This is a genomic window from Pseudomonas sp. S31 (assembly GCF_016648105.1).
Lineage (GTDB): Bacteria > Pseudomonadota > Gammaproteobacteria > Pseudomonadales > Pseudomonadaceae > Aquipseudomonas.
The window spans coordinates 57,672-152,772 of record NZ_JACVVE010000011.1 but is presented as its reverse complement, the minus strand read 5'-3'; the positions used below and the strand labels follow the sequence as shown (position 1 = coordinate 152,772).

Here is a 95,101-nt window from a genome sequence, read left to right as displayed (position 1 = left end):
TCTGCTGCGTGGTACCAAGCGTGACGACGTTGAGCGTGGCCAGGTTCTGGTTAAGCCAGGTTCGGTCAAGCCGCACACCAAGTTCACCGCAGAAGTCTACGTCCTGTCGAAGGAAGAAGGCGGTCGTCACACTCCGTTCTTCAAAGGCTACCGTCCTCAGTTCTACTTCCGTACCACTGACGTGACCGGTAACTGCGAACTGCCGGAAGGCGTTGAAATGGTAATGCCAGGCGACAACATTCAGATGACTGTCACCCTGATCAAGACCATCGCAATGGAAGACGGTCTGCGCTTCGCTATCCGTGAAGGCGGTCGTACCGTCGGCGCCGGCGTCGTAGCCAAAATCATCGAGTAATCACTCGACCGATTGAAAAAACCCCCGCTCAGCGGGGGTTTTTTTTATTGGGTTGACACTAAATTGGGGCGTCTATAGAATCACGCCTCCTTTTAGCGGGCGTAGTGCGTCCGTTGGGAACAGCCTGGAGTCTGAAATCCAATGCAAAATCAGCAAATCCGTATCAGGTTGAAGGCTTTCGACCATCGCCTGATCGACCAATCCACCCAGGAAATCGTGGAAACCGCGAAACGTACTGGTGCACAAGTGCGTGGTCCAATTCCACTGCCTACCCGCAAAGAGCGTTTCACCGTTCTGGTCTCCCCGCACGTCAACAAAGACGCGCGTGACCAGTACGAGATCCGCACTCATAAGCGTGTTCTGGACATCGTCCAGCCAACGGATAAAACCGTTGACGCGCTGATGAAGCTTGATCTGGCGGCAGGTGTGGAAGTACAGATCAGCCTCGGCTAAGACTTCGGTCTGGTCGTGTAACGCTCTGAAATGGGCGGCCATAGCGGGTGAAAGCCCCGTACACTCATGAGGTTTACAACATGACTATTGGTGTAATCGGTCGCAAGTGCGGTATGACCCGCATTTTCACCGAAGAAGGTGTCTCCATTCCGGTCACGGTCATCGAGATCGAGCCGAATCGTGTCACCCAGTTCAAAACTGAAGAAACCGATGGCTACCGTGCAGTGCAAGTCACTGTCGGCGAGCGTCGCGCTTCGCGTGTGACTGCCGCTCAGGCAGGCCACTTCGCCAAGGCCAACGTTGCCGCTGGTCGCGGTGTCTGGGAGTTCCGTCTTGAAGAAGGCGATTTCCAGGCTGGCGATCTGATCAAAGCTGAACTCTTCACTGCAGGCCAGCTGGTAGACGTTACTGGTCAGTCCAAAGGTAAAGGCTTCGCCGGTACCATCAAGCGCTGGAACTTCCGTGGCCAGGACAACACCCACGGTAACTCCGTGTCGCACCGTGTCCCAGGTTCCATCGGCCAGTGCCAGACTCCTGGTCGTGTGTTCAAGGGCAAGAAAATGTCCGGTCACATGGGCGCCGAGCGCGTGACTGTTCAGTCCCTGGAAGTAGTTCGCGTAGACGCTGAACGCAACCTGCTGCTGATCAAGGGTGCCGTTCCAGGCGCTACTGGCGGCGACGTGGTTGTGCGTCCAGCTGTCAAGGCTCGCGGTTAAGGGGAAACTGACATGCAACTCAATGTAAATGACGCTCAGGCGATCGAAGTTTCCGAACTGACTTTCGGTGGCGAATTCAACGAGACGCTGGTACACCAAGCAGTCGTGGCCTACATGGCCGGCGGCCGTCAGGGCACCAAGCAGCAGAAGACCCGTTCCGACGTGGCTGGTGGCGGTAAGCGCCCATGGCGTCAGAAGGGTACTGGCCGTGCTCGTGCTGGTACCACTCGTGGTCCGATCTGGCGTGGCGGTGGTGTAACCTTCGCAGCCCGTCCTCAAGATCACTCGCAGAAGCTCAACAAGAAGATGTACCGCGCAGCCCTGCGCTCCATCCTCGCCGAGCTGGTGCGTAGCGACCGTCTGGTCGTGGTTCAGGACTTCGCTGTCGAAGCACCGAAAACCAAAGATCTGCTGAACAAGCTGAACGGCATGGGTCTGAACGACGTTCTGATCGTTTCCGACGCTGTTGATCAGAACCTGTACCTGGCTGCTCGCAACCTGCCGCACGTCGACGTACGTGACGTTCAAGGTTCCGACCCGGTCAGTCTGATCGCATACGAGAAGGTGTTGATCACCGTCTCGGCCGTGAAGAAATTCGAGGAGCTGCTGGGATGAACCAGGAACGCGTATTCAAAGTCCTCCTTGGCCCGCACGTTTCCGAGAAGGCTACCGTTCTGGCTGAGAAAAAAGGCCAGTTCGTATTCAAGGTTGCTACCGATGCAACCAAGCTGGAAATCAAGAAAGCTGTCGAAGGCCTGTTCAACGTAAAAGTTGAAAACGTGTCGACTGTTAACGTTCTGGGTAAAACCAAGCGTACCGCACGTGGTCTGGGCAAGCGTAATGACTGGAAGAAGGCGATCGTCTCCCTTCAGCCAGGCCAAGATCTCGATTTCAGCAGCAGTGCTGAGTAAGGAAGGGGTGCATCATGGCAATCGTTAAATGCAAACCGACTTCCCCTGGCCGCCGTTTCGTGGTCAAGGTGGTCAACAAGGAGCTGCACAAAGGCGCTCCTCACGCACCGCTGATCGAGAAAAAATCGAAGTCTGGTGGTCGTAACAACAATGGCCGCATTACCACTCGTCACGTTGGTGGTGGTCATAAGCAGCATTACCGTCTGGTCGACTTCCGTCGCAACGACAAAGATGGCATTCCAGCCACTGTCGAGCGTATCGAATACGACCCGAACCGTACTGCTCACATCGCCCTGCTGTGCTACGCAGACGGTGAGCGTCGCTACATCATCGCCCCTAAAGGCGTGAGCGCTGGCGACCAGCTGATCGCAGGTGCCCTGGCCCCAATCAAGGCCGGTAACTCCCTGCAACTGCGCAACATTCCAGTAGGTAGCACCATTCACGGCATCGAACTGAAGCCGGGTAAAGGTGCACAGATCGCTCGTTCCGCTGGTGCCTCGGCTCAGCTGATCGCTCGCGAAGGTGTCTACGTGACCCTGCGTCTGCGCTCTGGTGAAATGCGTAAAGTCCTGGCTGAGTGCCGTGCGACCCTGGGCGAAGTCTCGAACTCCGAGCACAGCCTGCGTTCGCTGGGTAAAGCTGGTGCCAAACGCTGGCGCGGCGTTCGCCCAACCGTTCGTGGTGTTGCCATGAACCCGGTTGACCACCCACATGGTGGTGGTGAAGGTCGTACCTCCGGTGGTCGTCATCCGGTATCGCCATGGGGCTTCCCAACCAAGGGTGCTAAAACCCGTGGTAATAAGCGTACCGACAACATGATCGTCCGTCGTCGCAAGTAACTAGAGGGATACGACAGTGCCACGTTCTCTGAAAAAAGGTCCTTTTATCGATCTTCACCTGCTGAAGAAGATCGAAGTGGCGGTGGAGAAGAACGATCGCAAGCCAGTTAAAACCTGGTCGCGTCGTTCGATGATCCTGCCACAAATGGTCGGTCTGACCATCGCGGTTCACAACGGTCGTCAACACGTCCCAGTTCTGGTGAACGAAGACATGGTCGGCCACAAACTGGGCGAGTTCGCCGGTACCCGCACCTATCGCGGGCACGTGGCTGACAAGAAAGCCAAGCGTTAAGGGGTAAGGAAATGGAAGTAGCCGCTAAGTTGTCGGGCGCTCGAATCTCCGCCCAGAAAGCCCGCTTGGTCGCCGACCAGATCCGCGGGAAGAAGGTGGGCGAAGCGCTCAACCTGTTGGCCTTCAGCAGCAAAAAAGCCGCTGAAATCATGAAGAAAGTCCTCGAGTCGGCCGTAGCCAACGCCGAACACAACGAAGGCGCAGACGTTGATGACCTGAAGGTCTCCACCGTCTTCGTCAACGAAGGGCGTTCGCTGAAGCGCATCATGCCACGTGCCAAAGGCCGTGCTGATCGCATCGTCAAGCGGTCTTGCCATATCACTGTCAAGGTTGCGGACAAGTAACGGAGTCGATCAGATGGGTCAGAAAGTACATCCCACTGGCATTCGCCTGGGAATCGTCAAGGAGCACACCTCCGTCTGGTACGCAGACGGTGCTACTTACGCAGATTACCTGTTGAAGGATCTGAAAACGCGTGAGTACCTCCAAGACAAACTAAAAAGCGCGTCCGTAAGCCGTATCGATATTCATCGTCCGGCTCAAACTGCACGCATCACCATCCACACCGCTCGTCCAGGTATCGTTATCGGGAAGAAAGGTGAAGATGTCGAGAAGCTGCGTCAGGACCTGACCAAGCAGATGGGTGTGCCTGTGCACATCAACATCGAAGAGATCCGCAAGCCGGAACTCGACGCTATGCTGGTTGCGCAGAGCGTAGCTCAGCAGCTGGAACGCCGCGTAATGTTCCGTCGCGCCATGAAGCGCGCCGTACAGAACGCCATGCGTATTGGTGCCAAGGGCATCAAGATCCAGGTGAGCGGTCGTCTCGGCGGTGCTGAGATTGCTCGTACCGAGTGGTATCGCGAAGGTCGTGTGCCTCTGCACACCCTGCGTGCCGATATCGACTACAACACCTACGAAGCTCACACCACCTACGGTGTGATCGGTGTGAAGGTTTGGATCTTCAAAGGCGAAGTTATTGGTGGTCGCCAAGAAGAACTGAAACCACAAGCACCAGCGCCTCGTAAAAAAGCTGCTAAGTAAGGGGTACGCCAAATGTTGCAACCAAAGCGTACAAAATTCCGCAAGCAGATGACCGGCCACAACCGTGGTCTGGCACTGCGCGGTAGCAAAGTCAGCTTCGGCGAATTCGCTCTGAAAGCTGTTGCTCGCGGTCGCCTCACCGCTCGCCAGATCGAGTCGGCACGTCGTGCCCTGACCCGTCACGTAAAACGTGGCGGCAAGATCTGGATCCGTGTGTTCCCGGACAAGCCGATCTCCAAGAAGCCTCTCGAGGTTCGTATGGGTAAAGGTAAGGGCTCCGTGGAATACTGGGTTGCCCAGATCCAGCCAGGCAAAGTCCTGTACGAGATCGAGGGTGTTTCTGAAGAGCTGGCGCGCGAAGCTTTCGCCCTGGCTGCTGCAAAGCTGCCTCTCGCCACCTCCTTTGTTAAGCGGACGGTGATGTGATGAAAGCGAATGAACTTCGTGAAAAATCTGCACAGCAACTGAATGAGCAACTGCTCGGCTTGCTGCGCGACCAGTTCAATCTGCGTATGCAGAAAGCAACTGGCCAGTTGGGTCAGTCGCACCTGCTCTCGCAAGTTAAGCGTGACATCGCTCGCGTGAAAACTGTGCTCAACCAGCAGGCAGGTAAGTGATCATGGCTGAAGCTGAAAAAACCGTCCGTACGCTGACTGGCCGTGTCGTCAGCGACAAAATGGACAAGACCATCACCGTTCTGATCGAGCGTCGCGTCAAGCACCCGATCTACGGTAAATACGTTAAGCGTTCGACTAAGCTGCACGCGCACGACGAAGCCAACCAGTGCAAGATCGGCGACAAGGTTTCCATTCGCGAAACCCGTCCGCTGGCCAAGACCAAGTCCTGGGCACTGGTTGAAGTCCTCGAACGCGCTGTTGAAGTCTAAGGGCTAGGGGTCGGAGAAATTTTATGATTCAGACTCAATCCATGCTCGATGTGGCCGATAACAGCGGCGCGCGTCGCGTCATGTGCATCAAGGTACTCGGCGGTTCGCACCGCCGTTACGCCGGCATCGGTGACATCATCAAAGTAACCGTCAAGGAAGCAATTCCGCGCGGTAAGGTCAAGAAAGGCCAGGTGATGACCGCTGTTGTCGTCCGTACCCGTCACGGTGTACGTCGCGCTGACGGTTCCATCATTCGTTTCGACGGCAACGCTGCTGTTCTGCTGAACACCAAGCAAGAGCCGATCGGCACTCGCATCTTCGGGCCAGTGACCCGTGAACTTCGTACCGAGAAGTTCATGAAGATCGTCTCGCTCGCCCCTGAAGTGCTGTAAGGAGATCCGACATGCAAAAGATTCGTCGTGACGACGAGATCATCGTGATCGCCGGCAAAGACAAAGGTAAGCGCGGTAAGGTGCTGAAGGTTCTGGCTGATGACCGTCTGGTCATCGGTGGCGTGAACCTGGTCAAGCGTCATACCAAGCCTAACCCGATGGCGGGCGTTCAGGGCGGTATCGTCGAAAAAGAAGCGCCTCTGCACGCTTCCAACGTTGCCATCTTCAACGGCGAAACCAACAAGGCTGACCGCGTTGGTTTCAAAGTAGAAGACGGTAAGAAAATTCGTGTCTTCAAGTCGACCCAAAAAGCGGTTGATGCTTGAACACTGCTAGGTAGAAGACCATGGCACGACTGAAAGAGATTTACCGGAACGAAATCGCTCCCAAGCTTAAGGAAGAACTTAAGCTGTCGAACGTGATGGAAGTTCCGCGCGTTACCAAAATCACCCTGAACATGGGTCTGGGCGAAGCGATCGGCGACAAGAAAGTCATCGAGCACGCTGTTGCCGACCTGGAAAAGATCACCGGTCAAAAGCCGGTCGTGACTTTCGCTCGTAAATCCATCGCGGGCTTCAAAGTCCGTGAAGGCTGGCCGATCGGCGTCAAGGTGACTCTGCGTAGCGACAAGATGTACGAATTCCTGGACCGCCTGCTGGCGATCTCCCTGCCTCGGGTTCGCGACTTCCGCGGCCTGAATGCCAAGTCCTTCGATGGTCGTGGCAACTACAGCATGGGCGTGAAAGAGCAGATCATCTTCCCGGAAATCGACTACGACAAGATCGATGCTCTGCGCGGTTTGGACATCACCCTGACCACCACTGCTCGTTCGGACGACGAAGGCCGCGCTCTGCTGCGTGCTTTCAAGTTCCCGTTCCGCAACTGATTGGAGTAGGAAAATGGCCAAGAAGAGCATGAAGAACCGCGAGCTGAAGCGTCAGCTCACGGTAGCCAAGTTCGCTAAGAAGCGTGCTGAGCTGAAAGCGACCATCGTCAACGTCAACGCCTCTCCAGAAGAGCGTTTCGCTGCCGTAGTCGCTCTGCAGAAGCAACCACGCGACGCCAGCGCCTCGCGCCTGCGCAACCGTTGCCGCCTGACCGGTCGTCCTCACGGTGTATACCGTAAGTTCGGCCTGGGCCGTAACATGCTGCGTCAAGCTGCAATGCGCGGTGACGTACCAGGCCTGGTCAAAGCCTCCTGGTAAGCGCTGCAGGTGTGATCCCGGCGGAAGGGGAGCAATCTTCCGACCGCCGGTGACCTCACCATCGAACAAGCCCCTTCATGGGGCTTGTTTCGTTTCTGCCTTGTGTCTAGAATGACCGGCTCACCTGAGCCCGGGTTTTTTGCCCTGTCCGCTCAGGTGGTTGTGATAGCCGCAAGGCTAATAATTCTTGTATCAGGAGCATCTAGCCCATGAGTATGCAGGACCCGTTAGCGGACATGCTAACTCGCATCCGTAATGCCCAGATGGCTGAAAAGTCCGTCGTAAGCATGCCTTCCTCCACGTTGAAGGTCGCGGTTGCCAAAGTTCTGAAGGACGAAGGTTACATCGCTGGCTACCAGGTTACTGGTGAAGCCAAGCCTTCCCTGTCGATCGAACTGAAGTACTTCGAAGGCCGTCCGGTCATCGAGGAACTGAAGCGCTCCAGCCGTCCAGGCCTGCGCCAGTACAAGTCCGTCACAGACCTGCCGAAAGTACGCGGCGGCCTGGGCGTGTCTATCGTCTCCACCAACAAAGGTGTGATGACTGATCGCGCTGCGCGCGCTGCCGGTGTCGGCGGCGAAGTTCTGTGCACAGTGTTCTAAGGGGGGATAGACATGTCTCGCGTCGCTAAGAACCCCGTTAAGCTGCCCGCAGGCGTCGAAGTCAAATTCGCCGGCCAGCAGCTTTCGGTGAAGGGTGCCAAAGGCACTCTCGAACTGAACGTTCACTCGTCTGTTGAAGTTACCGAAGAATCTGGTGAGCTGCGTTTCGTCGCTCGCAATGGTGACCAGCAAGCTCGTGCCATGGCCGGTACCACCCGCGCTCTGGTGAACAACATGGTCCAAGGCGTAAGCCAAGGCTTCGAGCGCAAGCTCCAGCTGGTCGGTGTTGGTTACAAGGCACAGGCTAAAGGCCCGGTCCTGAACCTGGCCCTGGGCTTCTCTCACCCAGTGGACTACGAACTGCCAGCCGGTATCACCGCTGAAACGCCTAGCCAGACCGACATCCTGATCAAGGGTATCGACAAGCAGCTGGTAGGTCAGGTGGCCGCTGAAATCCGCGGGTTCCGTCCGCCAGAGCCTTACAAAGGCAAGGGTGTACGTTACGCGGACGAAGTAGTCCGTCGTAAAGAAGCCAAGAAGAAGTAGGGCCTAGCAAATGACCGACAAAAAAGTTACTCGACTGCGTCGCGCTCGCAAAGCACGTCTCAAGATGCACGAACTCGAAGTCGTGCGCCTGTGCGTGTTCCGCTCTTCGCAGCACATCTATGCCCAGGTCATTTCGGCCGACGGCAGCAAGGTTCTGGCAAGCGCCTCGACCTTGGACAAAGACCTGCGTGATGGCGCCACTGGCAACATCGACGCGGCCACTAAGGTTGGCAAGCTGGTAGCTGAGCGCGCGAAAGCCGCCGGTGTATCTCAAGTTGCCTTTGACCGTTCCGGCTTCAAGTACCATGGCCGCGTCAAAGCGCTGGCTGATGCTGCTCGTGAAGGCGGGCTGGAGTTCTAAGTTATGGCAAATAACGATCAAAAGCGCGACGAAGGCTACATCGAGAAGCTGGTTCAAGTTAACCGCGTAGCTAAAACCGTTAAAGGCGGCCGTATCTTCACCTTCACCGCGCTGACCGTGGTAGGTGATGGCAAGGGTCGTGTTGGCTTCGGCCGTGGCAAGTCGCGCGAAGTACCAGCCGCGATCCAGAAAGCCATGGAAGCTGCTCGTCGCAACATGATCCAGGTTGACCTGAAGGGCACCACCCTGCAGTACGCCACCAAGGCTGCCCACGGCGCCTCGAAGGTCTACATGCAGCCTGCCTCGGAAGGTACCGGTATCATCGCCGGCGGCGCCATGCGTGCCGTCCTGGAAGTTGCTGGTGTTCAGAACGTCCTGGCCAAGTGCTACGGTTCGACCAACCCAGTGAACGTGGTCTACGCCACCTTCAAGGGTCTGAAAGCCATGCAATCTCCTGAGTCCATTGCCGCCAAGCGTGGCAAGAGCGTTGAGGAGATCTTCTGATCATGGCAACTGTAAAAGTAACGCTGATCAAAAGCACCGCTGGCCGCCTGCCTAACCACATCCTGTGTGTCAAAGGCCTGGGTCTGCGTCGCATCGGTCACACTGTAGAAGTCCAGGATACTCCCGAGAACCGCGGGATGATCAACAAGGCTTACTACATGCTGCGCGTCGAGGGTTAATCGATGAAACTCAATGATCTGAGTCCAGCGCCGGGTTCCCGTCGCGAGAAGCATCGTCCGGGTCGTGGTATCGGTAGCGGTTTGGGTAAGACTGGTGGCCGCGGCCACAAAGGTCAGACCTCCCGTTCCGGTGGTTCGATCGCTCCGGGCTTCGAAGGCGGTCAACAGCCGCTGCACCGTCGTCTGCCGAAGTTCGGCTTCGTTTCCCTGAAAGCCATGGATCGCGCCGAAGTGCGTCTGTCCGAGCTGGCTAAAGTGGAAGGCGACGTGGTCTCCGTGCAATCCCTGAAGGATGCCAACGTGATCGGCCAGAACGTACAGCGTGTGAAAATCATGCTGTCTGGCGAAGTCACTCGCGCAGTCACCATCAAGGGTATCGCAGCCACCAAGGGTGCGCGTGCGGCTATCGAAGCAGCTGGCGGCAAGTTCGAGGAATAAATGGCTAAGCAAGGTGCTCTCTCTTCGCTCGGTAAGGGCGGGATGTCGGAACTCTGGGCTCGTCTGCGCTTTCTGTTCATGGCGATCATCGTCTATCGGATAGGTGCGCACATCCCGGTTCCAGGCATCAATCCGGACCGTCTGGCGGATCTGTTTCGACAGAATGAGGGGACCATTCTTAGCTTGTTCAACATGTTTTCCGGTGGAGCGCTCGAGCGCATGAGCATCTTTGCACTGGGGATCATGCCGTACATCTCGGCATCGATCATCATGCAGCTGATGACCGCGGTCAGCCCGCAACTGGAGCAGTTGAAGAAGGAAGGTGAAGCTGGCCGTCGCAAGATCAGCCAGTACACCCGCTACGGCACCGTTATCCTGGCGCTGGTCCAAGCCATTGGCATGTCCATTGGCCTGGCCAACCAGGGCGTGGCGTTTTCTGCAGGGCTGGGCTTCTATGTCGTCGCCGTCTCCACGTTCGTGGCAGGCGCGATGTTCATGATGTGGCTGGGCGAGCAGATCACCGAGCGCGGTGTGGGCAACGGTATCTCGATGTTGATCTTCGCAGGTATCGTTGCCGGTCTTCCGAGAGCAATCGGGCAGTCTTTCGAGTCTGCACGCACAGGCGATATCAACATTTTCGCCCTGGTCGCTATCGGTTTGCTGGCAGTAGCGATTATCGGCTTCGTGGTGTTCATTGAGCGTGGTCAGCGTCGTATCGCCGTTCACTACGCCAAGCGTCAGCAGGGCCGCAAGGTCTTCGCTGCGCAGACCAGCCACTTGCCGTTGAAAGTGAACATGGCGGGGGTCATCCCGGCCATTTTCGCGAGCAGCATTCTGCTGTTCCCGGCTTCGCTGGGTTCCTGGTTCGGTCAGTCCGAAGGTATGGGCTGGCTGCAGGACATCTCGCAGTCGATCGCTCCTGGTCAGCCGTTGAACATTCTGCTGTTTAGTGCAGGGATCATTTTCTTCTGCTTCTTCTACACAGCGTTGATGTTCAACCCGAAAGACGTAGCGGAAAACCTGAAGAAGTCCGGTGCCTTTATTCCGGGTATCCGTCCTGGTGAGCAGTCGGCACGCTACATTGATGGCGTTCTGACCCGTTTGACCATGTTCGGTGCTCTTTACATGATGGCCGTCTGCCTTCTGCCCCAGTTCCTGGTGGTGGCAGCAAATGTGCCGTTCTACCTTGGCGGGACCTCGTTGCTGATTGTGGTAGTGGTTGTGATGGACTTCATGTCCCAAGTACAATCGCACCTCGTTTCGCACCAGTACGAATCCCTGATGAAGAAAGCCAACCTGAAAGGCTACGGCGGCAGCGGTCTGCTGCGCTGATTTAGCCCCTTAAGGTTCGAGGAGTCGGTAATGAAAGTTCGTGCATCGGTGAAAAAGCTGTGCCGTAACTGCAAGATCATCCGTCGCGAAGGCGTCGTGCGAGTGATCTGCAGCGCGGAACCGCGTCACAAGCAGCGCCAAGGCTGAGTGTGATCTGCGTTCAAACCCAGCAGCTAGTGTGCTGCTGGGTTGATTAATCGTTTCTACAGCGATATTATCTCGCGCCCTATTTCTTGGCTTCCGGGGCGTAGGTAGCTGTCAATTGGAGTCCCACTGAATGGCCCGTATTGCAGGCGTCAACATTCCAGATAACAAGCATACTGTTATCTCGCTGACCTACATCTATGGTGTCGGTCGCACAACTGCACAGAAGATCTGTGCAGACGCTGGTGTCAACCCAGCCGCTAAGATCAAGGATCTGAGCGACGAGCAAATCGAAACCCTGCGTGGCGAAGTCGCGAAGTTCACCACCGAAGGTGACCTGCGTCGTGACATCAACATGAAGATCAAACGCTTGATGGACCTGGGTTGCTACCGCGGCCTGCGTCATCGTAAAGGTCTGCCGGTTCGCGGTCAGCGCACCAAGACCAACGCACGCACCCGTAAGGGCCCGCGTAAGCCGATCCGCAAGTAATCGCCCAGGAATATAGACATGGCAAAACCTGCTGCTCGTCCTCGTAAGAAAGTCAAAAAGACAGTGGTTGATGGCATCGCCCACATCCATGCGTCTTTCAACAACACCATCGTGACCATCACCGACCGTCAGGGCAATGCTTTGTCCTGGGCGACCTCCGGTGGTTCGGGTTTCCGTGGTTCGCGCAAATCCACCCCGTTCGCAGCCCAGATCGCTGCTGAGCGTGCTGGTCAAGCTGCGCTGGAATACGGCCTGAAAAACCTCGACGTCAACGTCAAGGGTCCAGGTCCAGGTCGTGAGTCCGCCGTTCGTGCATTGAACAGCTGCGGCTACAAGATCGCCAGCATCACCGACGTGACGCCAATCCCGCATAACGGGTGCCGTCCGCCGAAGAAGCGCCGCGTGTAATCAGGAGACAGAGAAATGGCACGTTACATTGGTCCAAAATGCAAACTGTCTCGTCGTGAAGGCACTGACCTGTTCCTGAAGAGCGGCGTTCGCGCTCTGGAATCGAAGTGCAACATCGAAGCAGCCCCAGGTATCCACGGCCAGCGCCGTGGCCGTCAGTCCGACTACGGTACCCAGCTGCGCGAGAAGCAAAAAGTCCGTCGTATCTACGGTGTTCTGGAGCGTCAGTTCCGCGGTTACTACCAGGCTGCAGCCTCGAAAAAAGGCGCAACCGGTGAGAACCTGCTGCAACTGCTCGAGTGCCGTTTGGATAACGTCGTCTACCGTATGGGCTTCGGCTCGACTCGTTCCGAGTCCCGTCAGCTGGTTTCGCACAAAGCGATCAGCGTCAACGGTAAGACTGTAAACATTCCATCCTACCAAGTTCGTCCGGGTGACGTGGTCGCGGTTCGCGAGAAGTCGCTGAGCCAGCTGCGCATTGTTCAAGCCCTTGAACTGTGCGCCCAGCGTGGCCGCGTTGAGTGGGTTGACGTGGATGCTGCTAAAAAGTCGGGCGTTTTCAAGAACGTTCCTGCTCGCAGCGACCTGTCTGCCGACATCAACGAGAACCTGATTGTCGAGCTCTACTCCAAGTAAGGGCTAGAAAATAGGTGCATCCATGCAGATTTCGGTAAATGAGTTCCTGACTCCCCGCCACATTGATGTGCAGGTAGTCAGTCCGACCCGCGCCAAGATCACGCTCGAGCCTCTCGAGCGTGGTTTCGGCCATACCCTGGGCAACGCGCTGCGCCGCATCCTGTTGTCCTCCATGCCTGGCTGTGCAGTAGTCGAGGCCGAGATCGATGGCGTACTCCATGAGTACTCCGCGATCGAAGGTGTTCAGGAAGACGTCATTGAAATCCTGTTGAACCTGAAAGGCCTGGCTATCAAACTGCACGGTCGTGACGAAGTTACGCTGACCTTGTCGAAAAAGGGTTCGGGGGTGGTTACCGCTGCCGATATTCAGCTGGATCACGATGTCGAGATCGTCAACCCCGATCACGTAATCGCGAACCTGGCGTCCAACGGCGCCCTGAACATGAAGCTCACCGTAGCTCGTGGTCGCGGTTACGAGCCGGCCGACTCCCGTCAGACCGACGAAGACGAAAGCCGTAGCATTGGCCGTCTGCAGCTGGACGCTTCGTTCAGCCCGGTGCGTCGTATCGCCTATGTGGTCGAGAACGCCCGTGTTGAACAGCGTACCAACCTGGACAAGCTGGTCATCGATCTGGAGACCAACGGCACCCTGGATCCTGAAGAGGCTATCCGCCGCGCTGCGACCATCCTGCAACAGCAGCTGGCCGCGTTCGTCGACCTCAAAGGTGACAGCGAGCCGGTCGTAGTCGAGCAGGAAGACGAGATCGATCCGATCCTGCTGCGCCCGGTTGACGACCTGGAACTGACTGTACGTTCGGCCAACTGCCTCAAGGCGGAGAACATCTACTACATCGGCGACCTGATTCAGCGTACCGAAGTAGAGCTGTTGAAGACTCCTAACCTTGGCAAGAAGTCCCTGACTGAAATCAAGGACGTCCTGGCCTCGCGTGGTCTGTCTCTCGGCATGCGCCTCGACAACTGGCCGCCTGCAAGTCTTAAGAAAGACGACAAGGCGACCGCCTGATCGTCGTAATCACCGAACGTAGTGTTTGGTAAGGAATGAATCATGCGTCATCGTAAAAGTGGACGTCACCTGAGCCGTACCAGCTCTCACCGCAAAGCTATGTTCCAGAACATGGCTGTGTCGCTGATCGAGCACGAGCTGATCAAAACCACCCTGCCGAAAGCCAAGGAACTGCGCCGCGTTGCCGAGCCGCTGATCACCCTGGCCAAGGAAGACAGCGTTGCGAACCGCCGCCTGGCCTTCGATCGTACCCGTTCGAAGTCCGCTGTAGGCAAGCTGTTCAACGACCTGGGCAAGCGTTACGCCACCCGTCAGGGCGGCTACCTGCGCATCCTCAAGTGCGGTTTCCGCGCTGGCGACAACGCGCCTATGGCGTACGTCGAGCTGGTTGATCGTCCGGTCGGTGGTGCTGTAGAAGCCGCCGAGTAAGACGTTCTGTCTGCTACAAGAAACCGGGCCTAGTGCCCGGTTTTTTGTTCCTATACGCATTGTTAATTTCTATTGATGCAAGTCAGGCAATGAATTTGTTCTAGCGCTACCGCTCGTCGATACTTCTTTCAAGCCAAGCCGATTAGCCGGCGATCGAAGACCGATAAGGAGAGCCCATGAGCAAGATTCTCACCACCGCCAGCGGTGCACCTGTAGCCGACAACCAGAATTCCCGTTCCGCCGGCCCCCGCGGCCCGCTGCTGCTCGACGATTTCCACCTGATCGAGAAGCTCGCCCACTTCAACCGCGAGAACATTCCCGAGCGCCGCGTGCACGCAAAGGGTTCGGGCGCCTATGGCACCTTCACCGTTACCCGTGACATCACGCAATACACCAGCGCCAGGCTGTTCGACCAGATCGGCAAGCAGACCGAGACCTTCCTGCGTTTTTCTACCGTTGGTGGCGAGCGTGGCTCTGCCGATACCGAGCGCGATCCGCGTGGTTTCGCAGTGAAGTTCTACACCGAGGAAGGCAACTGGGACATCGTCGGCAACAACACCCCGGTGTTCTTCATCCGCGACCCACTGAAGTTTCCTGATTTCATCCACACCCAGAAACGTCAGCCGCAGACCAACCTCAAGAATGCTCAGATGATGTGGGACTTCTGGTCGCATTCGCCCGAAGCGTTGCACCAGGTCACCATCCTGTTCTCCGATCGCGGCATTCCGGATGGCTACCGCCACATGCACGGCTTTGGCAGCCACACCTACAGCCTGATCAACGCGCAAGGCGAACGCACCTGGGTGAAATGGCACTTCAAGACCCAGCAAGGCATCAAGAACCTGGCGCCGGCCGAGGCCGCACGCCTGGCCGGCAGCGACCCGGACTATGCCCAGCGCGATCTGTTCACAGCGATCGAGCGTGGCGATTTCCCACGTTGGACCGTGTGCATCCAGATCATGAGCGAGGCTGAGGCCGCCGGCCGCGCCGAGAACCCCTTCGACGTGACCAAGACCTGGTCGCAAAAGGACTATCCGCTGATCGAGGTCGGCGTTCTCGAACTCAACCGCAATCCGCTCAACTACTTCGCCGAGGTCGAGCAGGCTGCGTTCGGCCCGAGCAATATGGTGCCAGGTGTCGGCCTGTCGCCGGATCGTATGCTGCAAGGCCGGGTGTTCGCCTACGCCGATGCACACCGCTACCGGGTCGGTACCAATCACCAGCAGTTGCCGGTGAACGCGCCACGTAGCCCGGTGAACAGCTACCAGCGCGATGGTTCGATGGCGATGGGCAGCTACGGTAGTGCGCCGAACTACGAGCCCAACAGCTACGCCGATGCGCCCAAGCAGTCGCCACGCCACGCGGAACCTGCGCTGGCGCTGAGCGGTGCAGCAGACCGCTACGACCACCGCGAGGACACGGATTACTACAGCCATGCCGGCGCGCTGTTCCGCTTGATGAGCGACGAGCAGAAAGCACTGCTGATCGACAACATCGCCGGCACCATGGCAGGGGTCAGCGAGGATGTCATCCAGCGTCAGTTGCAGTACTTCTTCAAGGCCGATCCTGCTTATGGGGAGGGAATCGCCAAGGCCCTGGGCGTGAATCTCGCCTGAGTCGAAATGATAAGGAGAACCGCCCTCATTTGGGCGGTTTTTCAATGAATATCACTACTGTTTAGCCGATTTTTTGCATCTAATTGCGCGTTTTTCAGTGACCGCGAACAAAAGCTGGTTCACACTATGCTCATTGGCGTTTTCACATGGAGAAACAGGGCGATGCAAGGCCACCCGGACGTAATCAACTACCTCGTCACCTTGCTGAAGGGCGAGTTGGCGGCGCGCGACCAGTACTTCATTCACTCGCGCATGTACGAAGACTGGGGCTTGACCAAGCTCTACGAGCGTATCAACCACGAGATGGAAGAAGAGACGCAGCACGCTGATGCGCTGATGCGCCGCATCCTGATGCTCGAAGGTACTCCGGACATGCGCGCCGATGACCTCGAAGTGGGCACCACGGTGCCGGAAATGATCGAGGCCGATCTCAAGCTCGAATACAAGGTGCGTGGCGCCCTGTGCAAGGGTATCGAGCTGTGCGAACTGCACAAGGACTACGTCAGCCGTGACATTCTGCGTGCACAACTGGCCGATACCGAGGAAGACCACACCTACTGGCTGGAGAAGCAGCAGGGGCTGATCAAGGCCATCGGCCTGGAGAACTACCTGCAATCGCAGATGTAAGAAGTTGGGGCTGCTTTGCAGCCCTTCGCGGCACAAGGCCGCTCCTGCACAGGGCAGCGCCGACCTGATGGTTTGCGTTGTCCTGTGTAGGAGCGGCCTTGTGCCGCGAAAGGGGCGCAAAGCGCCCCAACTGCGTTATGCCCGATCCCGCTCCAGCAGCGGTTTCAGGTAATGCCCGGTATACGACTGCTTCATCTTGCTCAGTTCCTCGGGCGTACCACTGGCGATGATCTGGCCACCCTTGGAACCACCTTCAGGCCCCAGGTCAACCAGCCAATCGGCGGTCTTGATCACATCCAGGTTGTGCTCGATCACCACCACGGTATTGCCGTGGTCGCGCAAGCGATGCAGTACGTCGAGCAACTGCTGGATATCGGCGAAGTGTAAACCGGTGGTCGGCTCGTCGAGGATGTACAGGGTCTTGCCGGTGTCGCGCTTGGACAGCTCGCGCGACAGCTTGACCCGCTGCGCCTCGCCACCGGACAGCGTGGTCGCCGACTGCCCCAGCTTGATGTAGGACAGCCCCACATCCATCAGGGTTTGCAGCTTGCGCGCCAGGGCCGGCACCGCGTCGAAGAATTCGCGGGCATCCTCGATGGTCATTTCCAGCACCTCGTGGATGTTCTTGCCCTTGTACTTGATCTCCAGCGTTTCGCGGTTGTAGCGCTTGCTCTTGCACACGTCGCAAGGCACGTAGATGTCCGGCAGGAAGTGCATTTCCACCTTGATCAGGCCGTCGCCCTGGCATGCCTCGCAGCGCCCGCCCTTGACGTTGAACGAGAAGCGCCCCGGGCCGTAGCCGCGCGAACGGGACTCGGGCACGCCGGAGAACAGCTCGCGGATCGGCGTGAAGATCCCGGTGTAGGTCGCCGGGTTGGAGCGCGGCGTGCGGCCGATCGGGCTCTGGTCGATGTCCACCACTTTGTCCAGGTGCTGCAGGCCGTCCATGCTGCTGTGCGGCGCGGCTTCCAGGCTGCTGGCACCGTTGAGCGCGGTGGCGGCTAGGGGGAACAAGGTGTTGTTGATCAGCGTCGACTTGCCCGAGCCGGACACGCCGGTCACGCAGGTGAGCAGGCCGATCGGGATTTCCAGGTCGACGTTCTGCAGGTTGTTGCCACGTGCGCCCTTGAGCTTGAGCTGCAGCTTCTTGTTGCGCGGCGTGCGCTTGGCCGGCACGACGATCTTCTTGCGCCCGGAGAGGTACTTGCCGGTGAGCGAGTCGGGGTGTTCCATGACCTCTTGGGGCGAGCCCTCGGCGACGATCTGACCACCGTGCACACCGGCGCCCGGGCCGATATCGACCACGTAGTCGGCCAGGCGGATGGCGTCCTCGTCGTGTTCCACCACGATCACCGTGTTGCCCAGGTCGCGCAGGTGGTTGAGGGTAGCCAACAGGCGGTCGTTGTCCCGTTGATGAAGACCGATGGACGGTTCGTCGAGGATATACATCACCCCAACCAGGCCGGCGCCGATCTGGCTGGCCAGGCGGATCCGCTGCGCCTCGCCACCGGACAGGGTCTCGGCGCTGCGGTCCAGGGTCAGGTAGTCGAGGCCGACGTTGACCAGGAACTGCAGGCGTTCGCAGATTTCCTTGAGGATCTTCGCGGCGATCTCACCACGCCGGCCGGTCAGGGTCAGGGCGGCGAAGTAGTCGCTGGCATCGCCGATCGGCAGGTTGGTCACCGCCGGTAGGGTCTTCTCGCCAACCCAGACGTGACGCGCCTCGCGGCGCAGGCGGGTGCCTCGGCAGTCAGGGCACGGCTGGGTGCCGAGAAACTTGGCCAGCTCTTCGCGCACGGTGGCCGACTCGGTCTCGCGATAGCGGCGCTCGAGGTTGGGCACGATGCCTTCGAACGGGTGCGAGCGCTTGACGATATCGCCGCGGTCGTTGAGGTACTTGAAGTCGACGCTCTGCTTGCCGCTGCCCTGGAGGATCACCTTCTGGTGCTCAGCCGAAAGCTCGCCGAACGGCTCCTCAAGGCTGAAGCCATAATGCGCGGCCAGCGAGCCGAGCATCTGGAAGTAATACACGTTGCGCCGATCCCAGCCGCGGATCGCACCTTCGGCCAGGGTCAGCTCGCTATTGACCAGGCGTTTGGTGTCGAAGAACTGCTTGACCCCCAGGCCATCGCAGGTCGGGCAGGCACCGGCCGGGTTGTTGAAGGAGAACAGCTTGGGCTCCAGTTCGCTGATGGCATGCCCGCACACCGGGCAGGCGAAGCGCGCGGAGAAGATCATCTCCTCGCCTTCCTCGTCGTCCATCGGCGCCACCAGGGCAATGCCGTCGGCCAGCTTCAGCGCGGTTTCGAACGACTCGGCCAAGCGTTGTTGCAGGTCACCCCGAGCCTTGAAGCGGTCCACCACCACATCGATGCTGTGCTTCTTCTGCTTGTCGAGCTTGGGCAGTTCGTCGAGCTCGTACAGCTTGCCGTTGACCCGCGCCCGCACGAAACCTTGCGCGCGCAGTTCGTCGAAGACCGCCAGGTGCTCGCCCTTGCGCTCGCGGATGACCGGCGCCAGGAGCATCAGCTTTGTGCCTTCCGGGCGTTCGAGTACCAGGTCGACCATCTGGCTGATGGTCTGCGCCTCCAGCGGAATGTCGTGGTCCGGGCAGCGCGGGGTACCGACGCGGGCGTAGAGCAGGCGCAGGTAATCGTAGATCTCGGTGATGGTGCCGACCGTCGAACGCGGGTTGTGCGACGTCGATTTCTGCTCGATGGAAATGGCTGGCGACAGACCTTCGATGGTGTCGACGTCAGGCTTTTCCATCATCGACAGGAACTGCCGGGCATAGGCCGACAGCGACTCGACATAGCGGCGCTGGCCTTCGGCGTACAGGGTGTCGAAGGCCAGGGATGACTTGCCCGAGCCGGACAAGCCGGTGATCACGATCAGTTTGTCGCGCGGCAGGGTCAGGTCGATGTTCTTCAGGTTGTGGGTCCGTGCCCCACGAATCAGGATCTTGTCCACTGCGGCCTCGCTTGGCGGGCATAAACAAGGAAGTATACGGCGCACTGCCAGTACGCGGCAAAGCGTCGCGTAGATGCCGTCAAGCTGTCGGACTGATAGAATCGCCGCCGGTTCACACGAGGTTAATCCATGCACGACACCCATACCGAGCGCATGAGTGGCAGCGAAACGCGCGCCGCAGGCGGCCTCGCCCTGGTCTTTGCCTTCCGCATGCTGGGCATGTTCATGGTCCTGCCGGTACTGGCCACCTATGGCATGGACCTGGCTGGCGCCACCCCCGCGTTGATCGGCCTGGCCATCGGTGCCTACGGCCTGACCCAAGCCGTGCTGCAGATCCCGTTCGGGGTGATTTCCGATCGCATCGGCCGCAAGCCGATCATCTACCTGGGGTTGGTAATCTTCGCCTTAGGCAGTGTGCTGGCGGCGCAAGCCGACTCGATCTGGGGCGTGATTGCCGGGCGCATCTTGCAAGGGGCGGGGGCAATTTCCGCTGCCGTCATGGCGCTGCTGTCGGACCTGACCCGCGAACAGCACCGGACCAAGGCCATGGCCATGATCGGCATGAGCATCGGCCTGTCGTTCGCCGTGGCAATGGTCGTCGGGCCCTTGTTGACTCGGGCCTTTGGCTTGTCGGGATTGTTCCTGGCCACGGCAGGGCTTGCCTTGGTCGGCATCTTCTTGATCGCCTTCGTCGTGCCCAACACCCACAGCACGTTGCAGCACCGCGAGTCTGGCGTAGCGCGCCAGGCGCTCGGCCCGACCCTGCGCAATCCGGACCTGCTGCGCCTGGATGCGAGCATCTTCATCCTCCACGCCATCCTCATGGCCAGCTTCGTCGCGCTGCCGCTGGCGTTCGTCGAGCGTGGCGGCTTGCCCAAGGAGCAGCACTGGTGGGTGTACCTGACCGCGCTGCTCGTCTCATTTTTCGCAATGGTTCCCTTCATCATCTACGGCGAAAAAAAGCGCAAGATGAAGCGCGTGTTGGCTGGAGCGGTCGCGGTCCTGCTGCTGGTTGAGCTCTACTTCTGGGAGTGGGCTGACGGTTTGCGCGGACTGGTGATTGGCACCGTGGTATTCTTTACCGCATTCAACCTGCTGGAGGCTTCGTTGCCTTCGCTGGTGAGCAAGGTGTCGCCTGCCGGTGGCAAGGGGACGGCGATGGGGGTCTATTCCACCAGCCAGTTCCTCGGCGCAGCGTTGGGGGGAATCCTCGGTGGCTGGTTGTTCCAGCACGGCGGGCTGAACACGGTGTTCCTCGGTTGCTCGGTGCTGTGCGCCATCTGGCTGGTCGTTGCGTTGCGCATGAACGAGCCGCCTTATGTGACGAGCCTGCGCATGCCGCTGACGCCGGAAGCAGTCCGGGAAGCCGGCCTGACCGAACGGCTGATGGCCGTGCCGGGTGTGACCGATGCCGTGGTGGTGGCTGAAGAGGCCGCCATCTATATCAAACTGGATACGAAAATTTTGGACCGTGCGACCCTCGAGCGTCTGGTGAACCCAGCCTCATCGGCGTGCGAAGCCTAGGAGAACGTTATGGCCCGTGGGGTTAACAAAGTCATTCTGGTCGGCACCTGTGGCCAGGATCCCGAAGTCCGCTACCTGCCCAACGGTAACGCCGTGACCAACCTGAGCCTGGCCACCAGCGAGCAGTGGACCGACAAGCAGTCGGGCCAGAAGGTCGAGCGTACCGAGTGGCACCGTGTGTCGCTGTTCGGCAAGGTTGCCGAGATTGCCGGCGAATACCTGCGCAAGGGTTCGCAGTGCTACATCGAAGGCAAGCTGCAGACTCGCGAGTGGGAAAAGGACGGCATCAAGCGCTACACCACCGAGATCATCGTCGACATCAACGGCACCATGCAGCTGCTCGGCGGTCGTCCGCAGGGCCAGCAGCAGGGCGGCGACCCGTACAACCAGGGTGGCGGCAACTACGGTGGTGGCCAGCAGCAACAGTACAACCAGGCCCCGCCACGCCAACAGGCCCAGCGCCCGCAGCAACAGCAGCAGCGCCCGGCGCCACAGCAGCCTGCGCCGCAGCCCGCGGCTGACTTCGATAGCTTCGATGACGACATTCCGTTCTGATCGCAGCGCAATAGCGTCTAGCTGAACCAGAAACCCAGGGCCGTGGCTCTGGGTTTTTTATGGGTGATTGATGCTGGGCAAGCGTCGGGGCGATGTCACATAGGGCCGCTGTTTCGCTTGTTGATGTAGGGTATTTCTGAAGCTGGTTTGGCTTGCGTTTTATACCGGCACGATTGTTTAGGATTCACTTTTGCAAGGAGTGAATCATGCAAACACCAGTCGAAGCGGCATTCAACGGGCGAATTGAGCTCAGACCAGGCATACAGGAGTACGAAGTTCCGGGCTTTTTCGCAGCCTACGAGGATCATGTGGATCAGCATGCAGCCGGTAACTTTTTTGGATGGTTACTCTTGATTTGTGGCGGGGCAACAGTGCTACTGAGTATCGGTATTCTGATATTCGGACCCTCCGAGATCTACTACTCCCGTTACTCAGGCATGACCTTTTGGCAACATATGCAGATGAGACCTGGCATCGTTGCAACGGTGGGTTCTGCTTTGGCGGCTTTGGGCAGTAAACTGTTGACGGAGGGTTCGTTGAGCCGTGAGCAGTACCTGCTCTCCCGATATGAAATCGTTGGTGTTGATGGAAATGCTGTAAATGCCGGCTTGCAGGTGTGCTACCTGAATGAAAGCGCTTTCAGTATTGCCTGTAGTCCCGAAGACGCTGATCCTCAAGGCGCCGCGTAATCGCGCTATCGACGTAACCTAGTCCCTAGTCCCTGATCCGTGTCATCGCACCTTCTCGATTCTTGGCTAGTCTTAACCATTGGCAGCTATCAAAAGCCGCCACCGTGACTACCAAGAGGCGCCGGCCATGTTCCGTGCGTCCAAACCTGATCAGGAGTGCACGATGGATCTCAACCGTCGGCAGTTCTTCAAGGTCGCCGGTATCGGCCTTGGAGGCTCGAGCCTCGCGGCGCTGGGCATGGCCCCGACGCCGGCGTTCGCCGAGCAGGTGCGTCACTTCAAGCTGGCGCATACCAAAGAAGCTCGCAACACCTGCCCCTACTGTTCGGTCGGCTGCGGCCTGATCCTGTACAGCCAGGGCGATGCGGGCAAGAACGTCAAACAGAACATCATCCACATCGAAGGCGACGCCGATCACCCGGTCAACCGCGGCACCCTGTGCCCGAAAGGCGCGGGCCTGCTCGACTTCATCCACAGCCCCAGCCGCCTCAAGTACCCCGAGGTACGCAAGCCGGGCAGCAAGGAGTGGGTGCGGGTCAGCTGGGACGAGGCGCTCGACCGCGTCGCCGACCTGATGAAAAAGGACCGCGACGCCAACTTCATCGAGAAGAACGCCCAAGGCCAGACCGTCAACCGCTGGCTCACCACCGGTTTTCTCGCTGCATCGGCCGCCTCCAGCGAGGCCGGCTACCTGACCCACAAGGTCGTCCGCGCAACAGGCATGCTGGGGTTCGATAACCAGGCACGTGTCTGACATGGCCCGACGGTGGCAAGTCTTGCCCCGACGTACGGCCGTGGCGCCATGACCAACCACTGGTCCGATATCGCTAACGCGAACTTGGTTCTGGTGATGGGTGGCAACGCAGCAGAAGCACACCCGTGTGGCTTCAAGTGGGTGACCGAGGCCAAGGCGCACAACAAGGCGCGGCTGATCGTGGTCGACCCCAGGTTTACCCGTACCGCTTCGGTGGCGGACTACTACGCGCCGATTCGTACCGGTACCGACATCGCCTTCATGGGCGGGCTGATCAACTACCTGCTGAGCAACGACAAGATTCAGCACGAATACGTGCGCAACTACACCGACGTGTCTTTCATTGTCAAAGAGGGATATGGCTTCGAGGACGGGCTGTTCAGCGGCTATGACGAAGCCAAGCGTGTATATGCCGACAAGTCCGGCTGGGGCTACGAGCTGGGCGAGGACGGCTATGCCAAGGTCGATCCGACCCTGCAGCACCCGCGCTGTGTATTTCAGCTGATGAAGCAGCACTACAGCCGCTACACCCCGGAACTGGCCAGCATGACCTGTGGCATGCCGCAGGACGCCATGATGAAGATCTGGGACGAGATCGCCACCTGCTCGGTACCGGGCAAGACCATGACGATCCTTTATGCGCTGGGTTGGACGCAGCACTCGATCGGCGCGCAGATCATCCGCAGTGCGGCCATGGTCCAGCTGTTGCTGGGTAACGTCGGCATGCCTGGGGGCGGCGTCAATGCGCTGCGCGGGCACTCCAACATCCAGGGCCTGACCGACCTGGGGCTGTTGTCCAACTCGTTGCCGGGCTACCTGACCCTGGCGGGCGATGCCGAGCAGGACTACGCCACGTTCATCGACAAGCGCGCCTCCAAGCCGCTGCGCCCGGGGCAGTTGTCCTACTGGCAGAACTACGGCAAGTTCCACGTCAGCCTCATGAAGGCCTGGTATGGCGCCAATGCCACCGCCGAGAACAACTGGGGCTACGACTGGCTGCCGAAGCTCGACGTGCCGGCCTACGATGTGCTGCGCATGTTCGAGATGATGGGCCAGGGCAAGGTCAACGGCTACATGTGCCAGGGCTTCAACCCGATCGCCGCGTTGCCGGACAAGAACCGCGTCACCGCCGCCCTCGGCAAGCTCAAATGGCTGGTGATCATGGACCCGCTGGCCACCGAAACCTCGGAGTTCTGGCGCAATGCCGGGCCGTTCAACGATGTCGACACGGCCAACATCCAGACCGAAGTGATCCGCCTGCCCACCACCTGCTTCGCCGAGGAGGATGGCTCGCTGGTCAACAGCAGCCGCTGGCTGCAGTGGCACTGGAAGGGCGCCGACGGCCCGGGAGAGACACGCACCGACGTGCAGATCATGAGCGAGCTGTTCCTGCGCCTGCGCCAGCGCTACAAGGAAGAAGGTGGCGCGTATCCCGACCCGCTGATGAACATCAACTGGCCGTACAAGATCGCCGATGAGCCGTCTCCCGAGGAGCTGGCCAAGGAAATGAACGGCTGGGCGGTGAGCGACCTGACCGACTCGACCGGCGCGCAGCTCAAGGCCGGCCAGCAGGTCTCGGGCTTCGGCCAGCTCAAGGACGATGGCAGCACCGCGTCCGGCTGCTGGATCTTCGCCGGCTGCTGGACCGAGCAGGGCAACCAGATGGCCCGGCGCGACAACAGCGACCCTTATGGCATGCACCAGGTGCAGAACTGGGCCTGGGCGTGGCCAGCCAACCGGCGCATCCTCTACAACCGTGCTTCCAGCGACCCGCAGGGCAAGCCGTGGGACCCTGAGAAGAAACGCCTGGTGTGGTGGAACGGCAAGGCCTGGACCGGTACCGACGTGCCCGACTTCAAGGTCGACTCGCCACCGGAAGCCGGGATGAACCCGTTCATCATGAACCCCGAGGGGGTGGCGCGCTTCTTCGCCATCGACAAGATGGCCGAGGGGCCGTTCCCCGAGCACTACGAGCCGTTCGAGACGCCGATCGGGATCAACCCGCTGCACCCGCAGAACAAGAAGGCCACCAGCAACCCGGCCGGCCGCGTGTTCGATTCGGTGTGGGATTCGCTCGGTACCCACGACGAGTTCCCCTACGCGGCAACCACCTACCGGCTGACCGAGCACTTCCACTTCTGGAGCAAGCACTGCCGGTTGAACGCCATCATCCAGCCTGAGCAGTTCGTCGAGATCGGCGAAGTGCTGGCCAACGAGAAGGGCATCAAGGCCGGTGATCGCGTGCGGGTGTCGAGCAAGCGCGGGCATATCGATGCCGTGGCGGTGGTGACCAAGCGGATCCGCCCGTTGCAGGTCAACAACCAGACCGTGCACCAGATCGGCATCCCGTTGCACTGGGGGTTCACCGGGTCTACCCGGCACGGCTACCTGACCAACACGCTGGTGCCGTTCCTCGGTGATGGCAACACGCAGACGCCGGAGTCCAAGTCGTTCCTCGTCAAAGTGGAGAAACTCTGATGGCCAGCCAAGACATCATTGCCCGCTCGGCCACCACCACCGTGCCGCCCTCGGTGCGCCAGCTGGAGGAAGTCGCCAAGCTGATCGACACCACCAAGTGCATCGGTTGCAAGGCGTGCCAGGTGGCGTGTTCGGAGTGGAACGAACTGCGTGACGAGGTGGGCCACAACCACGGCACCTACGACAACCCCCAGGACCTGACCGCCGAAACCTGGACCCTGATGCGCTTCACCGAGCACGAGCGTGACGACGGCAACCTGGAGTGGCTGATCCGCAAGGACGGCTGCATGCACTGCGCAGAGCCCGGTTGCCTGAAGGCCTGCCCGAGCCCGGGGGCGATCATCAAGCACGCCAATGGCATCGTCGACTTCAATCAGGACCACTGCATCGGCTGCGGCTACTGCATCACCGGCTGCCCGTTCAACATCCCGCGGATCTCGCAGAAGGACCACAAGGCGTACAAGTGCACCCTGTGTTCCGACCGCGTTACCGTGGGCCTGGAGCCGGCCTGCGTGAAGACCTGTCCGACCGGGGCGATCGTGTTCGGCAGCAAGGCGGAAATGAAGGTGCATGCCGATGAGCGTATCGTCGACCTCAAGTCACGCGGCTATGACAACGCCGGGTTGTACGATCCGGACGGGGTCGGGGGTACCCATGTGATGTACGTGCTGCACCATGCCGACACGCCGAAGCTGTATGCCGGCTTGCCGGACCAGCCGGTGATCAGCCCGCTGGTGGGGTTGTGGAAGGGCTTCACCAAGCCGCTGGCGTTGTTGGCGATGGGCGCGGCGGTGCTGGCCGGGTTCTTCCACTACGTACGCGTGGGCCCTCAGCGGGTCGAGGAGGACGAGCACCCGGCGCCATCCGGCGATGGCGTGCACCAGGTCGACCCGTCGGTGCATGTCTATGATCCGAACCGGCCCGGTGGGCAAGGGGAGCAGCGGCCATGAACGACGAAAAACCCATCTTGCGCTACAACGCCAACGAACGGACCAACCACTGGATCGTTGCGATCCTGTTCATCACCGCCGGGCTGTCCGGGCTGGCGCTGTTCCACCCGGCGCTGTTCTGGCTGAGCAACCTGTTCGGCGGCGGGCCATGGACGCGCATCCTGCACCCGTTCCTGGGCGTGGCGATGTTCGTGTTCTTCCTTGGCCTGGTGTTGCGGTTCTGGCGGGCCAACTTCATCACCGCCAACGACCGCTTGTGGCTGCGCCGTGTCGACCGGGTGATGCTGAACAAGGAGGAGGGGGTGCCACCGATCGGCAAGTACAACGCCGGGCAGAAACTGCTGTTCTGGACCCTCTTGGTGTGCATGCTGGTGCTGCTGCTCAGCGGTGTGGTGATCTGGCGTGCCTACTTCAGCCATTTCTTCGACATCGGCTCGATTCGCTTGGCGTCGCTTGCTCATGCGCTGGCGGGCTTCGTGCTGATCCTCAGCATCATCGTGCACATCTACGCCGGCATCTGGATCAAGGGCTCGATCGGCGCCATGCTGCATGGCTGGGTCAGCCGCGCCTGGGCGCGCAAACATCATGAGTTGTGGTACCGCGAGGTGACGGGCGACAAGGCTCCGACGGACCACCGAGGCAAAGAAGGATGAGCGCTTGAGCACGATACTCGAACCTGGGCAGATCGAAGCGTCGGCGGTGATGCCGACGTTCCTGCACCTGCCGCCGCACAACCTGTTCGAACGGCGCGCCGAGCGCCTGGGGCAGTTGGCCGAAGGCAACCCATTGGGTGATTACCTGCGGTGGGTGGCGCGGCTTTGTCGCCTCCAGCAGCAGCTTGTGGATAACCCCCCGAGCGGCTTGCCGGTGGCCGAAGAGCGCCAGCGCCTGTGTATAAGTCATGGCTTGCCACCGCTGGCGGCCGACAGCCTGGTGCGCGAAGGGCCGTGGCTGGTCTGGCTGCAGGCGCTGCTCGAAGGCTTCGACGGGCCAGCCGAGGGGCCATTGGGCGAGGCCGTGCAAACCCTGCGTGGCGCTGCCGAGGGCCAGCGCAAGGGCTGGGGCATCGCCTTGCTTGCCGGCCAGTACGACGCGGTGCCGGCAGCGTTGGTGCCGTTCATCGGTGCTGCGCTGCAGGCCGCCTGGTCCAGCTGGCTGCTGGCGCTGCCCGAGGCCGAGCTCAAACCGGCCGGTAGCCTGGCGCAGTGCCCGGCGTGTGGCTCGCAGGCCATGGCCGGGCTGGTGCGCAACCGTGGCAAGCACAATGGGCTGCGCTACCTGGCCTGTTCGCTATGCGCCTGCGAATGGCATGTGGTGCGGGTCAAGTGCGTGTACTGCGAGTCGAGCAAGGACCTGCGCTACACCAGCCTCGAGGACGATCGCCATGCGCCGGGCAAGGCGCCGCTGCGCGCCGAGTGCTGCCCGGGGTGCCAGAGCTACCTCAAGCATCATTACCTGGAAAACGACGCCTACGCCGAACCATTGGCCGATGACCTGGCCAGCCTGGCGCTGGACATTCGCCTGGACGAGGAGGGTTTTCATCGGTTGGCACCCAACTTGATGCTCGCGCCTGGGTAGGTTGGGAGTGTCTACACTCTAAGACCGAGTCACCTGCTTCGCGGGTAAACCCGCTCCTACAGGTCCCCTTTGCCTTCGAATGCAACGGCGGACCTGTAGGAGCGGGTTCACCCGCGAAAGGGCCAGAACAGACAACGGAACAGTCCAAGGTAGTACCGCATGTCCAACAGCCTCGCCAGCGACACCCCACGTCTGCCTTCCATGGATGCCCTCCTGCGCCACCCGGCCTGCCGCCCATTGATCGACCGTCATGGCCGCGACGCCGCCTTGGCCACCCTGCGCCAACTGCTCGACGAGCTGCGTGACCCGGCCCGCCAAGGCCAGCTCAGCCCGGCCGAGCTGGCTGCCGAAGTGCTTCTCGGCCGCGCCGGCGAACGCCTGGCCATCCAGCAGCGCAGCCAGGTGCGCCGGGTGTTCAACCTGACCGGTACGGTACTGCACACCAACCTCGGTCGTGCGCTGCTGCCGGAAGAGGCCGTCGAAGCGATGCAGACTGCTGCACGCTATCCGCTCAACCTGGAATTCGACCTGGCCACCGGCAAGCGTGGCGACCGCGACGACCTGATCGAGGGCCTGATCCGCGAACTGACCGGTGCCGAAGCCGTCACCGTGGTCAACAACAACGCTGCTGCCGTGCTGCTTGCGCTCAACAGCCTGGGCGCGCGCAAAGAAGGCATCATCTCCCGTGGCGAACTGATCGAGATCGGGGGCGCCTTCCGCATTCCCGACATCATGGCCCGCGCCGGTGTGCGCCTGCATGAGATCGGTACCACCAACCGCACCCATGCCCGCGACTACGAGGCCGCCATCGGTCCGCGGACCGGCCTGCTGATGCGAGTGCACTGCAGCAACTACAGCATCCAGGGCTTCACCACCCAGGTGCCCACCGCTGAACTTGCGCGCATCGCCCACCAGCACCAACTGCCCCTGCTCGAAGACCTCGGCAGCGGCAGCCTGCTCGATCTGACCCGCTGGGGCCTGCCCGCCGAGCCCACGGTGCGCCAGGCGCTGGACGATGGCGCCGACATCGTCACCTTCAGCGGCGACAAGCTGCTCGGTGGTCCCCAGGCAGGGATCATCGTCGGGCGCAAGGAGCTGATCGCCAAGATCAAGAAGAACCCGCTCAAGCGCGCCTTGCGCGTCGACAAGATCACCCTGGCGGCGCTCGAGGCCGTGCTGGCGCTGTACCGCAACCCGGACCGCCTGGCCGAACGCCTGCCCAGCCTGCGCCTGCTGACCCGCACCCAGCCCGAGATCCAGGCCCAGGCTGAACGCCTGGCGCCCGAGCTGGCGGCGCACCTGGGCGAGCCGTGGTCGGTGAGCGTGGAGCCTGCCCTGGGCATGATCGGCAGTGGCAGCCAGCCGGTCGCGCGCTTGCCCAGCGCGGCACTGTGCCTGCGCCCGCAGGTGTCGAAGAAGCTGCGCGGGCGCAGCCTGCACGTGCTGGAGCGCGCCTTGCGGGCCTTGCCGGTGCCCGTGCTCGGGCGCATCGACGACGATGCCCTGTGGCTCGACCTGCGCCAACTGGACGACGAGGCCCAATGGCTGGCGCAATTGCCGGCCTTGCAGTTGGGGCCGGTCCAGTGATCGTCGGCACGGCCGGCCACATCGACCACGGCAAGACCGCGTTGCTCCAGGCCCTCACCGGCCAGGCCGGCGACCAGCGCCAGGAAGAACGCGCGCGCGGCATGACCATCGACCTCGGCTACCGCTATGCGGCCCTGGCCGAAGAGGCGCCGTTGATCGGCTTCATCGACGTGCCGGGGCACGAGCGATTCATCCACAACATGCTCGCTGGGGCCCATGGCATTGACCTGGTGCTGCTGGTGGTGGCCGCCGATGACGGCGTGATGCCGCAAACCCGTGAGCACCTGGCGATCATCGAGCTGCTGGGCATTCCCCAGGCGCTGGTGGCGGTGAGCAAATGCGACCGGGTCGAGCCTGCCCGGCTGGCCCAGGTGCAGGCGCAGGTGGCCGAATTGCTGGCGCCGGGGCCCTATGCCGGTGCTGCGCAGTTTCCGCTGTCGAGCGTCAGCGGGGTGGGGCTCGAAGCCCTGCGCCAGGCATTGCTGGAGGCCCAGCGACAGGTACGTCAGCGCAGCGTGCGCGGTGGTTTTCGCCTGGCCGTCGACCGAGCGTTCGCCGTCACCGGTGCCGGCGTGGTGGTCACCGGCACGGCACTGGCCGGGCGCGTCAGTGCCGGCGATACCCTGTTGCTGGGCAAGGCCGGCAAGCCGGTGCGGGTGCGTGGCCTGCATGCGCAGAACCAAGCCGCCTTGGTGGCCGAGGCGGGGCAGCGGGTGGCGCTGAACATCAGCGCCGAGCGCCTGTCGGTCGAGCAGGTGCATCGGGGTGACTGGCTGGTGCCGCAGTGGCTGCACGCGCCGAGCACGCGAGTGGACATCGAGTTGAACCTGCTACCCGGCGAGCCCCGCACCTTCGAACACTTCAGCGCGGTGCATGTGCACCTCGGCACCCAGGATGTGACTGCGCGAGTGGCGCTGCTCGAAGGCGAGGCACTGGCCGCCGGCCAGCGCATGTTCGCCCAGCTGCTGCTCAATGCGCCGCTGCAGGCCGTGCATGGCGACCGCCTGGTGCTGCGTGACCAGCGTGCCCAGCGCACCCTGGGGGGCGGGCAGGTACTCGACCCGTTCGCGCCGAGCCGGCAACGCCGCAGTGAGGCGCGCTTGCGCCAGTTGCAGGTGCTGCGCGACGCCGAGGACCTCGAGCAGGCGCTGCCAGCCCTGCTGGCTGCTGCACCTGGCGGGCTCGACCCGCAGCGCCTGGAGCGCCAGTTCAACCGCCTGCGTGACACCTGGAAGCTGCCGGCCGAGGTACGGGTCATCGCCACCCGCCAAGGGCCGGTGCTGTTCGCCGACGCGCAGTGGCGGGACCTCAGGCAGCAGGTATTGGCGCAGCTGGCGCTGTTCCACGAGCAGGAGCCCGATCAGCTCGGCCCCGACCGCGATCGCCTGCGCAGGTTCTGCGCCTTGCCGCTGGAGCGCCCGGCGTTCGTCAGTCTGGTCGATGAGTTGCTCGATGAAGGGCTGGTCGCCAGCAGCGGACCTTGGCTGCATCTGCCGGACCACGAAGTGCAGTTGAGCGAAGCGGACAGCGCGTTATGGGAACGCCTGCAGCCGCGCCTGCTGCAAGGGCAGTTCGACCCGCCCTGGGTGCGCACGCTGGCCAGCGAGGAGCAGTGTGCCGAGGCCGATGTACGCCTGCTGCTGCGCAAGCTGGCCAGGTTGGGCCTGGTGCATCAGGTGGTGCGCGACCTGTTCTACCCGCAGGCGACGCTGCAGCGCATGGCAGAGCTGTTGCTCGGCCAGGCGAGCGAGACGCCGATAGTGCAGGTTGCCGCGTTTCGCGATATGTTGGGCATCGGTCGCAAGCGCAGTGTGCAGGTGCTCGAATACTTCGACCGCATCGGCCTGACCCGGAGGGTCGCCGACCAGCGTCACATCCGCGCCGACAGCGCCCTGGCCCAGCAAGCGGCCAGGCACTGAGTTCAAGGAAGGCAATCGCGCCCGGTGGCGCGGCCGGGCTTCAAACCCGGTTGGGGACGGCAGCCGTTCCCGGGCAGGTTCGACTCCCGCTGCCTTCCGCCATTTTCGTTTTCCCGTCACGGCCTGTTCGCGGGTAAATCGCAGCGGCGAACAGGCCCCGACAGGCTAAAAATCAGGCCAGCTCACCACAGAGGTCCAGCGCAAACCACTGCTCTGCTGCATCGATATCCACCCCCGCCCCCAGCAGCGCAAACATCTTGCCCAACGCCGCCTCACGGGTCATGCCACCACCACTCACCAGACCGGCGCTACGCAGGCGATTGCCCGCCGCATAGGTATCGAACACCACCGACCCTTCTGGACATTGGCTGATGGCAGCCAGCAGCACACCATGCTGGCGCCCTGCACGCAGCACCTCCAGCAACGCCTGGTCGTCCGACGGTCCGGTGCCACTGCCATAGCACTCCAGCAGCAACCCTTGCACGCCACTGTCCAGCAGCCCCTTCAAGTGGCCAGCCTGCAGCCCAGGGAACACCGGCATCACCGCCAGATTGACTGGCTGGCGTGGCTGGCGATAGCCAATCTCGGCTGGCACACCGGCGGCACGCTCGCCGTCACGATGCCGGGGCAACGCGGCGAAGGCATCGAAGGCTTCGCTGCGCAGCTTCGAAGCGCGGCAGCCGTGCAGCAGTTGGCCATGGAAATACAGCTGCACACCTGCCTCCAGGCCCTGCTCGAACTGCCGCAAGGCACCGCACAGGTTGCCCCAGGCATCGCTGCCTGGGGCGCCGGCCGGCAGCATCGAGCCGGTCAGCAGCACCGGCACCGGCAGGCCCAGCAGCAGGAACGACAACGCCGCAGCGCTGTAGGCCAGGCTGTCGGTGCCATGCAGCACCAGCACGCCATCGTGGCCGGCAACGTCCACCGCTTCGACGATGGCATCGCGCATGGCCAGCCAGTTGTGTTGCTGCATGTTGGCGCTATCGAGCAGCGGGTTCATTTCCTGCAGGGTCCACTGTACCTGTGGTGCGTCGGGCAGCAGGGCGAGGTGTGCACGCATGCGCGCCTCGAAACCACCAGCTGGCGCCAGGCCTTCGGCGGTTTCCAACATGCCGATGGTGCCGCCGGTGTAGAGCACGAGAAGATTCTTGACTGCACGCATGGAAAGCTTCCGTAGCGGTGAGCGGAGATGAAGCAGCCGCCCACGAACGGGGCGGCTGGGCAGCGGAGGATATCAGCGCTGCAGCTGGGCTTGGCCTGCGGCTTTGTCAGCGGCTGTTTCGGCCTGAGGATTGGCCGGCCAGGCGTTGGTGTCAAGGTCCAGGTCGGCGAACTTCGCCGAGTCGAACACCGGCTGGGCGATACCGGCCTTGCGCTGGTCGTCGTAGTCGCGCATCACCCGCAGGCCGACCTTGAACAGCAGGGCCAGGGCCACCAGGTTGACGAACGCCAGGCAGGTCATGGTGATGTCGGCGAAGGCGAATACGGTCGACAGGTCCTGCATCGAACCCCACACCACCAGCGCCAGCACCAAGGCGCGGAAGGCCATCAGCACCGCGCGGTTGCGGCTGAGGAACTGCAGGCTGTTCTCGCCCAGGTAGTAGTTGTAGAGGATGCAGGTGAACACGAACAGCGACAGCGCCACGCTGACGAACAGACGACCCCAGTCACCGACCACGGCGGCCAGCGAGTTCTGGGTCAGGACGATGCCGTCACCCTCGAAGCCCGGTGTGTAGAAGCCTGACAGCAGGATCAGCAGCGCGGTGCAGGTGCAGATCACGAAGGTGTCGAGGAACACGCTGAAGGCCTGGACCACACCCTGGGCGCCCGGGTGTTTCACCGCAGCCACGGCGGCTACGTTCGGTGCACTGCCCAGGCCCGCTTCGTTGGCGAACACGCCCCGCTTCACGCCCATGACGATGGCGCTGCCGAGCAGGCCGCCGAACGCCGGGTCGAGGCCGAAGGCGCTCTTGAAGATGGTTTCCAGCATGGCCGGTACGTGTTCGATCTGGGTACCGATCACGTACAGGGTCACGCCGATGTAGGCCAGAGTCTTGATCGGCACCAGCAGGTCGGAGACCGCAGCGATACGCTTGATGCCGCCGAGGAAGGTGATGGCCAGCAGCACCGCAAGGACGATACCGGTGTGGCGCGGGTCGAAGGCGAAGGCGTTCTGCAGCGAGTGGGTCACGGTATACGACTGCAGGCCGATGAAGGCGAAGCCGTAGGTGACCAGCAGCAGGATCGAGAACACCACGGCCATGCTCTTGCGCTTCAGGCCATGCTGGATGTAGTACGCCGGGCCGCCACGGTACAGGCCATCGCCATCGGCACGCTTGTAGACCTGGGCCAGGGTGCATTCGAAGAAGCTGCTGGCCATGCCCACCAGGGCGGTGACCCACATCCAGAATACTGCGCCTGGGCCACCCAGGGTCACGGCGATACCGACACCGGCGATGTTGCCGGCACCCACGCGGCCGGCCAGGCTCAGCATCAGCGCCTGGAACGAGCTCAGCTGGCCTGCCTGGCCACGCAGCGATTCCTTGAACACGGCGAACATATGAACGAAGTGACGGAACTGGACGAAGCGCGAGCGGATGGTGAAGTAACCGCCGAGACCGACGATCAGCACGATGAGCAGTTTCCCCGAGAGGAAATCGTTGATGACTTCGAGCATTGGTAAATGACCTCGATTCTTATTGTTCGCTTGGAATGACCAGCGGGCGGCAGGCGCATCGCTATCTGTTGGGGCGCATGGTTGGCTATGACAAAGGTGGTTACAATTTCGCGGGTTGCTCTTACTTGATGCGAGTTGATGCTAGAATGGCGTCATTAGCGTCAGGCAAGGTCCTAGCATGAGCGATCATTTTCCAATCAATCTCAAACTGGCCTGCAGCCATTACCGCTCTATTTCCGAAGTTTGCCGGCAGTTGTCGATCAACCGCGCCCAGTTCAACAAGTACCTGGGCGGGCAGAGCCGTCCGACGGCCTACAACCTCAAGCGCATCGGTGATTTCTTCGGTGTCGAGGACTACGAGCTGAACCTGCCGCCCGAGCAGTTCGCCCGGCTGATCGGCGCGCGCGTGTCGTCCCTGGCCGAAGCCCCGCGAGACCCGCTCAGCGAGCTGTTCCAGCCCTTGCAGGATCAGGCTGGCAACCTGTCCCGCTACTGCGGCTATTACTACGAATACTCCAATTGCATGTCTGTGCCGGGCTCGATCCTGCTGTCACTGGTGCACCTGCGCGAGGAGCGCGGGCATTTCGTCTTCGAGCGCCAGGAGCGCCAAGAGCGCTCCACCGCCACCGATCCCCACGCCGAGGTGCGTTGCCGCTACCTGGGCGTGGCCTACCAGCTGCAGGACCGCCTGTTCCTGATCGACTATGAATCGCTGACGCTCAACGAGATGAGCCAGACGATCCTGATTCCCAGTTTCAAGAGCCGCATCACCCGCCTGAACGGGCTCAAGACCGGTGTCTCCAGCGGTGACCGGCGCAACCCGGCCTGCACCCGGGTGGTGTGGGAGTATCTAGGCGAAGAGATCAACCGCATCAACGCCTATCGCCAGGTCAGGCTGTACCGGCCGGACGATCCACGCATCGACGACGACGTGCGTGAGCGGCTGACGGTGGGGCCGTTGAGCAATGGCTTGTTCGAGATCGAGTGAGGGTGGGGCTGCTCCTCCAATCGCGGGCCAGCCGGCTCCTGGCGTGGGCATGAAGCCACTGGTTGGACTTCCCGCATCGGAAACCGCAAAATGATCGCTTTCCCCTATCAACCTGTTCGGATCTGCTGACTCTATGCGTATGCGCCTGATGCTGTTGGGTGGTGGCAATGCCCTCGGGCAAGCGCTGATTCGTCTCGGGGCCGAGGAGGACATCGCATTCCTGGCGCCACGGCCCCCGGAAAACGGCTGGACTCCGGCCAGCCTCACCCAGTTGCTCGACGATCACCGCCCCGATGCCCTGGTCAACCTGGCCTACTACTTCGACTGGTTCCAGGCCGAGGCGGTCAGTGACCAGCGCCTGGCCCTGCAGGAACGCGCGGTCGAGCGCCTGGCAGAACTGTGCCAGCACCACCAGATCACCCTGGTGCAGCCTTCCAGCTACCGGGTATTCGACGGCTCGCGCGCCACGGCCTACAGCGAGAAGGACGAGCCGGTGCCGTTGGGCCTGCGCGGCCAGGCGTTGTGGCGGATCGAGCAGAGCGTGCGCGCGGCCTGCCCGCAGCACGTGCTGCTGCGCTTCGGCTGGCTGCTCGACGAAAGCATCGATGGCGCGTTGGGCCGCTTCCTGACCCGCGCCGAGCAACCCCAGGAACTGCTGCTGGCCGATGACCGGCGGGGCAACCCGACGCCGGTGGACGACGCCGCGCGGGTGATCCTCTCGGTGCTCAAGCAGCTCGACTGCACTGCGCCGCTGTGGGGCACCTATCATTACGCCGGTAACGAGGCCACCACGCTGCTGGCGCTGGGTCAGGCTATCCTTGCCGAAGCAGGCCAATATCGCCAGCTGGCGGTGCAGGCGCCGACCGCGCAGGCCCATGCGGCGCGTCCCGATGCCAGCGAGGAGCCGCAGCATGCGGTGCTGGCCTGCAAGAAGATTCTTCACACTTTCGGCATCAAACCGCGCGCCTGGCGTGCCGGCTTGCCACCTCTACTGGACCGATTCTACCGCCATGGCTGACGCTCCCATCCTGATCACCGGCGGTGCCGGCTTCATTGGCTCGCACCTGTGCGATGCGTTGCTGGAAAAAGGCTACGCGGTGCGCATCCTCGACGACCTGTCCACTGGCAAGCGCGCCAACCTGGATCTGGACAACCCGCGCCTGACCCTGATCGAAGGCGATGTCGCCGATGCCGCGCTGGTCCAGCGCGCTGCCCAGGGTTGCCACGCCGTCGTGCACCTGGCTGCCGTCGCCTCGGTGCAGGCCTCGGTCGAAGACCCGGTAAAGACCCACCAGAGCAACTTCATCGGCACGCTCAACGTCTGTGAGGCCATGCGCGTGCAGGGCATCCGCCGCGTGCTGTTCGCCTCGAGCGCCGCGGTGTACGGCAACAATGGTGAAGGCCAATCGATTGCCGAAGACACACCGAAGGCGCCACTGACGCCCTATGCAGTCGACAAGCTGGCCAGCGAGCAGTACTTGGACTTCTACCGCCGCCAGCATGGCCTGGAGCCGGTGGTGTTCCGCTTCTTCAACATCTTCGGGCCGCGCCAAGACCCTTCCTCGCCATACTCCGGTGTGATCAGCATCTTCAGCGAGCGGGTCAGCCAGGGGCTGCCGATCACCGTGTTCGGCGACGGCGAGCAGACCCGCGACTTCCTCTATGTGGGCGACCTGGTGCAGGTGATGGTGCAGGCTCTGGAGCAGCCGCAGGTGGAAGAGGGCGCGGTGAACATCGGCCTGAACCAGGCGACTTCGCTGAACCAGCTGCTCAAGGCGCTGGAGAAGGTGGTGGGTCGCTTGCCGGCGATCAGCTATGGTCAGGCGCGCTCGGGTGATATCCGCCATTCGCGGGCGGACAACCAGCGGTTGCTGGCGCGGTTCGATTTTCCACAGCCGACACCGATGGTCGAGGGGCTGGCGCGGTTGCTCGGTAAGGGTTGAGAACGTTGGGGCCGCTTTGCGGCCCTTTCGCGGCACAAGGCCGCTCCTACAAGGGGATGCGTGAACCCCTGTAGGAGCGGCCTTGTGCCGCGAAAGGGCTGCAAAGCAGCCCCGGTTCACAGCGCTCAGCTTAGAACTTGTAGCCCAGGCCGACCATGTACACCCATGGATCGACATCGACGTCGACCTTGGTCTTGCTGTAGCCCAGGGCGGTCGGGCCGTCGACGCTGGCCTTGGTGTCGATGTCGACGTACCAGACCGAGGCGTTGACCAGCAGGTTGTCGGTGATCATGTAGTCCATCCCCAGTTGCGCGGCGAAGCCGACCGAGTCCTGCAGCTTAAGGTTGCTGAAGCCCTGCTGCTTGCGCTGGCTGGTGAGGTCTTCGTCGAAGAACAGGGTGTAGTTGATGCCGACACCGGCGTAGGGCTGGAACTTGGATGAAGGCTCCATCGGGTAGTACTGCAACGACAGGGTCGGTGGCAGTTGCTTGATATCGGCCAGCTTGCCATCCAGGCCTCCACCCAGGCCCTTGACGCCCACGGTGTGCTTGAACGGCGTGGCTGCCAGCAGCTCCAGGCCGACGTGGTCGGTGAGCATGTAGGCGAAGGTCAGGCCCAGCTGGGTGTCGCTGTCCAAGGTCGCCTTGGTGCCCGAGACCTTGCTGCCGTCGAATTTCAGGTCGCCACTGTTTTCGTTGGGAGCCGTGGTGATGGCGCCGGCGCGGACGATGATGTCCCCCGGCTGGTGGGCATGGGCGACAGGGGCTGCGAGCGCCAGGGCAACGAGCGAGGCACCGAGCAAGGACTTGTTCATGAAAGCTCCCAAAGGACGTGAGTAATCGAGTAGTCCAATGGTACGGAGGCGTTCACGCCAAAAGTTTGACCCAGCTCAAGGAAGCGCTTCTACAAATTCGAAACTGTTCTCATTTCAGCTCATAAACGTATATTTTCTCGGCTTCCATCTGGTAGCCGGCGTCGGCCAGTTCGCTGCTGGAGGCTTTGACCTGCATCTTTCCCTCGATCCAGTACGGCTGGTAGAGGTCTTCGACACGCACGCCCATCTCGCTGAAAATGTGCACGATCTGGTTCGACGGCGGCGGTGGCACATGGATACACGCACCGTAGTACGGCACCAGCAGGAACTCGGTGGTGCGGCCTTCCTCGCTGACTTCCAGCGGCACGATGAAACCGGGCAGTTTGACCAACTGGCCGTCCAGGCTCTTTTCCACCGGTGCATCGGGTGCTTGCTGGGGCGCGGGTGGCGCCGATTCGGCCAGGGCGTCGCTCAACTGCGACAGGTCGTGCATCGGCGCCAGTTGCGGTTCGATGACCGGGGCGCCCTCAGGGATCAGGGAAGGCCAGTCCAGTTCGCGCGGTTCGGCGCCCAGGGCTGGGAGCGCCGACCAGAACAGCATGACGGCGAAGAGGGCGCCGAGGTATCGGATCATCACGCGGTACTCAGAGGTTGATCGACAGGCCATCGGCCAGCGACTGCCGATAGGCGCGCCAGGCCGGTACGCTGCCCATCAGCAAAGCAGCCCCCAGGATGATAGCCAGCAAGCTCCATTCATGGGCGCTTGGCAGGGACAGCGGCAGGTACAAACCGTAGTTGGCTTGCACATAGCCCTGCGCCAGGGCGATGCCCGCGTACAGCAAGCCAAGCCCCGCGACGATTCCGACCGCAGCCAGCGACAATGCCTCCAGTACCAGCAGCCCGGCGACATGCCACGGCCTGGCCCCGACCGACCGCAGAATCGCCATCTCGCGGCGGCGCTCGTTGAGGCTGGTGAGAATCGCCGTGAGCATGCCGATCAGCCCGGTCAGCACCACGAACAACGACACCACGAACAGTGCCTGCTCGGCCGTGCCCATCAGGCTCCACAATTCTTGCAAGGCCACCCCGGGGAGGATCGCCAGCAACGGCTCGCCGCGGTACTCGTTGATCTCGCGTTGCAGGCTGAAGGTGGCGATCTTGCTGTTCAGGCCGAGCATGAAGGCGGTGATGGCGGTCGGCTGCAAGTCCATGGTGCGGGCCTGCTCGGCACTGATGCGCCCGGCGCCACGGGCCGGCACGCCGTTGTGCCAGTCGATGTGGATGGCCTCCATGCCGCCGAGGCTGATGTGCAGGGTGCGGTCGACCGGGGTGCCGGTACGCTTGAGCACGCCGACCACGGTGAACGGCTTGTCGTCATGCTTGACCAGGCTGATGGCCGCCACGCCATGGGCCAGCACCAGCTTGTCGCCGAGCTTGTAGTGCAGGGCGTCGGCCACCTCGGCCCCCAGCACCACTTCGAACGGGTCGCTGGCGAACTCGCGGCCCTGGCTCAACTCCAGGTGCTGGCGGCGACCGTACTGGTAATGGCTGAAGTAGTCGCTGGTGGTGCCCATCACCCGGTAGCCACGATGCGAGTCGCCCAGCGAAATGGGGATCGCCCATTTCACCCGTGGGTCCTGGGCATAGTGCTGGTAGCTGTCCCAGCGGATGTTGTTGGTGGCGTTGCCGATGCGAAACACCGAGTACAGCAGCAGGTTCACCGACCCCGAACGGGCGCCGACGATCAGGTCGGTGCCACTGATGGTGCTGGCGAAGCTGGCACGGGCTTCGGTGCGTACGCGCTCGACGGCCAGCAGCAGGCACACCGACAGGGCGATGGCGAAGGCGGTGAGAAAAGCGGTGAAGCGGCGGTTGGCCAGGCTGGCCAGGGCAAGGCGAAGCAGGTACATCAGACCTCCCGGGGCTTGGCGGCGCGGTTCAGTTCGGCGAGCGACAGGTGGCGGTCGAACAGCGGTGCCAGGCTCTGGTCGTGGCTGACGAACAGCAGGCTGGCACCGGCTTCGCGGCATTCTGCGAACAACAGGCGGATGAACGCCTCGCGGGCATCGGTATCGAGCGCCGAGGTGGGCTCGTCGGCAATCACCAACTCGGGCTGGCCGATCAATGCCCGGGCGGCGGCCACGCGCTGTTGCTGGCCGATCGACAGGCTGCCGGCGCGTCGGCCGACCAGGGCCGGGTCGTCCAGCCCGAGATGGGCCAGCAGTGCCGCAGCGGCCTGGCCGACGCTGCCGTGGCGGCGTGTTGCGCGCTCGGCGCGGCTGGGCGAGAAGTGGCAGGGCAACTCGACGTTCTCACGTACCGAGAGGAACGGCAGCAGGTTGAACTGCTGGAAGATGTAACCGGTGTGGTCGACGCGAAAGCGATCGCGTGCACCCTGGCCCAGCTCGGCAAGCTCCTGCCCGAGCAGTCGGATACTGCCCTGGCCGGGGCGGTTGACCCCGCCCAGCAGGCCCAGCAGGGTGGTCTTGCCGCTGCCGCTGGGGCCCTTGAGGAACAGGGTCTCGCCGGCTTCGAGACGCAGTGCGGGGATATCCAGCAACGGTGGCTGGCCGGGCCAGGCAAACACCAGGTCATGCAATTCGAGCAACGGCTGGTTCATGTTCAGAATTCGACCGTGGCCTTGGCTGGGGTAGCTTCCACGCCCTTCTGGCCGTTCGGGCCGATCAGTTGCACGTTGATCTTCTGGGTGGCCGGGAACGCCTTGAACAGCGGGGCGAGATCGACCTGGGAGAGCTTGGCCGGGGTGGCGCAGGTCAGCTGGTAGTGGGCGTTGATGTCGCTGTGCACATGGCCGTGCTCATGCTCGTCGCCGTCGTCGTCAGCTTTCGGGGCATCGCCGAACAGCGGGCTTTCCAGGTCCTGGGCGTCGTCCTTGCAGCCTGCGGCGGCGGCCAGGCCGAACAGCTTCAGCGGCTGTTCGAGCTGCTGGCGCACGGCGGCCACCTTGGCCTTGTCGGCCTCGCTGCTGGCGGCATGTTCGAAGCCGACCAGGTTCATGGCCGGGCTGTCCAGCTCAAGCTCCAGGGTGTTGCCGTCGAGTACCACGTTGAGCTTGGCCACGCCATGTTCGTGGGCGCCCAGGGAGCCATGGGCATGATCATGGTCGTGTTCGTCGTGGGCGTGGGCGTGGGCCATGGCCAGGGGCAGCAGGGCGAAGGGCAGGGCGAGCAGCAGGCGGCGCATGGACGACTCCAGGACAGGGGATAATGATTTGGTAATGTTATAACAACTTTTCCGTACACCGCCAGCCTGCCTGGCGCAGGTTTCATGTTGGGCGGTAGCATGTTCGCCATCGACCCTGCTTCAAGGAATGCATCATGAGAATTCGTGGACAGATTGGGGATTGGTCGGTGGACCTGACCATCGAGCTCGAACCTGAAGAGTGGGCACAGTTGGGGCGGCGCAGCGAGGTGGCGGCGGTGGCCGAGGTGCCTGCGTCAGCACTGGTGGCGGCGCCACGCCAGGATGATGGGCAGTGGACGGCGGCGCGTGACCTGCTGCGTCAGGCCGGGCAGATGAACGGGCCTGAGTTGCTCGATCGGTTGGAAGGGTTGGCGGGGAGCACGGCGGCGGGCAAGCGGTTGTTGGTGCGTTTGCGGCACAGCAGTGATGTGAAAGTGGAAAGTGGCGTGGATGCGCCGGTGTATCACTGGATTGGCTAGATCGGTATTGCCTGTTCTGGCCTCTTCGCGGGTAAACCCGCTCCTACAGAATTCCCAGCTCGTGTAGGAGCGGGTTTACCCGCGAAGAGGCCGAACAGGCAAAGGGCCTCAGGTCAGAACATCGCCGACGACAATCTGCGGCGGTACACCCCAACCAGCGGGTGATCGCTGCCCAGCAGCTCGAACACCTGCAACATGGCCTTCTGCGGCAGCCCGTTCTCATAGCCGCGGTTGCGCTGGAACAGCTTCAGCAGCCCGTCCAGCGCCGCCTCGTACTGCTGGCGCGCCAGTTGCTGGATGCTCAGCTGGTAGGCAGCCTCGTCATCCTGCGGGTTCTGCGCCAGGCGGCTCTTCAGGTCGGCGACTTCTGGCAGGCTGGCGGCCTGGCGCAGGAACGTCAGCTGGGCCTTGGCGCCCGCCAGGGCGGCCTTGTGCTCATCGCTCTTGACCGCGTCGAGTACCGTTTCGGCCTCGCCCAGCTCGCCACGTTCAGCCAGGCAACGGGCATACAGGATCAGCGCCTCGGCATTGCTGTTGTCTTCACCCAGCAGCGCCACCAGCAGAGCCTCGGCGTCGGCGAAGCGGCTTTCGGCGAACAGCGCCTTGGCCTGCTCCAGCGGGGTTTCGGCAGGCGGTGCAGGCATCTGCACGTGCGGTTCGAGCATGGCGCGGATCGCCGACTCGGGCTGAGCACCGGCGAAACCGTCGACCGGCTGGCCGTCCTTGAACAGCACCACGGTCGGCAGGCTGCGGATGCCGAACTGGGCAACCACCTGCTGCTCGACGTCGCAGTTGATCTTGGCCAGCAGCAGCTCGCCCTGGTAGCCCTCGGCGATCTTCGCCAGCAGTGGCATCAGCGCCTTGCAGGGCGCGCACCACTCGGCCCAGAAGTCGACCAGCACGGGCTTGTGGAACGAGTTCTCGATCACCGCCTGTTGGAAGTTGGCATCGGTGGCGTCGAAGATATACGGCGTGTCTTGGCTCATTGTGACTCTCGCAAAACCGTGAATGGCACCACTATAAAGGCTCGCGGCTGGCGTGGTACAGGCTGACCCGGCGGAATTCGTGAGGTTCGGCCAGGTCTGGCAGGGTCAGGGCGTCGAGCACGCCCAAATGCCGGTACAGCGGGTGGCTGAAGTCGCGCACCCGCGAGTCCGCCACCAGTGCCTGGCGACCACGGCCGAGAAAGGCATCGAGTAGCGGCAGGTTGGCGCGATCGTAAAGCACGTCGGCCACCAGGATCAGGTCGAAGCGGTCGGCCTCGGCGAAAAAGTCGCTGCTGTAGCCCAGCGTCACGCCATTGAGCACGGCGTTCGCCTGGCAGGCCTGCAAGGCCAGCGGGTCGAGGTCGCAGGCCACCACTTCCAGGGCGCCTGCGCGGGCGGCGGCGATCCCGGCGATGCCGGAGCCGGCGCCGAAGTCCAGTACCCGCTTGCCTTGCACCCAGTGCGGATGCTCGGCCAGGTAGCGCGCCATGGCCAGGCCGCTGGCCCAGCAGAAGCACCAGTAGGGCGGCTCTTCGAGGATGCGTCGGGTTTCCTCGCTGCTGAAGGCGCGGTCCATGTTCTGCTCGTCGACCAGCCACAGTTTCAACTCGCAGTCAGGCAGCGCGCTGACGACCAGGCGCGCTTCGCCGATCAGGCCGCCCAGGGCCTGTTGCAGTGCAGCCGGGGCCATTACGGGGCTTTCTCGAAACGCAGCGGACCGGTGGCCTGGGTCTGGGCCTGGGTGATGCGCAGCGGCGGCAGGTGCAGGATCAACTGGCCGGATTGGCTGGCGCGCCCGCGCAGTTCGACGCGGGCCCCGGCCGGGAAGGCCTCTGGGTTGAAGCGCAGCTGGTAGGGCAGGGCCTGGCCGGTGCCGGTCAGGTTGCTGCTGGCCAGCAGGCGCTGCGGGCGGTCGCGCTCATCGATCACCAGCAGGGCCAGCTCGACGTCGGCACCGGCGGGGATCGCCAGCAGGGTGCCGCTCAGTTCGCGCTGGTAGGCCGGCAGCGGGCCCAATGCTTCGGATTTCTTCGCCACCTTGGCAGGGGTGGGCGCCGGGGCCTGGTCGGGCTTGGGACGGTCGCTGCCGCAGGCGGCGAGGAGGCCGGAAAGGCACAGCACGACGAGCGCGCGAGGCTGCATGGGGTCATCCTTCAGGGGCAGATTTATCTGGATGGTAAACCCTTTGTCTTGTCTTGCCAGTGCAATGCGCTACCATGGCCCTCCCTTTTTTTGTTGCCTGCCACCATGCACTGTCCATTTTGCGGTGCCAACGACACCAAAGTCATCGATTCGCGCCTGGTCGCCGAAGGCGAACAAGTGCGCCGCCGCCGCGAATGCGTCGCCTGCGGCGAGCGCTTCACCACCTTCGAAACCGCCGAGCTCGTGCTGCCCCGGCTGATCAAGCAGGACGGCACACGCCAGCCCTTCGACGAAGAGAAGCTGCGTGCCGGCATGCAGCGGGCGCTGGAAAAGCGCCCGGTCAGCGTCGAGCGCCTGGAAGCGGCGTTGGCGCACATCAAGAGCCGCCTGCGTGCCACTGGCGAGCGCGAGGTCAAGTCGCTGGTGGTCGGCGAGATGGTCATGGCCGAGCTGCGCAAGCTCGACGAAGTCGCCTACATCCGCTTCGCCTCGGTGTACCGCAGCTTCCGCGACCTCGACGAATTCCGCGAAGAAATCGACCGACTGGCCCGCGAGCCGGCCAAAGAGTGAGCATGCCCAGCCAGACCGCGATTCTCGACGCCCACTACATGGCCCGCGCGCTGGAGCTGGCGCGCAAGGGCGTCTACACCACCCACCCCAACCCACGCGTGGGCTGCGTGATCGTGCGCGACGGCGAGGTGGTGGGCGAGGGCTGGCACGTGCGCGCTGGCGAGCCGCATGCCGAGGTGCATGCCCTGCGCCAGGCCGGTGAGCGCGCCCGTGGCGCCTGTGCCTACGTCACCCTCGAACCGTGCAGCCACCACGGCCGTACCCCGCCCTGTGCCGAGGCACTGGTCAAGGCTGGCGTGGCGCGGGTAGTGGCGGCGATGCAGGACCCAAATCCGCAGGTCGCGGGGCAGGGCCTGCGACGCCTGGCCGACGCCGGTATCGAAGTCTCCAGCGGCGTGCTCGAAAGCGAAGCGCGCGCACTCAACCCCGGCTTTCTCAAACGCATGGAACACGGGCTGCCGTTCGTGCGCGCCAAGCTGGCGATGAGCCTGGACGGCCGCACCGCCATGGCCAGCGGCGAAAGTCAGTGGATCACCGGCCCCGCCGCCCGTTCGGCGGTGCAGCGCCTGCGCGCCCGCGCCAGCGTGGTGCTGACCAGCGCCGCCAGCGTGCTGGCCGACGATGCGAGGATGACCGTGCGCGGCGCCGAGCTGGGCCTGGATGCCGAGACCACGGCCCTGGCCCTGAGTCGCACGCCGCTGCGCGTGCTGGTCGACGGCCGCCTGCGCTTGCCCCTGGATGCGGCCTTCTTCCAGGCCGGGCCGGCCCTGGTGGTGACCGCCCAGGCGGATGACCCGCGTTATGCCGAAGCCGGCCATGAGCTGCTGAGCCTGCCCGGCAGTGACGGCCAGGTCGACCTGCCCGCGCTGCTGCGCGTCCTGGCCACCCGTGGCGTCAACGACATCCTGCTAGAGGCAGGTGCCGGCCTGGTCGGCGCGTTCGCCCAGCAAGGCCTGGTCGACGAGTACCAGCTGTTCGTCGCTGGCACCTTCCTTGGCTCCCAGGCCCGGCCACTGCTGGACTGGCCGCTGAGCCGGATGAGCGAGGCGCCACGGCTGAAAATCACCGAAATGCGTGCAGTGGGCGATGACTGGCGGGTCACGGCCATCCCTCTGCCGGCACCCGGCGTATAATGCCGGGCTTGCCCCGCGCAACCGTTCCTGAGGAAGCACCATGTTCACCGGTATCATCGAATCCATCGGCACCATCCGCAGCCTGACCCCGAAAGGCGGCGACGTGCGCGTCTACGTCGAGACCGGCAAGCTCGACCTGGGTGACGTCAAGCTCGGCGACAGCATCGCGGTCAACGGCGTGTGCCTGACCGCCGTCGAACTGCCGGGCGATGGCTTCTGGGCCGACGTCAGTGTCGAGACCCTCAAGCGCACCGCGTTCATCGACCTCAAGAGCGGCAGCAAGGTCAACCTGGAAAAAGCCCTGACCCCCACCACCCGCCTCGGTGGGCACCTGGTCAGCGGCCACGTCGACGGCGTCGGCGAGATCATCTCGCGCAGCGATAGCGCGCGCGCCATCCAGTTCCGCGTGAGTGCGCCCAAGGAGCTGGCCAAGTACATCGCCCACAAGGGATCGATCACCGTCGACGGCACCAGCCTGACGGTCAATGAGGTCAATGGCGCCGAGTTCGAGCTGACCATTGTCCCGCACACCCTGTCCGAAACCATCATGGCCGACTACCGCGCAGGGCGTCGGGTGAACCTTGAGGTCGACCTGCTGGCCCGTTACCTGGAGCGTCTGCTGCTGGGCGACAAGGCCGCCGAACCGAGCAAGGGCAGTGGCATTACCGAAAGCTTCCTGGCCGCCAACGGCTTCTTGAAATCCTGATTGAGAAGGGGGTGCCAGTGGCGCTCAACAGCATCGAAGAACTGGTCGAAGACATCCGCCAGGGCAAAATGGTCATCCTGATGGATGACGAAGACCGTGAGAACGAAGGCGACATCATCATGGCGGCCGAGTGCTGCCTGCCCGAGCACATCAACTTCATGGCCAAGCACGCCCGTGGCCTGATCTGCATGCCGATGACCCGCGAGCGCTGCGAAACGCTCAAGCTGCCGCTGATGGCGCCGCGCAACGGTTCCGGCTTCGGCACCAAGTTCACCGTGTCGATCGAAGCCGCCGAAGGCGTCACCACCGGCATCTCCGCCGCCGACCGCGCGCGCACCGTGCAGGCTGCCGCGGCCAAGGACGCCAAGGCCGAGGACATCGTCAGCCCGGGCCACATCTTCCCGCTGATGGCCCAGCCCGGCGGCACCCTGGCCCGCGCCGGCCACACCGAGGCCGCCTGCGACCTGGCGCGCATGGCTGGTTTCGAGCCGAGCGGCGTGATCTGCGAAGTGATGAACGACGACGGCACCATGTCGCGCCGCGCCGAGCTGGAAGTGTTCGCCGCCGAGCACGGCCTGAAGATCGGCACCATCGCCGACCTCATCCACTACCGCATGATCCACGAGCGCACCGTGCAGCGCGTCTCCGAGCAACCGATCGAGAGCGAGCTGGGCGAATTCAACCTGGTCACCTACCGCGATGCGGTGGAAGGCGACGTGCACATGGCCCTGACCCTGGGCACCATCTGCGCCGAACAACCGACCTTGGTGCGGGTGCACAACATGGACCCGCTGCGCGACCTGCTGCTGGTCAAGCAACCGGGCCGTTGGAGCCTGCGCGCGGCCATGGCCGCCGTGGCCGAGGCCGGTAGCGGCGTGGTGCTGCTGCTCGGCCACCCGCTGGACGGCGACGTGCTGCTGGCACACATCCGCGAGAGCGCGGGCGATGCGCCGACCAAGGCACCGACCACCTACAGCACCGTCGGTGCCGGTTCGCAGATCCTGCGCGACCTCGGCGTGCGCAAGATGCGCCTGATGAGTTCGCCGATGAAGTTCAATGCGATATCCGGATTCGATCTGGAAGTTGTAGAATACGTGCCCTCCGAGTGACTTGAGGCGGCAGTGACGCCTTCAAGCCCGAGTCCAGACCCCTGCAGAGGCCGCAAACAAGCGGCCTCGCTCTTGAAATGAGAACATCGGAATGACCCTGAAGACCATCGAAGGTACCTTCATCGCCCCCAAAGGTCGCTATGCTTTGGTGGTTGGCCGCTTCAACAGCTTCGTCGTCGAAAGCCTGGTAAGCGGTGCCGTCGATGCCCTGGTACGCCACGGCGTCAGCGAAAGCGACATCACCATCATCCGTGCCCCGGGCGCCTTCGAGATCCCGCTGGTGGCACAGAAGGTCGCCCAGCAAAGCGAATACGACGCGATCATCGCCCTGGGCGCCGTGATCCGTGGCGGTACCCCGCACTTCGAATACGTGGCGGGCGAATGCACCAAGGGCCTGGCCCAGGTGTCCATGGAGTTCGGTGTACCGGTGGCCTTCGGTGTCCTGACCGTCGACTCCATCGAACAGGCCATCGAGCGTTCCGGCACCAAGGCCGGCAACAAAGGTGCTGAAGCTGCCCTGTCCGCTCTGGAAATGGTCAGTCTGCTGGCGCAGTTGGAGGCCAAGTGATTAGCGACGAAAGCGATCGTTTCAACCCGCGCGATCCAAAACCTGCGGATGCCGGCAAGCCCTCGAAGAGCGCCAAGCGCCGCGAAGCCCGCAAGCTCGCGACCCAGGCCCTCTACCAGTGGCACATGGCTCAGCATTCGCTGAACGAGGTCGAAGCGCAGTTCCGGGTCGATAACGATTTCTCCGATGTCGATGGCGCCTATTTCCGCGAGATCCTGCATGGGGTTCCGGCAATCAAGGGCGAGATCGACAAGGCCCTGGCACCTTGCCTGGACCTGGCACTGGAAGAGCTCGACCCGGTCGAACTGGCCGTGCTGCGCCTGTCCACCTGGGAGTTCATCAAGCGCGTCGACGTACCGTACCGCGTGGTGATCAACGAAGGTGTGGAACTGGCCAAGGTGTTTGGCGCCACCGACGGGCACAAGTTCGTCAACGGCGTGCTGGACAAGCTCGCGCCGATCCTGCGCGAAGCGGAAGTCAAGGCGGCCAAGCGCTGATCCCAGCGCTGTCGGGCCATGGGTGAGTTCGAGCTGATCAACCACTATTTCGCCGCCGCGCAATGCGCGCAAGGCAGCGAAGGCGTGGCACTGGGCATCGGCGATGACTGCGCCCTGCTGGGCCTGCCCCCCGGTGAGCAACTGGCGGTGTCCACCGACACCCTGGTTGCCGGCGTGCATTTTCCCCTGGTCTGCGACCCTGGCCTGCTTGGCCAGCGCTCGTTGGCTGTAGCTGCCAGCGACCTGGCTGCCATGGGCGCGACCCCAATTGCCTTCACCCTTGCCCTGACCCTGCCGGAAGTCGGCGAGGACTGGCTGCGCGCCTATGCAGACGGTCTCGACCGCATGGCCCGGCACTGCCGCCTGAGCCTGGTCGGTGGCGACACCACCCGTGGGCCCTTGAGCATCACCGTGACCGTGTTCGGCCGCGTTCCGGCCGGGCAGGCCCTGCGCCGCAGCGGGGCCAGGCCCGGTGACCTGCTGTGCGTGGGCGGCGAGCTGGGCAATGCCGCCGGCGCCCTGCCGTTGGTGCTGGGCGAGCGCGAGGCGCCCAGCGCCCTGGCGCAACCGTTGCTCGATCACTACTGGGCCCCGTCGCCCCAGTTCGCCCTCGGCCAGCTGTTGCGGGGCCGCGCCACTGCGGCGCTGGACATCTCCGATGGCCTGCTGGCCGACTGCGGGCACATCGCCAAGGCTTCCGGTGTGGCGCTCGAGGTGAACCTGCACCAGGTGCCGGTGTCATCCGCTTTGCAGGGTTTTCTCGGGGCCGAGGCGGCGTTGCAGGCCGCAGTCGCCGGCGGCGACGACTATGTGCTGGTATTCACCCTGCCGCCGGCGCAGCTTTCATCCCTGCAGGGGCAGGCCAGTGTCCATGTCATCGGGCGGGTGCTCGACGGCCAGGGTGTTAGCCTGCGCGACCGCCAGGGCCAGGACATCACCCCGCGCCAGCGGGGCTATCAACATTTTAGGGAGACACCGTGACCGACCACCCGAACCAGGTGCCTGCGGAGAACGTTCCGCCTTCGGTCTGGCGCAACCCGTGGCACTTCATCGCTTTCGGCTTTGGCTCCGGCACCCTGCCCAAGGCCCCCGGGACCTGGGGTTCGCTGGTCGCCCTGCCGTTCATTCCGCTGTGGCAGATGCTACCGGACTGGGGCTACTGGCTGCTGCTGGGCATCACCATGCTGTTCGGCTTCTGGCTGTGCGGCAAGGTGGCCACCGACTTGCGCGTGCACGACCACGAAGGCATCGTCTGGGACGAGATGGTCGGCATGTGGATCACCCTGTGGCTGGTGCCCGATGGCTGGCAGTGGCTGCTGGCAGGCTTCCTGATGTTCCGTTTCTTCGACATTCTCAAGCCGTGGCCGATTCGCTGGATCGACCGTCATGTGCATGGCGGCGTCGGCATCATGCTTGATGATATCCTGGCAGGTGTGTTCGCCTGGCTGGGCATGCAGGTCCTGGTCTGGGCGGTTGGCTGATACAGGGAGTGGGGCGATGGTCATGAGGACTGTGTTGCTGGCAATGATGCTGAGCCTGGCCCCCTGGGTGGCCGCCGCCGACGCCTTGCCCAAGCAGGTGCACCTGGTCAGCGAGGAATGGATCGACTACACCAACGCCGATGGCAGCGGGGTGGCCTGGGACGTGCTGCGCAAGGTGTTCGAGCCCGCCGGGGTCAAGGTAGTGACCCAGAGTGCGCCGTACAGCCGCGCGATCGGGCTGGTCAAACGCGGCGAAGCCGATGCCTGGGTTGGCTCGTACAAGGAAGAGAACGACGACAGCCTGTATCCGCGCTGGCACTTCGACATGGACCATATCTATGCACTGGGCCTGGCCGACAAGCCGGTGCCGACCCTGGATACCGTCGGTCAGTATCGCCTGGCCTGGGTGCGCGGCTACGACTATGACAGCTACCTGCCCAATGCCCACAACTTCCGTGAAATCCAGCGCCGTGAAGGCATCCTGCCGATGCTCGAGCATGACCGGGTAGACTTCTACATCGATGCGCAGACCGAAGTCGACTACGTGCTCGGGCAAACCTCGCAGCCCGAACGCTTCCATCGTACGCATATCGCTGAGTTGCCGCTGTACCTGGCCTTTGACAAGAGCGATAGGGCCAAGGCCCTGCGCGAGCTGTTCGACAAACGCATGGCAGAGCTGGTGCGCAGCGGTGAACTGAAGCCGATTTTCGAGCACTGGAAGCAGCCGTATCCGTTCAGTCCCGACAGCAAGCCGCAATGATGCGCGGGCGGGCACCATAAGCATCGAACTTTTCGATCTTAAGCGACGGTATTCAGCGGGCCCACACGTGCCAACCTGCTGATACAATCGCTTCCTGAGAAATGTCCTACTTACTCCAGGAGCACAACGTGCCCGTCGTCTTTGTTGCCGCCTCTAAACTTCCGACCCCCTTTGCGACTTTCACCATGCATGGCTTCCTCGACGAAGCGACCGGCCGCGAACACGTGGTGCTGAGCCTGGGTGATATCGCCGATGGTGAGCCGGTGCTGGGGCGCCTGCATTCCGAGTGCCTGACCGGCGATGCCCTGTTCAGCCAGCGTTGCGACTGCGGCTCGCAGCTGGAAGCCGCGCTGCAGGCCATCGCCCGTGAAGGCCGTGGCGTGCTGCTGTATCTGCGTCAGGAAGGCCGTGGCATCGGCCTGCTGAACAAGATCCGCGCCTACGAACTGCAAGATGGCGGCGCCGACACCGTCGAGGCCAACGAGCGCCTGGGCTTCGCCGCCGATCAGCGTGACTACGCCATGTGCCTGCCGATGCTCGAACACCTTGGCGTCAAGGCCCTGCGCCTGATGACCAACAACCCGCGCAAGGTCAAGGCGCTGACCGACATGCACATCACCGTCGCCGAGCGCGTGCCGCTGCACACCGGGCACAACCCGCACAACCGCCTGTACCTGGCCACCAAGGCCGACAAGCTCGGCCACATGATGGGCAACAAGCACCAGGGCGAAGTGCCCCAGGCCTGATCGGCCCTGCCGATGCGCCTGCTGTTCTGCCTGCTGGCCTTGCTGGCCTGCACCGCCCAGGCGGGTGAGCCGCTGCGGGTGATCAGCCTGGCGCCGTCGATGACCGAAATCATGCTCGAACTGCAGGCCGACGGCCTGCTGGTCGGCGTGCTCGACGGCGGCGAGCGCCCTGCGGCGCTACGGGCGCTGCCTTCGGTGGGGCGCCAGGGCCAGCTCGACCTCGAACGCCTGGTCAGCCTGCGGCCTGATTTGCTGCTGCTGTGGCCGGGCAGCATCACCCCGGCCCAGCGCGACCAGCTCACCCGCCTGGGTATCGCCACCTACAGCGCCGAGCCGCATAGCCTGGCGCAATTGATCGAACAGATCGAAGCCCTTGCCCAGCGCCTGGGCCTGGCCGAACAGGGCCAGGCATACGTCAACGCGCTGCGGGGGCGCTTGCGCCAGTTGCGCGAGCAGTACCACCGTGAGCAGCCGCTGCGGGTGTTCTACCAGGTCTGGGATCGGCCGCTGTATACCCTGGGCGGCCGGCAAGTGGTGAGTGATGCCCTCAGCGTGTGCGGTGCGCGCAATGTCTTCGATGACCTGACCCAGCCAGCGCCGCAGGTGAGCGTGGAATCGGTGTTGCTGCGCAATCCGCAGGTCATCCTCGCCGGCGACACGGCGCAACTGCAAAGCTGGAAGGCCTGGCCGGCCATCGACGCGGTGGCCGGCGGGCGCTTGCTGGTGGTGCCGGACAAGGGCATCGAGCGCCCCAGTGGTCAGATGATCGAAGCCACCGCACGCCTGTGCGCGCTGTTGGCCGCTACAGCACCGGCGTCCAGGTGAGGCTGAGCAGCGCCGTCCGGCCTTCCTCGCGATAGCCGTAGCTGGCGCCGTCATAGCTGTACAGTGCCCGGCTGTAGCCTTTGTCCAGCAGGTTGTCCAGCTTCAACTCCAGCTTGAGTTCATCGGTTGCCGCCCACGCGCCGCGCAGGCCCAGCAGACCGTAGCCGCCCAGGCGGTTGCGGTTGGCCTCGTCGTCGTAGCTGGCGCTTACGGCCTGCCAGTTGGCGCCCACCTCGAAACGCTGGAACTGGCGGTCCAGGTCCAGGCTCAGGGTGCGCCGGGCACGACGGGCGAGGGTGTGGCCGCTGTCGCGGTCGCGTGGGTCGATGAAGGCGATGCCGAGCTGGCTGCGCCAGGCGCCCCATTGTTGGTCCAGGGACAGCTCCAGGCCGTTGATGCGTGCCGAGGCGACGTTATGCGGGATCGAGTCCTGGCCGAAGATGATCGCGTCGCGCAGGTCGGTGCGGTACAGCGAGGTTTCCAGGCGGCTGTCGTCGGTGAGCTGGCTGCGCCATTGCAGTTCGTAGCTCTTCGAGCGTTCAGGCTTGAGGTCGGGGTTGCTGAAGTCCGGGTAGTACAGGTCGTTGAAGGTCGGTGCGCGGAAGCCCTCGCTGTACGACAGCAGTACATCGTTGCGGGCATCGAGTGGCAGGGTCAGGCTGCCGCTCCAGGTGGTCTGGCCGCCGAATTGCTGGTTCTGGTCACGGCGCACGCCCAGCTCGGTAGAGAACCGTTCACCGCTGTAGCGGTGCTGGATGAAGGCGGCGCGGTTCCAGCGGCTGTCCTCGGTGAAGTCGGTGCTGGCATGTACGCGATCTTCGTACCAGTCGCCACCGACCAGCACGTTGTGCTGCTCGGCCACGGCCAGGTCGTTCTGCCAGGTGACTTGGTCGCGGTAGGTATTGAATACAGAGCGCTCGTCACTGAGCTTGTCGCGCTTGTCGTCGCGGTTTTCGCTGTGGGCGAGTTCGAGGCGCGAATGCCAGGTGTCGTTGAGCTGGGCGTCGAAGTAGCTACCCAGGCTGCTGACACTGAAGTCGGTATAAGGCTTCTGCCCGAAGCTCTCGAAAGTCACCGGGTCGAAGCGGCCGAACGGGTTGTCGTATTCGCTTCGCCCGCGGCTGTCGAGCAGGTTCAGGCCAGCCTCGAAACGCTCGCCGAAGGTGTGGCTCAGGCTCAGGTTGAGCGACCGGTTGCGGTAGGCGTCGTGGTCCTGGTCGCTGGCGAACGAGGGGCCGGTGGCGTCGATGCCGGCCGTTTCATCCAGGCTGGCGCCGAGGTTCAAGCGCGTGGCGCCATCGTTGCCAGACAGCCCCAGGCTGCGTTGCCAGGTGCGATTGCTGCCGGCGGCCAGGCGTAGCCGTGGCTGCACGCCGGGGCCGCTGGTGCGGCGGGTGAAGATCTGGATCACCCCGCCGATGGCGTCGCTGCCGTACAGCGCCGAACGCGAACCGCGCAACACCTCGACCCGCTCGATCTGGTCGACATCGAGAAACTGCAGGCCGCTGTCGCCGGAAGTGGCGTTGGCGATGCGCACGCCATCCACCAGCACCAGGCTCTGGGCGGCCTTGGTGCCGCGGATGAAAATCCCCGGCAGGCTGCCGCGGCCACCGGTCGGCGCCACCTGCACGCCAGGCACGCGGGTGAGCAGGTCGGTCACGCTGTTGGGCTGCAGGCGGTCGATGTCGGCACGGGTGAAGACGGTGTTGGCGGCGCTGGTGGCGGTGCGTGATTCGACCTGGCGGTTGGCGCTGATCAGCACGTCGGGGAGTTTCAGGGCGTCGTCGCGTTCGGCGGCCAGTAGAAGGGTGGGGGCGCAGAGTATTGCGGCACAGGCGGATCTTTTCATTGGCGGTTCCAACGCATTCGCGGGACAAGCCCGCTCCCACAGGTCATGCACAGAAACTGTAGGAGCGGGTTTATCGGGGCGCCGAGACGCCGCGAAAGGGCCGTTAAAGGCCTAGCTTGGCCATCCGGGCCTTCACCGAGGCTCCGATGCCGGCAGCATCCAGCCCGCATTCGGCCAGCATCTGCGCCGGCTTGGCATGTTCCACATAGATATCTGGCAGCCCCAGGTGCAACAGCGGCTTGAGCACCGCCTCGCGGGCCAGGAACTCGCTCACGGCCGCGCCAGCGCCGCCCATGATGGCGTTTTCCTCGATGGTCACCAGCAGCTCATGGTTAGCGGCCAATTCCAGCACCAAGGCCTCGTCCAGCGGCTTGACGAAACGCATGTCGACCACGGTGACGTTGATCTGCTCGGCCACCTGCAGGGCCTCGGCCATTTGCACGCCGAACACCAGCAAGGCGACTTTCTCGCCCTGACGGCGAACCACGCCCTTGCCGATCTCCAGCGGCTCCAGGTCGCCGCTGATCGGCGCGTTGGGGCCGGTGCCGCGTGGGTAGCGCACGGCCGCCGGGCCGTTGTACAGGTGGCCGGTGCTGAGCATCTTGCGCAGCTCGTTCTCGTCGCTCGGGGTCATCACCAGCATGCCGGGGATGCAACGCAGGTACGACAGGTCGTAGCTGCCGGCGTGGGTCGGGCCGTCCTCGCCGACCAGGCCGGCGCGGTCGATGGCGAACAGCACGTCGAGGTTCTGTACCGCCACGTCGTGGATCAACTGGTCGTAGGCGCGCTGGAGGAAGGTCGAATAGATTGCCACCACCGGCTTGGCGCCTTCGCAGGCCATGCCGGCGGCGAAGGTGACCGCGTGCTGCTCGGCGATCGCCACGTCGAAGTAGCGCTCCGGGTAGCGTTCGCTGAAGGCCACCAGGTCGGAGCCTTCCTTCATCGCCGGGGTGATGCCGACCAGGCGGTTGTCGGCCGCGGCCATGTCGCACAGCCACTGGCCGAACACCGCGGAGTACTTCGGCCCGGCCGGCTTGTCGGCGGGCTCGAGCTTGGTGATGGCGTGGTAGCCGATCGGGTCGATCTCGGCCGGGGCGAAGCCCTTGCCTTTCTTGGTCACCACGTGCAGGAACTGCGGGCCCTTGAGGTCACGCATGTTGCGCAGGGTGGCAATCATGGTGGGCAGGTCGTGGCCGTCGATCGGGCCGATGTAGTTCCAGCCGAGTTCTTCGAACAGGGTGCCGGGGACCAGCATGCCCTTGGCGTATTCCTCGGTGCGGCGGGCGATTTCCCAGGCGCCTGGCAGGCGCGACAGCACTTTCTTGCTGCCTTCGCGCATGCTGGCGTAGGTGCGGCTGGAGAGGATCTTGGCCAGGTAGTTGGACAGGCCACCGACATTGCGCGAGATCGACATGTCGTTGTCGTTGAGGATCACCAGCATGTTGGCGTCCACTTCCTGGGCGTGGTTCAGCGCCTCGAACGCCATGCCAGCGGTCAGGGCGCCGTCGCCGATCACGGCGATGGCCTTGCGCGGGTCATTCTGCAGGCGGGCGGCGATGGCCATGCCCAAGGCAGCGCTGATCGAGGTGCTGGAGTGGCCGACGCCGAAGGTGTCGTATTCGCTCTCGCTGCGGCGCGGGAAGGCGGCGATGCCGTCCTTCTGGCGCAGGGTCAGCATGCGGTTGCGCCGTCCGGTGAGGATCTTGTGCGGGTAGGCCTGGTGGCCGACATCCCACACCAGGCGGTCATCCGGGGTGTCGAAGACGTAGTGCAGGGCGATCGTCAGCTCGATCACGCCCAGGCCGGCGCCGAAATGCCCACCGGTCTGACCCACGGTGTAGAGCAGTTCCTGGCGCAACTCGTCGGCCAGGGTCTCCAGGTCGGCTTCGGCCAACCGGCGCAGGCCGGCAGGCGTGTCAGCGCGGTCGAGCAACGGCGTGACCGGGCGTTCGCGGGGGATCTCTTGAAACGTCGTGGGCATCAGGCGAGTCGTTATAGGTGTGAAGACGCGGCAGTTTACCCCATTGTAGGAAAAGCTGCCCATTCAGACGCGGGCCGCAGGCCTCTGTAGGAGCGGGTTTACCCGCGAATGCGGTGGTCGATCCAGCATCCATTCGCGGGTAAACCCGCTCCTACAGAGGCCTGCTGTGAGGTTTAGTGGCGCCGTTCGACGATGTAACGCGCCAAGGCCCGCAAAGGCTCGGCATTTTCACCGAACCCTTCCAGTGCGACCAGCGCCTGGTCGCGCAGTTCGATCGCATACGCCTTGGCCGCTTCCAGGCCGAGCAGGGCAGGGTAGGTCGGTTTGTCGCGGGCGATGTCGGCACCCTGGCGCTTGCCCAGGGTGGCGGTGTCGCTTTCCACGTCGAGGATGTCGTCCTGCACCTGGAATGCCAGGCCGACGGCTTGGGCGTAGGCCTGCAGGGCGTCCAGCTGGGCCTGTTCGGCGCGGGCGCTGGCCAGGGCGCCAAGGCGCACGCTGGCTTCGATCAGGGCACCGGTCTTGTGCCGGTGCATGAACTCCAGCGCCTTCTGGTCGAGCTTGATGCCCACCGAACCCAGGTCGATGGCCTGGCCACCGACCATGCCGGCAGGCCCGGCAGCCTTGGCCAGGGTCTGGACCATGGCCAGGCGGAGGGTGTCGGACTGCGGGCTCAGGCGTGGGTCGAGCAGGGCACTGAAGGCCAGGCTCTGCAGGCCGTCGCCGGCGAGGATGGCGCAGGCTTCGTCGAACGCCTTGTGCGTGGTCGGCTGACCACGACGCAGGTCGTCGTCGTCCATGGCCGGCAGGTCGTCGTGCACCAGCGAGTAGGCGTGGATCAGTTCCACCGCGCAGGCGGCACCGTTGGCCTGTTCGGCCGGTGAGCCGAGGGCTTCGCAAGCGGCGTAGGCGAGCAGCGGGCGGACCCGCTTGCCGCCGTTCATCACGCTGTAGCGCATGGCCGCGTAGAGCCGCTCAAGTTCCTTGGAAGGTGCCTGGAACAGCGGCTCGAGGGCAGCGTCGACACGTGCCTGGCTGCGGGCCTGGTAGCTCGCGATCATGCCTCGGGCTCCGCGTCGAAGGGCTGGGCGGCCAGCTCGCCGTCGCGTTCCAGGAGAATCTGTACCTTCTGCTCGGCCTGGGCCAGTGCGCCCTGGCAATCGCGGGTCAGGGCGATGCCTTGCTCGAAGGCTGCCAGCGAGTCTTCCAGCGACAGTTCGCCGTTCTCCAGGCGCTCGACCAAGGCTTGCAGATCGGCGAGGGATTGTTCGAAATCGATGGAGGCTTTTTTGCGGGCCATGGCGACTGTCTCGGTGGCTGGTCAGAACGGCGCGACACTAGCAGAGAGGGGCGGGGGGAGCAAACTTGTGTGGGCGTAAGGTTAATGTCTTTCAGTTACGCCAATCGGGGCCGCTGCGCGCCCCATCGCGGCACAAGGCCGCTCCTACAAGGGCCTGACGCTGTAGGAGCGGCCTTGTGCCGCGATGGGGCTCGCAGCGGCCCCAAAACGCCTTCAAAAACGACGGATCAGACGGTTTCCGCCTGAAGCTCCAGCAATGCCTCGCGATACCGCGCCAACTCCTCGATGGTCAGCACCGGCAGGTTGTACTGGCGGGCATACACCGCCACCTGCTCGCCACGGGCCATGCTGCCGTCGGGGTTCATCAGTTCGCACAGCACTGCCGCTGGGCGCAGGCCGGCCAGGCGCGCCAGGTCCACCGAGCCTTCGGTGTGGCCGCGGCGGGCCAGCACGCCGCCATCGCGGGCGCGCAGCGGGAACACATGCCCCGGGCTGACGATATGGCGTTGCTGCGCAGTCGAGCGCAGGGCGGCCTCGATGGTGGTGATGCGGTCCTGCGCCGAAACGCCGGTGGTGACTCCCTCGGCCGCCTCGATGGTGACGGTGAAGCCGGTGCCATGGCGGGCCTGGTTGTTCTGCACCATCGGCGCCAACTGCAAGGCGTCGACGGTGGCCTCGTCCAGGCACAGGCAGACGATGCCGCTGCAATCGCGAATCATCATGGCCATGGTCTGCAGCGAGAGGTTTTCGGCGGCGGCGACGATATCGGCTTCATCCTCGCGATCGTCGTCGTCGAGCAGCAGCACGGGGCGCCCGGCCTGGAAAGCGGCGATGGCAGCGGTGACATTGGGATATTGCTGGAACAGCATGGAAGACATGAAACGCTCCTCGTAATGGTCGATGAACGTCTCGGGGCGAGCAAAATGCGCGCGCAAGGGCGCCCGAATGGCCCTTGGCTGACGCCTTCTTTCATCCGGACTATGACCGTCGGCCCTGGAATCTCACCAGATCTGCTGACCCCCGGCATGGCCGGGGCGCTCGCGGGCTCATCTTTCGATTTACCGCCGGTGGGGACTTTCACCCCGCCCTGAAGACCGGGCAAGCATACAGCACTGGGCCATCGATGTGGCAACCCTGCCCGCCTACGACCTTAGGCGGGCTCGCCACCCGCGTGCGCTCATCTGGACATCGACTCGATCACCCGGCGCAGCGAGGCTGGCAGCATCGGCCCGTGCCCCAGCCCGTCGAAGCTTTCGAAGCGCACCTGCAAGCCTTGCACCTTGGCCAGGTCGGCGGCCATTTCCCGGGCGGGTTTCTGCCCATCGCCCTTGACCGGACCGCGCGGGTTGCTCGGCTCCTCGTCGCCACGCATGACCAACAACCGCGGGCGGCTGTCGCCCAGACGCTGCTGCAGGCCCTGGGCCTCGCGCACGATGGCGCCGTCATGCCACCAGAGTGACGGGCTGGCGGCGGCGTAGTCGCTGAATTCGCCGGGGTGGGCGAACAGTGCGTGCAACACCGCCAGGCCGCCATAGGAGTGACCCCAGAGGGTCTGGCGTACAGGGTCGATCGGGGCGACGTCGGCCACCATCGGGCGCATGCGCTGGCGCAGCAGCTCGAAGAACACCTCGACGCCGCCGCTGGGCTGGCCGGTCAGGGGATCGAGCTGCTGTGCTTGCCCCGGCAGCGCCGGGGTATAGTCGTAGGTGCGGCCGACGCGCTCGATGCGCTGGTCGGTCTGATAACCCACCGCCACCAGCAAGGGCGCCTGGCCTTCGGCGAGCTTTTTCAGCAGGTCGGCATCCAGGGCGCCGATCGCGGCGTTGCCGTCGAGCATCCACAGCACCGGGTAGCCAGTGGCCGGCGCTGGGCGGTCGGGCTTGCCGATCCACAGGCGGTAGTGACGCTGGCCGTCGACCGAATCGAGGTCGAGGTGGCTGAAGCGGTAGGCCAGGTCCTGGCGTTGCAGCACGCGAGTGTCCATCTTCTGGTTGCGTTCGGGCTGGGCCAGGGCCGCCGGGGCGGCAAGGGCCAGTGCCAGGGCGAGGGACAGGGTCAACTTGCTCATCGGGAATCTCATCAGGCGTCCGGGAGTGGCACAGTCAGGCACGCAGTGCGCGGAATCCTGGATGATATTCACTATCGTTTGACGGTAAAGCGCATTAACTTTCTAAACATTCCACGGCAGCCGGCAGCACCAGGTGCAGGCACAGGCCGGGGTGCCCGTTGCTGGCCCACAGCCGTCCGCCTTGCAGCTCGATCGCGCGGCGGGCGATGGCAAGGCCCAGGCCAAAGCCCGCGCCGCTGTCGGCCAGGCGCTGGTAGGGCTTGAAGATGCGCTCCAAGTCCGCCTGCGGCACGCCGGGGCCCTGGTCGCTCAGGCGCAGGTGCCAACAGTCGCCCTCACGCCAGCCATCGAGGCTGACCCGGCCTTCGTCGGGCGAGTGGCGGATGGCATTGCGCATGAGGTTTTCCAAGGCCTGGGCCAGGCTGTCCAGGTGCACCTGGACCAGGCAATCGGTGCCCAGCGAGCACGGCAGGCGCGCCCGCTCCCAGCCGCTCTCGAAGCAGATATCCTGGGACAACGCTTCCCAGACCGACACCATCAGCACCGGCTCGGTTGCCAGCTGGGGCTGCTCGGTGTCCATCCAGGCGAGGTCGAGGGTGTTCTCCAGCAGTTTCTGCATGTCGTTCACCTCGCGGTCCAGACGCTCGCGCAATTGCACCGGCGGCAGGTCGCTGTCGTGGGCGATGCGCAGCCGCGCCAAGGGCGTACGCAGTTCATGGGACAGCGTGCGCAGCAGCAGGCGTTGCTGTTCGAGGCTCTGGCGCAGGCGCCCGGCCATGTGCTCGAAGGCCTGAGCCAGTTCGCCCAGCTCGTCGCGGCGCTCTTGCAGCGGCAGGCTGGGGCTGTCCAGGTCATCGGCACGCAGGGCGTCGGCACGGTCGCGCAGGCGGTTGAGCGGCACCACGAGATGGCGGTACAGCGCCAGGCCCAACAGCAGCGCGAGCAGGGTGGGGGCCACGCCGTGGGTGACGACGTGGGTCCACGGCGTCAGGCCGGTGGGCAGCAGGCGCTCGGGCAGTTGCATCACCAGGCGGCCGTGCTCGGGGTGTTCAGGGAACTCGATGCTCACGTAGGGTAGTTCGTCGCGCAGGCGGCGGCTCATCGGCCAGTTGAGCTTGCGCATGAAGGTCAGGTGGCTGGCCTGCTCGGCGGTCAGCGGCGTCGTGCCCAGGCTCTGCAGGTAGGGCCCGAGCACCACCACCCAGGTGTCTTCGGCCTGTTCCAGCTGCTGACGAAAGGCCTCGGTGCCGGCCGCACCGCCTTGCTCCCAGGCCTGCTCGGCTTGTTGGGCGTAGCGGGCGAGGTAGTCCTGGTCGGCCTGGGAAAGGAAGTAGCTCTTGCGCTCGACCGAAAGGCCCCAGGTCCAGATCAGCCAGGTCAGCAGCAGGCAAAAACCCACCTGCAGCATGGCCAGTTTCCACAGCAGGGGGTGGCGGCGCATCAGGATTGTTCCGTGTCGACCAGGATGTAGCCCTGGCCGCGCACGGCCTGGATCTGCAGATGCTGGGCGTCGATATCGGCCAGCTTGCGGCGCAGGTTGCACACGTGCACGTCCAGGCCGCGGTCCAGCCGGGTGTAGGCCCGGTGCAACACGGTCTGGTACAGGAATGCCTTGCTCAAGGCTTCGCCGGGGTGGGCCGACAGCGTGGCCAGCAGGCGGAACTCCGAGGCCGTGAGGCCGGCCGGCTTGCCGTGGTGGACGACATCCTGGCGGTCCTGGTCAAGGACCAGCGAGCCCGCGTCGGCCCGTACCGGCGCGCCGCGATCGAAGGCCACCCTGCGCAACAGCGCATCGACCCGGGCATCCAGCTCGGCCAGGCTGAACGGCTTGGGCAGGTAGTCGTCGGCGCCGCGGGTGAACCCGCTGATGCGGTCCTGCTCGGCGCCCAGTGCCGACATCAGCATCACAGGCACCGCCTGCTGGCGGCGTAGTTCGTCGAGCAGGCTGAGGCCATCGATACCGGGCAGCATGATATCCAGCAGCACCAGGTCGAAGCGCGAATGCTGGATCGCCGCCAGGGCCAGGGTTCCGCTGGCACAGGCGTGAACCTCAAAGCTACGGCTGAGGAAATGGCGTTCCAGGTCCTGACGCAGACGCGGGTCGTCTTCGGCAAGCAACAGTGATGTGGGCACGATGAGCCTTGAATGAGAATTTGTATCAGTTACGAATCATCCCATTGCGGGCGGGTCGAGGGCAATCTTCCTGTGCCGGTTTCGTCGGGCCCTTGCAGTGCGGGCATGTGTTAAGAAGGTTAATCCTGCTGCACCCCAGCTTTCCCTACGGTATCGTTCGCAAAAAGCAACAGATGTCGTTTGCGATTGACTGTCATTTAGGTGGCTGATGCCACCGGTCCCTCTCCTTGCCCATCGTCTGTATCGACCATGTCGCGGGAGACGGCTGCCCGCAAGAAAGGGGTCCGAGCCCCTCGTCGCGGTGCACGCGCATCGGTTGCTGTCCTGTCCACTGCAAATCCAACTGAAAGGTGTGTCATGAGCGGTATCAAAGGTGTGGGGAGCCCGCGACGGGTTCGGGGTTGGCTGGTGCTGGGGCTGCTGGCGCCGTTTTCGTTGTCGGCACTGGCTGAAACGGTCGCGAGCCAGGCTGCGGCGGACGACAGTTCGCTGGAGATCCCGGCGTTGACCATCGAAGGCAACCGCTTGTACGACATGCTGCCGTCGGAGCAGACCGGTGGCTACAGCGTCGATGCCGCCACCGTGGGCACCAAGACCCCGGCCGCGCTCAAGGACATCCCGCAGTCGATCACCGTCTACACCCAGGACTACGTCAAGGACCGCCAGTTCGTGCACCTCGACGACCTGGCCAAGTACACCGCCGGGCTGCGTACCCTGACCAACGACAGCGGTCGTTCGTCGATCTACGCCCGTGGCTACGAGTACAGCGAATTCAACATCGACGGCCTGCCAGCCCCGATGCAGAGCATCTTCGGCACCGTGCCATCTCTGACCGCCTTCGACCGGGTCGAGATCATGCGCGGCCCGGCGGGGCTGTTCAGCAGCACCAGCGAGCTGGGCGGCATCGTCAACATGGTGCGCAAGCGCCCGACCGCAGAATTCCAGGGCCACATCGAAGGCAGCTACGGCACCTGGGACACCAATCACCAGGAGCTCGACCTGAGCGGCCCGCTGGACGAAGCAGGTCGCGTGCGCGGGCGTTTCGTCGCCTCGCGTGACGACACCAATGGCGAAGTGGACTACAACGCCAACACCAGCAACAGCTACTACGGCGCGCTGGACATCGACCTGGACGAAGACACGCTGTTGTCGTTCGGCCTGATCCACGAAGTGAAGAACATCACTCCGCACAACGGCTACCCGGCCACGCTGGATGGCAAGGTCCCCGACTTCAGCCACTCGAAGTTCCTCGGCGCCGACTGGAACTACTTCGACGGCAAGACCACCGACCTGGTCGCCGAGCTGACCCACCGCTTCGACAACGGTGGCTATGGCCGCATCGCCGCCCGTGGCTCGCACCGCGACACCAACTACCTGTATGCCTTCACCGCGACCAACGCCAACACCGGTGCCAACTCGCTGCGCGCCAGTGCCCGCGATTTCACCCAGGACACCTACTCGCTGGACGCCAGCTACAGCCAGCCGTTCGAAACCTTCGGCCAGGTCAGCGAGTTCGTGGTCGGCACCGACTACAAGAACTACGACACCGAGTACCTCAATGGCGCCACCAACCTGGGCACCATCGACGTCAACGACTATTCGCCGAGCCAGACCTCCAAGCCGTCGGCTAACTACACCACCGAGACTGGCATGCAGGAAGAGGAGTACGGCCTGTACTCCAAGGTCACCTTCCGCCCGGTCGAGCGCCTGGCGCTGATCGCCGGTGGCCGTTTCAGCTGGTACAACGGTGATTTCTACACCACCACCCTGAGCAGTGGCTCGACCACCGATGACAGCAAACGCGTCAACGGACGCTTCACCCCGTATGGTGGTGTGGTCTACGACCTGACCGAAAACCATGCCCTGTACGCCAGCTATTCCCAGGTGTTCAAGCCGCAGTCCGATACCGACGGCAACGGCCGCGTGCTCAAGCCGCGCCAGGGCGAGCAGTATGAATTCGGCCTGAAGAGCAGCTACTTCGGTGGCGACCTCAACACCCGTTTCTCGGTGTTCCGCCTGACCGACAAGAATCGCGCCACCACCGAATACGACGCCGATGGCGTGGATACCGGCTTCTCGGTCGCCTCCGGCAAGACTCGAGTCAAGGGCGCCGAAGTGGAAGTCAGCGGCAAGCTGGCGCAGAACTGGGAAGTGCTCGCCGGCTACACCTGGATGCAGACCGACACGGTCAAGGGCGATGCCGAGACCACCTTCTTCATCATGCCGCGCAACCAAGCCTCGCTGTGGACCAAGTACACCATCGACCAAGGCCCGCTGAACGGCCTGGCCATCGGTGGCGGCGTGTCGGCGATGAGCAACTTCTATGCCGAGAACGGCGGCGTGCGCATCGACGCCCCCGGCTACGCCACCGTCGACGCGATGCTGTCGTACCCGGTCACCGACAAGCTCACGGCGACCTTCAACGTCAACAACCTGTTCGACCGTGACTACCTGTCACGGGTGGGTTCGACCTCGACGTTCAACTTCTACGGGCCTTCGCGCAGCATGATGGTCGGCGCCCGCTACGACTTCTGATGCATGCCGTCGCTGTGCGCGGGGAGCACGCAAGTGTTAACCCGCGCACAGCCTGGGCATCGGCCGTTGTCATCGACGGCCTGTTTGTTGTGGGTGGCGACCAGCCGGCTTGGCAGGCGCCTGCCTGCCCACTTCAATACAGGCCTTTCAACCGGGACGATACCTATGACCACACCTGAAAACCCGGACTCGCTGTCCAATCTCAGCGGCTCGCTCAGCGCCGAATACGACCAATCCCGCGCCGCCCAGCGCGATCGCGTGATCGCCGAACTCAAGCAGGTGATCGAGCGGGTACCCGAGCAGACCGAATTCACCAACTCGCGCCGCTACAAAGTATGGGGGCCGGTGATGTTGCTGGTCGCGCTGGGCATGCTTGCCCTGGCTTTCAACATGGGCAAGACCGGCATGATCGTGGCGGCACTGTTCGTTACGGTGGTTTCGGCCGTGATCAGCTGGCAGCACCGCAATGCTGGCACCCACGTGTTCCTGCGCCTGACCCGCCGCCAACTGTTCGTCGATACCTTGGACGCGCCGGTCGACCTGGCCCAGGTCGAGGAGGTGGCCATCAAGGACGAGGGGCTGGTGACTATGCAGACCCTGAACCTGAGCGACGACGCAGTACTGCCCGACCACCGTGTGGCGCGGCTGCAGTTCTTCGGCAACCAGACCATGGTGATCCGCAAGCCTCGCCTGCAACTGCGCATCCTCTCGGCCGGCCTGGCCATCGGCGGGCGCAAGCTGGACAACGAGGAAGCGCTCGCGCTGCTGGCCGCCTATCGCGACGCTGCGCATGCGCAGCGCCAGCTGGAGGCCCTGCAAGCCCATGGATGAGCGCGAGCGCGAGGCGCACCTGGAGTACCTCCAGGCCTGCGCTGACGGGCCAACCGAGTCACTGCAGATCCATGAACGTTCGCTCGGCAAGGCGCTGCTATGCGCCTTGCTGGGCTTGCTGCTGGCGGTCGTTGGCCTGTGGTTGGCCACACTACCGCTGGTATTCGGCCCGCAGACCCCGCTGGCGGTAAAAGGGCTGCTGTGGGGCTGCGGCGTGCCGATGCTGCTGCTCGGTCTGGCTGGGTTGGGCCTTGCCGAGGCGTTGCGCCGCCGTCACGGCACGCGGGTGCTGGAACTGACGCCCGAGACCCTGCGCTTCGCCAACTCACCTGAACCCTTGCCTTGGCATACCTTCGATGCGTTCGAGGCCGACCAGCGCCACTTGAGCACCTTGCTGGTGTTCTCGGTATCGGCGTTCAGCCGCGCGCCGGCCTTGCAACCTGCTTGCTTCAAGTCGCTGGTAGCCCCCGATGCCGTGCCGCTGGCCGGTGGATTGCGGGTCAAGGTGTGGATGTGCACGCCGACCCTGGCGGGCAAGGCGCTGCACCTGGACGCGTTGGTCGAGCTGTTGTACGGCTACCTCGAAGCGGCCCAGGCGCGGCGTACGTTGGGGCAGTTGTTTCCGGGGGTGGAGCGGCTCGGTACACAGGTTTGAAACGCTGTCAGCGAAGTGTTGCGAGCCACTACTCGGTTTCGCGGGCACGCTTCTCTCAGAACTTTGCCCGCACCGCCACATTGAAATTGCGCGGTTCACCGTAGAAATTCCAGTAATTGGGATTCCCCAGGGTCTGGTAGTACTTCTTGTCGAAGACGTTATCCAGGTTGTATTGCAGCTCCAGGTTGCGGCTGAGCTCGTAGATGGCGTGCAGGTTGGTCAGGTGGTAGGCATCCTGCTGGATCTTGTAATCCTCGCCGACCTCGCTCTGGGTCATCTTGCTCTGGGCGTAGAAGCTGCCACCGACACGCAACGGGTTGAGCCTGCCTGGCAGGCGGTAGTCGGTTGCGACCTTGAACAAATGGCGTGGCGAGGCGCCGTTGAAATCTTCGCCTTTCTGCTCGCCACCGATGTACTTGGACTGGGTATAGGTGTACCCCGCCGATACATTCCAGTTCGGCAGCACCTCACCGGTCAGCTCCAGCTCGATACCTTTGTTGCGCACCTTGTCGGAAGCCCGGTAGCAAGCCCAGGTCTGGGCACAGCTCACTTGCTCGGCACGCCCGCTCTGGTCCGCCTGGAACAGCGCGATGGCGGTCTGCAGGCGTTTGTCGAGGAACTCGCCCTTCAAGCCGATCTCGTAGTTGCTGCCGGTCATCGGCGCAAGCGTGGTGCCATTCACATCCTGCGCGCTCTGCGGCTTGAAGATCTCGGTGTAGCTGGCGTAGGCCGACCAGTTTTCGTTCAGGTCCTGCACCAGGCCCGCATAGGGTGTGAGTTCGCCACTCTTGGAGAAGTGCTTGTAGTCCGAGGATTCGCGCACGCCATTGGTGTCATCCAGCGAATCATGGCTGTACCAACTCAGGCGGCTGCCGAGAATGAACGTAGTACTGTCGGTGAGGCTGAACCGGCTGGCCACATAGATGCCTTTTTGTTCCTGGGTGCGGTTGTATTGCCATTGGTTGACATTGAGGGCGGTCGGCGTGGGTGGGTCGAACGCTGCCAGGTTGTTCATGTCGACGATGTAGCGGTACGTCGCATCGCGCCCGCCGTGGTAGTCGAAGTCGTCCTTGTTCCAGTTGCCACCCACGATCAGCTCATGTTGGCGACCCAGCAGCTGGAACGGGCCGGTGAAGTAGCCATCGATGCTGGTCTGGGTGTCATCGAAGCGAAAGTGGCGCGGATTGAGGGTGAACAGGTCGGTGCCACCGCCTGGGAAGGTGTAGTTACCCAGGAAATCCGACTTTGCCCACATCTGGTTGACGGCCACCACACCCTTCCAGCCGTTGGCAAAGGTGTGCTGGATGTCGGCGAACAGGGTGGTGTTGCGCTTGTCCAGGTGGTTCCAGTCACCGGTCAGCGAGGTAGAGCGCGACATCGGGTAGAACGCGCCGCTCTCCTTGCTGGGCAGGCCCGACCAGTCATAACCGGAGTTGCGTTCCTTCTGGTAAGTGAAGCCGAAGGTGACCAAGGTCGACTCGTCCAGGTCGGCTTCGATAATGCCGTAGAACAGCTGGTTTTCTTTCTGGGCCGTGTCCAGGTAGCTGTTGGCATTGTTGTAGGTAATCACCGAGCGGCCACGCAGGGTGCCGGCTTCGTTCAGCGGCGCCGACAGGTCGAGCATGGTCTTGTAGTCGTCCCAGGAGCCGACCGAGGTTTCGATCAATGCCTGGGGCTCGGCCGTAGGCCGCTTGCGGACCAGGTTGATCGACGCCGACGGGTTGCCCGCACCTTCCATCAGGCCGGTGGCGCCGCGCACCACTTCTACGCGGTCGTAGATGTCGGTGTTGGGCTTGGAAATGGTGTCCATCGAGTACGGGTTGCCGATGTTGGTCGGCACACCATCGATCTGCAGGTTTTCGACCGTCTGCCCGCGGGCCTGGTATAGCGAGCGCTCGCCACCGTTCTTGATGATGGTGACGCCGGTGGCGTTACGCATGACGTCGTCGAGGTTTTGCATGTTCTGATCATCCATGCGCTGACGGGTGACCACGGTCACCGACTGCGGGGTTTCACGCAGCGATAGCGGCATCTTGGTCGCCGTGGCCGAGCGGCCGGTGGCGTAGGCGTGGGTGCCTTCGGTGACCTCACCCAGGCCCTGGCCGTTGATGGTCGTGCTGTCCAGGGTCAGGGCCGAGCCATCGGCCTTTCGCACCAGCTGGAATTCACGCTCCCCGGTACGGATCGCTTCCACACCGCTGCCGGCCAGCATCTGCGTCAGCGCTTGTTGCACATTCGCGGCATGCACGGGTTGGCTCTGCTTGTTGGCCGTCAGCGAGGCATCGCCACCGATCAGCAGGCCGGCCTGGCTGGCCAGCAGGTTCAACTGGCGGGCGAGGGGGCCGGCTGGGATATCGATGGTTTGTGCCTGCGCGGTTGCCGCGGCGCTGTCGGCGAAGACGCTCGGGCTCTGGCTGGCCAGTGCCAGCAACACGGCGAGGGTGAGCGGATGACGGCAGGGGTAGACGGTGTCGCGAGCAGACATGGGCGGATCCTTTGCAAGTTCGATGAAGTGGCGTCATCCCACCAAGCGAACGAGCGGCGCAAAACCGGAAAAAGATTTTCAGATTATTTTCAGCGCGCTTCGACCGAGACCCACCAAGGCAAGGTGCGAACGACTCGGACCGGCAGGGCACGCTCCAGCATCGCCAGCGTCCGGTCGCTGTCGAGCAGCGGATAGGTCCCCACGACACGCAGGTCATCGAGGCCGGGGTCGATACCCAGGTACCCGTGGCGATAGTCGCGCAGCACCTCGATGACCTGGCGTAGCGGCATGTCCTCGGCCACCAGCACGCCACGGCTCCAATCCTGGCGCAGGGCTGTGGCTGCGCCAGGCGTGGAGCCTTGCTGCGCATCGAACAGGGTCATCTGCCCGGCCTCCACGCGCAGTACCCGGCCGCTCTCTGCGCAGGTGGCCTGCACCGTGCCGGTGAACACGCTCAAGGTGGTCAGCAGGCCCTGGTCACGCACGCTGAAGCGGGTGCCCAGGGGTTGCATGCGGCCAGCGCGAGTCAGCACCTGAAGGGGCCGGGGATCGGCAGCGGTCTCAATCAGGATTTCGCCGCGATACAGGCGCAGTTGTCGAACGGATTCATCGAACTGCACGTCCAGCGCCGTCTGGCCGTTCAACCACAGCCGGGTACCATCGGTCAGTGTCAGCGGCCGGACATCGGCCAGGCCAGTCCGGTAGGTGGCTAGCCAAGCGCTTGGCGAGTCGATCCAGCCCTGTCGCCAGCTGCCCCAGCCCAGCAGGCCTGCGCTACCCGCGATGCACAGGCCACCGAGCACCCCGCGGCGCGAGTGGCGTTGACGGTGGACGGTGTTGAGTACCTGATGGGCGTGGTTGGCATCGGCGTGCAGGTTGCCGAAGCGTTGGTTGATGCTTTCCACGTAGCGCCAGGCCAGGCGGTGCCGCGCATCTTCGGCCAGCCATGTGTTCCATTGCGTGAGTGTGGCGGGGTCGTCTGCGGCGCCATGCAGGCGTGCGAACCACGCGGCGGCGGCTTGCAGGACAGCATGGTCGAGCGGGGGCTGGCTCATGAAAGCGACGCGTCCAGTTCGACTTCCAGCAGCAGGCACTGGTACATGGCCTGGGCAAGGTAGGTGTTCACGCTGCGCTCGCTCACGTTCAGGTGCGCAGCGATCTCCCGCTGTTTCATCCCTTGCAGTTGCGCCAGGCAGAATGCCTCGGCAACACGCCGTGGCATGCGATCGATCATGGCCTGCAGCTGGGCCAGGGTCTCCAGGATGATGGCTTGGTGCTCGAGCGAGGGCTGGAGTTGTTCCGGCTGGCCCGCCAGCACTTCAAGGTAGGCCTGTTCGATGTGCCGGCGCCGCCAGAAGTCTACGCAAGCGTTTCGCGACATCCGCCCGAGGTAAGCTTTGGCGTGCTCGGCATCATTGAAGGCTCGCGGTTTGCTCAGCAGGCGGACGAATACGTCCTGGGCGAGCTCCGCGGCGTCATGGGTATTGCCAAGTTTGCGCTGCAGCCATTGGCGGATCCAGCCATGGTGGGCACGGTAGAGGTTCTCCAGGTCGGAGCCAGCAGTGCCGGGCGAAGCGGTCATGGGAACGGCGCCTTGGTTGCTAATGCGAATAATTAGCAATTCTAGCGTTGCTGTGGGCTTCGGGGCAATTGGCCAGGTCGGTGCAGGGACTGCGCCATCGGGATACCGCGTTGCCGAGCGGGAAGGCCGTGTCGATTGTTCCAGGCAGTATTTCTGTTGTGGCTGAAGGCCAAACAATAGGTATTGGCGACGGCCCCTGTCCTAATAGCGTTTTGCTCGTCTACAGGCGTCTGTTCGATGATTCGACTTCCCCTCATGCTCCTTATGGCCGCAGGTATTCCCTGTGTGAACGCCGCCGAAGAGGTCCCTTTGGAGCGTTCTATCAAGGACTGGATTATCGGCTGTGATAACACGCGTGCCTGCACTGCTATCGGGGCCGTGCCCATGCGCGACGATATCGGCGTCACGACGTTCAGCCTGCGTGTCACGCGTGAAGCCGGCCCGCAGGGAAACCTGCGGGTAGGTGTGTTCAGCTACAACGCCACCCGTGGTCAGCCAACGCTCGATGGCAAACCCCTGAAACATCGATTCGGCCCTGGCGAACTCAAACAAGGCGAAGTACCCGAGGTTTTTGCCCTGGCCGGAATCGATGCCGATGCCTTGATCGCGGAGTTGCGTAACGGGCGGGAGTTGAGCTTACCCATTGAGGGCGGCACCTCCGTCGCTTCGCTGAGCGGGATGAGCGCGGCGCTTTTGCTGATGGACTCGGTGCAGGGGCGGGTTGGCACACAGGACGCATTGATCTCCAAGGGTCCGGCGCCTGCTAGCGGCGTGCCGCAAGCCGTTGCTGCGCCCATGGCGCCGAGTTGGCAGGCACCCGTTGCACTAGCCCCGGGCAGGGCGAACGAGGTAGCGGACACGGTCATGGCCGCCACGCGCAAGGAGTGGCAAGAAGAATTGAGTGAAGGCGTTGCGCCAAAGGCGCAAGCCTATGCCTTGAGTGCAGATCAAGCGCTCGTGATCATCCAGACCGGCTGTGCGGCTTATAACTGTTTCTACAGTATTTACCAAACGCCCCTGGACCACCCGGAGCAGGCGCGCAAAGCGCTGATCGCCGAGGTGCCAAACCTGGCGGAAAGGGAGCCTTTGGGCAGCGTCGATTTTGATCCGGTCACGGGCGAGTTGAGCAGTGATGCGCTGGCGATGGGCATGGGCGGGTGTGGCACTGCGCTGCGTTGGCGTTACGACGGTACCGGTTTCACGCTGACGCGTGCGGCTGAGATGAACACTTGCATGGGACTGGATCAGGCTTACTGGCCTGTGCTGTGGCGTACCGAGGCAGGCCGCTAGAACTGTCGAATACATCCGGACAGTCGATGCAGCCGGTAAATCAAAGACATTAAAAAGCCGGCTTGTGGCCGGCTTCTCGGGGACGGTCTTGGCTAATTTTTGGTAAGCCGCAACCGCCTTAATCGTGTGGCCATCAAGGGCCGAATAGAGATGGCTAACGGCCGTGTGGGACGTTGCCGAGCCCTCTGGATCGCGGCTTGCGCCGGCCTGGGCTGATGTGCGGCGTAGCATACAAGGGCTAGGGCCCGATGCCCAGCAAAAATTGCCATCAGTAGGTCGTACCTGGGCGATGACCGCGAAAATACGACCAATGGAACACCCAGCCAAGAATGGTCAGCCCCTGGGCCTTGCGTTGCACGCGGGTGTAGCGCTCGGTGGCATGCTGGTTGCGGTCGTGGCTATGCAGGCACAGGGTGCCCTGCTGACCCAGGCTCAGGCTGTTCACCCTCAGTACGCCGTTGTGCGACAGGGCGTAGGTTTCGCCGTCGATCACCTGGGTCAGGCTGCGATCGATGGCGACCAGGGCCCCGCAGGGGATCAGCGGGGCCATGTTGCTGCCCGGCATGGCCAGACAGACAGCCGACTCGCTGCTGATCCCCAACGTTTGCAGTGCCTGGGCCGGCAGCGGCATGTGGTGGCCCGGAACCTCGATCAGTGCGCCCTCGGACAGCGTGTGCAAAGGAACCTGCTGCAGATAGCCGCTCTTGGCTCTGAGCAAGGCCGGAGCATCAAGCGGCTGCGCGGCGGGCAGGCCGCTGCGCAGGATCGGCGCGGGGTGCTTGGGCCCTTCGCCGCACTGCAGCCAGCGGCGGTTCACGCAGAACACATCAGCCAGTTGGTCGAGGCGGGCGACGGGAATGCCGCGCTTGAACCAGTTATTGACGTGCTGCGGCGAGATACCTCGCTGGGCAGCGAAATCGGAAGAGGTCAGGCCACACTCGTGGAGCAGGGCTTTGAGGCGTTCACCGGATTTGTTCATTAGCCGAGTGTAACCTCGGTGTATGCGCGAGGAAATGAACGGGATGTTGATGCGAACAGGCGGGAAAACGACCTTTTGTAGGACGTTTGTGTAGGAGCGGGTAGTGGTGTTCCTCTGCTGAACGGACATAAAAAAACCCCGCCGGGGCGGGGTTTTCTGACGATCGCTATCAGCCCTTGTAGGCAGCGACCGACTTGGTGATCGCGGCGCGGGCGGCGTCGGCGCCTTCCCAGCCTTCGATCTTGACCCACTTGCCCTTCTCCAGATCCTTGTAGTTGGCGAAGAAGTGCTCGATCTGCTGGATCAGCAGCGCAGGCAGGTCGGTGTATTCCTTCACGTCGACGTACAGCTGCGACAGCTTGTCGTGCGGGACGGCGATGACCTTGGCGTCGCCGCCGCCGTCGTCGGTCATGTTCAGTACGCCGACCGGACGGGCGCGGATCACCGAGCCAGGGGCGACTGGGTAAGGGGTGACGACCAGCACGTCCAGCGGATCACCGTCGTCGGCCAGGGTGTTGGGGATGAAGCCGTAGTTGGCCGGGTAGAACATCGGGGTGGCCATGAAGCGGTCGACGAACAGGGTGTCGCTGTCCTTGTCGATCTCGTACTTGATCGGCGCGTGGTTGGCCGGGATCTCGATGGCGACGTAGATGTCGTTCGGCAGGTCCTTGCCAGCTGGAATCTTGCTGTAGCTCATTGGGCTGTGCCCCCGTGTCTGGTCAAAAGTGGCGGCGATTATAGGCATATTCCGCGCGGGGCTGCCACGCCCAGCCGGATGCGCGGGCGCATCAGGCGTGGCTTTCGCGATAGTCCGGGTGTTCGGCCTGCAACCGCTGCAGGCGCTCGAGCGGGGCCTGGCGATAGAACAGTGCAAGCTGGGCGTACACCTGTGGATAAGCCTGCTGCAGCAGGTCGGGCGCGCTGAAGAAATACTCGCTGGTGACAGCGAAGAATTCCGCCGGGTTTTCCGCGGCGTAGGGGTCGATGGCGGTGTCGGCGTCCGGGTTGGCGTCGAGCTGGCGATTGAGGTCGTCGTAGGCCTGCTGCATGGCCGTGGCCCAGGTCTCGACGTGCATGTCGCGGTGCAGCGGCGGCAGGCCGTTGGCATCGCCGTTGAGCATGTCGAGCTTGTGCGCCAGCTCGTGGATCACCAGGTTGTAGGCGTCCCAGCCGCCGCTGGCCAGCACGCCATGCCAGGCCAGGATCACCGGGCCCTGCTGCCAGGCCTCGCCGCTGTGCTCGCCATCCCAGACGTGCTCCACGCCGCTGGCGTCGCGGTGGCGCTGGGGGCTCTTGAAGTCGTCGGGGTAGAGGATGATCTCGTGGAAGCCCTGGTACCAGTTCAGCTCACCCAGGTGCAGCAGCGGCAGTTGCGCCTGGGCGGCGAGGTACAGGCGCTGTTCGTCGTCCAGCTCGACCCCGGGCAGGGTGGTCAGGTGCTTGTCGTGCAGGAACAGGATGCACGCCTCGCGCAACCAGCGGTCTTCCGCCTCGCTGATGCCGTCGAGCAGGGGCAGGCGCTCGCGGATCACCTGCCACAGCCGTGGGTCGATCGGGTAGCGCGCCAGCGTGCGCTTGCGCCGCCAGGCGCTCAGCGACCACATGGGGCGTTCAGTGGGCCTTGGCCGCGCGGCCCAGGCGCCCGCGCAGCAGGCCGAGGATCATCGGCACCAGCGACAGGACGATGATGCCGACCACCATCAGCGACAGGTGCTGCTTGATGAACGGCACGTTGCCGAAGAAGTAGCCGAGGGTGACCAGGCCGCCCACCCACAGCAGCGAGCCGGCGACGCTGAAACCGAGGAAGCGCGGGTAGTGCATGTGCGCGATGCCGGCGACGAAGGGCGCGAAGGTCCGCAGGATCGGCAGGAAGCGGGCCATGGTCACGGTCTTGCCGCCATGGCGCTCGTAGAAGTCGTGGGTGCGCTGCAGGTAGTCGCGGCGGAAGATCTTCGAGTTGGGGTTGTTGAACAGCCGTTCGCCCACGGTGCGGCCGATCACGTAGTTGGTGCTGTCGCCGAGGATCGCCGCGGCCATCAGCAGGCCGGCCAGCAGTACCGGGTCCATGCCGCCGCCGGCGGCCACGGCACCGGCGATGAACAGCAGCGAATCGCCCGGCAGGAAGGGCATGACCACCAGGCCGGTCTCGCAGAAGATCACGGTGAAGAGGATGGCGTAGATCCAGGGGCCGTAGTTGGTGACCAGCAGATCGAGGTAGGCATCGAGATGCAGGATAAGGTCCAGCGGGTTGAAATCCATGTACAGCACCTGTGTTCTGACCCGAGGCTACGGGCACGCGATGACGGACGACGCCCAGTATGTAGGATTTGTATTCCTACGAGTGGGTAAATTTTCGTTAAGCCAGGGAGGGGATTATACGGCTAAGTGGCAATCGTGCCCGGAGAGTTTGTAGCGGGGGGTTACTGGGGAGTTCTGCAGAGCCCCTTCGCGGGTAAACCCGCTGCTACAGGATCAGCGTTGGACTTGCCATGCTGCGTTCCTGTAGGAGCGGGTTCACCCGCGAAGGGGTCGGTACAGGTCATTCCTGGCTGATCGGCAACACATAGTTCTCGAACTCGGTGTCCTTGCGAAAACCGATCGACTCGTAGGTCTTGCGTGCCACCTCGTTATTGGCGCTGGTCGACACCCGCATCCTTACTGCCTGGGTGTCCTTGGCCATCTTGCGCGCCTCGCGCATCAGGTGGTCGGCCACCAGCATGCGCCGCGAATCCTCGGCCACGTAGATGTCGTTGAGGATCCACACGCGCTTGAGCGACAGTGACGAAAAACTCGGGTAGAGCTGGCAAAAGCCCAGCAATTTGCCGTCGTCGTCATCCGGCAGTGCCAGGTAGATCACCGACTCGCCGCGCTTCAGGCGTTTTTCCAGAAAGCTCCGCGAACTGTCCGGGTAGGGCAGTTCCCCATAAAACTCGCGATACTTGACGAATAGCGGGGTCAACAGGTCGAGGTGTTCCAGGGTTGCCTTGATGATGCGCATGTGCGGCCCTCAGAGTCCATTTGCGGGAATGGCGGAATGCCAGCGGCGTTCAGGGCCATGCTGCCCCAATGCGCGTTGCCAGCGCAATCTGCCGTCCGTGACATCTTCTTTACCCTTGGTCGAGCAAGAAGTTTCCTTTTCGGGTGTTGGACTGTTCGCTATCGAGGCTGTGCAATTCTGCCTCGTCCTTCAGGTTGACCCCCGACAGCTGCCGGCGACAGGCCTCGCGCATCAGGTACAGCAAGCGGTGGGCAGCCATGCCATAGCTCAGGCCTTCCAGGCGCACGTTGGAGATGCAGTTGCGGTAGGCATCGGTCAGGCCGACCTTGGGCGCGTAGGTGAAGTACAGCCCCAGGCTGTCCGGGGAGCTGAGCCCGGGGCGTTCGCCGATCAGCATCACGGTCATGCGCGCACCGAGCAGTTCGCCGATTTCATCGGCCACCGCTACGCGGCCCTGCTGCACCAGCAGCACCGGTGCACTGCGCCAGCCATCGGCAGCGGCCTGCTCCTCGAAGCGGGTCAGCAATGGCAGGGTGTGGCGGTGCACGGCCAACGCCGACAGCCCGTCGGCCACGACGATGGCCAGGTCGACGCCGCCGGGGTTGGCCTGGGCATGTTCGCGCAGCAGCTGGGCCGAGTCCTCGTGCAGGCGCCGACCCAGGTCGGGGCGCTGCAGGTATTGGTGGCGGTCGCTGGCGGCGCTGTGCAGCACCAGGCTGTCGCGGCCATGCGCCTTGAGCTGCTCGGCCAGGGTGGCATGGTCGAAGGCCAGGTGCACGGCATCGCGGGCCTGGGCGTGGGCGAACTGGAAATCCAGCTGGGCCCCGGTAGGCAGGCTGATGCCGCTGCGGCCCAGAGCGATGCGCGCCGGGGTGAGGTTGCGCAGGGCCAGCCAGGGGTTGGCCGGAGTGGGCGTGCGTGGGTCCATGGTCATGTCCTATGCAAGCTGTGCCAGGGCCTGGCGGAAGGCCGGGGGCAGGTTGTCACCAAAGCGCACGCGGCCATCGGCCTGGGTGAAGATGCCGGTGCGCTCCAGCCATGCTTCGAATTCCGGGCCGGGGCGCAGGCCCAGGGTCTGGCGCGCATACAGCGCGTCGTGGAACGAGGTGGTCTGGTAGTTGAGCATGATGTCGTCGGAGCCGGGGATGCCCATGATGAAGTTGATCCCGGCCACGCCGAGCAGGGTCAGCAGGGTATCCATGTCGTCCTGGTCGGCTTCGGCATGGTTGGTATAGCAGATGTCGCAGCCCATCGGCACGCCGAGCAGCTTGCCGCAGAAATGGTCTTCGAGCCCGGCGCGGATGATCTGCTTGCCGTTGTACAGGTATTCCGGGCCGATGAAGCCGACCACGGTATTGACCAGAAACGGCTTGAAGTGCCGGGCCACGGCATAGGCACGGGCCTCGCAGGTCTGCTGATCGACGCCGTGGTGGGCGTTGGCCGACAGCGCGCTGCCCTGGCCGGTCTCGAAGTACATGAGGTTCTGCCCGAGGCTGCCGCGCTGTAGCGAGAGCCCGGCCTCGTAGCCTTCCTGCAGCACATTGAGGTTGACGCCGAAGCCGGCGTTGGCCGCCTCGGTGCCGGCGATCGACTGGAACACCAGGTCCAGCGGCACGCCCCGTTCGATGGCGGCGATGGAGGTGGTGACGTGGGTCAGCACGCAGGCCTGGGTGGGAATGTCATAGCGCTGGATGATGGCATCGAGCATCTCCAGCAGGGCGCAGATCGAGGCGATGCTGTCGGTGGCCGGGTTGATGCCGATCATGGCATCGCCGTTGCCGTACAACAGGCCGTCGAGGATGCTGGCGGCGATCCCGGCGGGTTCGTCGGTCGGGTGGTTGGGTTGCAGGCGGGTCGACAGGCGCCCGCGCAGGCCCATGGTGCCGCGAAAACGGGTGACCACGCGGATCTTCTGCGCCACCAGCACCAGGTCCTGCACGCGCATGATCTTCGACACAGCGGCGGCCATTTCCGGGGTCAGCCCAGGTGCCAGGGCGCGCAGGCTGTCCTCGTTGGCCTGTTCGCCGAGCAGCCAGTCGCGCAGGCCGCCGACGGTGAGATGGCTGACGGCGGCGAAGGCCTGGGCGTCGTGGCTGTCGACGATCAGCCGGGTGACTTCGTCCTGTTCGTAGGGAATCAGCGCTTCGTTGAGAAAGTGCGTGAGCGGGATATCGGCCAGGGCCATCTGCGCGGCGACCCGTTCGCCATCGTTGCTGGCGCCGATGCCGGCCAGGTAGTCGCCGGAGCGTGCCGGACTGGCCTTGGCCATGACTTCGCGGAGGCTGTCGAAGCGGTAGACCAGGTTGCCCACCGTGTGTTTGATGCTTGCCATACAGAATCTCCAGAGCGCCGCGGGGCTGGCCCGCGGCGGGTGTCGACGATCAGTGCAAGGCCTCTTCGGCCTGCTGGATCGCGGCGAATTCCTCTTCCGGTGTGCCCGCTACCAGGTGGTGGCGGCTGTAGAAAGCAAAGTAGGCAATTAATACCCCATAGATCACTGCAGCGCCAATCACCACCCGCGGGTCGACCAGGAAGCCTGCCACCACCGCGATGCAGGCCAGCACCAGGGCCACGCCCGAGGTCAGGATGCCCCCGGGGGTGCGATACGGGCGCTCCATCTTCGGCCGGCGGATCCGCAGGGTGATGTGCGCGGCCATCATCAGCACGTACGACAGCGTCGCGCCGAACACCGCGACCAGGATCAGCAGGTCGCCCTGGCCGGTCAGCGACAGGCCGAAGCCGATGATGCCGGGGATCACCAGGGCCAGCACCGGTGCTTTGCTCTTGTTGGTTTCAGAGAGCTTGCGTGGCAGGTAGCCGGCGCGCGACAGGGCGAAGATCTGCCGCGAATAGGCATAGATGATCGAGAAGAAGCTGGCGATCAGGCCCGCCAGGCCCACCAGGTTGACGAAGCTGCCCATCCAGGTGCTGCCGCCGTAGGCCTTGGACAGTGCCTCGACCAGCGGGTTACCGGATGCCTTGAGTGCTTCGGAGCCCGCGCCGCCGGGGCCGACCACTAGGATCAGCAGGGCGAAGGCGAGCAGCACCAGCATCGCGCCGATCAGGCCGCGTGGCAGGTCGCGCTTGGGGTTCTTGGTTTCTTCGGCGGCCAGCGGCACGCCCTCGACGGCGAGGAAGAACCAGATGGCGTAGGGGATCGCCGCCCACACGCCGACGTAGCCGAACGGCAGGAAGCTGCTCGCACCCACAGCGTCGGTTTTGGCGATGTCGAACAGGTTGGCTGCATCAAAATGGGGCACCATGCCCACCAGGAACACCGCCAGGGCGATGGCGGCGATGGCGGTGATGATGAACATCAGTTTCAGCGCCTCGCCGACGCCAAAGATGTGGATGCCGATGAAAACGATGTAGAACGCCAGGTAGATCATCCAGCCGCCGATGCCGAACAGCGATTCGCAATAGGCGCCGATGAACACGGCGATGGCGGCGGGGGCGATGGCGTATTCGATGAGGATCGCAGTACCGGTGAGAAAGCCGCCCCAAGGGCCGAAGGCGCTGCGGGCGAAACCGTAGCCGCCGCCGGCGGTGGGGATCATCGACGACAGCTCGGCCAGCGAGAAGCACATGCACAGGTACATGGTGGCCATCAGCAGGGTCGCCAGGAACATGCCGCCCCAGCCGCCCTGGGCCAGGCCGAAGTTCCAGCCGGCGTAGTCGCCGGAAATCACGTAGGCCACGCCCAGACCCACCAGCAGTACCCAGCCGGCGGCGCCTTTCTTCAATTCACGTTGCTGGAAGTAGTCGGAGCCGACCTTTTCGAAATCGACGGAAGAACCTGCCGGGGTGCCGGCGGAGTGATCGCTTGGCATGGATTCACCTGTTGTTTTTCTTGGGCGCCGGAGGGGTTCCGGGCCAATGGTGATCGGGACTGCAGGAAGCGGGCCAGAGCGGTTGGTGCTCTGGGATTGCAGGCATGGCTTCTTCGCGGGTAAACCCGCTCCTACAGGTCCTGTGCAGGCCTTGAAAACGTAGGAGCGGGTTTACCCGCGAAGGCCGCGACGCGGTCTTAGAAGAAGCCCAACGGATTGATGTCGTAGCTCACCAGCAGGTTCTTGGTCTGCTGGTAATGGTCGAGCATCATCTTGTGGGTTTCACGGCCGACGCCGGACTTCTTGTAGCCCCCGAACGCGGCATGCGCCGGGTACAGGTGGTAGCAGTTGGTCCACACGCGCCCGGCCTTGATGCCCCGGCCCATGCGGTAGGCGCGGTTGATGTCGCGGGTCCACACCCCGGCGCCGAGGCCGAACTCGGTGTCGTTGGCGATGGCCAGCGCCTCGGCTTCGTCCTTGAAGGTGGTGACGCTGACCACCGGGCCGAAGATCTCTTCCTGGAACACGCGCATGCGGTTGTTGCCCTTGAGCAGGGTCGGCTGGATGTAGTAGCCGGTGGCCAGGGCGCCTTCGAGTTTTTCCACCTTGCCACCGGTGAGCAGCTCGGCGCCTTCCTTCTCGGCGATCTCCAGGTACGAGAGGATTTTCTCGAACTGCTGCTGGGAGGCCTGGGCGCCGACCATGGTGTCGGTGTCCAGCGGGTCGCCGCGTTTGATCTGCTTGACCTTCTTCATCACCGCTTCCATGAACTGCGGGTAGATCGACTCCTGCACCAGCGCCCGCGACGGGCAGGTGCACACTTCGCCCTGGTTGAAGAACGCCAGCACCATGCCCTCCGCGGCTTTTTCGATGAAGCTCGGCTCGGCCTGCATGATGTCTTCGAAGTAGATGTTCGGCGACTTGCCACCCAGTTCCACGGTGGACGGGATGATGTTCTCGGCCGCGCATTTCATGATGTGCGAGCCGACCGGAGTGGAGCCGGTGAAGGCGATCTTGGCGATGCGCTTGCTGGTGGCCAGCGCTTCGCCGGCCTCGCGGCCATAGCCCTGGACGATGTTGAGCACGCCCTTGGGCAGCAGGTCGCCGATCAGCTCGACCAGCACGCTGATGCCCAGCGGGGTCTGCTCGGCGGGCTTGAGCACCACGCAGTTGCCGGCGGCCAGCGCCGGGGCGAGTTTCCAGGCGGCCATCAGGATCGGGAAGTTCCACGGGATGATCTGCCCGACCACGCCCAATGGCTCATGGATGTGATAGGCCACGGTGCCTTCGTTGATTTCTGCGGCCCCGCCTTCCTGGGCACGGATGCAGCCGGCGAAGTAGCGGAAGTGGTCGACCGCCAGGGGGATGTCGGCGTTGAGCGTTTCGCGGATCGGCTTGCCATTGTCCCAGGTTTCGCTGATGGCGAGGATTTCCAGGTTCTGCTCGATACGGTCGGCGATCTTCAGCAACACGTTGGAACGGTCCTGCACCGAGGTGCGGCCCCAGGCGTCGGCGGCGGCATGCGCGGCATCCAGGGCCTTGTCGATATCTTCGGCAGTGGAGCGGGGGAATTCGGCGATTGGCTGGCCGTTCACTGGGGAGGTGTTGGTGAAGTACTCACCCTTGACCGGAGGAACGAACTCACCACCGATGTAGTTGCCGTAGCGGCTCTTGAAGGAAACCTTCGCGCCCTCGGTACCGGGATGTGCGTAACGCATGGTGTGTCTCCTGGCTATTGTGTTTTGTTGCGGAGTTGAAAAGCGTAGAGCAAAGGTTGGGCCAGCGTGACGAGCCCTAGCGCAATCAATGACTTGCGCGGTTCGTGGCGCTGGCGCAGGACGCCTCGTGCCAAGGCTGGCGCAGCTTGGGGGTGACATTTCGTACCGTTGGTGACACGCCTGCAGCGGTTGCATTGCAAAGCCTGCCCGGGTGGAGGATGCTGGCGTGAAGTCTCTATCTGCGGAGCACAACAATAAATGCAGAGCAACGACCTCAACCGCCATGCCCGCCAGGTGCACACCGTGGCCCATGGAGCCGCCAGCGGCGACCCGTCGATCGCCCGCTCGTGGCTGCGCTGCCTGGAGGACTACCACCTCGACCCGGCCGTGATCCAGGCGCCGCTGGTACTGGAGCACGAGCGCTTGCTGGAGAGCCGCGAAGCCCTGCGCCAGGTGCTGGAAATCGCTGGTGGCGAGATGAACAGCCTGCACCAGCAACTCTCTGGCGCCGGCCACGCGGTGTTGCTGACCGACGCCCGTGGGGTGATCCTCAACTGCGTCACCGCGTCCAGCGAGCGGCGCGTATTCGAGCGTGCAGGGCTGTGGCTGGGGGCGGACTGGAGCGAAGCCCGCGAGGGCACCAACGGCATCGGCACCTGCCTGGTCGAGCGCCAGGCCCTGACCATTCACCAGCACGAACATTTTCGAGGGCGCCATACCGGCCTGACCTGCTCGGCCAGCCCTGTGTTCGACCCCCATGGCGAGCTGTTGGCGGTGCTCGACGTGTCCTCGGCACGCCCAGAGGTATCGCGCCAGAGCCAGTTCCACACCATGGCCCTGGTGACTCTGTCGGCCAAGCTGATCGAAAGCGCCTATTTCCTGCGTCACTTCGAGCGGCATTGGCTGCTGCGCTTTCATCTGCAGGCCGAATCACCGGGGCTGGTCGGCGAAGGCCTGTTGGCCTTCGATGGCGATGGGCGCATCTGTGCGGCCAACCAGGGCGCGCTGAACCTGCTCGGGTGCGTGCGGGGGGCCGTACTGGGGCAGGCCATGGAGCAGTTCTTCGCCTGCAGCCACGATGAGCTGTTCCAGCGCGCCATGCCCTCGGGCAGCATGACCTGGCCGTTGCGCGCCCGCGATGGTCGGCAGATGTTCGCCAGCCTGCGCGGGCAGGCACCGCAGCCGTTGTGGTCGGTGCCGGCCAGCCTGGCTCCGGTCGCGGGGGTGTGCCTGCTGGACCCTTCCTTGCAGCGCGAACTGCAGCGCGCCGTGCGGGTGTTCGAGCGCGATGTGCCGTTGCTGCTGCGCGGCGAGACCGGCTGCGGCAAGGAGGCCTTCGCCCAGGCGGTGCACCAGGCCAGCCAGCGCCGCGACAAGCCGTTCGTCGCGGTCAACTGCGCGTCGATCCCGGAGAGCCTGATCGAGAGCGAGCTGTTCGGCTATCGCGGCGGCAGCTTCACCGGTGCGCGCAAGGAAGGCATGCGCGGCAAGCTGGTGCAGGCCGACGGCGGCACGGTATTGCTCGACGAGATCGGCGATATGCCACTGGCCTTGCAGACCCGCCTGTTGCGGGTGCTGGAGGAGCGCCAGGTGGTGCCGATTGGCGGGGAGCCGCAGGCGGTGGATGTACGCATCGTCAGCGCCACGCACCGGGACTTGTTGGAGCGGGTCGAGCAGGGCAGTTTTCGCGAAGACCTTTATTACCGGCTCAATGGCCTGGAAGTGGCGCTGCCGGCAGTACGCGAACGCAGCGACAAGGGCCCGTTGCTGGACTTCCTGTTGCGCCAGGAGGCGCAAGGGCAGCGGGTGCGGCTGACGCCCGAGGCGCGCCAGGCGCTGCTGGACTTTGCCTGGCCGGGGAACGTGCGGCAGATGCGCAACGTGCTGCGGACCTTGGTGGCGCTGTGCGAGGACACCCTTATAGGGCTCTCGGATCTCCCCGCAATCATTCGAAGCGCCGGCGGCCCTGTAGGAGCGGCCTTGTGCCGCGAAAGGGCTGCGCAGCAGCCCCTCACTAACACCGAATCCGCCGGGGCTGCGGCGCAGCCCTCTCGTGGCACAGGGCCGCTCCTGCATGCCGAGCGTCAGGCGCTGATGGAAATGCTGGAGGCAAAGCACTGGCACCTGACCCGGGTCGCCGAGCACCTGGGTATCAGCCGCAATACCTTGTATCGAAAACTGCGCAAACACGGCATCACACGTGCTGGCTGAGCAAAACACCGGGTGCGATTTCCCGCGCCCTGGGCTACCCTGCCTCGAAGTTTTGCGAGGTCGACCATGCATATTCACATTCTAGGTATTTGCGGCACGTTCATGGGTTCGTTGGCCGTGCTGGCCAAGGAACTCGGCCACCGCGTCACCGGTTCCGACGCCAACGTCTACCCACCGATGAGCACCCAGCTCGAGGCCCAGGGCATCGAACTGACCCAGGGCTACGACCCGGCGCAGCTGGACCCGGCCCCCGATCTGGTGGTGATCGGCAATGCCATGTCGCGTGGCAACCCGGCGGTGGAATACGTGCTCAACAAGGGCCTGCCGTACGTATCGGGCCCGCAGTGGCTGGCCGACCACGTGCTGCAAGGCCGCTGGGTGCTGGCCGTAGCCGGTACCCACGGCAAGACCACCACCAGCAGCATGCTGGCCTGGGTGCTGGAACATGCTGGCATGAGCCCAGGCTTCCTGATCGGCGGTGTGCCGCAGAACTTCTCGGTGTCGGCGCGCCTCGGCGACACGCCGTTCTTCGTGGTCGAGGCCGACGAATACGATAGCGCCTTCTTCGACAAGCGCTCGAAGTTCGTGCACTACCACCCACGGACCGCGATCCTCAACAACCTTGAGTTCGATCATGCGGACATCTTCCCTGACCTTGCGTCCATCGAGCGGCAGTTCCACCACTTGGTGCGGACTATTCCCAGTGAAGGCCTGGTCATCCACCCGACCACCGAGCCGGCCTTGGAGCGAGTGATCGGCATGGGTTGCTGGACCCCGGTGCAGACCACAGGCGTCGGCGGGCAGTGGCAAGCCAACCTACTCAGCGCCGACGGCTCGCGCTTCGAAGTGCTGTTCGAAGGCGTCGTGCAGGGTGTGGTCGACTGGGCCCTGACCGGCCAGCACAACGTCGCCAATGCCCTGGCGACCCTCGCCGCTGCTCGCCATGTGGGCGTGGTGCCGGCCATGGCCATCGATGGCCTGAGCGCGTTCAAGAGCGTCAAGCGGCGCATGGAGAAGGTCGCCGAGGTCCAGGGCGTGACGATCTATGACGACTTCGCCCACCACCCGACCGCCATTGCCACCACCCTCGACGGCCTGCGCAAGCGCGTGGGCGAAGCGCCGGTGATCGCGGTGATCGAACCCCGTTCCAATTCCATGAAGCTCGGCGCCCACCGTGACGGCCTGCCCGACAGCGTCAACGATGCCGACCAGGTCATCTGGTACGCCCCGGCCAATCTCGGTTGGGACCTGGCGGCCACGGCGGCGCAATGCAAGGTGCCGAGCGTGGTGGCCGACAGCCTCGAGGCGATCATCGAGCGGGTCAAGGGCCAGGCGCGCCCGGGTACCCATGTGGTGATCATGAGCAACGGCGGCTTCGGCGGCCTGCACGGCAAGCTGGCCGAGGCCCTGAAGTGAGCGGACCGGAACGTATCACCCTGGCCATGACCGGCGCTTCCGGGGCGCAGTATGGCCTGCGCCTGCTCGATTGCCTGGTGCGTGAGGACCGCGAGGTGCATTTCCTCATCTCCAAGGCCGCGCAGTTGGTGATGGCCACCGAGACCGACGTGGTGCTCCCGGCCAAGCCGCAGGCGATGCAGGCGTTTCTGACCGAATACACCGGTGCTGCCGACGGACAGGTACGGGTGTATGGCAAGGAAGACTGGATGTCGCCGGTGGCCTCGGGCTCCGGCGCGCCAGCGGCGATGGTGGTGGTGCCCTGTTCCACGGGGACGTTGTCGGCCATCGCCACCGGGGCTTGCAACAACCTGATCGAGCGCGCCGCCGACGTCACCCTCAAGGAGCGCCGGCAGTTGATCCTGGTGCCGCGCGAAGCGCCGTTCTCGAGCATTCACCTGGAGAACATGCTCAAGCTGTCGCAGATGGGCGCGGTGATCCTGCCGGCGGCGCCGGGCTTTTATCATCAGCCACAGACCATCGATGACCTGGTCGACTTCGTCGTGGCGCGCATTCTCAATGTGCTGAACATTCCCCAGGACATGCTGCCGCGTTGGGGCGAGCATCACTTCGGGGTCGATGATTGAGGCGTGCGTCGCTGGTCCTGCTGAGCGCGTTGGTACTTGGCGGGTGTGCCACCGTGCGCACGCTGGACGCCAATAAACCGGGCGCGCCGGTGGTGTACGCCGGGACCCGGCTGGACTTGTACGTGATCAATGGCGGGTGTTGCCCGAAGGACCACTTCGGCGCAGACGCGCCGAAATATCCAGGCCTTGACCTGCCGGGGAGCATGCTGCTCGACACCTTGTTCTTGCCACTGTCGTTGCTGACAGCGGCGGGAATTGGCTTTCAAGCTACGGGTGGGCTGTGAGCCTTTTCGCGGGTAAACCCGCTCCTACAGGTACTCTGCAATATTCGATAGGGGGTAGGAGCGGGTTTACCCGCGAATAGGCCTTTACAGGCGAAAGTCACTTCTTGCCCAGCCTGCGCAACTCATCCGACTCGACGACACGAATCCCGTCCTCTTCCTCCAGCGCCAGGCGCCACAGCGCCCGCGCCAGGGTACAGGCTTCGATCCCGCGGTATTTCCCCGGCATCAACTTGGAGAATGGCGAGGCCAATTTCTCGCCCAACCGTGGCTCGATCCGCTCGCCCAGCAGCAGCGATGGCCGCACGATGGTCAGCTGTGGCCAGTCCTGGGCCTTGAGCGCTTCCTCCATCTCGCCCTTGACGCGGTTGTAGAAAATCGACGACTTGGGGTCGGCGCCAATCGCGCTGACCACCAGCAGGTGGCGTGCGCCCATCTCCCGAGCGCGTTTGCTGAACGCCACGACCATGTCCAGGTCCACTGCGCGAAACGCCTGTTCCGAGCCGGCCTGCTTGAGCGTGGTGCCCAGGCAGCAGTAGGCGATGTCGACGCGCCCGGCGAGTTGCGGGAGGAACACCGCTGGGTCACCTACCGGGTTCTCCAGGTGCGGATGTTCGGCCAGCGGCCGGCGCGTAGGGGCCAGCACTCGGCTGATGGTCGGCTCGTTGAGCAGGCGGTCGAGCAGGTGTTCGCCCGTAAGGCCCGTGGCTCCGGCAAGCAGGACATGCTGAGGCGTCAAGTACATGATGTCTCTCCCTTGTTACACACAAGTCTAGTGGGTAGTAGGCGTTTTCGCCTGTTCCTCCACGGTGGCCTGTGCGTCATTGCGCAAGGCTTCCTCGGCCTGTTGCCGGCGCAGGTGCTGCCAATGCGCCAGTACCGTGGGCGGGGCCCACATCTGCGGTTCCGAGGCGTCGAAACCTTCCCTTTGTTCACGTTCGGCAACATTGGCGCGGGCCAGTTCAAACGCCTGTTTGAGATCGTCGGTCTGGTTCAGCGCCTGGGCGAACAAGGCATCGCCGAAGTAGGTGAAGTCGGCCTCCTCGGAGCAACCGAAGGACACCCGGTCGGACCGCGCCGCTGTCATGATCACCGTGCGGTCGTCCTTGAGCGGGGCGATATAGCCCCCTGAGTAGCAGGCGGAGATGACGATCACCTTGTCGCGGTCCTTGAGCGGCGCCAGCGCGCTGGTCAGCTCGGCGGCCGACAGGTCGGCCAGCTGCAGGCGCGGCTGGTCGAGCACCAGTTGGTGGTCAGCGCTGCCATGGCTGGTCAGGTAGATGAACACCAGGTCTTCGGGGCCGCTACGCTCGGCCAGGGTACGCACGGCGCGGGAGAGGTTCTCGCGGGTGGCCATCGGGCGCGTGGCGAGTTGGTCACGGTGGTTGACCAGGGTCACCTGACCGCGGGCGCCGAAGCGCACCTTGAGCATGTTGCTGACGTAGTCGGCCTCACGCATGAACACGCTCTGCTGACCGTCGCCGGCCAGCACCAGGCTGTACAACTGGATTGGCGGCGCCGAGCGCGGCACCTTGGCCAGCGCCTCGTCGAGCAGCCGGCCCTGGTTGAGCAAGGCCAGGTCCAGCGGGTCGGGCAGCAGGTCGCCGTGCTGGTCGCGCACGCGCACGCCGTTGCGCCACTGGCCGGCCTGTACCTTGCCGCTGGCCAGGGTCAGGCGGCCGGCGCCGTGGTAGGCATCGCTGGCGAAGCCGCCACTGTAGCGGCTGCCGTCTGCCAGTTGCAGGGTGCCCTGGCCGTCGAAGCGCCAATCGATGAAATCGCCTTTGTAGTGGCTGCCATCGCTGCCGAGCATTTCGCCTTCGCCGATGAGCGAGCCATCCTTGAACTCGCCGATCCACACATCGCCATCGGCGCTCTCGAAGCGGCCGCGACCTTCCAGGCGGTTGTCCTTGAACTCGCCGATGTACTGCTCGCCATCGACGCTGTCGTAGGTGCCGCTGCCCTGGAGCTGGCCGTTGACGAAATGGCCGCTGAACCGGTTTCCGCTGGCGTCACTGCGTACCCCGGCGCCGTTGGGCTGGCCCTTGGCGAAGAGGCCCTGGTAGCGGCTGCCGTCGGCCAGTTCCAGTTCGCCCGCGCCCTCGTACTGGTCGTCCTTGAACTGGCCGCGGTAGGTCTGGTCTGCTTGCTTGAGGGTGCCTTCGCCGTCGCGCCGGCCGTGCTTGAAGGTGCCGGCGTAGTGGCTGCCCGGGGTGGTCAGGTCGCCGAGGCCCTGGAACAGCCCAGCGGCGAACTGTCCGCGGTAGACCTCGCCGTTGCTGCCATGCCATTCGCCCTGGCCATGCCATTGGCCATCCTTGAAGGTGCCGGCGTACCAGCTGCCATTGGGGTAGTCGATGCGTCCCTCGCCCTGCAGCAGGCCGTTGACCACCTCGCCCCGGTAGCGTCCGCCGTCAGGCAGGCGGGCATCCGGCGGCGACAACGACTCGCCATCGCCACAGGCGGCGAGCAATAGGGTCAGGGCGAGGGGGAGCAGTGGACGCATGGCGGAACCCGGGCAAAAGATCTACCGAGTATGCCGCAGAATGGGGGCTGCGTAGCAGCCCCAAACGTTCAGACGAAGCTCGTTTAGACAAAACAGAGGGTGAGCGGCTCGGCGATATAGGCCGGTTTGTCCTCGCCTTCGATCTCCAGGGTGGCGATAGCCTTGAGCAACCACTGGCCAGGGCGCTTCTCGGTCACTTCGCGCAGCTCCAGCTTGAGCCTCACCTTGCTGTCGACCTTTACCGGCTGGACGAAACGCACGCTGTCCAGGCCGTAGTTGACCACCATCTTCAGCCCTTCGGGCAGCAGCATGATGTCTTCCATCAGCATTGGCAGCAACGACAGCGTCAGGAAACCATGGGCAATGGTGCCGCCGAACGGCGTTTTCGCAGCCCTTTGCGGGTCGACATGGATGAACTGGAAGTCGCCGGTGGCCTCGGCGAACAGGTCAATGCGCTGTTGGTCGATTTTCAACCAGTCGGACCGACCCAGCTCCTTTCCAACGTGCTGTGCAAGCTCGCTAACCGGTACATGGGGCATGACGGCTCTCCTGAGCAGGGTATTGGTACGAAGGTGCAAGATCATCACGACCGCTCGTTGCCGTCAAGTTGCCTGCATTTTGACGAATATCGGCATAGAGGCGCCGCATGCTTATAATGCCGGCGATGCCCGAAGGAGAGACGTATGCTGTTGCGTGGTTTGACCTGGCTGGTGCTGTTCCAACTGCTGGGTACGGCGATCAACCATCTGTTGGTGCCGATTCTGCCGGGGCCGATCATCGGCCTGTTGTTGTTGCTGTGCTTCCTGATGGCCCGCGGTGAGGTGGGCAAGCCCCTGAACGAGGCCGCCAGTAGCCTGCTGCGCTACCTGCCCCTGCTGCTGGTGCCGCCCGCGGTCGGCGTGATGGTCTATGCCAAGGCCATCGCCGCCGACTTCTGGGCCATCGCCGGTGCCTTGCTGGTGTCGTGCCTGGTCACCCTGGTGTTCGTCGGTGTGCTGATGCAACGGCTCATCGGTCGCCATGCCACGCAGGAGGACAAGCCATGAGCCTCGATTGGCAGGGCACCGTCGATGTGGTGGCGCATCACCCGCTGTTCGGCATCGGCATCACCCTGGCCGCCTACCAGCTGATGTTGGCGGCGTACGAGAAAACCCGCTGGATCTTCCTGCAACCGGTGCTGGTATCGATGCTGCTGGTGATCGGCGTGTTGCTGCTGTGCGGTATCGACTATGCCGAGTATCGCAAGAGCACCGAGATCATGAACATCCTCCTCGGCCCCGCCACGGTGGCCCTGGCCGTGCCGCTCTACCTCAACCTGCGGCGCATCCGCCAACTGTTCTGGCCGATCTTTACTACGCTGGTAGTCGGGGGCGTGTTCGCCACCGTGGCGGGTGTGTCGCTGGGGTGGTGGTTCGGCGCCGACCCTATGATCCTGATGACCATGGCACCAAAGTCGGTGACCTCGCCGATCGCCATGCTGGTGGCCGAGCAGATCGGCGGCGTGGCGGCCCTGGCGGCGGTGTTCGTGTTGATCACCGGGGTGATCGGGGCGATCTTCGGCCCGGCACTGCTGACTCGCCTGGGCGTGGTCAGCCCCGAGGCACGAGGCATGTCGCTGGGTATCAGCGCGCATGCCGTGGGCACCTCGGTGGCCTTGCAGGAAAGTGACGAATGCGGCGCCTTCGCCGCGCTGGCGATGAGTCTCATGGGGGTGGCCACGGCGGTGTTCCTGCCGTTGGCGGTCAGCCTGGTGGCTTGAGGAGTTGTGATGACGCTACCGCTGTTTCCCCTCGATACCGTGTTGTTCCCCGGGTGCCTGCTGGATCTGCAGATCTTCGAGGCGCGCTACCTGGACATGATCGGCCGCTGCATGAAGCAGGGCGAAGGCTTCGGCGTGGTCTGCATCCTCGAAGGCGAGCAGGTCGGCAAGGCGCCGCCGGTGGTGGCGTCGATCGGCTGCGAGGCGTTGATCCGCGATTTCGTCCAGCAGGACAACGGCCTGCTCGGCATTCGCGTGGAGGGCGTGCGGCGTTTCGAACTGACCCAGACCGAGGTGCAGAAGGACCAGTTGATGCTGGGCCACGTGCATTGGCTGGCGGAGCAGCCGGACAGCCCGCTGGCCGAGCAGGACGATGACCTGCTGGCGCTGCTGCTGGCCCTGGGCGAGCACCCGATGGTCGAGGCGCTGGACATGCCGCGCGCGGTCGATGGCCGTCAGAGTCTGGCCAACCAGCTGGCGTATCTGCTGCCGTTCGTGGAGGAAGACAAGCTCGATTTGCTGGCCATCGATTCACCGCAGGAGCGGCTGGTAGAGATCCAGCGGTTGTTGGAGCGCATCCAGGGTGAGTTGTTTGCCTGATCGATCTCGGGTGCTTCTTCGCGGCGGTTCGGCGTCCCGATAAACCCGCTCCTACAGGTACTCAGCCACCTGTAGGAGCGGGTTTACCCGCGAACAGGGATTCAATACTGATACCGCAACAACGCCTGCGGCAAGGCATGCAGGGCGAAGAACGCCAGCAACGCCACGCACGCCGGTACCACCAGCCACCACACCCGCTGCGGCAGTGCCGTCAGCGGTGCCCGATACTGCACCAGGGTCAGGCTCAAGGCGCAGACGCAGCAGGCCAGCAAGGCCCCAGCGAGGATATCGGTCGGCCAGTGCGCCCCCAGGTACACCCGCGACAGGGCGATCGACAGCGCCGGCACGCAACCCAGCAGGATCCAGGTCAGGCGCATGCGCGGTGGCTGGCCACGCCCGGCCAGCACGGCCATGACCAGGAAGAAGGCGAACGATGCCGAGCTGTGCCCGCTGGGCATGCTGTAGCTGGTCAGCGGGTCGCTGAGGACTTCTGGCCGGGCCCGGGCGAACAGCCACTTCAAGGTACCGTTGGCGATGGCCGTACCCATCAGCGCGCCGCCGGCGAAGAAAGCATGGCGCCATTGCCGCGCCAATAGCAGCAGGCCGGTCAGCAGGCCGCCGAGAAAGAACTGGGTACGAAAATCACCCAGGCGCGTCACCAGGACCATGGTGCCGTCCAGTGCCTGGCGGCGGTGTTCCTGCACCAGGGTCATGATGCCCTGGTCCAGTTCATGCAACAGCGGCCAGCCGAGGAACACCCCGGCCAGTGCCAGGAAACTCAGGCCGGCGATCAACCGGGTGCCGTGGCGGCGGTCGCGGACGCTGCTGTTCAGGCTCAACCCGACCACGACTGCCAGGACGCCGGCGACCGCAGCAGCTTCCGGCCAGAAGCCTTCGGGCAGGGGCAGGCGCATGGCCGCACCGGTGGCCCAGCCTGGCATCAGATACACCACCGACCAGCCGGCACCCGCCAGCAGGCTGACAGCGATGAAGCGCGGCAGCGGCATGTCGAACATGCCCGCGACCATTGGCAGCATCGGCCGCAGTGGGCCGATGAATCGGCCTACCAGAAGGCTGGCGATGCCATAGCGCTGGAAGTACGTCTCGGCGCTGCCGATCCATTCCGGGTGGTGGCGCAGCAACGGCAGGCGGCGGATGTTCTGGTGGAAATACTTACCAATGGTGTACGAAAGCGCGTCACCCAGCAGGCCGCCGAGAAAGCCCAGCAACAGGGTTTCGCCCAGGCCCAGGGCGCCGCTGCCGGCCAGCACGGCCACGGTGAACAGCAGTACCGTACCCGGTACGATGATGCCGGCGATGGCCAGGCACTCCACGCAGGCCACGATGAAGATTGCCAGGCCAAGCCACTCGGGGTTGGCCCCGAGCCAGTCGGTCAGGCTGTCGAGCCATTGGCCCATGGTTCAGCTTCCTTGTTCGAGAATGAAGAAGTCGCGCCCTTCGACTTGCCCCCGGCGCAGCGGGTTCCGTGTGCAGAAGCGAGCGTATTCGGCGTCGACGAAGCGGTACGGCAGGTGCTCGTCGCGGCCATGGGGAATGCCCAGGCGGGTGCTCTGGATCACGCGCGGCACGGCGATGGCGCAATCCTCGACGTACAGGCGCTCGGGGTCGAAGCGCTGCGCGTCCCACTGCGGCACCTTCAGGTCCAGGGCGCGGCACAGCAGGGTCTGGCCGGCGCACAGGCGTTCGGCCGGGCGCAGGTTGCCGCTGGCGTCGGGGTTGTTGAGTTGCATCTGCGCCAGGCTGTTGGCGTCGGAGATGGCGTCGACCCAAGGGTAGGCGGACTTGATCAGCACCGCGTTGCCCGGGCCGTGGGCGCTGAAGTTCAACGAATCGCCGCCACGGGCGTAGTACATGTAGATGTGCCCGCCGTCGAGGAACAGCGCCTTGCGCTTCTCGGTGTAGCCCAGCGAGGCGTGGCTGCCCTTGTCGGTCAGGTAGTAGGCCTCGGTCTCGATGATTCGCGCGGCCAGCCACAGGTCGCCGTGACGGTGGCGGATGACCTTGCCGAGCAAGGCCCTGGCCAGGGTCTGGGCGTCACGGTCGAAGAAACTGTCGGGCAGGGCGCGGGCAGGGCAGGGGCTGGGTGCTGGCATGCGGGCGATTCGTGGCGGTAAAGCCGGGGATGATAGCAATGAATGCCTTGATCGAGGCCTAAACGAGACATTTCGATAAGAGCGGTTACATCTTTCCTACAAGATGCTGCACAGCATTTTCGACCATCCGCCACCCGCCGCTGGGCGTATACCTGCGCGACAGTTATAATCAGCCGATTTCCCCTTCGCCAAGACACCGCACCCATGACTGAGTCCGTTCTTGACTACATGACCCGCCTGGGTCGCGCCGCCCGCCAGGCTTCCCGGGTGATCGCCCGCGCAAGCACTGCGCAGAAGAACCGCGCCCTGCAGGCCGCCGCCGACGCGCTGGACGCCGCGCGCGCCGAGCTGGCCGCAGCCAACGAACTGGACCTGGCCGCAGGCCGCGCCAACGGCCTGGAGCCGGCGCTGCTCGACCGCCTGGCCCTGACCCCGGCGCGCATCGACGGCATGATCACCGGCCTGCGCCAGGTGGCCGGCCTGCCGGACCCGGTCGGTGCCATCCGGGACATGAGCTACCGCCCGTCGGGCATCCAGGTCGGCAAGATGCGGGTGCCCCTGGGCGTGATCGGCATCATCTACGAGTCGCGCCCGAACGTGACCATCGACGCTGCCAGCCTGTGCCTGAAGTCGGGCAATGCCACGATCCTGCGGGGCGGCTCCGAGGCCATTCACTCCAACCGCGCCATCGCCACCTGCATCCAGCGAGGCCTGGCCGAAGCCGGCCTGCCAGCGGCCGTGGTGCAGGTGGTCGAGACCACCGATCGCGAAGCCGTGGGCGCGCTGATCAGCATGCCTGAGTTCGTCGACGTGATCGTGCCGCGCGGCGGCCGTGGCCTGATCGAGCGCATCAGCCGCGACGCCCGCGTGCCGGTGATCAAGCATCTCGACGGCATCTGCCATGTCTACGTGGCCGCACAAGCGGAGCTGGACAAGGCCTGGGCCGTGGCCTTCAACGCCAAGACCTACCGCTACGGCATCTGCGGCGCCATGGAAACCCTGCTGGTCGACCAGGCCGTGGCCGCCGACTTTCTGCCGGAAATGGCCCGCCGCTTCGTTGAGAAGGGCGTCGAGCTGCGTGGCTGCGAGCGCACCCTGGCGATCATCGACGCCAAGCCGGCCAGCGAAGACGACTGGCACACCGAGTATCTCGACGCGATCCTGTCGATTCGCGTGGTCGACGGCCTGGACCAGGCCATCGAGCACATCAACCACTATGGCTCGCACCACACCGACTCGATCATCACCGAGCATCAGGGCCAGGCCCGCCAGTTCATGGCCGAGGTCGATTCGGCGTCGGTGATGCTCAATACCCCGACCTGCTTCGCCGACGGTTTCGAGTACGGCCTGGGCGCCGAGATCGGCATCTCCACCGACAAGCTGCATGCCCGTGGCCCGGTCGGCCTGGAAGGCCTGACCTGCGAGAAGTACGTGGTGATCGGCGACGGCCAGCTGCGCGGCCAGGGGACCTGCTGAGTTGAGCAAGGCCCCGGCAGCCCGGCGTATCGGCATTCTTGGCGGCACCTTCGACCCCGTGCACATCGGCCACCTGCGCAGCGCGCTGGAGGTGGCCGAGTTCATGGCGCTCGATGAGCTGCGCCTGCTGCCCAACGCCCGTCCGCCGCACCGCGACACCCCGCAGGTGTCGGCCCAGGATCGCCTGGCCATGGTGCGCGGCGCGGTACAGGGGGTCGAATGCCTGAGCGTGGATGCCCGCGAACTGGCCCGCGACAAGCCGTCCTACACCATCGATACCCTGGAGTCGCTGCGTGCCGAGTTGCACGCCGACGACCAGTTGTTCCTGGTGCTGGGCTGGGACGCCTTTTGCGGTCTGCCGGGTTGGCACCGCTGGGAAGAGCTGCTGCAACACTGTCACATCCTGGTGCTGCAACGCCCGGATGCCGACGTAGAACCCCCAGACGAGCTGCGCAACCTGCTGGCTGCGCGCTCGGTGAGCGACCCCACCGCCATGTCCGGCCCGGCGGGGCATATTTCGTTCGTCTGGCAGACCCCGCTCGCGGTGTCCGCCACGCAGATCCGACAGCTGCTGGCCAGCGGCAAATCGGTGAGGTTCCTGGTGCCGGACGCCGTACTGGCCTATATCGAGGCGCACGAACTGTATCGTGTGCCTAACTGACGGTGCCCCACGGCGCCTCATCCAACGAGTTGAAGAGTTTTATATGAGCAAGCAGAAAATCAATGGCGAAGCACTGGTCAAGCTGACCATCGCCGCCCTGGAAGACGTCAAGGCCCAGGACATCCAGGTCATCGACGTGCGCGAAAAGCACAGCCTGACCGACTACATGATCATCGCCACCGGTACCTCCAACCGCCAGATCAACGCGATGCTGGAAAAGGTCCGTGAAGCGGTCAAGAAAGAAGGCGCGCAGCCGCTGGGCGAAGAAGGCAAGGGTGACAGCGACTGGGTGCTGCTGGACCTGAACGACGTCATCGTGCACATGATGACCGCCGCTGCCCGCCAGTTCTACGACCTGGAGCGCCTGTGGATGGGTGCCGAGCAGAGCCGTGCCGCCGATGCCAAGCACCACAGCCCGGAGAACGCCAGCGACTACTTCACCGACAAGCTCAAAGACCGGGAATAAGGAAACGCCGTGCGTCTGCGCCTGATCGCGGTTGGCTCGCGCATGCCCAAGTGGGTCGAGGACGGTTGGCATGAATATGCCAAGCGCCTGCCCCAGGAGCTGTCGCTGGAGCTGGTGGAAATCCCGCTGAACACTCGAGGCAAGAATGCCGACGTCGCCCGCCTGATCCGTCAGGAGGGTGAGGCCATGCTGAGCAAGGTCCAGCCTGGGGAACGCATCGTCACGCTCGAGGTCCATGGCAAGCCGTGGAGTACCGAGCAGCTGGCGAGCGAACTGGATCGCTGGCGCCTGGATGCGCGCACGGTCAATCTGATGGTGGGAGGCCCGGAAGGGCTGGCGCCGGAGGTCTGCGCACGCGCCGAGCAACGTTGGTCGCTGTCGCCACTGACCCTGCCGCACCCGTTGGTAAGGATACTCATCGGCGAGCAGATCTACCGCGCCTGGACCGTGCTGTCCGGGCATCCTTACCACAAATGAGCCTGTAAGCCGTCCGATGTCGCAGCCGATCCGTCTCAAGGACCACGAGAAAGACGCCCGCCTGGTGCGCAACCGCGTCGTGGTCGGCGCAGTGGCGGTCATGCTGCTCATCTGCGTGCTCATCGCGCGCCTGTACTACCTGCAGATCATCCAGTACGACTATCACTCCACGCTGTCGGAGAACAACCGGGTGCACGTGCAGCCGATTCCGC

General features: G+C 63.8%; 106 protein-coding genes, 1 tRNA gene, 1 pseudogene and 1 riboswitch (1 of these 109 running past the window's edge). Of the genes and pseudogenes, 72 read left to right on the top strand and 36 right to left on the bottom strand.

Translation table 11 applies throughout. The annotated features are described in order from the left end of the window. The 31 genes and pseudogenes from IAE37_RS11095 to bfr form a co-directional block, all read left to right on the top strand. Nucleotides 1-355: pseudogene (locus IAE37_RS11095) on the top strand (hypothetical protein); the annotation flags it as partial. A 141-nt stretch (nucleotides 356-496) separates the two neighbouring features. Beyond that, nucleotides 497-808 carry a 30S ribosomal protein S10 gene (gene rpsJ, locus IAE37_RS11090; protein WP_003186070.1) on the top strand — a complete coding sequence of 104 codons (312 nt, stop codon included), beginning with the start codon at nucleotides 497-499 and terminating at the stop codon, nucleotides 806-808. An 80-nt stretch (nucleotides 809-888) separates the two neighbouring features. Then, nucleotides 889-1,524: a 50S ribosomal protein L3 gene (gene rplC / locus IAE37_RS11085; RefSeq protein WP_003255486.1), complete on the top strand. Its 636-nt coding sequence runs from the start codon at nucleotides 889-891 to the stop codon at nucleotides 1,522-1,524. A 12-nt stretch (nucleotides 1,525-1,536) separates the two neighbouring features. Then, a complete protein-coding gene (rplD, locus tag IAE37_RS11080) occupies nucleotides 1,537-2,139 on the top strand; it encodes a 50S ribosomal protein L4 (protein WP_008089819.1) in 603 nt (200 codons plus the stop codon). After that, nucleotides 2,136-2,435, top strand: coding sequence for a 50S ribosomal protein L23 (gene rplW / locus IAE37_RS11075; RefSeq protein WP_003255484.1), 300 nt, complete (start codon nucleotides 2,136-2,138; stop codon nucleotides 2,433-2,435). The genes rplD and rplW overlap by 4 nt, the downstream gene beginning before the upstream one ends. 14 nt (nucleotides 2,436-2,449) lie before the next feature. After that, nucleotides 2,450-3,274: a 50S ribosomal protein L2 gene (gene rplB, locus IAE37_RS11070; protein WP_003255483.1), complete on the top strand. Its 825-nt coding sequence runs from the start codon at nucleotides 2,450-2,452 to the stop codon at nucleotides 3,272-3,274. 16 nt (nucleotides 3,275-3,290) lie between these two features. Next, complete coding sequence (gene rpsS, locus IAE37_RS11065; RefSeq protein WP_010486981.1) at nucleotides 3,291-3,566, top strand: 30S ribosomal protein S19; 276 nt, start codon at nucleotides 3,291-3,293, stop codon at nucleotides 3,564-3,566. An 11-nt stretch (nucleotides 3,567-3,577) separates the two neighbouring features. Then, nucleotides 3,578-3,910: a 50S ribosomal protein L22 gene (gene rplV / locus IAE37_RS11060; RefSeq protein WP_003103908.1), complete on the top strand. Its 333-nt coding sequence runs from the start codon at nucleotides 3,578-3,580 to the stop codon at nucleotides 3,908-3,910. 13 nt (nucleotides 3,911-3,923) lie between these two features. Continuing rightward, the gene (gene rpsC / locus IAE37_RS11055) at nucleotides 3,924-4,610 is read left to right on the top strand and encodes a 30S ribosomal protein S3 (RefSeq protein WP_003255481.1); all 687 of its coding nucleotides are present in this window, start codon (nucleotides 3,924-3,926) and stop codon (nucleotides 4,608-4,610) included. 12 nt (nucleotides 4,611-4,622) lie between these two features. Beyond that, a complete protein-coding gene (rplP, locus tag IAE37_RS11050; RefSeq protein WP_003255479.1) occupies nucleotides 4,623-5,036 on the top strand; it encodes a 50S ribosomal protein L16 in 414 nt (137 codons plus the stop codon). After that, a complete protein-coding gene (gene rpmC / locus IAE37_RS11045; protein WP_002555481.1) occupies nucleotides 5,036-5,227 on the top strand; it encodes a 50S ribosomal protein L29 in 192 nt (63 codons plus the stop codon). The genes rplP and rpmC overlap by 1 nt, the downstream gene beginning before the upstream one ends. Before the next feature lie 2 nt (nucleotides 5,228-5,229). Beyond that, nucleotides 5,230-5,496, top strand: coding sequence for a 30S ribosomal protein S17 (rpsQ, locus tag IAE37_RS11040; RefSeq protein WP_003255478.1), 267 nt, complete (start codon nucleotides 5,230-5,232; stop codon nucleotides 5,494-5,496). 23 nt (nucleotides 5,497-5,519) lie between these two features. After that, nucleotides 5,520-5,888 carry a 50S ribosomal protein L14 gene (gene rplN / locus IAE37_RS11035; RefSeq protein ID WP_008089810.1) on the top strand — a complete coding sequence of 123 codons (369 nt, stop codon included), beginning with the start codon at nucleotides 5,520-5,522 and terminating at the stop codon, nucleotides 5,886-5,888. Nucleotides 5,889-5,899: 11 nt separating this feature from the next. Further along, nucleotides 5,900-6,214 (top strand): 50S ribosomal protein L24, encoded by a 315-nt coding sequence (gene rplX / locus IAE37_RS11030; protein ID WP_003255476.1) that lies wholly within the window; start codon nucleotides 5,900-5,902, stop codon nucleotides 6,212-6,214. Between the two features lie 20 nt (nucleotides 6,215-6,234). Beyond that, entirely contained in the window at nucleotides 6,235-6,774 is a 540-nt protein-coding gene (rplE, locus tag IAE37_RS11025; protein WP_003255474.1) for a 50S ribosomal protein L5, read from the top strand. Between the two features lie 13 nt (nucleotides 6,775-6,787). After that, nucleotides 6,788-7,093 carry a 30S ribosomal protein S14 gene (rpsN, locus tag IAE37_RS11020; RefSeq protein ID WP_009681970.1) on the top strand — a complete coding sequence of 102 codons (306 nt, stop codon included), beginning with the start codon at nucleotides 6,788-6,790 and terminating at the stop codon, nucleotides 7,091-7,093. Nucleotides 7,094-7,302: 209 nt separating this feature from the next. Next, a complete protein-coding gene (gene rpsH, locus IAE37_RS11015; protein ID WP_008089805.1) occupies nucleotides 7,303-7,695 on the top strand; it encodes a 30S ribosomal protein S8 in 393 nt (130 codons plus the stop codon). Nucleotides 7,696-7,707: 12 nt separating this feature from the next. After that, nucleotides 7,708-8,241, top strand: coding sequence for a 50S ribosomal protein L6 (gene rplF, locus IAE37_RS11010; protein ID WP_201173326.1), 534 nt, complete (start codon nucleotides 7,708-7,710; stop codon nucleotides 8,239-8,241). 10 nt (nucleotides 8,242-8,251) lie between these two features. Beyond that, a complete protein-coding gene (rplR, locus tag IAE37_RS11005; RefSeq protein ID WP_008089801.1) occupies nucleotides 8,252-8,602 on the top strand; it encodes a 50S ribosomal protein L18 in 351 nt (116 codons plus the stop codon). 3 nt (nucleotides 8,603-8,605) lie between these two features. Then, nucleotides 8,606-9,106, top strand: a complete 501-nt coding sequence (gene rpsE / locus IAE37_RS11000) for a 30S ribosomal protein S5 (protein ID WP_003255465.1) — start codon at nucleotides 8,606-8,608, stop codon at nucleotides 9,104-9,106. Between the two features lie 2 nt (nucleotides 9,107-9,108). Continuing rightward, entirely contained in the window at nucleotides 9,109-9,285 is a 177-nt protein-coding gene (gene rpmD, locus IAE37_RS10995; RefSeq protein ID WP_029614570.1) for a 50S ribosomal protein L30, read from the top strand. 3 nt (nucleotides 9,286-9,288) lie between these two features. After that, nucleotides 9,289-9,723 (top strand): 50S ribosomal protein L15, encoded by a 435-nt coding sequence (gene rplO / locus IAE37_RS10990; protein WP_023382625.1) that lies wholly within the window; start codon nucleotides 9,289-9,291, stop codon nucleotides 9,721-9,723. Continuing rightward, the gene (gene secY / locus IAE37_RS10985) at nucleotides 9,724-11,055 is read left to right on the top strand and encodes a preprotein translocase subunit SecY (RefSeq protein ID WP_201173322.1); all 1,332 of its coding nucleotides are present in this window, start codon (nucleotides 9,724-9,726) and stop codon (nucleotides 11,053-11,055) included. A 30-nt stretch (nucleotides 11,056-11,085) separates the two neighbouring features. Then, nucleotides 11,086-11,202 carry a 50S ribosomal protein L36 gene (gene rpmJ / locus IAE37_RS10980; RefSeq protein ID WP_002555468.1) on the top strand — a complete coding sequence of 39 codons (117 nt, stop codon included), beginning with the start codon at nucleotides 11,086-11,088 and terminating at the stop codon, nucleotides 11,200-11,202. A 130-nt stretch (nucleotides 11,203-11,332) separates the two neighbouring features. Then, the gene (gene rpsM, locus IAE37_RS10975; RefSeq protein ID WP_003255457.1) at nucleotides 11,333-11,689 is read left to right on the top strand and encodes a 30S ribosomal protein S13; all 357 of its coding nucleotides are present in this window, start codon (nucleotides 11,333-11,335) and stop codon (nucleotides 11,687-11,689) included. An 18-nt stretch (nucleotides 11,690-11,707) separates the two neighbouring features. After that, a complete protein-coding gene (rpsK, locus tag IAE37_RS10970; RefSeq protein ID WP_003255454.1) occupies nucleotides 11,708-12,097 on the top strand; it encodes a 30S ribosomal protein S11 in 390 nt (129 codons plus the stop codon). A gap of 15 nt (nucleotides 12,098-12,112) precedes the next feature. Next, nucleotides 12,113-12,733, top strand: coding sequence for a 30S ribosomal protein S4 (gene rpsD, locus IAE37_RS10965; protein ID WP_009681977.1), 621 nt, complete (start codon nucleotides 12,113-12,115; stop codon nucleotides 12,731-12,733). A 22-nt stretch (nucleotides 12,734-12,755) separates the two neighbouring features. Next, a complete protein-coding gene (locus tag IAE37_RS10960) occupies nucleotides 12,756-13,757 on the top strand; it encodes a DNA-directed RNA polymerase subunit alpha (protein ID WP_003255452.1) in 1,002 nt (333 codons plus the stop codon). Between the two features lie 42 nt (nucleotides 13,758-13,799). Beyond that, nucleotides 13,800-14,186, top strand: coding sequence for a 50S ribosomal protein L17 (rplQ, locus tag IAE37_RS10955; RefSeq protein WP_003255451.1), 387 nt, complete (start codon nucleotides 13,800-13,802; stop codon nucleotides 14,184-14,186). A 176-nt stretch (nucleotides 14,187-14,362) separates the two neighbouring features. After that, a complete protein-coding gene (locus tag IAE37_RS10950) occupies nucleotides 14,363-15,802 on the top strand; it encodes a catalase (RefSeq protein ID WP_201173320.1) in 1,440 nt (479 codons plus the stop codon). A 162-nt stretch (nucleotides 15,803-15,964) separates the two neighbouring features. Continuing rightward, entirely contained in the window at nucleotides 15,965-16,429 is a 465-nt protein-coding gene (gene bfr / locus IAE37_RS10945; RefSeq protein WP_133330047.1) for a bacterioferritin, read from the top strand. A 135-nt stretch (nucleotides 16,430-16,564) separates the two neighbouring features. Here bfr and uvrA read toward each other — a convergent pair whose 3' ends face one another. After that, entirely contained in the window at nucleotides 16,565-19,399 is a 2,835-nt protein-coding gene (uvrA, locus tag IAE37_RS10940) for an excinuclease ABC subunit UvrA (RefSeq protein ID WP_201173317.1), read from the bottom strand. Nucleotides 19,400-19,528: 129 nt separating this feature from the next. Between uvrA and IAE37_RS10935 the strand changes: the two genes are divergently transcribed. From IAE37_RS10935 to IAE37_RS10890, 10 genes are all read left to right on the top strand, one after another. Continuing rightward, entirely contained in the window at nucleotides 19,529-20,923 is a 1,395-nt protein-coding gene (locus tag IAE37_RS10935; protein WP_201173315.1) for an MFS transporter, read from the top strand. A gap of 9 nt (nucleotides 20,924-20,932) precedes the next feature. Next, a complete protein-coding gene (locus tag IAE37_RS10930; RefSeq protein ID WP_201173313.1) occupies nucleotides 20,933-21,478 on the top strand; it encodes a single-stranded DNA-binding protein in 546 nt (181 codons plus the stop codon). A 206-nt stretch (nucleotides 21,479-21,684) separates the two neighbouring features. Then, nucleotides 21,685-22,167, top strand: coding sequence for a hypothetical protein (locus tag IAE37_RS10925; protein ID WP_201173311.1), 483 nt, complete (start codon nucleotides 21,685-21,687; stop codon nucleotides 22,165-22,167). A gap of 163 nt (nucleotides 22,168-22,330) precedes the next feature. After that, nucleotides 22,331-25,399, top strand: a complete 3,069-nt coding sequence (gene fdnG / locus IAE37_RS10920) for a formate dehydrogenase-N subunit alpha (RefSeq protein WP_201173308.1) — start codon at nucleotides 22,331-22,333, stop codon at nucleotides 25,397-25,399. Further along, nucleotides 25,399-26,349, top strand: a complete 951-nt coding sequence (gene fdxH, locus IAE37_RS10915; RefSeq protein ID WP_201173306.1) for a formate dehydrogenase subunit beta — start codon at nucleotides 25,399-25,401, stop codon at nucleotides 26,347-26,349. The genes fdnG and fdxH overlap by 1 nt, the downstream gene beginning before the upstream one ends. After that, the gene (locus IAE37_RS10910) at nucleotides 26,346-27,002 is read left to right on the top strand and encodes a formate dehydrogenase subunit gamma (RefSeq protein ID WP_201173303.1); all 657 of its coding nucleotides are present in this window, start codon (nucleotides 26,346-26,348) and stop codon (nucleotides 27,000-27,002) included. Before fdxH ends, IAE37_RS10910 begins: the two co-directional genes overlap by 4 nt. 4 nt (nucleotides 27,003-27,006) lie before the next feature. Next, nucleotides 27,007-27,927, top strand: coding sequence for a formate dehydrogenase accessory protein FdhE (fdhE, locus tag IAE37_RS10905; protein WP_201173299.1), 921 nt, complete (start codon nucleotides 27,007-27,009; stop codon nucleotides 27,925-27,927). A gap of 159 nt (nucleotides 27,928-28,086) precedes the next feature. Then, a complete protein-coding gene (gene selA / locus IAE37_RS10900) occupies nucleotides 28,087-29,514 on the top strand; it encodes an L-seryl-tRNA(Sec) selenium transferase (protein ID WP_201173297.1) in 1,428 nt (475 codons plus the stop codon). Further along, complete coding sequence (gene selB / locus IAE37_RS10895; RefSeq protein ID WP_201173339.1) at nucleotides 29,511-31,433, top strand: selenocysteine-specific translation elongation factor; 1,923 nt, start codon at nucleotides 29,511-29,513, stop codon at nucleotides 31,431-31,433. The genes selA and selB overlap by 4 nt, the downstream gene beginning before the upstream one ends. Before the next feature lie 6 nt (nucleotides 31,434-31,439). Continuing rightward, nucleotides 31,440-31,535 (top strand) — tRNA-Sec (locus IAE37_RS10890). A gap of 70 nt (nucleotides 31,536-31,605) precedes the next feature. On the opposite strand, the gene IAE37_RS10885 is transcribed toward IAE37_RS10890, so the two are convergent. After that, entirely contained in the window at nucleotides 31,606-32,595 is a 990-nt protein-coding gene (locus IAE37_RS10885; protein WP_201173296.1) for an asparaginase, read from the bottom strand. Nucleotides 32,596-32,667: 72 nt separating this feature from the next. Further along, nucleotides 32,668-34,110 (bottom strand): alanine/glycine:cation symporter family protein, encoded by a 1,443-nt coding sequence (locus tag IAE37_RS10880; RefSeq protein WP_201173295.1) that lies wholly within the window; start codon nucleotides 34,108-34,110, stop codon nucleotides 32,668-32,670. A 178-nt stretch (nucleotides 34,111-34,288) separates the two neighbouring features. Here IAE37_RS10880 and IAE37_RS10875 point away from each other — a divergent pair, with 178 nt between their 5' ends. From IAE37_RS10875 to IAE37_RS10865, 3 genes are all read left to right on the top strand, one after another. Continuing rightward, on the top strand, nucleotides 34,289-35,098 hold the full coding sequence (locus tag IAE37_RS10875; protein ID WP_201173294.1) for an XRE family transcriptional regulator: 810 nt from the start codon (nucleotides 34,289-34,291) through the stop codon (nucleotides 35,096-35,098). Nucleotides 35,099-35,231: 133 nt separating this feature from the next. Beyond that, nucleotides 35,232-36,116: a sugar nucleotide-binding protein gene (locus IAE37_RS10870; protein WP_201173293.1), complete on the top strand. Its 885-nt coding sequence runs from the start codon at nucleotides 35,232-35,234 to the stop codon at nucleotides 36,114-36,116. Then, nucleotides 36,109-37,041 (top strand): NAD-dependent epimerase/dehydratase family protein, encoded by a 933-nt coding sequence (locus IAE37_RS10865; RefSeq protein WP_201173292.1) that lies wholly within the window; start codon nucleotides 36,109-36,111, stop codon nucleotides 37,039-37,041. The genes IAE37_RS10870 and IAE37_RS10865 overlap by 8 nt, the downstream gene beginning before the upstream one ends. Nucleotides 37,042-37,171: 130 nt before the next feature. Here IAE37_RS10865 and IAE37_RS10860 read toward each other — a convergent pair whose 3' ends face one another. The 5 genes from IAE37_RS10860 to IAE37_RS10840 form a co-directional block, all read right to left on the bottom strand. After that, nucleotides 37,172-37,855 carry an OmpW/AlkL family protein gene (locus IAE37_RS10860; RefSeq protein ID WP_201173290.1) on the bottom strand — a complete coding sequence of 228 codons (684 nt, stop codon included), beginning with the start codon at nucleotides 37,853-37,855 and terminating at the stop codon, nucleotides 37,172-37,174. Nucleotides 37,856-37,964: 109 nt separating this feature from the next. Then, nucleotides 37,965-38,489, bottom strand: coding sequence for a DUF3299 domain-containing protein (locus IAE37_RS10855; protein ID WP_442967793.1), 525 nt, complete (start codon nucleotides 38,487-38,489; stop codon nucleotides 37,965-37,967). A gap of 10 nt (nucleotides 38,490-38,499) precedes the next feature. Further along, nucleotides 38,500-39,765 carry an ABC transporter permease gene (locus IAE37_RS10850; protein ID WP_201173287.1) on the bottom strand — a complete coding sequence of 422 codons (1,266 nt, stop codon included), beginning with the start codon at nucleotides 39,763-39,765 and terminating at the stop codon, nucleotides 38,500-38,502. After that, nucleotides 39,765-40,475 carry an ABC transporter ATP-binding protein gene (locus tag IAE37_RS10845; RefSeq protein WP_201173284.1) on the bottom strand — a complete coding sequence of 237 codons (711 nt, stop codon included), beginning with the start codon at nucleotides 40,473-40,475 and terminating at the stop codon, nucleotides 39,765-39,767. The genes IAE37_RS10850 and IAE37_RS10845 overlap by 1 nt, the downstream gene beginning before the upstream one ends. Nucleotides 40,476-40,477: 2 nt before the next feature. Next, entirely contained in the window at nucleotides 40,478-41,059 is a 582-nt protein-coding gene (locus IAE37_RS10840; protein ID WP_201173282.1) for a DUF2796 domain-containing protein, read from the bottom strand. 134 nt (nucleotides 41,060-41,193) lie between these two features. Between IAE37_RS10840 and IAE37_RS10835 the strand changes: the two genes are divergently transcribed. Further along, complete coding sequence (locus IAE37_RS10835) at nucleotides 41,194-41,538, top strand: hypothetical protein (RefSeq protein WP_201173280.1); 345 nt, start codon at nucleotides 41,194-41,196, stop codon at nucleotides 41,536-41,538. A 113-nt stretch (nucleotides 41,539-41,651) separates the two neighbouring features. On the opposite strand, the gene trxA is transcribed toward IAE37_RS10835, so the two are convergent. The 3 genes from trxA to IAE37_RS10820 are packed head-to-tail and all read right to left on the bottom strand — an operon-like array spanning nucleotide 41,652 to nucleotide 43,667. Beyond that, entirely contained in the window at nucleotides 41,652-42,524 is an 873-nt protein-coding gene (gene trxA / locus IAE37_RS10830) for a thioredoxin (protein WP_201173278.1), read from the bottom strand. A gap of 31 nt (nucleotides 42,525-42,555) precedes the next feature. Continuing rightward, entirely contained in the window at nucleotides 42,556-43,215 is a 660-nt protein-coding gene (locus tag IAE37_RS10825; protein WP_201173275.1) for a class I SAM-dependent methyltransferase, read from the bottom strand. Further along, on the bottom strand, nucleotides 43,215-43,667 hold the full coding sequence (locus IAE37_RS10820; protein WP_201173273.1) for a YbaY family lipoprotein: 453 nt from the start codon (nucleotides 43,665-43,667) through the stop codon (nucleotides 43,215-43,217). Before IAE37_RS10820 ends, IAE37_RS10825 begins: the two co-directional genes overlap by 1 nt. Before the next feature lie 105 nt (nucleotides 43,668-43,772). On the opposite strand from IAE37_RS10820, the gene nrdR reads away from it, so the two are divergent. From nrdR to IAE37_RS10765, 11 genes are all read left to right on the top strand, one after another. Further along, a complete protein-coding gene (nrdR, locus tag IAE37_RS10815) occupies nucleotides 43,773-44,237 on the top strand; it encodes a transcriptional regulator NrdR (protein ID WP_192938612.1) in 465 nt (154 codons plus the stop codon). Between the two features lie 2 nt (nucleotides 44,238-44,239). Further along, nucleotides 44,240-45,370: a bifunctional diaminohydroxyphosphoribosylaminopyrimidine deaminase/5-amino-6-(5-phosphoribosylamino)uracil reductase RibD gene (gene ribD, locus IAE37_RS10810; protein WP_201173271.1), complete on the top strand. Its 1,131-nt coding sequence runs from the start codon at nucleotides 44,240-44,242 to the stop codon at nucleotides 45,368-45,370. Between the two features lie 40 nt (nucleotides 45,371-45,410). Continuing rightward, a complete protein-coding gene (locus tag IAE37_RS10805; protein WP_201173268.1) occupies nucleotides 45,411-46,076 on the top strand; it encodes a riboflavin synthase in 666 nt (221 codons plus the stop codon). Between the two features lie 17 nt (nucleotides 46,077-46,093). Beyond that, complete coding sequence (gene ribBA / locus IAE37_RS10800; protein ID WP_136912703.1) at nucleotides 46,094-47,185, top strand: bifunctional 3,4-dihydroxy-2-butanone-4-phosphate synthase/GTP cyclohydrolase II; 1,092 nt, start codon at nucleotides 46,094-46,096, stop codon at nucleotides 47,183-47,185. A 91-nt stretch (nucleotides 47,186-47,276) separates the two neighbouring features. Then, nucleotides 47,277-47,753 carry a 6,7-dimethyl-8-ribityllumazine synthase gene (gene ribH, locus IAE37_RS10795; protein WP_133330105.1) on the top strand — a complete coding sequence of 159 codons (477 nt, stop codon included), beginning with the start codon at nucleotides 47,277-47,279 and terminating at the stop codon, nucleotides 47,751-47,753. Further along, entirely contained in the window at nucleotides 47,750-48,250 is a 501-nt protein-coding gene (gene nusB, locus IAE37_RS10790) for a transcription antitermination factor NusB (RefSeq protein ID WP_201173266.1), read from the top strand. Before ribH ends, nusB begins: the two co-directional genes overlap by 4 nt. 18 nt (nucleotides 48,251-48,268) lie before the next feature. Continuing rightward, nucleotides 48,269-49,231 (top strand): thiamine-phosphate kinase, encoded by a 963-nt coding sequence (gene thiL, locus IAE37_RS10785; protein ID WP_201173264.1) that lies wholly within the window; start codon nucleotides 48,269-48,271, stop codon nucleotides 49,229-49,231. Continuing rightward, entirely contained in the window at nucleotides 49,228-49,731 is a 504-nt protein-coding gene (locus IAE37_RS10780; RefSeq protein WP_201173262.1) for a phosphatidylglycerophosphatase A family protein, read from the top strand. Before thiL ends, IAE37_RS10780 begins: the two co-directional genes overlap by 4 nt. Before the next feature lie 16 nt (nucleotides 49,732-49,747). Further along, nucleotides 49,748-50,491, top strand: coding sequence for a substrate-binding periplasmic protein (locus IAE37_RS10775; protein WP_201173260.1), 744 nt, complete (start codon nucleotides 49,748-49,750; stop codon nucleotides 50,489-50,491). Between the two features lie 128 nt (nucleotides 50,492-50,619). Further along, a complete protein-coding gene (ribA, locus tag IAE37_RS10770) occupies nucleotides 50,620-51,237 on the top strand; it encodes a GTP cyclohydrolase II (RefSeq protein ID WP_201173258.1) in 618 nt (205 codons plus the stop codon). A 12-nt stretch (nucleotides 51,238-51,249) separates the two neighbouring features. After that, complete coding sequence (locus IAE37_RS10765; protein ID WP_201173256.1) at nucleotides 51,250-52,062, top strand: cobalamin-binding protein; 813 nt, start codon at nucleotides 51,250-51,252, stop codon at nucleotides 52,060-52,062. On the opposite strand, the gene IAE37_RS10760 is transcribed toward IAE37_RS10765, so the two are convergent. From IAE37_RS10760 to IAE37_RS10725, 8 genes are all read right to left on the bottom strand, one after another. Beyond that, the gene (locus IAE37_RS10760) at nucleotides 52,040-53,911 is read right to left on the bottom strand and encodes a TonB-dependent receptor domain-containing protein (RefSeq protein ID WP_201173254.1); all 1,872 of its coding nucleotides are present in this window, start codon (nucleotides 53,909-53,911) and stop codon (nucleotides 52,040-52,042) included. The two genes, IAE37_RS10765 and IAE37_RS10760, sit on opposite strands and share 23 nt — an antisense overlap. Before the next feature lie 103 nt (nucleotides 53,912-54,014). Continuing rightward, a complete protein-coding gene (dxs, locus tag IAE37_RS10755) occupies nucleotides 54,015-55,892 on the bottom strand; it encodes a 1-deoxy-D-xylulose-5-phosphate synthase (RefSeq protein WP_201173252.1) in 1,878 nt (625 codons plus the stop codon). Nucleotides 55,893-56,065: 173 nt separating this feature from the next. Next, the gene (ispA, locus tag IAE37_RS10750; protein ID WP_201173250.1) at nucleotides 56,066-56,953 is read right to left on the bottom strand and encodes a (2E,6E)-farnesyl diphosphate synthase; all 888 of its coding nucleotides are present in this window, start codon (nucleotides 56,951-56,953) and stop codon (nucleotides 56,066-56,068) included. Then, entirely contained in the window at nucleotides 56,950-57,192 is a 243-nt protein-coding gene (locus tag IAE37_RS10745; protein WP_008092375.1) for an exodeoxyribonuclease VII small subunit, read from the bottom strand. Before IAE37_RS10745 ends, ispA begins: the two co-directional genes overlap by 4 nt. Before the next feature lie 227 nt (nucleotides 57,193-57,419). Continuing rightward, a complete protein-coding gene (gene ribB, locus IAE37_RS10740) occupies nucleotides 57,420-58,070 on the bottom strand; it encodes a 3,4-dihydroxy-2-butanone-4-phosphate synthase (protein ID WP_201173248.1) in 651 nt (216 codons plus the stop codon). A gap of 79 nt (nucleotides 58,071-58,149) precedes the next feature. Next, nucleotides 58,150-58,291: riboswitch (FMN riboswitch) on the bottom strand. A 78-nt stretch (nucleotides 58,292-58,369) separates the two neighbouring features. Continuing rightward, a complete protein-coding gene (locus IAE37_RS10735) occupies nucleotides 58,370-59,260 on the bottom strand; it encodes an alpha/beta hydrolase (RefSeq protein ID WP_201173246.1) in 891 nt (296 codons plus the stop codon). Between the two features lie 94 nt (nucleotides 59,261-59,354). Continuing rightward, a complete protein-coding gene (locus tag IAE37_RS10730; protein WP_201173244.1) occupies nucleotides 59,355-60,701 on the bottom strand; it encodes a HAMP domain-containing sensor histidine kinase in 1,347 nt (448 codons plus the stop codon). Next, entirely contained in the window at nucleotides 60,701-61,393 is a 693-nt protein-coding gene (locus IAE37_RS10725) for a response regulator transcription factor (protein WP_201173242.1), read from the bottom strand. Before IAE37_RS10725 ends, IAE37_RS10730 begins: the two co-directional genes overlap by 1 nt. Before the next feature lie 357 nt (nucleotides 61,394-61,750). Here IAE37_RS10725 and IAE37_RS10720 point away from each other — a divergent pair, with 357 nt between their 5' ends. The 3 genes from IAE37_RS10720 (at nucleotide 61,751) to IAE37_RS10710 (ending at nucleotide 65,414) form a co-directional block, all read left to right on the top strand. After that, a complete protein-coding gene (locus IAE37_RS10720) occupies nucleotides 61,751-63,928 on the top strand; it encodes a TonB-dependent siderophore receptor (RefSeq protein WP_201173240.1) in 2,178 nt (725 codons plus the stop codon). Nucleotides 63,929-64,093: 165 nt separating this feature from the next. Continuing rightward, a complete protein-coding gene (locus IAE37_RS10715; RefSeq protein WP_201173238.1) occupies nucleotides 64,094-64,759 on the top strand; it encodes a hypothetical protein in 666 nt (221 codons plus the stop codon). After that, a complete protein-coding gene (locus tag IAE37_RS10710) occupies nucleotides 64,752-65,414 on the top strand; it encodes a hypothetical protein (RefSeq protein WP_236409900.1) in 663 nt (220 codons plus the stop codon). The genes IAE37_RS10715 and IAE37_RS10710 overlap by 8 nt, the downstream gene beginning before the upstream one ends. A 55-nt stretch (nucleotides 65,415-65,469) precedes the next feature. Here IAE37_RS10710 and IAE37_RS10705 read toward each other — a convergent pair whose 3' ends face one another. The 3 genes from IAE37_RS10705 to IAE37_RS10695 form a co-directional block, all read right to left on the bottom strand. Then, nucleotides 65,470-67,899 (bottom strand): TonB-dependent siderophore receptor, encoded by a 2,430-nt coding sequence (locus IAE37_RS10705; protein WP_201173233.1) that lies wholly within the window; start codon nucleotides 67,897-67,899, stop codon nucleotides 65,470-65,472. A gap of 89 nt (nucleotides 67,900-67,988) precedes the next feature. Then, entirely contained in the window at nucleotides 67,989-68,954 is a 966-nt protein-coding gene (locus IAE37_RS10700) for a FecR domain-containing protein (RefSeq protein WP_201173231.1), read from the bottom strand. Next, on the bottom strand, nucleotides 68,951-69,481 hold the full coding sequence (locus IAE37_RS10695) for a sigma-70 family RNA polymerase sigma factor (RefSeq protein ID WP_201173228.1): 531 nt from the start codon (nucleotides 69,479-69,481) through the stop codon (nucleotides 68,951-68,953). Before IAE37_RS10695 ends, IAE37_RS10700 begins: the two co-directional genes overlap by 4 nt. Before the next feature lie 285 nt (nucleotides 69,482-69,766). Here IAE37_RS10695 and IAE37_RS10690 point away from each other — a divergent pair, with 285 nt between their 5' ends. Beyond that, a complete protein-coding gene (locus IAE37_RS10690; protein ID WP_328822717.1) occupies nucleotides 69,767-70,771 on the top strand; it encodes a DUF1176 domain-containing protein in 1,005 nt (334 codons plus the stop codon). 268 nt (nucleotides 70,772-71,039) lie between these two features. Here IAE37_RS10690 and IAE37_RS10685 read toward each other — a convergent pair whose 3' ends face one another. From IAE37_RS10685 to exaC, 9 genes are all read right to left on the bottom strand, one after another. Then, complete coding sequence (locus IAE37_RS10685; RefSeq protein ID WP_201173222.1) at nucleotides 71,040-71,750, bottom strand: LexA family transcriptional regulator; 711 nt, start codon at nucleotides 71,748-71,750, stop codon at nucleotides 71,040-71,042. A 169-nt stretch (nucleotides 71,751-71,919) separates the two neighbouring features. Further along, on the bottom strand, nucleotides 71,920-72,447 hold the full coding sequence (gene ppa, locus IAE37_RS10680; protein WP_003255365.1) for an inorganic diphosphatase: 528 nt from the start codon (nucleotides 72,445-72,447) through the stop codon (nucleotides 71,920-71,922). A gap of 91 nt (nucleotides 72,448-72,538) precedes the next feature. Beyond that, the gene (locus tag IAE37_RS10675; RefSeq protein ID WP_201173219.1) at nucleotides 72,539-73,354 is read right to left on the bottom strand and encodes a zinc-dependent peptidase; all 816 of its coding nucleotides are present in this window, start codon (nucleotides 73,352-73,354) and stop codon (nucleotides 72,539-72,541) included. A gap of 7 nt (nucleotides 73,355-73,361) precedes the next feature. Next, on the bottom strand, nucleotides 73,362-74,009 hold the full coding sequence (locus IAE37_RS10670; protein WP_201173216.1) for a DedA family protein: 648 nt from the start codon (nucleotides 74,007-74,009) through the stop codon (nucleotides 73,362-73,364). Between the two features lie 280 nt (nucleotides 74,010-74,289). Further along, nucleotides 74,290-74,748 carry a GNAT family N-acetyltransferase gene (locus IAE37_RS10665; RefSeq protein WP_201173214.1) on the bottom strand — a complete coding sequence of 153 codons (459 nt, stop codon included), beginning with the start codon at nucleotides 74,746-74,748 and terminating at the stop codon, nucleotides 74,290-74,292. Between the two features lie 109 nt (nucleotides 74,749-74,857). Further along, a complete protein-coding gene (gene eutC / locus IAE37_RS10660) occupies nucleotides 74,858-75,676 on the bottom strand; it encodes an ethanolamine ammonia-lyase subunit EutC (protein WP_201173212.1) in 819 nt (272 codons plus the stop codon). 9 nt (nucleotides 75,677-75,685) lie between these two features. After that, complete coding sequence (locus tag IAE37_RS10655; RefSeq protein ID WP_201173210.1) at nucleotides 75,686-77,080, bottom strand: ethanolamine ammonia-lyase subunit EutB; 1,395 nt, start codon at nucleotides 77,078-77,080, stop codon at nucleotides 75,686-75,688. 49 nt (nucleotides 77,081-77,129) lie between these two features. Next, a complete protein-coding gene (gene eat / locus IAE37_RS10650; protein ID WP_201173208.1) occupies nucleotides 77,130-78,578 on the bottom strand; it encodes an ethanolamine permease in 1,449 nt (482 codons plus the stop codon). 197 nt (nucleotides 78,579-78,775) lie between these two features. Further along, the gene (exaC, locus tag IAE37_RS10645; protein WP_201173206.1) at nucleotides 78,776-80,296 is read right to left on the bottom strand and encodes an acetaldehyde dehydrogenase ExaC; all 1,521 of its coding nucleotides are present in this window, start codon (nucleotides 80,294-80,296) and stop codon (nucleotides 78,776-78,778) included. Between the two features lie 258 nt (nucleotides 80,297-80,554). On the opposite strand from exaC, the gene IAE37_RS10640 reads away from it, so the two are divergent. The 4 genes from IAE37_RS10640 to IAE37_RS10625 all read left to right on the top strand — a co-directional run bounded on the left by IAE37_RS10640 (nucleotide 80,555) and on the right by IAE37_RS10625 (nucleotide 84,833). Then, nucleotides 80,555-82,507, top strand: coding sequence for a sigma-54-dependent Fis family transcriptional regulator (locus tag IAE37_RS10640; protein WP_201173204.1), 1,953 nt, complete (start codon nucleotides 80,555-80,557; stop codon nucleotides 82,505-82,507). A gap of 66 nt (nucleotides 82,508-82,573) precedes the next feature. Continuing rightward, complete coding sequence (gene mpl, locus IAE37_RS10635; protein WP_201173202.1) at nucleotides 82,574-83,923, top strand: UDP-N-acetylmuramate:L-alanyl-gamma-D-glutamyl-meso-diaminopimelate ligase; 1,350 nt, start codon at nucleotides 82,574-82,576, stop codon at nucleotides 83,921-83,923. Continuing rightward, the gene (ubiX, locus tag IAE37_RS10630; RefSeq protein WP_201173200.1) at nucleotides 83,920-84,549 is read left to right on the top strand and encodes a flavin prenyltransferase UbiX; all 630 of its coding nucleotides are present in this window, start codon (nucleotides 83,920-83,922) and stop codon (nucleotides 84,547-84,549) included. Before mpl ends, ubiX begins: the two co-directional genes overlap by 4 nt. After that, complete coding sequence (locus IAE37_RS10625; RefSeq protein WP_201173192.1) at nucleotides 84,546-84,833, top strand: YceK/YidQ family lipoprotein; 288 nt, start codon at nucleotides 84,546-84,548, stop codon at nucleotides 84,831-84,833. Before ubiX ends, IAE37_RS10625 begins: the two co-directional genes overlap by 4 nt. A 97-nt stretch (nucleotides 84,834-84,930) precedes the next feature. Here the strand turns inward: IAE37_RS10625 and IAE37_RS10620 are convergent, their stop codons facing one another. The 3 genes from IAE37_RS10620 to IAE37_RS10610 form a co-directional block, all read right to left on the bottom strand. Then, complete coding sequence (locus IAE37_RS10620) at nucleotides 84,931-85,575, bottom strand: oxidoreductase (RefSeq protein ID WP_201173190.1); 645 nt, start codon at nucleotides 85,573-85,575, stop codon at nucleotides 84,931-84,933. A 27-nt stretch (nucleotides 85,576-85,602) separates the two neighbouring features. Beyond that, entirely contained in the window at nucleotides 85,603-87,336 is a 1,734-nt protein-coding gene (locus IAE37_RS10615) for a C13 family peptidase (protein ID WP_201173187.1), read from the bottom strand. Between the two features lie 83 nt (nucleotides 87,337-87,419). Continuing rightward, nucleotides 87,420-87,875, bottom strand: coding sequence for a MaoC family dehydratase (locus tag IAE37_RS10610; RefSeq protein ID WP_201173186.1), 456 nt, complete (start codon nucleotides 87,873-87,875; stop codon nucleotides 87,420-87,422). A gap of 144 nt (nucleotides 87,876-88,019) precedes the next feature. Between IAE37_RS10610 and IAE37_RS10605 the strand changes: the two genes are divergently transcribed. Genes IAE37_RS10605 through IAE37_RS10595 form a run of 3 tightly spaced genes read left to right on the top strand, consistent with a single transcriptional unit; the run spans nucleotide 88,020 to nucleotide 89,695 of the window. Then, nucleotides 88,020-88,382, top strand: a complete 363-nt coding sequence (locus IAE37_RS10605) for a CidA/LrgA family protein (RefSeq protein ID WP_201173184.1) — start codon at nucleotides 88,020-88,022, stop codon at nucleotides 88,380-88,382. Beyond that, the gene (locus IAE37_RS10600) at nucleotides 88,379-89,095 is read left to right on the top strand and encodes an LrgB family protein (RefSeq protein WP_201173183.1); all 717 of its coding nucleotides are present in this window, start codon (nucleotides 88,379-88,381) and stop codon (nucleotides 89,093-89,095) included. The genes IAE37_RS10605 and IAE37_RS10600 overlap by 4 nt, the downstream gene beginning before the upstream one ends. A gap of 9 nt (nucleotides 89,096-89,104) precedes the next feature. Then, nucleotides 89,105-89,695: an LON peptidase substrate-binding domain-containing protein gene (locus tag IAE37_RS10595; RefSeq protein ID WP_201173181.1), complete on the top strand. Its 591-nt coding sequence runs from the start codon at nucleotides 89,105-89,107 to the stop codon at nucleotides 89,693-89,695. A 101-nt stretch (nucleotides 89,696-89,796) separates the two neighbouring features. Here IAE37_RS10595 and IAE37_RS10590 read toward each other — a convergent pair whose 3' ends face one another. Together IAE37_RS10590 and IAE37_RS10585 are read right to left on the bottom strand one after the other, a co-directional pair. Continuing rightward, nucleotides 89,797-91,113, bottom strand: coding sequence for a bifunctional DedA family/phosphatase PAP2 family protein (locus tag IAE37_RS10590; RefSeq protein ID WP_201173175.1), 1,317 nt, complete (start codon nucleotides 91,111-91,113; stop codon nucleotides 89,797-89,799). Nucleotides 91,114-91,116: 3 nt separating this feature from the next. Then, nucleotides 91,117-91,809 carry a DNA-3-methyladenine glycosylase gene (locus IAE37_RS10585; protein ID WP_201173174.1) on the bottom strand — a complete coding sequence of 231 codons (693 nt, stop codon included), beginning with the start codon at nucleotides 91,807-91,809 and terminating at the stop codon, nucleotides 91,117-91,119. Between the two features lie 204 nt (nucleotides 91,810-92,013). Between IAE37_RS10585 and IAE37_RS10580 the strand changes: the two genes are divergently transcribed. The 5 genes in view from IAE37_RS10580 to mrdA are tightly spaced (at most 43 nt apart) and all read left to right on the top strand, a layout consistent with a single transcriptional unit that may run on beyond the window. After that, nucleotides 92,014-93,285, top strand: coding sequence for a glutamate-5-semialdehyde dehydrogenase (locus IAE37_RS10580; RefSeq protein ID WP_201173172.1), 1,272 nt, complete (start codon nucleotides 92,014-92,016; stop codon nucleotides 93,283-93,285). 1 nt (nucleotide 93,286) lies between these two features. After that, nucleotides 93,287-93,946 (top strand): nicotinate-nucleotide adenylyltransferase, encoded by a 660-nt coding sequence (nadD, locus tag IAE37_RS10575; RefSeq protein WP_201173170.1) that lies wholly within the window; start codon nucleotides 93,287-93,289, stop codon nucleotides 93,944-93,946. Between the two features lie 43 nt (nucleotides 93,947-93,989). After that, nucleotides 93,990-94,412, top strand: coding sequence for a ribosome silencing factor (gene rsfS, locus IAE37_RS10570; protein ID WP_201173167.1), 423 nt, complete (start codon nucleotides 93,990-93,992; stop codon nucleotides 94,410-94,412). Between the two features lie 9 nt (nucleotides 94,413-94,421). Beyond that, nucleotides 94,422-94,889 carry a 23S rRNA (pseudouridine(1915)-N(3))-methyltransferase RlmH gene (gene rlmH, locus IAE37_RS10565; protein ID WP_196171955.1) on the top strand — a complete coding sequence of 156 codons (468 nt, stop codon included), beginning with the start codon at nucleotides 94,422-94,424 and terminating at the stop codon, nucleotides 94,887-94,889. Nucleotides 94,890-94,905: 16 nt separating this feature from the next. After that, nucleotides 94,906-95,101: the 5' portion of a penicillin-binding protein 2 gene (mrdA, locus tag IAE37_RS10560; RefSeq protein ID WP_201173160.1), read on the top strand. Its footprint extends 1,694 nt past the window's final position; the window shows 196 of its 1,890 coding nt (coding positions 1-196); its start codon is at nucleotides 94,906-94,908; its stop codon lies off the right edge, out of view.

Coding starts and splice junctions, on each gene's coding strand:
- rpsJ (WP_003186070.1), top strand. CDS start 497: ATGCAAAATCAGCAAATCCGTATCAGGTTGAAGGCTTTCGACCATCGC.
- rplC (WP_003255486.1), top strand. CDS start 889: ATGACTATTGGTGTAATCGGTCGCAAGTGCGGTATGACCCGCATTTTC.
- rplD (WP_008089819.1), top strand. CDS start 1,537: ATGCAACTCAATGTAAATGACGCTCAGGCGATCGAAGTTTCCGAACTG.
- rplW (WP_003255484.1), top strand. CDS start 2,136: ATGAACCAGGAACGCGTATTCAAAGTCCTCCTTGGCCCGCACGTTTCC.
- rplB (WP_003255483.1), top strand. CDS start 2,450: ATGGCAATCGTTAAATGCAAACCGACTTCCCCTGGCCGCCGTTTCGTG.
- rplV (WP_003103908.1), top strand. CDS start 3,578: ATGGAAGTAGCCGCTAAGTTGTCGGGCGCTCGAATCTCCGCCCAGAAA.
- rpsC (WP_003255481.1), top strand. CDS start 3,924: ATGGGTCAGAAAGTACATCCCACTGGCATTCGCCTGGGAATCGTCAAG.
- rplP (WP_003255479.1), top strand. CDS start 4,623: ATGTTGCAACCAAAGCGTACAAAATTCCGCAAGCAGATGACCGGCCAC.
- rpmC (WP_002555481.1), top strand. CDS start 5,036: ATGAAAGCGAATGAACTTCGTGAAAAATCTGCACAGCAACTGAATGAG.
- rpsQ (WP_003255478.1), top strand. CDS start 5,230: ATGGCTGAAGCTGAAAAAACCGTCCGTACGCTGACTGGCCGTGTCGTC.
- rplN (WP_008089810.1), top strand. CDS start 5,520: ATGATTCAGACTCAATCCATGCTCGATGTGGCCGATAACAGCGGCGCG.
- rplX (WP_003255476.1), top strand. CDS start 5,900: ATGCAAAAGATTCGTCGTGACGACGAGATCATCGTGATCGCCGGCAAA.
- rplE (WP_003255474.1), top strand. CDS start 6,235: ATGGCACGACTGAAAGAGATTTACCGGAACGAAATCGCTCCCAAGCTT.
- rpsN (WP_009681970.1), top strand. CDS start 6,788: ATGGCCAAGAAGAGCATGAAGAACCGCGAGCTGAAGCGTCAGCTCACG.
- rpsH (WP_008089805.1), top strand. CDS start 7,303: ATGAGTATGCAGGACCCGTTAGCGGACATGCTAACTCGCATCCGTAAT.
- rplF (WP_201173326.1), top strand. CDS start 7,708: ATGTCTCGCGTCGCTAAGAACCCCGTTAAGCTGCCCGCAGGCGTCGAA.
- rplR (WP_008089801.1), top strand. CDS start 8,252: ATGACCGACAAAAAAGTTACTCGACTGCGTCGCGCTCGCAAAGCACGT.
- rpsE (WP_003255465.1), top strand. CDS start 8,606: ATGGCAAATAACGATCAAAAGCGCGACGAAGGCTACATCGAGAAGCTG.
- rpmD (WP_029614570.1), top strand. CDS start 9,109: ATGGCAACTGTAAAAGTAACGCTGATCAAAAGCACCGCTGGCCGCCTG.
- rplO (WP_023382625.1), top strand. CDS start 9,289: ATGAAACTCAATGATCTGAGTCCAGCGCCGGGTTCCCGTCGCGAGAAG.
- secY (WP_201173322.1), top strand. CDS start 9,724: ATGGCTAAGCAAGGTGCTCTCTCTTCGCTCGGTAAGGGCGGGATGTCG.
- rpmJ (WP_002555468.1), top strand. CDS start 11,086: ATGAAAGTTCGTGCATCGGTGAAAAAGCTGTGCCGTAACTGCAAGATC.
- rpsM (WP_003255457.1), top strand. CDS start 11,333: ATGGCCCGTATTGCAGGCGTCAACATTCCAGATAACAAGCATACTGTT.
- rpsK (WP_003255454.1), top strand. CDS start 11,708: ATGGCAAAACCTGCTGCTCGTCCTCGTAAGAAAGTCAAAAAGACAGTG.
- rpsD (WP_009681977.1), top strand. CDS start 12,113: ATGGCACGTTACATTGGTCCAAAATGCAAACTGTCTCGTCGTGAAGGC.
- IAE37_RS10960 (WP_003255452.1), top strand. CDS start 12,756: ATGCAGATTTCGGTAAATGAGTTCCTGACTCCCCGCCACATTGATGTG.
- rplQ (WP_003255451.1), top strand. CDS start 13,800: ATGCGTCATCGTAAAAGTGGACGTCACCTGAGCCGTACCAGCTCTCAC.
- IAE37_RS10950 (WP_201173320.1), top strand. CDS start 14,363: ATGAGCAAGATTCTCACCACCGCCAGCGGTGCACCTGTAGCCGACAAC.
- bfr (WP_133330047.1), top strand. CDS start 15,965: ATGCAAGGCCACCCGGACGTAATCAACTACCTCGTCACCTTGCTGAAG.
- IAE37_RS10935 (WP_201173315.1), top strand. CDS start 19,529: ATGCACGACACCCATACCGAGCGCATGAGTGGCAGCGAAACGCGCGCC.
- IAE37_RS10930 (WP_201173313.1), top strand. CDS start 20,933: ATGGCCCGTGGGGTTAACAAAGTCATTCTGGTCGGCACCTGTGGCCAG.
- IAE37_RS10925 (WP_201173311.1), top strand. CDS start 21,685: ATGCAAACACCAGTCGAAGCGGCATTCAACGGGCGAATTGAGCTCAGA.
- fdxH (WP_201173306.1), top strand. CDS start 25,399: ATGGCCAGCCAAGACATCATTGCCCGCTCGGCCACCACCACCGTGCCG.
- IAE37_RS10910 (WP_201173303.1), top strand. CDS start 26,346: ATGAACGACGAAAAACCCATCTTGCGCTACAACGCCAACGAACGGACC.
- selA (WP_201173297.1), top strand. CDS start 28,087: ATGTCCAACAGCCTCGCCAGCGACACCCCACGTCTGCCTTCCATGGAT.
- IAE37_RS10885 (WP_201173296.1), bottom strand. CDS start 32,595: ATGCGTGCAGTCAAGAATCTTCTCGTGCTCTACACCGGCGGCACCATC.
- IAE37_RS10880 (WP_201173295.1), bottom strand. CDS start 34,110: ATGCTCGAAGTCATCAACGATTTCCTCTCGGGGAAACTGCTCATCGTG.
- IAE37_RS10875 (WP_201173294.1), top strand. CDS start 34,289: ATGAGCGATCATTTTCCAATCAATCTCAAACTGGCCTGCAGCCATTAC.
- IAE37_RS10870 (WP_201173293.1), top strand. CDS start 35,232: ATGCGTATGCGCCTGATGCTGTTGGGTGGTGGCAATGCCCTCGGGCAA.
- IAE37_RS10865 (WP_201173292.1), top strand. CDS start 36,109: ATGGCTGACGCTCCCATCCTGATCACCGGCGGTGCCGGCTTCATTGGC.
- IAE37_RS10860 (WP_201173290.1), bottom strand. CDS start 37,855: ATGAACAAGTCCTTGCTCGGTGCCTCGCTCGTTGCCCTGGCGCTCGCA.
- IAE37_RS10855 (WP_442967793.1), bottom strand. CDS start 38,489: ATGATCCGATACCTCGGCGCCCTCTTCGCCGTCATGCTGTTCTGGTCG.
- IAE37_RS10850 (WP_201173287.1), bottom strand. CDS start 39,765: ATGTACCTGCTTCGCCTTGCCCTGGCCAGCCTGGCCAACCGCCGCTTC.
- IAE37_RS10845 (WP_201173284.1), bottom strand. CDS start 40,475: ATGAACCAGCCGTTGCTCGAATTGCATGACCTGGTGTTTGCCTGGCCC.
- IAE37_RS10840 (WP_201173282.1), bottom strand. CDS start 41,059: ATGCGCCGCCTGCTGCTCGCCCTGCCCTTCGCCCTGCTGCCCCTGGCC.
- IAE37_RS10835 (WP_201173280.1), top strand. CDS start 41,194: ATGAGAATTCGTGGACAGATTGGGGATTGGTCGGTGGACCTGACCATC.
- trxA (WP_201173278.1), bottom strand. CDS start 42,524: ATGAGCCAAGACACGCCGTATATCTTCGACGCCACCGATGCCAACTTC.
- IAE37_RS10825 (WP_201173275.1), bottom strand. CDS start 43,215: ATGGCCCCGGCTGCACTGCAACAGGCCCTGGGCGGCCTGATCGGCGAA.
- IAE37_RS10820 (WP_201173273.1), bottom strand. CDS start 43,667: ATGCAGCCTCGCGCGCTCGTCGTGCTGTGCCTTTCCGGCCTCCTCGCC.
- nrdR (WP_192938612.1), top strand. CDS start 43,773: ATGCACTGTCCATTTTGCGGTGCCAACGACACCAAAGTCATCGATTCG.
- ribD (WP_201173271.1), top strand. CDS start 44,240: ATGCCCAGCCAGACCGCGATTCTCGACGCCCACTACATGGCCCGCGCG.
- IAE37_RS10805 (WP_201173268.1), top strand. CDS start 45,411: ATGTTCACCGGTATCATCGAATCCATCGGCACCATCCGCAGCCTGACC.
- ribH (WP_133330105.1), top strand. CDS start 47,277: ATGACCCTGAAGACCATCGAAGGTACCTTCATCGCCCCCAAAGGTCGC.
- thiL (WP_201173264.1), top strand. CDS start 48,269: ATGGGTGAGTTCGAGCTGATCAACCACTATTTCGCCGCCGCGCAATGC.
- IAE37_RS10775 (WP_201173260.1), top strand. CDS start 49,748: ATGGTCATGAGGACTGTGTTGCTGGCAATGATGCTGAGCCTGGCCCCC.
- IAE37_RS10765 (WP_201173256.1), top strand. CDS start 51,250: ATGCGCCTGCTGTTCTGCCTGCTGGCCTTGCTGGCCTGCACCGCCCAG.
- IAE37_RS10760 (WP_201173254.1), bottom strand. CDS start 53,911: ATGAAAAGATCCGCCTGTGCCGCAATACTCTGCGCCCCCACCCTTCTA.
- dxs (WP_201173252.1), bottom strand. CDS start 55,892: ATGCCCACGACGTTTCAAGAGATCCCCCGCGAACGCCCGGTCACGCCG.
- ispA (WP_201173250.1), bottom strand. CDS start 56,953: ATGATCGCGAGCTACCAGGCCCGCAGCCAGGCACGTGTCGACGCTGCC.
- IAE37_RS10745 (WP_008092375.1), bottom strand. CDS start 57,192: ATGGCCCGCAAAAAAGCCTCCATCGATTTCGAACAATCCCTCGCCGAT.
- ribB (WP_201173248.1), bottom strand. CDS start 58,070: ATGTCTTCCATGCTGTTCCAGCAATATCCCAATGTCACCGCTGCCATC.
- IAE37_RS10735 (WP_201173246.1), bottom strand. CDS start 59,260: ATGAGCAAGTTGACCCTGTCCCTCGCCCTGGCACTGGCCCTTGCCGCC.
- IAE37_RS10730 (WP_201173244.1), bottom strand. CDS start 60,701: ATGCGCCGCCACCCCCTGCTGTGGAAACTGGCCATGCTGCAGGTGGGT.
- IAE37_RS10720 (WP_201173240.1), top strand. CDS start 61,751: ATGAGCGGTATCAAAGGTGTGGGGAGCCCGCGACGGGTTCGGGGTTGG.
- IAE37_RS10715 (WP_201173238.1), top strand. CDS start 64,094: ATGACCACACCTGAAAACCCGGACTCGCTGTCCAATCTCAGCGGCTCG.
- IAE37_RS10710 (WP_236409900.1), top strand. CDS start 64,752: ATGGATGAGCGCGAGCGCGAGGCGCACCTGGAGTACCTCCAGGCCTGC.
- IAE37_RS10705 (WP_201173233.1), bottom strand. CDS start 67,899: ATGTCTGCTCGCGACACCGTCTACCCCTGCCGTCATCCGCTCACCCTC.
- IAE37_RS10700 (WP_201173231.1), bottom strand. CDS start 68,954: ATGAGCCAGCCCCCGCTCGACCATGCTGTCCTGCAAGCCGCCGCCGCG.
- IAE37_RS10695 (WP_201173228.1), bottom strand. CDS start 69,481: ATGACCGCTTCGCCCGGCACTGCTGGCTCCGACCTGGAGAACCTCTAC.
- IAE37_RS10685 (WP_201173222.1), bottom strand. CDS start 71,750: ATGAACAAATCCGGTGAACGCCTCAAAGCCCTGCTCCACGAGTGTGGC.
- ppa (WP_003255365.1), bottom strand. CDS start 72,447: ATGAGCTACAGCAAGATTCCAGCTGGCAAGGACCTGCCGAACGACATC.
- IAE37_RS10675 (WP_201173219.1), bottom strand. CDS start 73,354: ATGTGGTCGCTGAGCGCCTGGCGGCGCAAGCGCACGCTGGCGCGCTAC.
- IAE37_RS10670 (WP_201173216.1), bottom strand. CDS start 74,009: ATGGATTTCAACCCGCTGGACCTTATCCTGCATCTCGATGCCTACCTC.
- IAE37_RS10665 (WP_201173214.1), bottom strand. CDS start 74,748: ATGCGCATCATCAAGGCAACCCTGGAACACCTCGACCTGTTGACCCCG.
- eutC (WP_201173212.1), bottom strand. CDS start 75,676: ATGGACCCACGCACGCCCACTCCGGCCAACCCCTGGCTGGCCCTGCGC.
- IAE37_RS10655 (WP_201173210.1), bottom strand. CDS start 77,080: ATGGCAAGCATCAAACACACGGTGGGCAACCTGGTCTACCGCTTCGAC.
- eat (WP_201173208.1), bottom strand. CDS start 78,578: ATGCCAAGCGATCACTCCGCCGGCACCCCGGCAGGTTCTTCCGTCGAT.
- exaC (WP_201173206.1), bottom strand. CDS start 80,296: ATGCGTTACGCACATCCCGGTACCGAGGGCGCGAAGGTTTCCTTCAAG.
- IAE37_RS10640 (WP_201173204.1), top strand. CDS start 80,555: ATGCAGAGCAACGACCTCAACCGCCATGCCCGCCAGGTGCACACCGTG.
- mpl (WP_201173202.1), top strand. CDS start 82,574: ATGCATATTCACATTCTAGGTATTTGCGGCACGTTCATGGGTTCGTTG.
- IAE37_RS10620 (WP_201173190.1), bottom strand. CDS start 85,575: ATGTACTTGACGCCTCAGCATGTCCTGCTTGCCGGAGCCACGGGCCTT.
- IAE37_RS10615 (WP_201173187.1), bottom strand. CDS start 87,336: ATGCGTCCACTGCTCCCCCTCGCCCTGACCCTATTGCTCGCCGCCTGT.
- IAE37_RS10610 (WP_201173186.1), bottom strand. CDS start 87,875: ATGCCCCATGTACCGGTTAGCGAGCTTGCACAGCACGTTGGAAAGGAG.
- IAE37_RS10605 (WP_201173184.1), top strand. CDS start 88,020: ATGCTGTTGCGTGGTTTGACCTGGCTGGTGCTGTTCCAACTGCTGGGT.
- IAE37_RS10600 (WP_201173183.1), top strand. CDS start 88,379: ATGAGCCTCGATTGGCAGGGCACCGTCGATGTGGTGGCGCATCACCCG.
- IAE37_RS10595 (WP_201173181.1), top strand. CDS start 89,105: ATGACGCTACCGCTGTTTCCCCTCGATACCGTGTTGTTCCCCGGGTGC.
- IAE37_RS10590 (WP_201173175.1), bottom strand. CDS start 91,113: ATGGGCCAATGGCTCGACAGCCTGACCGACTGGCTCGGGGCCAACCCC.
- IAE37_RS10585 (WP_201173174.1), bottom strand. CDS start 91,809: ATGCCAGCACCCAGCCCCTGCCCTGCCCGCGCCCTGCCCGACAGTTTC.
- IAE37_RS10580 (WP_201173172.1), top strand. CDS start 92,014: ATGACTGAGTCCGTTCTTGACTACATGACCCGCCTGGGTCGCGCCGCC.
- rsfS (WP_201173167.1), top strand. CDS start 93,990: ATGAGCAAGCAGAAAATCAATGGCGAAGCACTGGTCAAGCTGACCATC.